The organism is Cobetia sp. BL01 (genome assembly GCF_056493605.1).
Map to the genome: position 1 here is coordinate 57672 of NZ_JBVBEE010000007.1, position 112687 is coordinate 170358.

General features: G+C 61.5%; 106 protein-coding genes and 2 pseudogenes (1 of these 108 running past the window's edge). 64 read left to right on the forward strand and 44 right to left on the reverse strand.

Annotated features, from left to right (window positions below; all coding sequences use genetic code 11):
* The 5 genes from cuyA to ACZYGA_RS12915 all read left to right on the forward strand — a co-directional run.
* Positions 1 to 153 carry the end of a D-cysteate sulfo-lyase gene (gene cuyA / locus ACZYGA_RS12895; RefSeq protein ID WP_479399291.1) on the forward strand. The gene continues 891 nt to the left of window position 1, outside the view, so only the last 153 of its 1044 coding nucleotides appear in the window; its start codon lies beyond the left edge, outside the window; its stop codon occupies positions 151 to 153.
* A 139-nt stretch (positions 154 to 292) separates the two neighbouring features.
* Entirely contained in the window at positions 293 to 1294 is a 1002-nt protein-coding gene (dctP, locus tag ACZYGA_RS12900; protein ID WP_479399293.1) for a TRAP transporter substrate-binding protein DctP, read from the forward strand.
* A 152-nt stretch (positions 1295 to 1446) separates the two neighbouring features.
* A complete protein-coding gene (locus ACZYGA_RS12905; RefSeq protein ID WP_479399295.1) occupies positions 1447 to 1971 on the forward strand; it encodes a TRAP transporter small permease in 525 nt (174 codons plus the stop codon).
* Positions 1972 to 1973: 2 nt separating this feature from the next.
* On the forward strand, positions 1974 to 3275 hold the full coding sequence (locus ACZYGA_RS12910; protein WP_479399360.1) for a TRAP transporter large permease: 1302 nt from the start codon (positions 1974 to 1976) through the stop codon (positions 3273 to 3275).
* A complete protein-coding gene (locus ACZYGA_RS12915; protein WP_479399297.1) occupies positions 3272 to 4036 on the forward strand; it encodes an alpha/beta fold hydrolase in 765 nt (254 codons plus the stop codon). The genes ACZYGA_RS12910 and ACZYGA_RS12915 overlap by 4 nt, the downstream gene beginning before the upstream one ends.
* A 220-nt stretch (positions 4037 to 4256) precedes the next feature.
* On the opposite strand, the gene ACZYGA_RS12920 is transcribed toward ACZYGA_RS12915, so the two are convergent.
* Together ACZYGA_RS12920 and ACZYGA_RS12925 are read right to left on the reverse strand one after the other, a co-directional pair.
* Positions 4257 to 5738: a mannitol dehydrogenase family protein gene (locus tag ACZYGA_RS12920; RefSeq protein ID WP_479399299.1), complete on the reverse strand. Its 1482-nt coding sequence runs from the start codon at positions 5736 to 5738 to the stop codon at positions 4257 to 4259.
* Positions 5739 to 5877: 139 nt separating this feature from the next.
* Positions 5878 to 7638, reverse strand: coding sequence for a purine-cytosine permease family protein (locus tag ACZYGA_RS12925; RefSeq protein ID WP_404626935.1), 1761 nt, complete (start codon positions 7636 to 7638; stop codon positions 5878 to 5880).
* 754 nt (positions 7639 to 8392) lie between these two features.
* Between ACZYGA_RS12925 and ACZYGA_RS12930 the strand changes: the two genes are divergently transcribed.
* Positions 8393 to 8767 carry an RcnB family protein gene (locus ACZYGA_RS12930; RefSeq protein WP_084208865.1) on the forward strand — a complete coding sequence of 125 codons (375 nt, stop codon included), beginning with the start codon at positions 8393 to 8395 and terminating at the stop codon, positions 8765 to 8767.
* Between the two features lie 95 nt (positions 8768 to 8862).
* Here the strand turns inward: ACZYGA_RS12930 and ACZYGA_RS12935 are convergent, their stop codons facing one another.
* A complete protein-coding gene (locus tag ACZYGA_RS12935) occupies positions 8863 to 9471 on the reverse strand; it encodes a helix-turn-helix domain-containing protein (protein ID WP_176502569.1) in 609 nt (202 codons plus the stop codon).
* Positions 9472 to 9873: 402 nt separating this feature from the next.
* Between ACZYGA_RS12935 and ACZYGA_RS12940 the strand changes: the two genes are divergently transcribed.
* From ACZYGA_RS12940 to ACZYGA_RS12985, 10 genes are all read left to right on the forward strand, one after another.
* Entirely contained in the window at positions 9874 to 10932 is a 1059-nt protein-coding gene (locus ACZYGA_RS12940; protein ID WP_191236868.1) for a type 2 periplasmic-binding domain-containing protein, read from the forward strand.
* A 79-nt stretch (positions 10933 to 11011) separates the two neighbouring features.
* On the forward strand, positions 11012 to 11527 hold the full coding sequence (locus tag ACZYGA_RS12945) for a TRAP transporter small permease subunit (protein WP_084208863.1): 516 nt from the start codon (positions 11012 to 11014) through the stop codon (positions 11525 to 11527).
* Positions 11524 to 12852 (forward strand): TRAP transporter large permease, encoded by a 1329-nt coding sequence (locus ACZYGA_RS12950; protein ID WP_084208862.1) that lies wholly within the window; start codon positions 11524 to 11526, stop codon positions 12850 to 12852. Before ACZYGA_RS12945 ends, ACZYGA_RS12950 begins: the two co-directional genes overlap by 4 nt.
* 31 nt (positions 12853 to 12883) lie before the next feature.
* A complete protein-coding gene (locus ACZYGA_RS12955; protein WP_255303005.1) occupies positions 12884 to 13924 on the forward strand; it encodes an Ldh family oxidoreductase in 1041 nt (346 codons plus the stop codon).
* A gap of 305 nt (positions 13925 to 14229) precedes the next feature.
* Positions 14230 to 15324 carry an ADP-ribosylglycohydrolase family protein gene (locus tag ACZYGA_RS12960; RefSeq protein WP_404626939.1) on the forward strand — a complete coding sequence of 365 codons (1095 nt, stop codon included), beginning with the start codon at positions 14230 to 14232 and terminating at the stop codon, positions 15322 to 15324.
* A gap of 838 nt (positions 15325 to 16162) precedes the next feature.
* The gene (locus tag ACZYGA_RS12965; protein ID WP_479399301.1) at positions 16163 to 16507 is read left to right on the forward strand and encodes a hypothetical protein; all 345 of its coding nucleotides are present in this window, start codon (positions 16163 to 16165) and stop codon (positions 16505 to 16507) included.
* A 67-nt stretch (positions 16508 to 16574) separates the two neighbouring features.
* Positions 16575 to 16913: a hypothetical protein gene (locus ACZYGA_RS12970; protein ID WP_077377132.1), complete on the forward strand. Its 339-nt coding sequence runs from the start codon at positions 16575 to 16577 to the stop codon at positions 16911 to 16913.
* Between the two features lie 66 nt (positions 16914 to 16979).
* Positions 16980 to 17318: a hypothetical protein gene (locus ACZYGA_RS12975; protein ID WP_077377132.1), complete on the forward strand. Its 339-nt coding sequence runs from the start codon at positions 16980 to 16982 to the stop codon at positions 17316 to 17318.
* 67 nt (positions 17319 to 17385) lie between these two features.
* Positions 17386 to 17724, forward strand: coding sequence for a hypothetical protein (locus ACZYGA_RS12980; RefSeq protein ID WP_341542903.1), 339 nt, complete (start codon positions 17386 to 17388; stop codon positions 17722 to 17724).
* 77 nt (positions 17725 to 17801) lie between these two features.
* Positions 17802 to 18149: a hypothetical protein gene (locus ACZYGA_RS12985; protein ID WP_479399303.1), complete on the forward strand. Its 348-nt coding sequence runs from the start codon at positions 17802 to 17804 to the stop codon at positions 18147 to 18149.
* A 484-nt stretch (positions 18150 to 18633) separates the two neighbouring features.
* On the opposite strand, the gene ACZYGA_RS12990 is transcribed toward ACZYGA_RS12985, so the two are convergent.
* The 7 genes and pseudogenes from ACZYGA_RS12990 to aptA form a co-directional block, all read right to left on the reverse strand.
* A complete protein-coding gene (locus tag ACZYGA_RS12990; RefSeq protein WP_404626945.1) occupies positions 18634 to 19047 on the reverse strand; it encodes a DUF6691 family protein in 414 nt (137 codons plus the stop codon).
* Positions 19044 to 19544, reverse strand: coding sequence for a YeeE/YedE family protein (locus ACZYGA_RS12995; RefSeq protein WP_404627003.1), 501 nt, complete (start codon positions 19542 to 19544; stop codon positions 19044 to 19046). The genes ACZYGA_RS12990 and ACZYGA_RS12995 overlap by 4 nt, the downstream gene beginning before the upstream one ends.
* Before the next feature lie 179 nt (positions 19545 to 19723).
* Entirely contained in the window at positions 19724 to 19852 is a 129-nt protein-coding gene (locus tag ACZYGA_RS13000) for a putative transporter small subunit (protein ID WP_218024758.1), read from the reverse strand.
* An 83-nt stretch (positions 19853 to 19935) separates the two neighbouring features.
* Positions 19936 to 21589 (reverse strand): annotated as a pseudogene (locus ACZYGA_RS13005) (sodium:solute symporter family protein).
* Between the two features lie 962 nt (positions 21590 to 22551).
* Positions 22552 to 22863, reverse strand: coding sequence for a putative quinol monooxygenase (locus tag ACZYGA_RS13010; protein WP_404626949.1), 312 nt, complete (start codon positions 22861 to 22863; stop codon positions 22552 to 22554).
* 217 nt (positions 22864 to 23080) lie between these two features.
* Positions 23081 to 24571 carry a CoA-acylating methylmalonate-semialdehyde dehydrogenase gene (locus ACZYGA_RS13015; protein ID WP_404626951.1) on the reverse strand — a complete coding sequence of 497 codons (1491 nt, stop codon included), beginning with the start codon at positions 24569 to 24571 and terminating at the stop codon, positions 23081 to 23083.
* A gap of 119 nt (positions 24572 to 24690) precedes the next feature.
* The gene (gene aptA / locus ACZYGA_RS13020; protein ID WP_077377099.1) at positions 24691 to 26040 is read right to left on the reverse strand and encodes an omega-aminotransferase AptA; all 1350 of its coding nucleotides are present in this window, start codon (positions 26038 to 26040) and stop codon (positions 24691 to 24693) included.
* A gap of 150 nt (positions 26041 to 26190) precedes the next feature.
* Between aptA and ACZYGA_RS13025 the strand changes: the two genes are divergently transcribed.
* On the forward strand, positions 26191 to 27177 hold the full coding sequence (locus ACZYGA_RS13025) for a LysR family transcriptional regulator (protein ID WP_404626953.1): 987 nt from the start codon (positions 26191 to 26193) through the stop codon (positions 27175 to 27177).
* 75 nt (positions 27178 to 27252) lie between these two features.
* Here the strand turns inward: ACZYGA_RS13025 and ACZYGA_RS13030 are convergent, their stop codons facing one another.
* The 3 genes from ACZYGA_RS13030 to ACZYGA_RS13040 form a co-directional block, all read right to left on the reverse strand.
* Entirely contained in the window at positions 27253 to 27963 is a 711-nt protein-coding gene (locus tag ACZYGA_RS13030) for a helix-turn-helix domain-containing protein (RefSeq protein ID WP_279875709.1), read from the reverse strand.
* 329 nt (positions 27964 to 28292) lie between these two features.
* Entirely contained in the window at positions 28293 to 29438 is a 1146-nt protein-coding gene (locus ACZYGA_RS13035; protein ID WP_404626957.1) for an aminomethyl transferase family protein, read from the reverse strand.
* Positions 29439 to 29668: 230 nt separating this feature from the next.
* Positions 29669 to 30022, reverse strand: a complete 354-nt coding sequence (locus tag ACZYGA_RS13040; RefSeq protein ID WP_404626958.1) for a hypothetical protein — start codon at positions 30020 to 30022, stop codon at positions 29669 to 29671.
* A gap of 103 nt (positions 30023 to 30125) precedes the next feature.
* Here ACZYGA_RS13040 and glnT point away from each other — a divergent pair, with 103 nt between their 5' ends.
* From glnT to amt, 8 genes are all read left to right on the forward strand, one after another.
* Positions 30126 to 31460 (forward strand): type III glutamate--ammonia ligase, encoded by a 1335-nt coding sequence (gene glnT, locus ACZYGA_RS13045; protein WP_404626959.1) that lies wholly within the window; start codon positions 30126 to 30128, stop codon positions 31458 to 31460.
* 117 nt (positions 31461 to 31577) lie between these two features.
* The gene (locus ACZYGA_RS13050; RefSeq protein WP_479399305.1) at positions 31578 to 32495 is read left to right on the forward strand and encodes a class II glutamine amidotransferase; all 918 of its coding nucleotides are present in this window, start codon (positions 31578 to 31580) and stop codon (positions 32493 to 32495) included.
* Positions 32495 to 33181 (forward strand): protein glxC, encoded by a 687-nt coding sequence (locus tag ACZYGA_RS13055; protein ID WP_479399307.1) that lies wholly within the window; start codon positions 32495 to 32497, stop codon positions 33179 to 33181. The genes ACZYGA_RS13050 and ACZYGA_RS13055 overlap by 1 nt, the downstream gene beginning before the upstream one ends.
* Positions 33182 to 33195: 14 nt before the next feature.
* Positions 33196 to 34536 (forward strand): FMN-binding glutamate synthase family protein, encoded by a 1341-nt coding sequence (locus ACZYGA_RS13060; protein WP_404626963.1) that lies wholly within the window; start codon positions 33196 to 33198, stop codon positions 34534 to 34536.
* A gap of 670 nt (positions 34537 to 35206) precedes the next feature.
* Positions 35207 to 35893, forward strand: coding sequence for a dimethylamine monooxygenase subunit DmmA family protein (locus tag ACZYGA_RS13065; protein ID WP_479399309.1), 687 nt, complete (start codon positions 35207 to 35209; stop codon positions 35891 to 35893).
* Positions 35878 to 36822, forward strand: a complete 945-nt coding sequence (locus tag ACZYGA_RS13070) for a PDR/VanB family oxidoreductase (protein WP_404626967.1) — start codon at positions 35878 to 35880, stop codon at positions 36820 to 36822. Before ACZYGA_RS13065 ends, ACZYGA_RS13070 begins: the two co-directional genes overlap by 16 nt.
* A 39-nt stretch (positions 36823 to 36861) precedes the next feature.
* Positions 36862 to 37923, forward strand: a complete 1062-nt coding sequence (locus ACZYGA_RS13075) for a heme-dependent oxidative N-demethylase family protein (protein ID WP_404626969.1) — start codon at positions 36862 to 36864, stop codon at positions 37921 to 37923.
* Between the two features lie 159 nt (positions 37924 to 38082).
* Positions 38083 to 39429 carry an ammonium transporter gene (gene amt, locus ACZYGA_RS13080; protein WP_479399311.1) on the forward strand — a complete coding sequence of 449 codons (1347 nt, stop codon included), beginning with the start codon at positions 38083 to 38085 and terminating at the stop codon, positions 39427 to 39429.
* A gap of 211 nt (positions 39430 to 39640) precedes the next feature.
* Here the strand turns inward: amt and ACZYGA_RS13085 are convergent, their stop codons facing one another.
* The 7 genes from ACZYGA_RS13085 to purU form a co-directional block, all read right to left on the reverse strand.
* Complete coding sequence (locus tag ACZYGA_RS13085) at positions 39641 to 40483, reverse strand: IclR family transcriptional regulator (protein ID WP_084208839.1); 843 nt, start codon at positions 40481 to 40483, stop codon at positions 39641 to 39643.
* Between the two features lie 141 nt (positions 40484 to 40624).
* Entirely contained in the window at positions 40625 to 41326 is a 702-nt protein-coding gene (locus tag ACZYGA_RS13090) for a hypothetical protein (RefSeq protein WP_479399313.1), read from the reverse strand.
* Position 41327: 1 nt separating this feature from the next.
* On the reverse strand, positions 41328 to 44336 hold the full coding sequence (locus ACZYGA_RS13095) for a 2Fe-2S iron-sulfur cluster-binding protein (protein ID WP_479399315.1): 3009 nt from the start codon (positions 44334 to 44336) through the stop codon (positions 41328 to 41330).
* Positions 44333 to 44644 (reverse strand): sarcosine oxidase subunit delta, encoded by a 312-nt coding sequence (locus ACZYGA_RS13100; protein ID WP_054555966.1) that lies wholly within the window; start codon positions 44642 to 44644, stop codon positions 44333 to 44335. The genes ACZYGA_RS13095 and ACZYGA_RS13100 overlap by 4 nt, the downstream gene beginning before the upstream one ends.
* 95 nt (positions 44645 to 44739) lie before the next feature.
* Positions 44740 to 45981: an FAD-dependent oxidoreductase gene (locus ACZYGA_RS13105; RefSeq protein WP_479399317.1), complete on the reverse strand. Its 1242-nt coding sequence runs from the start codon at positions 45979 to 45981 to the stop codon at positions 44740 to 44742.
* Between the two features lie 38 nt (positions 45982 to 46019).
* Complete coding sequence (gene folD, locus ACZYGA_RS13110; RefSeq protein ID WP_479399319.1) at positions 46020 to 46967, reverse strand: bifunctional methylenetetrahydrofolate dehydrogenase/methenyltetrahydrofolate cyclohydrolase FolD; 948 nt, start codon at positions 46965 to 46967, stop codon at positions 46020 to 46022.
* A 95-nt stretch (positions 46968 to 47062) separates the two neighbouring features.
* On the reverse strand, positions 47063 to 47941 hold the full coding sequence (gene purU, locus ACZYGA_RS13115) for a formyltetrahydrofolate deformylase (protein ID WP_077377058.1): 879 nt from the start codon (positions 47939 to 47941) through the stop codon (positions 47063 to 47065).
* Positions 47942 to 48392: 451 nt separating this feature from the next.
* Between purU and ACZYGA_RS13120 the strand changes: the two genes are divergently transcribed.
* From ACZYGA_RS13120 to tnpC, 5 genes are all read left to right on the forward strand, one after another.
* Positions 48393 to 48710: a hypothetical protein gene (locus tag ACZYGA_RS13120; protein WP_404626978.1), complete on the forward strand. Its 318-nt coding sequence runs from the start codon at positions 48393 to 48395 to the stop codon at positions 48708 to 48710.
* A gap of 382 nt (positions 48711 to 49092) precedes the next feature.
* Complete coding sequence (locus ACZYGA_RS13125) at positions 49093 to 49368, forward strand: hypothetical protein (RefSeq protein ID WP_479399321.1); 276 nt, start codon at positions 49093 to 49095, stop codon at positions 49366 to 49368.
* A 210-nt stretch (positions 49369 to 49578) separates the two neighbouring features.
* Positions 49579 to 49932: an IS66-like element accessory protein TnpA gene (gene tnpA, locus ACZYGA_RS13130; protein WP_479399323.1), complete on the forward strand. Its 354-nt coding sequence runs from the start codon at positions 49579 to 49581 to the stop codon at positions 49930 to 49932.
* Entirely contained in the window at positions 49929 to 50264 is a 336-nt protein-coding gene (gene tnpB / locus ACZYGA_RS13135) for an IS66 family insertion sequence element accessory protein TnpB (RefSeq protein WP_175090695.1), read from the forward strand. The genes tnpA and tnpB overlap by 4 nt, the downstream gene beginning before the upstream one ends.
* Before the next feature lie 92 nt (positions 50265 to 50356).
* Positions 50357 to 51886, forward strand: coding sequence for an IS66 family transposase (tnpC, locus tag ACZYGA_RS13140; protein WP_479399325.1), 1530 nt, complete (start codon positions 50357 to 50359; stop codon positions 51884 to 51886).
* A 106-nt stretch (positions 51887 to 51992) separates the two neighbouring features.
* On the opposite strand, the gene ACZYGA_RS13145 is transcribed toward tnpC, so the two are convergent.
* Positions 51993 to 52880, reverse strand: coding sequence for a LysR family transcriptional regulator (locus ACZYGA_RS13145; protein ID WP_404626981.1), 888 nt, complete (start codon positions 52878 to 52880; stop codon positions 51993 to 51995).
* A 122-nt stretch (positions 52881 to 53002) separates the two neighbouring features.
* On the opposite strand from ACZYGA_RS13145, the gene ACZYGA_RS13150 reads away from it, so the two are divergent.
* The 7 genes from ACZYGA_RS13150 (at position 53003) to ACZYGA_RS13180 (ending at position 58393) form a co-directional block, all read left to right on the forward strand.
* A complete protein-coding gene (locus ACZYGA_RS13150) occupies positions 53003 to 53272 on the forward strand; it encodes a putative quinol monooxygenase (protein ID WP_479399327.1) in 270 nt (89 codons plus the stop codon).
* Positions 53273 to 53369: 97 nt separating this feature from the next.
* A complete protein-coding gene (locus ACZYGA_RS13155; RefSeq protein WP_479399328.1) occupies positions 53370 to 53702 on the forward strand; it encodes a glycine betaine ABC transporter substrate-binding protein in 333 nt (110 codons plus the stop codon).
* The gene (locus tag ACZYGA_RS13160; RefSeq protein WP_404626986.1) at positions 53663 to 54097 is read left to right on the forward strand and encodes a glycine betaine ABC transporter substrate-binding protein; all 435 of its coding nucleotides are present in this window, start codon (positions 53663 to 53665) and stop codon (positions 54095 to 54097) included. Before ACZYGA_RS13155 ends, ACZYGA_RS13160 begins: the two co-directional genes overlap by 40 nt.
* A 124-nt stretch (positions 54098 to 54221) precedes the next feature.
* Positions 54222 to 55412, forward strand: coding sequence for an L-dopachrome tautomerase-related protein (locus ACZYGA_RS13165; RefSeq protein WP_479399329.1), 1191 nt, complete (start codon positions 54222 to 54224; stop codon positions 55410 to 55412).
* Between the two features lie 317 nt (positions 55413 to 55729).
* On the forward strand, positions 55730 to 56743 hold the full coding sequence (locus tag ACZYGA_RS13170; protein WP_404626989.1) for a zinc-binding alcohol dehydrogenase family protein: 1014 nt from the start codon (positions 55730 to 55732) through the stop codon (positions 56741 to 56743).
* 465 nt (positions 56744 to 57208) lie between these two features.
* Complete coding sequence (locus ACZYGA_RS13175; protein ID WP_479399331.1) at positions 57209 to 57712, forward strand: RcnB family protein; 504 nt, start codon at positions 57209 to 57211, stop codon at positions 57710 to 57712.
* Positions 57713 to 57943: 231 nt separating this feature from the next.
* Positions 57944 to 58393: an RcnB family protein gene (locus ACZYGA_RS13180; RefSeq protein ID WP_176503725.1), complete on the forward strand. Its 450-nt coding sequence runs from the start codon at positions 57944 to 57946 to the stop codon at positions 58391 to 58393.
* Positions 58394 to 58518: 125 nt separating this feature from the next.
* Here ACZYGA_RS13180 and ACZYGA_RS13185 read toward each other — a convergent pair whose 3' ends face one another.
* From ACZYGA_RS13185 to ACZYGA_RS13215, 7 genes and pseudogenes are all read right to left on the reverse strand, one after another.
* Positions 58519 to 59922 carry an amidase gene (locus ACZYGA_RS13185; RefSeq protein WP_479399332.1) on the reverse strand — a complete coding sequence of 468 codons (1404 nt, stop codon included), beginning with the start codon at positions 59920 to 59922 and terminating at the stop codon, positions 58519 to 58521.
* Positions 59919 to 60602 (reverse strand): DUF2848 domain-containing protein, encoded by a 684-nt coding sequence (locus ACZYGA_RS13190; RefSeq protein ID WP_176503723.1) that lies wholly within the window; start codon positions 60600 to 60602, stop codon positions 59919 to 59921. Before ACZYGA_RS13190 ends, ACZYGA_RS13185 begins: the two co-directional genes overlap by 4 nt.
* A 113-nt stretch (positions 60603 to 60715) precedes the next feature.
* Positions 60716 to 61996, reverse strand: coding sequence for a TRAP transporter large permease (locus tag ACZYGA_RS13195; RefSeq protein ID WP_175090280.1), 1281 nt, complete (start codon positions 61994 to 61996; stop codon positions 60716 to 60718).
* The gene (locus tag ACZYGA_RS13200) at positions 61996 to 62601 is read right to left on the reverse strand and encodes a TRAP transporter small permease subunit (protein WP_175090279.1); all 606 of its coding nucleotides are present in this window, start codon (positions 62599 to 62601) and stop codon (positions 61996 to 61998) included. The genes ACZYGA_RS13195 and ACZYGA_RS13200 overlap by 1 nt, the downstream gene beginning before the upstream one ends.
* Positions 62602 to 62765: 164 nt before the next feature.
* Positions 62766 to 63812: a TRAP transporter substrate-binding protein gene (locus ACZYGA_RS13205; RefSeq protein ID WP_404626993.1), complete on the reverse strand. Its 1047-nt coding sequence runs from the start codon at positions 63810 to 63812 to the stop codon at positions 62766 to 62768.
* A 92-nt stretch (positions 63813 to 63904) separates the two neighbouring features.
* A pseudogene (locus ACZYGA_RS13210) lies at positions 63905 to 64618 on the reverse strand (putative hydro-lyase); the annotation flags it as partial.
* Positions 64619 to 64926: 308 nt separating this feature from the next.
* Complete coding sequence (locus ACZYGA_RS13215; protein WP_175090276.1) at positions 64927 to 65829, reverse strand: LysR family transcriptional regulator; 903 nt, start codon at positions 65827 to 65829, stop codon at positions 64927 to 64929.
* 138 nt (positions 65830 to 65967) lie between these two features.
* Between ACZYGA_RS13215 and ACZYGA_RS13220 the strand changes: the two genes are divergently transcribed.
* From ACZYGA_RS13220 to ACZYGA_RS13250, 7 genes are all read left to right on the forward strand, one after another.
* Positions 65968 to 66153, forward strand: coding sequence for a hypothetical protein (locus ACZYGA_RS13220; RefSeq protein WP_404626996.1), 186 nt, complete (start codon positions 65968 to 65970; stop codon positions 66151 to 66153).
* 114 nt (positions 66154 to 66267) lie between these two features.
* On the forward strand, positions 66268 to 67236 hold the full coding sequence (locus ACZYGA_RS13225; protein ID WP_289864190.1) for a LysR family transcriptional regulator: 969 nt from the start codon (positions 66268 to 66270) through the stop codon (positions 67234 to 67236).
* 125 nt (positions 67237 to 67361) lie between these two features.
* Positions 67362 to 68237 carry an MBL fold metallo-hydrolase gene (locus ACZYGA_RS13230; RefSeq protein WP_479399333.1) on the forward strand — a complete coding sequence of 292 codons (876 nt, stop codon included), beginning with the start codon at positions 67362 to 67364 and terminating at the stop codon, positions 68235 to 68237.
* Between the two features lie 325 nt (positions 68238 to 68562).
* Positions 68563 to 69591 (forward strand): TRAP transporter substrate-binding protein DctP, encoded by a 1029-nt coding sequence (dctP, locus tag ACZYGA_RS13235; RefSeq protein WP_479399335.1) that lies wholly within the window; start codon positions 68563 to 68565, stop codon positions 69589 to 69591.
* A gap of 181 nt (positions 69592 to 69772) precedes the next feature.
* Positions 69773 to 70348 carry a TRAP transporter small permease gene (locus ACZYGA_RS13240; protein ID WP_479399336.1) on the forward strand — a complete coding sequence of 192 codons (576 nt, stop codon included), beginning with the start codon at positions 69773 to 69775 and terminating at the stop codon, positions 70346 to 70348.
* Positions 70345 to 71622: a TRAP transporter large permease gene (locus ACZYGA_RS13245; protein WP_077377007.1), complete on the forward strand. Its 1278-nt coding sequence runs from the start codon at positions 70345 to 70347 to the stop codon at positions 71620 to 71622. Before ACZYGA_RS13240 ends, ACZYGA_RS13245 begins: the two co-directional genes overlap by 4 nt.
* Positions 71623 to 71628: 6 nt before the next feature.
* The gene (locus ACZYGA_RS13250) at positions 71629 to 72390 is read left to right on the forward strand and encodes a M15 family metallopeptidase (protein ID WP_479399338.1); all 762 of its coding nucleotides are present in this window, start codon (positions 71629 to 71631) and stop codon (positions 72388 to 72390) included.
* A gap of 113 nt (positions 72391 to 72503) precedes the next feature.
* Here ACZYGA_RS13250 and ACZYGA_RS13255 read toward each other — a convergent pair whose 3' ends face one another.
* Positions 72504 to 73781, reverse strand: a complete 1278-nt coding sequence (locus ACZYGA_RS13255) for a Zn-dependent hydrolase (protein WP_254627160.1) — start codon at positions 73779 to 73781, stop codon at positions 72504 to 72506.
* 49 nt (positions 73782 to 73830) lie between these two features.
* Positions 73831 to 74652: a FadR/GntR family transcriptional regulator gene (locus ACZYGA_RS13260; RefSeq protein WP_175090271.1), complete on the reverse strand. Its 822-nt coding sequence runs from the start codon at positions 74650 to 74652 to the stop codon at positions 73831 to 73833.
* Positions 74653 to 74882: 230 nt separating this feature from the next.
* Here ACZYGA_RS13260 and ACZYGA_RS13265 point away from each other — a divergent pair, with 230 nt between their 5' ends.
* A complete protein-coding gene (locus ACZYGA_RS13265) occupies positions 74883 to 76292 on the forward strand; it encodes an NAD(P)/FAD-dependent oxidoreductase (protein ID WP_479399339.1) in 1410 nt (469 codons plus the stop codon).
* Between the two features lie 117 nt (positions 76293 to 76409).
* Here the strand turns inward: ACZYGA_RS13265 and ACZYGA_RS13270 are convergent, their stop codons facing one another.
* Complete coding sequence (locus ACZYGA_RS13270; protein ID WP_077376993.1) at positions 76410 to 77582, reverse strand: alpha-hydroxy acid oxidase; 1173 nt, start codon at positions 77580 to 77582, stop codon at positions 76410 to 76412.
* Positions 77583 to 77944: 362 nt separating this feature from the next.
* Between ACZYGA_RS13270 and bla the strand changes: the two genes are divergently transcribed.
* The 6 genes from bla (at position 77945) to ACZYGA_RS13300 (ending at position 84337) form a co-directional block, all read left to right on the forward strand.
* The gene (gene bla, locus ACZYGA_RS13275; protein WP_479399341.1) at positions 77945 to 78907 is read left to right on the forward strand and encodes a class A beta-lactamase; all 963 of its coding nucleotides are present in this window, start codon (positions 77945 to 77947) and stop codon (positions 78905 to 78907) included.
* Positions 78908 to 79133: 226 nt separating this feature from the next.
* Positions 79134 to 80240, forward strand: coding sequence for an NADH:flavin oxidoreductase/NADH oxidase (locus ACZYGA_RS13280; protein ID WP_175090268.1), 1107 nt, complete (start codon positions 79134 to 79136; stop codon positions 80238 to 80240).
* 303 nt (positions 80241 to 80543) lie between these two features.
* Positions 80544 to 81500 (forward strand): NAD(P)-dependent oxidoreductase, encoded by a 957-nt coding sequence (locus ACZYGA_RS13285; RefSeq protein ID WP_479399343.1) that lies wholly within the window; start codon positions 80544 to 80546, stop codon positions 81498 to 81500.
* A gap of 141 nt (positions 81501 to 81641) precedes the next feature.
* Positions 81642 to 82391, forward strand: coding sequence for a class II aldolase/adducin family protein (locus ACZYGA_RS13290; protein ID WP_404983883.1), 750 nt, complete (start codon positions 81642 to 81644; stop codon positions 82389 to 82391).
* 84 nt (positions 82392 to 82475) lie between these two features.
* The gene (locus ACZYGA_RS13295) at positions 82476 to 83150 is read left to right on the forward strand and encodes a TetR/AcrR family transcriptional regulator (protein ID WP_175090266.1); all 675 of its coding nucleotides are present in this window, start codon (positions 82476 to 82478) and stop codon (positions 83148 to 83150) included.
* Between the two features lie 2 nt (positions 83151 to 83152).
* The gene (locus tag ACZYGA_RS13300) at positions 83153 to 84337 is read left to right on the forward strand and encodes a pyridoxal phosphate-dependent aminotransferase (protein WP_479399345.1); all 1185 of its coding nucleotides are present in this window, start codon (positions 83153 to 83155) and stop codon (positions 84335 to 84337) included.
* Positions 84338 to 84445: 108 nt separating this feature from the next.
* Here ACZYGA_RS13300 and ACZYGA_RS13305 read toward each other — a convergent pair whose 3' ends face one another.
* Together ACZYGA_RS13305 and ACZYGA_RS13310 are read right to left on the reverse strand one after the other, a co-directional pair.
* Entirely contained in the window at positions 84446 to 84664 is a 219-nt protein-coding gene (locus ACZYGA_RS13305; protein WP_077376973.1) for a TIGR02450 family Trp-rich protein, read from the reverse strand.
* A gap of 88 nt (positions 84665 to 84752) precedes the next feature.
* Complete coding sequence (locus ACZYGA_RS13310; protein ID WP_479399347.1) at positions 84753 to 85670, reverse strand: helix-turn-helix domain-containing protein; 918 nt, start codon at positions 85668 to 85670, stop codon at positions 84753 to 84755.
* Positions 85671 to 85826: 156 nt separating this feature from the next.
* Between ACZYGA_RS13310 and ACZYGA_RS13315 the strand changes: the two genes are divergently transcribed.
* Together ACZYGA_RS13315 and ACZYGA_RS13320 are read left to right on the forward strand one after the other, a co-directional pair.
* A complete protein-coding gene (locus ACZYGA_RS13315; RefSeq protein WP_479399348.1) occupies positions 85827 to 87056 on the forward strand; it encodes an MFS transporter in 1230 nt (409 codons plus the stop codon).
* A gap of 140 nt (positions 87057 to 87196) precedes the next feature.
* Positions 87197 to 89161, forward strand: a complete 1965-nt coding sequence (locus tag ACZYGA_RS13320) for a bifunctional 2',3'-cyclic-nucleotide 2'-phosphodiesterase/3'-nucleotidase (protein ID WP_175090255.1) — start codon at positions 87197 to 87199, stop codon at positions 89159 to 89161.
* A gap of 165 nt (positions 89162 to 89326) precedes the next feature.
* Here the strand turns inward: ACZYGA_RS13320 and ACZYGA_RS13325 are convergent, their stop codons facing one another.
* Complete coding sequence (locus ACZYGA_RS13325) at positions 89327 to 89632, reverse strand: hypothetical protein (protein WP_077376944.1); 306 nt, start codon at positions 89630 to 89632, stop codon at positions 89327 to 89329.
* 177 nt (positions 89633 to 89809) lie between these two features.
* Here ACZYGA_RS13325 and ACZYGA_RS13330 point away from each other — a divergent pair, with 177 nt between their 5' ends.
* Positions 89810 to 90652, forward strand: a complete 843-nt coding sequence (locus tag ACZYGA_RS13330; RefSeq protein ID WP_254627159.1) for an alpha/beta fold hydrolase — start codon at positions 89810 to 89812, stop codon at positions 90650 to 90652.
* Between the two features lie 93 nt (positions 90653 to 90745).
* Here the strand turns inward: ACZYGA_RS13330 and ACZYGA_RS13335 are convergent, their stop codons facing one another.
* Positions 90746 to 91309, reverse strand: a complete 564-nt coding sequence (locus tag ACZYGA_RS13335; RefSeq protein ID WP_175090254.1) for a GNAT family N-acetyltransferase — start codon at positions 91307 to 91309, stop codon at positions 90746 to 90748.
* 431 nt (positions 91310 to 91740) lie between these two features.
* On the opposite strand from ACZYGA_RS13335, the gene ACZYGA_RS13340 reads away from it, so the two are divergent.
* Genes ACZYGA_RS13340 through ACZYGA_RS13355 form a run of 4 tightly spaced genes read left to right on the forward strand, consistent with a single transcriptional unit; the run spans position 91741 to position 96633 of the window.
* Positions 91741 to 93282, forward strand: a complete 1542-nt coding sequence (locus tag ACZYGA_RS13340) for an ABC transporter substrate-binding protein (protein WP_479399349.1) — start codon at positions 91741 to 91743, stop codon at positions 93280 to 93282.
* The gene (locus ACZYGA_RS13345; RefSeq protein WP_479399351.1) at positions 93279 to 94205 is read left to right on the forward strand and encodes an ABC transporter permease; all 927 of its coding nucleotides are present in this window, start codon (positions 93279 to 93281) and stop codon (positions 94203 to 94205) included. Before ACZYGA_RS13340 ends, ACZYGA_RS13345 begins: the two co-directional genes overlap by 4 nt.
* Positions 94202 to 95119: an ABC transporter permease gene (locus tag ACZYGA_RS13350; RefSeq protein ID WP_479399353.1), complete on the forward strand. Its 918-nt coding sequence runs from the start codon at positions 94202 to 94204 to the stop codon at positions 95117 to 95119. The genes ACZYGA_RS13345 and ACZYGA_RS13350 overlap by 4 nt, the downstream gene beginning before the upstream one ends.
* On the forward strand, positions 95116 to 96633 hold the full coding sequence (locus ACZYGA_RS13355; protein WP_479399354.1) for an ABC transporter ATP-binding protein: 1518 nt from the start codon (positions 95116 to 95118) through the stop codon (positions 96631 to 96633). Before ACZYGA_RS13350 ends, ACZYGA_RS13355 begins: the two co-directional genes overlap by 4 nt.
* Before the next feature lie 163 nt (positions 96634 to 96796).
* On the opposite strand, the gene ACZYGA_RS13360 is transcribed toward ACZYGA_RS13355, so the two are convergent.
* Both ACZYGA_RS13360 and rhtA read right to left on the reverse strand, forming a co-directional pair.
* Positions 96797 to 97336, reverse strand: a complete 540-nt coding sequence (locus tag ACZYGA_RS13360; protein WP_254696469.1) for a TspO/MBR family protein — start codon at positions 97334 to 97336, stop codon at positions 96797 to 96799.
* Between the two features lie 89 nt (positions 97337 to 97425).
* Complete coding sequence (rhtA, locus tag ACZYGA_RS13365; protein ID WP_303567320.1) at positions 97426 to 98319, reverse strand: threonine/homoserine exporter RhtA; 894 nt, start codon at positions 98317 to 98319, stop codon at positions 97426 to 97428.
* A 145-nt stretch (positions 98320 to 98464) separates the two neighbouring features.
* Here rhtA and ACZYGA_RS13370 point away from each other — a divergent pair, with 145 nt between their 5' ends.
* Positions 98465 to 99037, forward strand: a complete 573-nt coding sequence (locus ACZYGA_RS13370) for a helix-turn-helix domain-containing protein (RefSeq protein ID WP_077376906.1) — start codon at positions 98465 to 98467, stop codon at positions 99035 to 99037.
* Between the two features lie 102 nt (positions 99038 to 99139).
* The gene (locus tag ACZYGA_RS13375) at positions 99140 to 100177 is read left to right on the forward strand and encodes a hypothetical protein (RefSeq protein WP_404625343.1); all 1038 of its coding nucleotides are present in this window, start codon (positions 99140 to 99142) and stop codon (positions 100175 to 100177) included.
* 284 nt (positions 100178 to 100461) lie between these two features.
* Here ACZYGA_RS13375 and ACZYGA_RS13380 read toward each other — a convergent pair whose 3' ends face one another.
* The 3 genes from ACZYGA_RS13380 to ACZYGA_RS13390 form a co-directional block, all read right to left on the reverse strand.
* Positions 100462 to 100911 carry a DUF3455 domain-containing protein gene (locus ACZYGA_RS13380; protein ID WP_404625345.1) on the reverse strand — a complete coding sequence of 150 codons (450 nt, stop codon included), beginning with the start codon at positions 100909 to 100911 and terminating at the stop codon, positions 100462 to 100464.
* A gap of 425 nt (positions 100912 to 101336) precedes the next feature.
* A complete protein-coding gene (locus ACZYGA_RS13385; protein WP_404625347.1) occupies positions 101337 to 101762 on the reverse strand; it encodes a redoxin domain-containing protein in 426 nt (141 codons plus the stop codon).
* Between the two features lie 297 nt (positions 101763 to 102059).
* Positions 102060 to 102629: a manganese efflux pump MntP gene (locus ACZYGA_RS13390; protein ID WP_077376891.1), complete on the reverse strand. Its 570-nt coding sequence runs from the start codon at positions 102627 to 102629 to the stop codon at positions 102060 to 102062.
* Positions 102630 to 103000: 371 nt separating this feature from the next.
* Between ACZYGA_RS13390 and yghU the strand changes: the two genes are divergently transcribed.
* Positions 103001 to 103864 (forward strand): glutathione-dependent disulfide-bond oxidoreductase, encoded by an 864-nt coding sequence (gene yghU / locus ACZYGA_RS13395; protein WP_404625349.1) that lies wholly within the window; start codon positions 103001 to 103003, stop codon positions 103862 to 103864.
* Positions 103865 to 103979: 115 nt separating this feature from the next.
* On the opposite strand, the gene ACZYGA_RS13400 is transcribed toward yghU, so the two are convergent.
* Both ACZYGA_RS13400 and ACZYGA_RS13405 read right to left on the reverse strand, forming a co-directional pair.
* The gene (locus ACZYGA_RS13400; RefSeq protein ID WP_404625351.1) at positions 103980 to 104513 is read right to left on the reverse strand and encodes an MDR/zinc-dependent alcohol dehydrogenase-like family protein; all 534 of its coding nucleotides are present in this window, start codon (positions 104511 to 104513) and stop codon (positions 103980 to 103982) included.
* The gene (locus ACZYGA_RS13405; RefSeq protein ID WP_289864216.1) at positions 104510 to 105031 is read right to left on the reverse strand and encodes a TetR/AcrR family transcriptional regulator; all 522 of its coding nucleotides are present in this window, start codon (positions 105029 to 105031) and stop codon (positions 104510 to 104512) included. The genes ACZYGA_RS13400 and ACZYGA_RS13405 overlap by 4 nt, the downstream gene beginning before the upstream one ends.
* A 384-nt stretch (positions 105032 to 105415) precedes the next feature.
* Between ACZYGA_RS13405 and ACZYGA_RS13410 the strand changes: the two genes are divergently transcribed.
* The 3 genes from ACZYGA_RS13410 to ACZYGA_RS13420 all read left to right on the forward strand — a co-directional run bounded on the left by ACZYGA_RS13410 (position 105416) and on the right by ACZYGA_RS13420 (position 109802).
* The gene (locus ACZYGA_RS13410; RefSeq protein ID WP_404625353.1) at positions 105416 to 107596 is read left to right on the forward strand and encodes a TonB-dependent siderophore receptor; all 2181 of its coding nucleotides are present in this window, start codon (positions 105416 to 105418) and stop codon (positions 107594 to 107596) included.
* Between the two features lie 244 nt (positions 107597 to 107840).
* A complete protein-coding gene (locus ACZYGA_RS13415) occupies positions 107841 to 108734 on the forward strand; it encodes a LysR family transcriptional regulator (RefSeq protein ID WP_404625355.1) in 894 nt (297 codons plus the stop codon).
* Between the two features lie 366 nt (positions 108735 to 109100).
* Complete coding sequence (locus tag ACZYGA_RS13420) at positions 109101 to 109802, forward strand: HD-GYP domain-containing protein (protein ID WP_404625356.1); 702 nt, start codon at positions 109101 to 109103, stop codon at positions 109800 to 109802.
* A 108-nt stretch (positions 109803 to 109910) separates the two neighbouring features.
* On the opposite strand, the gene ACZYGA_RS13425 is transcribed toward ACZYGA_RS13420, so the two are convergent.
* Both ACZYGA_RS13425 and putP read right to left on the reverse strand, forming a co-directional pair.
* Complete coding sequence (locus ACZYGA_RS13425) at positions 109911 to 110780, reverse strand: urea carboxylase-associated family protein (RefSeq protein ID WP_479399356.1); 870 nt, start codon at positions 110778 to 110780, stop codon at positions 109911 to 109913.
* A gap of 161 nt (positions 110781 to 110941) precedes the next feature.
* Positions 110942 to 112426: a sodium/proline symporter PutP gene (gene putP, locus ACZYGA_RS13430; protein WP_077376871.1), complete on the reverse strand. Its 1485-nt coding sequence runs from the start codon at positions 112424 to 112426 to the stop codon at positions 110942 to 110944.
* Positions 112427 to 112687 lie beyond the last annotated feature (261 nt).

The following is a 112687-nucleotide window of genomic DNA, read 5'->3' on the forward strand; positions in this document are numbered from 1 at the left end:
GTGTATTCCGGCAAGGGAATGGCAGGGTTGATTGACCTGATCCGCCAAGGCCATTTCTCGCAAGCCCAGAACATCGTCTTCCTGCATACCGGTGGGAGCGTCGCGCTGTTCGGCTACCCGGATACGTTCGGATTCCCTGATTATCAGCAGTGACACAACACTATGGTCAATTTTCCATGAACTTGAATGAGTCTGGATGCCAAATCGCGTGAGCATATTGTTCTGCAAGGTATCTAGACAGCTCGATCGATATATTCCCCAGATATAACAACGACAATAAAAGAGATAACCAATGAAAAAAATTCCTGTCTTGACCCTGGCCCTTCCCGCTTTGGTACTTCCGACCTTGGCATTGACTGCTCAAGTAGCACATGCGGAGACCACGTTGCGTCTATCGACCTATGTCAACAAGGTGGACGTTCGCTATGAAGGGTTTGAAAAATTCGCCGCGCTTGTTGAAGAGAAGACCCAGGGGGAGGTCAAGATTCAGATCTTCCCATCGTCGACACTTCATGGCTGGAGTGAAGGCGTTGATGCTGTTGCCGGAGGGATTGCGGATATTTCCTGGGTGCCAGCTGACAACCGACTGCCCTGTTATCGCGTCACGTCACTTTATCCTGCACAGATAGATATGGAGCGTCAGCACGAACTGGATGCCGCTTATACCGAACTGGTGCGTGATGAAGCGGCTGAGGTCGGCCTGGTGCCGGTGTTCAACTCCAATTATTCCTATGACCAGGAATGGTGGTTCAAGAGCCCCGTGAACGATATTACGCAGCTGGATGGTCAACTCGTTCGCTCCATCGGACCCTTGGTCAGCTTGATGATCACTTCCTGGGGAGGAGAGCCTGTATTTGTTTCACCCAAGGAAGTCTTCCAGTCGGCAGAGCGAGGCGTCGTTGATGGTATCAACATGGGAGTGGCGACTTACAGCTCCTGGCAGCTTTGGGATGTCATGCCTTATATGGTCAATGCTTCCCTGTTCTACGGGAACATGCAGTACATGATGAACAAGGACAAGTTCGAGAACTTGAGCGAGGCTGAGCAACAGGCATTACAGGAAGCTGCCAGCGAAGCAGAGTCTTGGTTGAAGCCCCGCTATGAGAGTTGGGTCAATGAACGGGTCGGACAAGCGGTCATGCAGGGTGGTGGGGCCGCCGTCTCATTGGATGAAGACAAGAGTCAGGCGATCGTCGAGTCCATTGCAGAGCAGTGGGCAGCGACAGTGGAAGAGTCATGTGGTGCTGACATGGCCAAGCAGATGACATCCCTGTTTGAAGAATACTCTCGCTGATCTAGGGATCGTTTCTCTTTCGCGTCTGGATATCCCGGTAGTCAATGAACACGCTGTGTTGCCGGGATGTCAGTGTTGCTGTCAAAAGCATGACAAGTAACGCCAGGACTTTCTGCAAGAGCTCACCATCTTGGCCGATGGGAGGAATAGGTATGTCAAACAACACTGTCTCTCGTGCTGAATTACTGCTGGATCGGGCTGCACTGGTCTGCGCTCTGGGCGGTGGCAGCATCATATTGCTGCAAGCCATATGGATGAGCTGGGGGGTGTTTACACGTTATGTGCTGGGCGCGCCCGATAGAATGGTCACCGAGGCCACAGCTTTGCTTCTCTTTCCTGTTGCCTTTGCGGGCCTGGCGTATGCCTTCCGGCGTGATGCTTATCCCAAGGTCACCATGCTATTGGATGTGCTGCCTCACCGTGTACGTCATTGGGTGCAAGCCTTCAACCTGCTGATCATTGCATTGATTGGTCTCTGGCTGATGTTCGTCTCCTGGTCTGCCACCTTGCGTACTCTTGAATCCGGCGCGGCTTCTGAAATCCTGCTGTGGCCGAAAGTGTTCTTCTGGATGCCTGTACTGCTTGCGATGGTGGCCTTCTGCTGTTGCGTCGCTCATCGAATCATTCAGCATTTCAATCAGGACGCTCGGGCTGAAAACTACCGGAGTGGGAGGTGAATATGGAATGGTATACGGTAGGTATCGGTCTGTTTGTACTCTTGATGGGGTTGGTCAGCATCGGTGTCCCCATTCCCTTCGCGCTCGCGGGCGCTGCGCTACCATTTCTCTGGAGCATTCAAAGCTTTCATAGCTCTATCATCAGCAGTGAGCTTCAGCTTTGGGGTGTCTGGGTCAATTATATTCTGTTGGCGATTCCGCTATTCGTTTTTCTGGGAGAGCTGATAGGCCGATCGAGAATCGGTGCTGATCTCTACCATTTTTTGCATAGTGGAGTGAATGTACGAGGGTCGGCTGCTTACGGAAGTATCGGCGCCTGTGCCGGGTTTGGCGCAGTATCAGGCTCCAGCATGGTAGGGTCTCTGACCATTGGCGGAGTAGCGCTTTCTGAAATGCTGAGGCTGCAGTACGACCGGCGTCTGGCGAGCGGTATTCTGGCGGCTGGCGGTACCCTGAGTGTATTGCTTCCCCCTAGCTTGATCATGATCTATTACGGCATCGTCACGGATCAGTCGATTGGCAACCTTTTTATCGCGGGCATTGTCCCGGGCATCATTCTCACCTCCCTGTTTGTCGTCATCGTCTTTGTCTGGTCTCGAGTGAAGCGAGAGCATGTCCCCAGCGCAGATGGCGCGGAAAAGTTACCCAAGAAGCGTATTGTCATTACATTGACGACCATTGGCTTGATCGGGTTCATCGTGATCGCGTCTATCTATACTGGCATGGCGACACCCACGGAAGCCGCTGCGGTAGCTGCCGTCGTGACCTGTGTGCTTACGGCCTGCTTTGGAGGGCTGACTTTTGTCGGATTTGTAGAGGCACTGAAGCGCACCATGTTGACCATGGGGTATCTGGGGCTGTTATTGTCGGCAGGAACGTTATTTGGTTTCGTGGTGACATACTATCGAATTCCAGATGAATTGACGGCCATGATTACCGCGATGGAGCTCTCCCCCTATGTCATTCTAGCGGTAGTGATCGTTGTGTATATTATCTTGGGGATGTTCCTCGAGCCGGTGTCCATGACATTTATTACCCTGCCCACCATCTTCCCGTTGATCCACGCAGCAGGGTTCGATCTGATCTGGTTCGGTGTCGTCTATACGGTCATCATGGAGATCGCTGTATTGACTCCTCCAGTAGGGCTGAACCTGTACGTGATACAGGGCTTGGCAAAAGATGATGTAACTGTCTGGGATGTCGTGATGGGGTCACTACCATTCATTGCTGCGCTGGTATTGCTCGTAATAGGACTACTGGTCATTCCTGATATCGCGCTTTGGTTGCCTGAGGTGATGAAATGACGCATGACGTTCGGGTTACCAACGATGAAGTTCCCTTGGTACTGGTTCATGGGTTTCTCAGCAGCAGTGAATATTGGTGCTCAGTCGATGAGCAACTGGCCTCGAGGCGGCGTCTAATCGCCATTGATCTGCCTGGGTTTGGCAAACGTAGCCATGAGCCATCCATCCATAGTATTACGGAGTTCGCACACTGGGTCATTTCCGAGTTAGATAGTATGGGAGTAGAGCGGTTTCGCCTACTGGGGCATTCGATGGGAGGAATGATCGTTCAGGAGATGGCACATCTTATCCCCGAGCGTATTGCGGCATTGGTTCTTTACGGAACGGGGCCAGAGGGAGAGCTACCTGGGCGTTTTGAGCCCATTCATGAGTCTCGTCGCAAGATCTCGGACAATGGTACCGATGGGACAGTCTCTTTCATCGTGTCGAACTGGTATGTACAAGGCAGTAAGGATGTCTGGTACGAGACGTCGCTTGCCATTGCGAGAAAAGCGCGAACCGTGACTGTGCTTGGCGGTCTTGCAGCAATGGAGGAGTGGAGAGGTGTTGGCTATCTCGAAACGCATGAAATGCCAACGTTGGTAATCTGGGGTGACAAGGATCGCGCATATCCCATCTCTCAGGAGCTAGCGCTTTTTCAAGGAATTCCCGAAGCACAGCTGGCGGTGATCCCCGGGGCTGGTCACAACGCGCATCATGAAAAGCCCGGCCTTTTCTGCGCCTTGCTTGAGGACTTCATGGTGAACTGTTCTCGGTGCTAGACCAATGGCTGCAATGTTCACCAGTGGTTCGCGATGCCAGGTGGGTCTTGAGTTCGGTATCGATATGGTGGTCATGCTAAAGCTGTGGCAATGACCTGAGGCCCAAGCCCACAAAAAAGCAAGACAGGCGGCTGCCTGTCTCGCTTTTGTCTTTCTGCTGGCGCTTGTGGGGGATGGCAGTCTCGTCATCCCCCACAGGCCAATTCACTTCGCGTGAAGCTTACTTGGCGTCTGCCACCAGCATTTCCAGCGTGGCGCGCGCGCCGTTGTCGTGCAGGCTCTTCAGCGCTACCAGGTAGGCGTCGCGGAAGCGCGGCTGATCGACCAGATCACCGAACAGTTCACGGTTGTCCAGGAAGGCAGTCGGCTCTTCGCGCTGACGGCTGGCACGCTCCATCAGCTCGTCCTTCAGCGGATCGACCACGTCGATGGTCTCGCCTTGCTCATCCACGCCTTCTGCATAACGTGCCCAGCTGGCCACGACGGCTGCGGTACGACGCAGTTCGCCGTCGGTCTTGAGCTGTGCGTGTGCCACCGGGATCAGGAACTTCGGAATGCGGTCGGAGGTCTCGGCGCACAGACGCGCGAGGGTGTCCTTGACTTCCGGGTTGGCGAAACGCTCGATCAGCGTGCGGCAATGGGCGTCGAGATCGATACCCGGCAGCTGGGCCAGCGTCGAACGAGCTTCCTCATTCATGTAGCCGAGCAGGAAGTCGACGATCAGCGGGTCGTTGCAGGCTTCATGGGCGTAGCGATAGCCGGCCAGGTAGCCGAAGTAGCACAGCGCTTGGTGACCGGCGTTGAGCAGACGCAGCTTCATCAGCTCATAGGGCTCGACATCTTCCACCGGCTGCACGCCGGCATCTTCAAAGGCCGGGCGGCCATTGGCGAAGTGGTCTTCCAGCACCCACTGGGTGAAGGGCTCGCAGACCACCGGCCAGGCGTCTTCTACGCCGAAACGTGAGGACAGCTCTTCGATGTCAGCCGGCGTGGTCACCGGCGTGATGCGGTCGACCATGGAGTTGGGGAAGGGTACTTCGGCTTCGATCCATGCCGCCAGTTCTGCATCACGCGCACGCGCGTAGGCAGTGAACATCTTGTGAGCGACGTTGCCGTTGCCTTCGATGTTGTCACAGGACATCACGGTGAACGGGGCGACGCCACGCTCGCGACGACGTGCCAGGGCTTCGGTGATCAGGCCGAAGCTGGTCTTGGCCTCCCCCGGGTTGGCCAGGTCGTGCTGGACGTCGGCGTTCTCGAGATTGAATTCGCCGGTGACCGGGTGGAAGTTGTAGCCACCTTCGGTGACGGTCAGCGAGACGATGCGGATTGCCGGGTCGGCCATCAGCTCGATGACGGCATCCGGGGAGTCCGGGGCAAAGCGGTAATCGATGATGGACCCCACCACGCGCGGCTCATAGTTGCCGTCGGGGTGCTTGAGTACCACGGTGTAGAGGTGGTCCTGCGAGGCCAGGGCTTCCTGCATGCGGCGGTCGCCCGGCATCACGCCGACGCCGACGATGCCCCAGTCCAGCGCCTTGCCCTGATTCATCAGCTCGTCGAGGTACATGGCCTGGTGCGCACGATGGAAACCGCCCACGCCGAAGTGGACGATACCGGCGCTGACCGCAGTGCGGTCATAGTTCGGAGTGGCTACCTTGGCGTCCAGCTGAGTCAGACTGGCATTGGAGAGACGGGTCATGGGGAGGTCTCCTGCCGCGTGTCGCGGTCGAGTCGAGATGGGTAAAGAAAGGGTAGGTCGTAACGGCCAGCGGCGAAGGTAACCGTGTGATTCAGGCTTCCTTCGCCGCTGGCATGGCAGGGGGCGAGCCCCTGCCGACTCAGCTAGCGGTGGCCGCTTGCTTCGGGGACTGCTTGTTGAACAGCGCCTTGCTGCGCTGCAGCTCCCAGTACGCGAAGATGAAGTAGATGATCGTCGACCAGATGGTCACGTCATAGAACATCTCACGATTCGCTTCGTAGCTGGCCAGGTCCGGGCTACCGAATAGCACGCGCAGTGCGAGGACCATCGGCACCGCCAGGCCCAGCACCATCCAGACGGCCCTGATGGCCTTGGTCAAACCCGAAGTGTCCTTGACCGGTGCATGGTTGGTGGTCTCGGCCTGCTTGGCGTGCAGGGCTTCGACACGCTCCTGGAATTCCCGCTCGGCCGCTTCGGCTTTCGGGTAGGAGGCGGCAGCACCGGCAGATCTGGCCATCAGGGTGTAGAGGATGATGGAGACGAACCAGGTCGGCAGGAACAGGTAGTAGAACGGGATCACGTCGACCATCTCGAGGCCAAAGCCGAAGATCAGTGACAGCGCCCAGGTCGCCAGTGCCGGCGTGTTGTGCTTCACGCCCTTGTAGCGCGCCCAGTAACGGCTGAAGCCGAGTTTCGGGAACAGGTGATGCTCAGCGAAGATGATCCCGCCGACCGGCACCAGCACCAGACCCGCATAGGTCAGCAGCGGCAGCATGCTGCGATAGACGAACGGGAAGCAGCTGAGCACGGCAACGCAGATACCCACGGCCAGCGTCGCCTTGTTGCGCGACAGGTTCGGCATCGCCGACTGGGCGGCAAGGCCTGCGCGGTACAGGTTGGCGTTGGCGGTGGTCCAGCCTGCGACGACCACGATCACGAAGCCAGCGGCGCCAAGGGCGTGCAACGCCACTTCGCCCGGTTCCAGTACATCGATGCTGATACCGGCGACGGCTGCGGTGGCCGCGCCCATCAGGCCGGCGGAGATCCAGGCGATATAGTGGCCGAACATCATGCCGGTGCTGGTCGCAAGGCCGGAGCGCATGCGCTTGGCATAGCGCAGCAGCGCCATGTCGATCAGACCGAAGTGAGAGAAGGTGTTGGCCGCCCAGGCGAAGCCGATGACTTCCCAGATGCCGATTCCGGCTTCACCTTGCGAGTTGACTCCGGTGAATACCGTACTGCCACCGACTTCGATCAAGGTGGCGAAGCTGTCAAGAGTGGTCTCGCCGGTGACGGATTCGGTCAGTTCCGGCAGCAGCACCATGCCGCCGACGGTGAACATCAACATCAGCCAGGGAGCACAGATGCTGGCGAATTCGGTCAGGGCATTGAAGCCATAGACGGCAACCAGTACCACGATGGCGGCAACGGCCAGTGCCAGCAGGATGAACTCGAAGCTGGTGGGGTAGGACTGGGTCTGGGCCGGAATGTCGAACAGCAGCCTGACCGCCGTGGCGGAAACGGTGATCATGGCCGCCGAGATGGCGGTGAATATGATCACGTTGGCCCAGTTGTAGAGCCGTGACATCGAATCACCGGCAATACGGTGAAGATAGGTGAAGAGGCTCAGACGGGTCTCGATCGCGATTGGCGTCGTGATCAACCAGAAGCTGAGCACTGCGAGGCCATTACCGATCAGCAGGCCCAGCAGGATATCCCAGATACCGGCACCGAGTGCCACGAAGGTGGCACCGATGACGAACTCGGTCGCGGCAACGTGCTCGGCGGCATAGAGACCGGCAAAGTGCGGCCACCGGTGCAGTTTGTGACGTGGTACCGGCAGTAGCTCGTCGTCCATATGGGCGATCTGCCGATCCAAATCTGGCGCAGTACTGGCCATGATTGGCTCCTGTTTTTTTACGGCTTGTCTTGCTGCTCCTACCCGAGGTGTCACGCAGCCGCCTTGGCGTTCCTATCGGCGATGACAGGGGTAGATCGTCTTTTATCGATCAAATGACTCAGGTGTGGTGCAAATGATCGATGAATGGTCATCAAAACGCAAAGCCCGCGTGCTTGAACTTTGGGCTATGTCCTCGGGTGATCTCGGAGATTCTGGTCTCGTTGGGGCTGAAGGCCGCATGAAACGTGGGGTTACGGGGAAATGTCGGTGTCAATGACACGATTCAGCAAAGTGGATTTTTCCGTTCTCACGCTCTGTCCGGCGATGGAAACCTGGTGTCCTGGCGAAACCTGCCTATAGAGAAGGTGATGAGAGATCGAGTCGAGCATGGTTTGGGTGAACCAATGTGGTGCATGACTCGCTATCGATTTTCTGGCAGGTACTCGGGCACTGAGGAGGCAATGGGGGAGGCAATGGAGGAGCGAGCGAAGTGCGCAAGACAGGCATGGCGGTACCGTGACCGCTCACCGAGAGAGATGGTGCAAGGCAGCAGGGTGTTGGGTAGAAGCGACATCAACTTCGTCACCAGGCGACGTAATATGCACAAAATAACGACAAAGATCGGGAAAATTGAGACATCTTGCGGCCTCCTCGGGATGTCGATAAGGTTATGCAACACTGTTTCCTAATCAGGAAATGCCCTTATTGACACCCGGCGCCGACAGGGCGGCGGGGCACTGCGAGGAGGCCAGCCATGCGAACACGCACACTGACCATTCTGATGATGATCGTTTCCCTGATGGGCGCTCCCCTGGCGCAGGCCGGGCCGCATGATCGTGGTCATGGCCATGGACATGGTCATCACGACAAGCACCATCACAAGAAGCACTACAAGAAACATCACAAGCATCAAGAACGCCGCCACGAGGCGCGCCGTGATCATCATTGGCGTCGTGGCGACCACCTGCCGCGTCACTATTATTCCGATCAGCGTTATTGGGTAAAGGACTGGCATCACCGTCACCTGTCCAAGCCGCCGCGCGGACATCGGTGGTTGAACATCGATGGGCGTTATGTGCTGGCAGCTGTGGCGGGTGGCGCGATCACTGCCATCATTCTCAATCGCTGATCACTCGGATCGTTGTTCTCGGCTGCTCAAGCCAGCTTCAAGAAAAGGGCCTCTCATGAGGCCCTTTTTGCATGCGCCGTTTGCCGGCAGTGGCTTCAGGCGTAGGCGCTGCATACCCAGGTCATGGTCGCCGGGGTGTCGCCGTTGTAAGTGATGGCGTGTCCGAGGGTGCTGTCGAAGGCCAGGCTATCGCCGACCTTGAGATGGATGGGGTCGTAAAGCTCGGTCCAGACGGTCACCTCGCCGCTGGTCACGATGATCTGTTCCTGGCCGGAGTGTTTCTGCAGGCCGCCGAATTCCTCGAGACTGCGATTGAGCACCGTGGTCTCCAATACCATGTACTCCTTGGACGCCACATTGTTGCAAAGCGGCCGATACCGGTAGTTGGGCGTCTCGATGACGTCTCCCTCCTGCGCTCGCGTCAGGGCGAGCCACCCCCGAAATGACGTGTCTTCCGTGTGATAGAACAGCTCGCTGACATCCACCTTCAGGCCCTTGGCGAGATTCACGATCGCCTCGAAGGTCGGTGAGATACGTCCATTCTCGATTCTCGACACGCTGGCCGCCGAGATTCCTGACGCGCTGGCCACGGCCGCGATGGTCAGTCCCTTCTCCTTGCGTAGCGCCTTGAGGTTGTCACCAATGGCGCCTGCCTTGCGTTCTCTATGCTTCAGAGCGATCGGCGTTTCCTGGTGAGATGTCATGTCAGCGTGCTCCATCGTGATCGTCTGCAATTGTCGGGTCCTTGAGCGTTGTCAGTGCGCAGCGCCTGTCGGCTGAAAAGCGCTTGCCACCGCGTGCCGAGTCATGGGGAAGCGGCGTGCTCGTAGGTCTTGATAGGGTTCATTTAGAGCTTCCTCGTGCAAAATGTCGAGCCAATATTCACATTTGACGCAATGTTGCGTATATGCAACTCTGGTTCCTGAAGTGAAATTGCTGGTGGTGGATCTGCTCGCCTTCGTAGACGTCATGTCGCGCCCGGTGGAGGTCTTCCAGCGAGAGAATGTGTGATCGCGGGCATCGTGAGATGGGGGATGCCCGTACTGCGGTGCAAGACGCTCAGAGACGGAATCACCTTCGACTGGAACAATACGAGGAAAACAAGAATGCATAGCCTCACGAAAAATGTGCTCGGCATGGGCATCGCAGCCGGTCTGCTGGTCACCTCGACCACCCAGGCCGCCGATATCGAGTGGAAGATGGCAACCCCCTGGGGGGGCGGCCCCTGGCTTGAGCGAGATGCCAAGACGTTTGCCGATTATGCCAATGAGCTGACCAATGGTGACGTGAGCATTCAGGTGTTCCCGGGCGGTACGCTGGGTGGCGCGCTGCGCGTGACCAATACCGTGAAGTCCGGTGTCGCGCAGGTCAGCCACAACTACATCAACTATGACTACGGGACTGACCCGACGGCGGCGCTGTTGGCTGGGCACTCCAGTGGCCTGACGCCGGAAGAGTTCATGTTGTGGATGTACGAGGGTGGCGGTGTCGAGCTCTATGAAGCGTTCCGTCGTGAAGTCTTCGGAGTCGTGGCCTTCCCGTGCTCCACCCTGGGCACCGAGATATTCCTGCACTCAAGCAAGAAGGTACAGACGCTGGAAGACTTCCAGGGACTGAGACTGAGAACATCCGGTGCCTGGGCGGAAATCGCCTCGCGCCTGGGGGCCTCTACCGTGGTGATGGCGGGCAGTGACATCTACACGGCGCTGGATCGTGGCGTCATCGATGCCGCGGAGTGGGGCAGCCCGGAGCTCAACAAGCCGACCGGCTTCCAGGACGTGGCGCAGTACGTCATCCTGCCCGGCGTCCACCAGTCCGGTGGCATCCTCGAGTGCGAAGTGAATGTCGATGCCTGGGATGGCCTGAGCGAAGCCCAGCAGAGTCAGTTGCGTCTTGCCGGCAAGTTGAGCGTGTTCGAATCCTGGCTCGACAGCTCCTATGCCGACCTCAAGGCCTTCAAGGAGCTGGAAGAGGGGCCCAACGAAATCGTGCAGCTGGATCAATCCTTCATCGATGCCATCTACGAAGAGACACGTGCCTGGGAAGATGAGAAGGCGGGTGAGAACGAGTGGTTCGCGCGCGTGCTCGAGTCACAACGTGCCTTCAAGGACAGCATGACCACCTGGCAGGATTACCGTCTGCCGATCGGGGAAATGGGGCGCTGAACCCCGCAGGAACTGACGTTTCCGGCACAGGCAAGGCCCTTGCCTGTGCTTCCCCCTGGCTGTCATTCGGTAGGTTGTCATGAAAATAGTCGATGCCATTGAGCGTCAAACCCGTTGGGCGGGGTATCTGGGGGCTGTCCTGATACTGCCGCTGGTGCTTGCGCTGGTCTATGAGGTCTTCAGTCGCTATGTGCTGGGAAGGCCCACCCTGTGGGCGTTCGAGGTCAGCTACATGGTGATGGGCGCCATCTTCATGTTTGGCATGGCGAATGCACTTCGCGTGGGCCAGCACGTCAGTGTGGATGTGTTGAGTCAGAATTTTTCGCCACGTCTGAAAGCCGGGGTGCATCTGGCCTGTTATGGCGTATTGCTCCCCGTACTGGGCTGGCTGGTCTGGGAGCTTTCGTTCTATGCGATCGAGGCCTTCTCCAGCAATGAGCGCTCTGGTCGCTCGGCCTGGAATCCGGTGATCTGGCCAGTCTTCGGGGTGTGGTGGCTGGGCTTTGTCTATCTGACGCTGCAGGTGATCGCGGAGATGTTCAAACTCTGGAGCACGTTGCTGGGCCATGATCATGGCGCGGAGGTGTCCTCATGAGCGATTTCCTTGCCCTGATCATGTTCCCGGCCCTCATCGCGCTGATCGTGCTCGGCTTCCCGATCGCCTTCTCGATGATCGTCGTCGCGACGGTCTTCGGCGTCGCCCAGTTCGGTGATGCCGCTGCCTATCAGTTGTTGACCAAGATCGAAGACACGGCGTCCAACTCCATTCTGGCGGCCGTACCATTGTTCATCTTCATGGGCGCGATGCTCGAGAATTCCGGCATCGCCGAGCGGCTGTTCGGTGCCATCCATCTGTGGACGCGCCGGTTGCCGGGTGGGCTGGGGGTCGGTGCGGTCATCATGGGGACCATCTTCGCGGCTGCCAGCGGCGTCGTCGGGGCGACCGAGGCAGTGATCGGCATGCTGGCAGTGCCGGTCATGCTCAAGCATCAGTATGACAAGTCACTCATCTCCGGCACCATCTGCGCCAGTGGCTCATTGGGCACGGCGATTCCGCCTTCCATTACCGTGGTCATTCTCGGGCCTGTCGCGGGTGTCTCCGTCGGGTCACTGTTCAGTGGTCTGCTGATTCCGGGGCTTCTGATGGCGCTGTTGTTCCTCGTCTATATCGTCGTGGTCTGCGCCCTGAAGCCTGCGCTTGCGCCGCGACTGAAAGAAGATGAGCAACATCCGGGCTGGGGCAAGCTGCTCACCATCACCCTGAGTGCATTGCTGCCGACCATGAGTCTGATCATGGTGGTGTTGGGCACGATTCTGATGGGCATCGCCACGCCGACGGAAGCGGCAGCCTGTGGTGCACTAGGCTCTGTCTTGCTGGCGCTGGGCTATCGCAACCTCACGCTGTCCATCCTGTGGAATGCCGCGATACGCACGCTCAACATCACCGCCATGATTCTGCTGATCGTGCTGGGTGGCAACATGTTCGCCGGTGTCTTCTTCGCCTCCGGTGGCATGGCGACCGTTCAGTCGCTGCTGCTGGATACCGGCATGAGCCCATGGTTCATTCTCGGTGCCATCCTGCTGATCGCCTTCCTGGCCGGTTTCGTGCTCGACATGATCTCGGTGGTGCTGATCGTCATCCCCGTGGCCATGCCGGTCATCGGTCTGCTCGGGTTTGATGAGATCTGGTTCTGCGTGGCCTTCCTCATCGTGATGCAGACGAGCTATCTGACCCCGCCGCTTGCCCCCTCCATCTTCTATCTACGCGCCATCACGCCTGCCGAAGTGACGCTCAAGCACATGTACAAGGGGGTCGTGCCTTTCATCGTCCTGCAGCTGGTGGTACTGGCGTTGATTCTCACATTCCCGGGGCTTGCGCTGTGGTTGCCTGATGCCATCAGCGGGCCGTCCTGGAAATGATGGTCGCCTTATCGAAAAGGAACGCGTTCGCATGAGTGATGCAAAGCACGAAGATACTGAAATGGACATCAATCTCGATCGAGAGGCGCTCACCTCGCTATGCCACAAGGTGCTGACACGCCATGGCTTCAGCGAATCGAATGTCGAGGCCATGAGTGATGCGCTGGTCGCGGCCGAGATGGATGGCTGTCGCTCCCATGGGCTCTATCGCCTGATGGGGTTCGTGGCCACGCTGAACAATGGAGGAGTGGTGCCGGACGCCGTGCCGGTGGTCGAGGATACGGCGCCCTCCGTCGTCAAGGTGGATGCCAAGGGTGGTTTCTCATCGCTGGCCTTCCAGCAGGGCGTGCCTGAGTTGCTCAGCAAGGCGAGAGCCAATGGGATTGCCATTCTGGCCATCAACCATTGCGTGCATGGCACGGCATTGTGGGTCGAGATCGAGCGGCTGACGCGGGAAGGGCTGGTAGCCATCGCCTGCAACCCGACCCAGTCGTACATGGCGCCGCATGGAGGCAGCCAGCCCCTGCTGGGCACCAACCCCATTGCCTTCGGCTGGCCGCGCGGGGATGGCAATCCCTACGTGTTCGACTTCGCGACCAGTGCCATCGCACGTGGCGATATCGAGCTGCATCGTCGTCAGGGGGACGAGATTCCGCTGGGCTGGGGGGTTGATCGAGACGGTACGCCGTCCCGTGACCCGGCCGAGGTGCTGGATCATGGCGCGATGCTGCCGTTCGGTGAGCACAAGGGCTCTGCGCTGGCGATCATGATCGAGCTGATCGCAGGGCCGCTGATCGGTGACATGCTCAGTATCGAATCCAGCGAGCATGATCAAGGCAAGGGCAGCCTGCCGTATCATGGGGAGATGATCATCGCGATGGACCCGGCGCGTCTCACGGGGGGCAGCCCCCAGCAGCACATGCTGCGCTCTGAACGGCTGTTCGACCTGGTCAAGCAGCAGGGCGCGCGTCTTTCCTCCGAGCGTCGCTATCAGGCTCGCCAGAAGCATCTGGAGGAGGGCGTCACACTCTCCCGGGCGCTGTATGACGACATCCTCGAGCTTGCCTCCTGAGAATTTGCCTGCGCCGAGCAGCCGAGTCATCGCTGACAGGCACGCGGCAGGACGTCATGAGGGCATGAGGTCATGACTGCCGCAAGAAGAACGGCCGCCCCTGGGCGGCCGTTCTTCTATATAAGGTGTCCATCGTCGTCGCTGTCATCCTCAGTGCTCACCGATACTGGGGGCCTATCCAGTTCTGCCTGATTATGTGCACCACCGGATGTGGGCGTTTTTCCGCAAAGGTGCCGTTGCTGCTAGCGTAAGCCGTGTTGAGGGTCGTTGATGCCATCTTGATGGCCATTGAAGGGGAAAGGGACATGACGCTTGAGACGATATCGCGGTTTCGGGGTTGCCTGTTGGGTGGTGCGGTGGGAGATGCGCTGGGGGCGGCAGTGGAGTTCCTGTCGCACGAGGAGATCCAGGCGCGCTTCGGAAGTGAAGGAATACGCGATTACGCACCGGCCTATGGCGGGCTGGGGCGGATTACCGATGATACGCAGATGACACTGTTTACCGCCGAGGGTCTGTTGCGTAGCCACGTGCGCGGCTGTCTGAGAGGCATCACGACGCAAGGTAGCCTGGTCAACAGTGCCTATGAACGTTGGCTGTACACCCAAGGGGAACGCAAGCAAAAGGCAACGGAACAGGAATGGCTGGACAGTGGCTGGTTGATCAAGCAGCCGGCACTGCATTCGCGCCGCGCCCCGGGCATGACGTGTCTGTCCGCGCTCAAGCAGGTGCGCACCTACAGTGACACCGCGCAGAACGACAGCAAGGGCTGTGGGGGTGTGATGCGCGTGGCACCCGTCGGCTTGTTCGCGCATGTGATGGGGGCCTCCCATGAGATGTGCTTCGCGCTCGGGGAAGAGGTCTGCGCGCTGACCCATGGCCACGTGACCGGTCAGCTGACGGGCGGCGTGCTGGCGGTGATGACCCAATGCCTGGTGGCGGGTGACTCGATGGCACAGGCACTTGCGCACGCCATGCGCATTCTCGAGCGCAAATCAGGCTGCGAAGAGACCATGCAGGCCCTGAAGCAAGCCTGCGAGCTTGCCGAGTCCGACACTGCGCCGCAGGTGGCTGTCAGGATGCTGGGGTTGGGATGGATCGCGGAAGAGGCCCTGGCGATGTCCGTGTATTGCGCACTCACCGCGCGGGATTTCCGCTCCGCGATCCAGATCGCGGTCAATCATGATGGGGATTCGGATTCCACGGGGGCCATCACGGGCAACCTGCTCGGGGCGCAATGGGGAGAAGAGGCGATACCTGCTGATTGGCTGGAGCCGCTTGAACTGCGAGAGGTCATCGGCGAGGTCGCCCAGGACCTGCACGATTGCGCTCGCTGGGAGCTCTATACCGACGGGGGTGGCAAGGACGAGCGGTGGGTCTGGGAGAAATACCCGGGCTATTGAGATACGCGCAACGCTAGCTGACTGAACGCGGGGCAATCCTTGGATTGCCCCGCGTTTTCGTGTCTGACGATGCCTTTTTGCCGGCTGTCACGAAACGTCGGTAGCGCAAAGGTGAGGGCATGCCTCAAGTGGGCGATCCGAGGACAACATCAGAGGGTTTCGTAAGCGATTGATAACGCTGCGGTTATTACCAAAGTCGTAGACTGCTGCCTGACCAGACGTTCAATACAGGCTTTTATTGGTTCGTCAGTGGAATCAATGCTGTTCCAGTGGGGGGATATGTGCCGATGCGGGATTCGTCCACAATGCGCTCACTCCACATGGCATGAAACGGCAGTCTGGATCTGGTCGACGGCAGGCACCTGTCAAGACGCCTGCGACTTTTTTGAAGATGGCATGCATCCAACCCGTTTGCTCAAGCGTAATACTCATCAAGCACAACGGTGAGGGTTTCAGCAGGGTAAGAGGACAAGTTGCTGATGAATGTCTTTCTGATGATTGCGACCAAAGTTTAAACGTCATACGGCAGTGTCCTGGACAGTGCCAAGCATTTGATCCGCTCTCGATCATGGGATGTCCGCACCTTCAAGGTTGTACAGAAGTGATGCAGAAGAGGGTTGAAGGTTGTACCTCTTGAGGTTCACCAACACTCCTCAGGAGCAGGGCAATGCCCAGGCAACGCAATCTGGTTCTTTGATGGAAACAGTGAGCTGCCAGCAGCACGGCTAGTGTGATAGCGCAATAATCATTAGTCTGTTAACAAGCTAGACGGATGCAGCCAAGACTGCATACGACATCACAAGGGCAATATTGCCCAGGACATAGAAAGGAAAACCCAATGAAAACTCTGAATCTCAAGACTCTGATCGCCGCCGCCGCTCTCGCCACCGTCAGCACCGCCACCTTCGCGGCTGATGACAGCCCGGCCGCCCAGCGTGTCCAGCAGTCCGTCAGCCAGGACGTCGTCGTCGGCACCGCCCAGCAGGCCCCGACGGCACAGGCCACCTTCGCGGAAACCGGCAAGAGCGTCGCGGCAGGTCGTGTCGAGACCGCCCTGACCCAGTCCTCCATTGAAGGGCAAGGCAGCGCTAACGCCAGTCGTGAACAGGTCTTCGACAATGACGCTGGCAAGAGCGTCGCCGCGACCCGCGTTCAGCACGCCCTGAGCGACAGCAACGTCTGATTGACCATCATCCCTGACCTGCATTTCCAAGACTGATCATCACTTCATCTTCATCGAGGAAATCATCATGAACACTATCAAGACCCTGATCGCCGCCGCCGCTCTCGCCACCGTCAGCACCGCCACCTTCGCGGCGGATGACAGTCCGGCCGCCCAGCGTGTCCAGCAGTCTGTCAGCCAGGACGTCGTCGTCGGCACCGCCCAGCAGGCACCGACGGCTCAGGCCACCTTCGCGGAAACCGGCAAGAGCGTCGCGGCAGGTCGTGTCGAGACCGCCCTGACCCAGTCCTCCATTGAAGGGCACGGCAGCGCTACCGCCAGCCGTGAACAGGCCTTCGACAATGACGCTGGCAAGAGTGTCGCCGCTACCCGCGTTCAGCACGCCCTTAGCGACAGCAACGTCTGATTGACCGTCATCCCCGACCTGCATTCCAGGTCTGATCATCACTTCATCTTCATCGAGGAAATCATCATGAACACTATCAAGACCCTGATCGCCGCCGCCGCTCTCGCCACCGTGAGCACCGCCACCTTCGCGGCGGATGACAGCCCGGCTGCCCAGCGTGTCCAGCAGTCCGTCAGCCAGGACGTCGTCGTCGGCACCGCCCAGCAGGCCCCGACGGCTCAGGCCACCTTCGCGGAAACCGGCAAGAGCGTCGCGGCAGGTCGTGTCGAGACTGCCCTGACCCAGTCGTCCATTGAAGGGCACGGCAGCGCTACCGCCAGCCGTGAACAGGCCTTCGACAATGACGCTGGCAAGAGTGTCGCCGCTACCCGCGTTCAGCACGCCCTGAGCGACAGCAACGTCTGATTGACCGTTATCCCTGGCCTGCATTTCCAGGCCTGATCATCACATCATCTTCATCGAGGAAATCATCATGAACACTATCAAGACCCTGATCGCCGCCGCCGCTCTCGCCACCGTGAGCACCGCCACCTTTGCGGCTGATGACAGCCCGGCCGCCCAGCGTGTCCAGCACAACGTCAGTGAAAGTGTCATCCATGGTGCCGCTCAGCAGGCACCGACAGGCCAGGCGACCTTCGCGGAAACCGGCATGAGCACTTCTGCAGGCCGTTTCCAGATTGCCTCCGGTGACGACGAGATCCGTGGACATGACCGCTCCATCCACCTGCAGGAATTCGATGTCGCCAATGATTCAGGCGATAGCGTTGCCGGCACCCGTGTTCGTCACGCCGTGAGCGACGTCAACGTCTGAGACGCCCGATGTCTGCGTCAGGCGCTTGCAGGCCAGTTGTCTGCACTGACATGACCTTTTTCAATAGGAGAACCCCCATGCAATCTCTCAAGTCTCTATTCGCCATTGCCGCATTGTCCGTTGCCGCCACTGGCCTGGCCTCTGCCAATGACAGCGAAGCCGATGCCCGCGTACGTGCCACCCTCAGTGATCGCGTGATCATGGGTCAGGCACAGCCGGTCACTCACCAAGCCACACTGCACCATGATGATGTCGTGAAAACCGGCATGAGTGTCGCTGCCAGCCGCGTCCAGACATCCATCAGCAACGCCGGCATCCAGGGCACCACCCGTGCACTGGCAAGCGATTCGGCGGATTACGCCAACGATGCCGGCAAGAGTGTCTCTGCCACACGCGTCGAACATGCCTTGAACGAGAGCGCGTAACCGCTCGCGGCAACGCAATAGTCCCCGACTCTGCAAGACAGCCAAGGACGCCGATATGCCATCGACCTACCTCTATCAGTTGCTGAATGGACCCACTGACCATCACGTTGTCTCCTGATGGTCAGTGCTCCAGAGAACAACTCGTGAGAGAGAAGAACGCTTGAGCAAGTGTTTTGACCCGAACGCAAGACCGCACTCGTCGTCAATGGCAGAACCCTTGCTCAAACGCTTTCCTGTCCTGAATGTCCTGTCCCGACATTCCCTGCCCGCCATTGGCGGGCTTTTTTTGGCTTTTCGACGCTTCATGTGGATGTGACTTCATCCAGCACACGACCCACGGGGCTGTTGATCAGCGAGATCATCGCAATGAGGTCCCTTGAGAGAAAGGGCGTCGTGTGGTCGTGGTGACTCGCCTTACATGAGAAACGCCCGCCATTCGGCGGGCGTTTCTCATGCAAGGATTTTCTCTTGCGTGGCGCTCGGATCAGTGAGTGCGAGTCAGGCGCGTGGCCAGCCACCAGCCCAGTAGCATCGTCAGTAGAAAACCCGCCAATGGCAGACTCATGGCGCTGCTGGAGACGATGGCAGGCCCGGGGCAGTATCCGCTCAGGCCCCATCCGGTACCGAACAGGGCCGCGCCGAGCAGCAGGCGGCCATCGATATCGCGGCGCGTAGGCAGTTGGAAGCGCTCACCCAACAGGGGAGTGCTGCGTCGCCAGGCGAGGCGATAACCGAGGAAGGTGGTGATGACTGCCCCGCCAAGCACGAAGATCAGCGTGGGGTCCCAGTCTCCGGCCACGTCGAGAAAGCCGACGACACGCGCGGGGTCGGTCATGCCGCTGAGTGTCAGGCCGAGGCTGAAGACCAGCCCGGTGATGAAGCCGGTGACAGCTTTCATGGTGACTCTCCCAGCAGATGTCGGGTCACGAAGACCGTCAGCATGGCGATGGCCACGAACACCCCCGTGGCCACCAGCGAGCGCGGGGAGAGACGCGCGATGCCGCAGACGCCGTGGCCACTGGTACAGCCGCCGCCGATGCCTGTTCCCATGCCCACCAGCAGGCCGGCGAACATCATGCTCAGCACCCCGCTGGTGGGATCGCCGATCAGCGCATCCGTGCCCTCGGCCACATTGCCCCAGTCAAGATTGAACAGCACAAGGAGCAGCGGGCCGCTGATCAACCCGAGCACGAAGGCGATACGCCAGCGGCGGTCCGGGCCTGATTCCAGCAGCGCGCTCCGCGTGATGCCACTGATACCGGCGATACGTCCCAGAAAGGCCATCAGCATCACTGCCGAGAGACCGATCAGGACGCCGCCGGCGAGTCCTTTCATGCTGCTCATCATGTCCATGTGGTTCGTCCTCGTGTCGCGGTCATCCTGCGTTGCGACGATGATATGCTCGTGCCTGGCGAGCGCCAACCGTCATCGCCCACCGACTGCTGAGTCTGCTGGTCATGACATTTGCCCATCGGGTGGCCTGAGTGGATCCGGTTGACCCGACAGCTACGGAAAGGCCCGCCTCGAGCATCTCGGGGCGGGCCTTTCCGTAGCTGTTCTATGTGTAGGCAAGGTCAGACCAGCTCGCGGTGCTCCTGGCGAGCGCGACGACTGTCACGCACCACGGCGCCGCAGATCACGGCGAGTACGCCAAGGGTCAGCAATGGCCAGATGAGGACATAGGCGGCAAACAGGAATGTCATGGGTGTGTGTCTCCTGAAATGTGCAGTAGGAAAGTCCCCGGCGACGCCAAGGGCCGCCGGGGCGCTTGTGGCAAGCATCCCGATCAGGTCAGGGACTCGTCGTAATGGCCGACCTTGTCGGTGATGGTGGTGAAGTCAAAGCGCGGCTGGCGGCTGGCGAGACTCATGATCACGCAGACCAGGGTGCTGGTGCCGTAGGCCGTGAGCGAGGCCAGCAGCACGGTGTAGTCACGCAGTTCGCCGGTCGCGAAGGCGACCATGGCCAGCATGGCCAGCACGCCGGCGACCAGTCCGGCGATGCGACCGAGAAAGCCGAAGACCATCAGGCCGATGATGACGCCGCCGCCGATGCTGGCGAGCAGCTCGAAGATCAGCCCACTGATACCCTCCAGCGGCACCCACTTCGAAGCGTGCCATGCAGAACACCACCATGGCGACCAGGACGGAACTGGTGAAGGCCAGGTTGGTGATGCGATCACAGAAGCAGCTGGCGATCACCGGGAAGACGATGGCGCCCCAGAGTGCGCCGACGAAGACCAGCATCACCAGAATATCCAAAGAGAAGCTGGCGAAGACGATCCCCAGCACGGTGGCGATGATCATCGTCAGACGACCGACCAGCAACATGCGGCGAGGGTCGGCCTTGCCACGGGCGATGTTCTTGCCGTAGACGTCTGCCATCATGATCGCCGAGAGTGGCGAGAGTGCCGAGAGATCGGAGTCAGCGGTGGAGGACAGCGAGCCGATCACCAGGATGAAGAACAGGGCGATGAAGAAGGGCGGCAGGTACTCCGACACCATCTGCGGAATCAGGTTGTTCATGTCGCCATTGAGCGGCTCGACCCCGAGGGTCAGCGCCATCAGACCGATCATCCCCAGACCGATCACGATGGCACCGTAGCCGACGGTAGCCGTGATGAAGGTCGGCTTGATGTGATCTTCATTGACCGCGAACAGGCGCTGGGAAATCGTCTGATTGCCGATGGCATACGCCAGCACGGCCACGAAGAAGGGCGCCCCCTGATTGAGGATGGCATCAGTCGAGAAGAAGTCGGCCTGTTGCGGCGTGACATGCTTGAGCCCTTCCACCAGCTCCGAAGGGCCCCCCATGGCAAAGAACACGGCCGGAATGATGACGATGGCGATGGCCATCAGTGCCACCAGCTGGGCGAAATCCGTCAATACCGAGGCGCGGAAGCCCGACCAGAGCGTATAGTAGAGCACCCCGACCCCCGCCAGGATGACGCCTGTCTGGAAGGACAGCGGCGACAGCACCGAGACAAGCGCACCGGCGGCCGTGAAGTTGACCATCAGGCTGATGACGCTGCCCAGCACGTTGGAGAAGGCCAGAATCAGCTGGCTGCTCGAACCGTGGCGTGCATGGATCAGCTCGCCCAGCGTATGGGCGTTGGGGGCCAGCTTGCGGAAGCGGCGGCCGAAGGGATAGATGAACAGGATCATCAGCGCGCCCCAGAATCCATAGTGGATCGGGCCTGACACGCCATAGGTATAGCCGGAGGTGGCAGCGGTATAGAAGGAGGCGGCCCAGATCCAGGTGGCGGTCATGCTGGCAGCGCCCATGCCGAAGCCGACACGGTGGTTGGACACCATGAACTCGTCAGCATCTTCCTTTTTCTTGCGAATGGTGAGAGTGATCAGGTAGGTACCGCCATAGAAGGCGATCAGCAGGAGAAGAACGGTAATGGTCGAGAATTGATAGAGAGAGTCGTTGTTCAAGTACGGAGCCTCCAATGGATGACAGAACACCTGTTGACCTGAGCAGCGAGCTGTTCAGGAGTGCGGTGATGAGAGTCATGAAAGGAAGGTTCTGAGCCGTCTTGCCTTGAGATGGTTGTCGTGTCCAAAGCGTCTTCGTCTGGTGAACAGGCAGACCCTGTCACACTTGCGAGCTACGAGGTGTCAGCACTTTCCAGGGAAGAAAGTGCGGGGTGGCGGGCGTCGTGGCATGCACTTGCCCTCATCAGCGTAATGCTGCGTCATGGATTCCCTCTCTTATCGATAATGTCGAGGTTTCGACAGTCTTTCGAAAATACTGGTGATCCAGTGGGTCGCGAGTCCTGGTGCTTTCGGTGAGCGTTAAGATTGAGTTAATGAAGGCTGCATACCTTAGTGTCTGGTTTGCGACATGTCCACCCTTGACAGATTCCAGCAGATCGCTATCAAGTATTATCTAAACTCCAGGTCCATAAAGATGGCGTCATGCCCAGAGATATCTAGCGATTTATTGAATCTTCGTTCAATATAAATCAAGTGTAATTCTTGGTGTTTCAGGACGTCAAAGTCTGTCATTTAATATCATTGAGATGTGCGAATCCCCCTTATTTTCCTGGTGATACCTCTCGGATCATTTAAGGATTCGCTCTGCCTAATCGTGGGGTTTCATGTTGCTGGATCTTTAATGATTTCACGCAAGTGGCTGTTTTAAAGGTTGTTTGTCTATTATTGCTCAGCGTTCGGCCAGTTCTCATGAATACTGTGATGACGAGGAGGGCGCGAGAGGAGTACGAAGAGAGGGCGAGAAGAGTGCAAGGAGAGGGCGAGAGGAAAACAAGGAAAAAGGGAAGGCTGTCTCGACGGTTGTACGGCACCTTTCTGGCCGATGAGTCAAAAAAACCGCCCCCTGAAAGGGAGCGGCAAGATGATGTTTTCAGTGCAGAGCACGTCACTGAGGGGCGTCTTCATCCCGCCGGGCTCAGAATGCGGATATCGCCATCGGCAATCCAGTCACTGGCATTGTCGCGGAAGCGCTGCATATGTTCCGTCTCGCGATGGGCCTGCAGGGCATCATGGGATTCCCAGGCTTCTACCACGGTGATGGTGTCGGGGCGTGGGTCGTTGTCCTTGTCGGCGGCGCGCTCGGAGTCCAGGCACGGGTGGTAGGCGTGGCAGCCATCTTCCTCGCGCACGGTGGGCGCGACGGCGCAGAGTTCATTGAAGACATCCTGAACGTGACCTTCCTTGGCGGTAACGGTGGCGATTACCCAGATCATCCTGGCTCCTTGTGACGGTGTTGACCGCAGTTGTGGCAGGGATTCTCGTGATGAGATGTCCTGACTATGTGGAGTCGTTTCTGGCCACTGCAAGGGGCGGCGGCTGACTGCCGGCATGATCTCGCGTGATGCGCACACCAAAGCGCCGGACAGCAGGGCTGTCCGGCGCAGTTGTCACCAGGCAATGATCCGTGGATCAGGCCGGGAAGGCGATCGATCAGGACGGGAAGGCGAACTGGGCGCCTTCACGCAGACCGGCGGAAGGCCAGCGCTGGGTGATGGTCTTGCGGCGAGTATAGAAGCGCACCGCGTCCGGGCCGTAGGCGGACAGATCGCCGAACAGCGAGCGCTTCCAGCCACCGAAGCTGTGATAGGCGACCGGCACCGGCAGCGGCACGTTGATGCCGACCATGCCGACCTGGATGTGATCACTGAAGTAGCGGGCGGCTTCGCCATCTCGGGTATAGATGCAGGTGCCGTTGCCGTATTCGTGATCATTGATCAGCTGCATGGCGGCTTCCATCGAATCGGCGCGCACGACCAGCAGCACCGGGCCGAAGATCTCTTCCTGATAGCAGGTCATCTCCGGGGTGACACCATCAATTAGGGTGCCGCCGACGAAGAAGCCGTTCTCGCCGCCTTCGACCTGCGGATTGCGGCCATCGACCACCACCTTTGCGCCTTGCTGCTCGGCGCTATCGATGTAGCCCACCACCTTGTCGCGATGCGCCGCGGTGATCAGCGGGCCGAAATCATTGCCCTTGTCGCTGTAGATACCGACCTTAAGGCCTTCCATCTGCTGCTTCATCTGCGCGATCAGCTTGTCGGCGGCGTCATCGCCCACGGCCACCGCGACGGACAGCGCCATGCAGCGCTCACCGGAGGAACCGAAGGCGGCGCCATTCAGTGAGTTGGCCACGTATTCCATGTCGGCGTCCGGCATCACGATGGCGTGGTTCTTGGCACCACCGAGGGCCTGACAGCGCTTGCCGTTGGCGGCGGCGCGGCTGTAGATGTACTCGGCGATCGGCGTGGAGCCCACGAAGCTGACCGCCTGTACGCGAGGGTCATCCAGCAGCGTATCGACGGCTTCCTTGTCGCCATTGACGACATTCATGACGCCGGCCGGCAGGCCAGCCTCCATCAGCAGCTCGGCGATGAACAGCGTGGAGGTCGGGTCGCGCTCGGAGGGCTTGAGGACGAAGGTGTTGCCGCAGGCGATCGCCATCGGGTACATCCACAGCGGCACCATGGCCGGGAAGTTGAACGGCGTGATGCCGGCAACGACGCCCAGTGGCTGGAATTCGCTCCAGGAGTCGATGCCCGGACCGGTATTGCGGCTGTGCTCACCCTTGAGCAATTCCGGAGCGCTGCAGGCATATTCGACATTCTCGATGCCGCGCTGGAGTTCCCCCAGCGCATCGTGACAGATCTTGCCGTGTTCCTGGCCGATCAGGCGGGCGATCTCGTCGGCGTGCTCTTCCAGCAGCTGCTTGAAGCGGAACATCACTCGGGCGCGCTTGATCGGCGGCGTGTTGCGCCATTCCGGGAAGGCGGCGGCGGCGGCCGCGATGGCTTCCTCGACGGTCGCCTTGCTGGCCAGGCGCACCTGACCGCCGACCTCACCGGTGGAGGGATTGAAGATGTCCTGGGTACGGCCTTCGCTGTGATCGAGGTTGCCGTTGATGAGGTGACCGAGCGTTTTCATTGTTGTGGGCTCCATGAGATGACTTGCAAGAAAAAGGGCAGTGATGGGGCTGGCGTCGCTCGCCAGTCCGAACGTGATCGTCAGTCCTGAACGTGATTGTCAGTCTTAAGCGTCGATCATCAGTCCTGTGCGGCGAAGGCATCGCCCAGGGCATTGATCAGACGGTCCAGTTCATCGTGCTCGGTGATGAACGGCAGGCCCAGCTGGATGGTGTCGCCGCCGTAACGCACATAGAAGCCGGCCTTCCAGCAATGCATGGCGATCTCGTAGGGACGCCGCGCCGGCTCGCCGGGATAGGCCTCGACCTGCAGAGCACCGGCCAGGCCGTAGTTGCGAATGTCACTGATGTAGCGAGTGCCCTTGAGCTCGTGCAGCTTCTTCTCGAACACCGGGCTCAGTTCACGGACACGGGGGATGAGCTGGTCATTCTCGAGCACGTCGAGAGCCGCCAGTGCCGCGGCACACGCCACCGGGTGACCGGAGTAGGTGTAGCCGTGGGGAATCTCCATCATGTAATCGGCGCCGCCGTTGTCCATGAAGGTCTGGTAGATATCGCCCTTGACGACCACGGCACCCATCGGCACCGCGCCATTGGTAAGCTGCTTGGCGACATTGAGGATGTCCGGTGTGACACCGAATTCCTCGGCGCCGCTCATGGCGCCCATGCGCCCGAAGCCGGTGATGACCTCATCGAAGATCAACAGGATATCGTGCTGGTCACACAGCTCGCGCAGTCGCTTGAGGTAGCCCACTGGCGGCGGCAGCACGCCGGCGGAACCTGCCATCGGCTCGACGATGACGGCCGCGATGTTGGAGGCATCATGCAGCGCGATCAGCTCCAGCAGCTCATCGGCGCGCTCGGCACCGGTCTGGGGCATGCCGGGGGTGAAGACATTTTCCTTGAGCAGGGTATGCGGCAGATGGTCGGCATCGACCCCCTGGCCATAGAGCGTGCGGTTGGCGCCGATGCCGCCGACGCTGAAGCCCCCGAAGTTGACACCGTGATAGCCCTTGCTGCGACCGATCAGCTTGGTCTTGGTCGGCTTGCCTTTCTTGCGCCAGTAGGCGCGCGCGATCTTCAGTGAGGTATCGGCGCTTTCGGAACCTGATCCGGTAAAGAAGACGTGATCCAGCCCCTCGGGCATCAGTCCTGTGATGCGATGTGCCAGCTCGAAGGCCTTGGGGTGGCCGTACTGGAAGGATGGCGCGTAATCCAGCTCGCGCAGCTGTGCGCTGACCGCTTCGGCGATCTCCGGGCGGCAATGGCCGGCACCGCAGGTCCAGAGACCCGACAGGCCATCGAAGATCTGGCGTCCCCGGGAATCCGTGAAGTAGGCACCCTGCGCCTTGGTGATGATGCGTGGGTCCTGCTTGAACTGCCGATTGGCCGTGTAGGGCATCCAGTAGGCGTCAAGTTGTTCCTTGCTCAATCCTGCCTGGGCGGAAGGGGATGTGTCGAAGGCGGTCATGATGTCTCCCGAAGAGTGCTGTTGTTGTTGGATCTCGGCTCCTGTCTGGCTAGATTAGAAAGCCCTTTTGATAAGATAAATGCCGTTGTCTTTATCTTCAGGAAAGCATTTACTTAACTTTCCATATCGTGGAACTCAGGAGGGCAGACCATGCGCAAGGACGGCATGAGAGGACAGCTTGGCGATGCCGATCTGCGCTTGCTGCGCATCTTTCGCAAGGTGGTGGAGTGCGGCGGCTTCTCGGCGGCCGAGATCGAGCTCAATATCAGTCGCTCCGCCATCAGCATGGCGATGAGTGACCTGGAGACGCGGCTTGGCCTCAAGCTCTGCCAGCGGGGTCGCAGTGGTTTTGCGCTCACCAATGAGGGAAGAGACGTCCATGAAGCCGCGATGCAGATGCTGGCAGCGGCGGAAGGCTTTCGCACGCGCATCAACGGACTGCACGCCTGGCTCAAGGGCGAGCTGAACATCGGCATCACCGACAACCTGGTCACTATGCCGGAGATGCACATCACTCACGCCCTGAGCGCACTCAAGAAGCACGGTCCGGAAGTGAAGATCAACATCCGCATGATCCCGCCCAATGAGATCGAGCGCGCCGTACTGGATGGGCGATTGCATACCGGCGTGATCCCGACGCTCAAGACGCTGCCGGGACTCGAGTATCGTTCGCTCTACGAGGAAACCTCCTGCCTTTACTGCGCGCGGGGCCATGTGCTGTTTCGCGAGCCCCGGGAAGGCGACACTCGCGCGCGCGGACGCCCGGTGGGGCAGGAGGAAATACGCCAGCATGATGCCGTGCTGCCTGCCTACGCGCAGACACCCACGATCAAGGCGCTGCATGAGCCACTCAGGGCATCCGCCTCGGCGACCGACCGCGAGGGCATCGCCTTTCTGGTGCTCTCCGGGCGTTATCTCGGCTATCTGCCCACCCACTATGCCGAGCGCTGGGTGCGCGATGGCCAGATGCAGGCGCTCAGCCCGGTGGCCAACTCCTATGTCACCTATTACAGCGCCATCACGCGCAAGAGCCGCGCACCCAATCTGGTGCTGGAGCGTTATCTGACCGAGCTGGACGCCCTGCGCCAGGCGACACCGACACGGAAAGCGCCATCTACTAAGGAGGGCCGGTCATGAACCAGCACCAGGGAAAGTGGGCCATCCAGGGGCGGGGAGACTGTCGGGGTCATCAGGCGCGGTGAAGCGGATGACCTATTCGTTGTCGTCGTAGTGAATGATCGACAGCAGCTGAATCGGCACCTCGTTCAACTTCTCGGGGCCATGCGGAACGCCGGCATCGAAGGCCAGGCTATCGCCGGGGCCCATCTCATAGAACTTGTCACCGTGGCGATAGGTGAGATGTCCTGACAGCAGATAGATGAATTCATGCCCGGCATGACAGAAGTTGGGGAAGACTTCGCTGGCATCATCCATGGTGATCAGGAAGGGTTCGTAGCGCTTCTTGGGGCCTTGTTTGTAGCTCAACAGTTGATAGGCATGGCCGACTTCCGTGCCGGTGCGTACCACCTGCATGCCTTGCCCGGCCTTGATGTGCTGGGCACCACGCCCATTGACATCGTAATCGCTGAACAGCTTCGAGATCGGCAGGCTCAAGGCATTGCACAGCTTGTTTAGGGTATCGAGACTGGTGGACACTTGGGCGTTCTCCACCTTGCTGATCATGCCCTGACTGACACCGGCGATACGCGAGACGTCAGAAATCTTGTAGCCCTGCGAGACGCGCTGCTGCTTGAGCGCGCGTGCGATGTGCTGCTCAAGTCCGAGACGCGTCTCGTCAGCTGCCGCCGTGATGGTGTCTTTCCTCTCTGACTGCGCAGCGGGGTCGGTCGCTGGTTCACGGGGCAGAGTGTCGGAGCTGTCCTGTTCCGACTTCTCGGAGGGAGCGGGGGATTTTCGCGGCATGATGACTCCTGTAGCGGAGAGGGTGGCAATGGGAAGGGGATGGCCGGCGAGGACGCGGCATGCCCTTGTGAGGCATGCCGCGCATCGGCTCGCGAGCGGGGTATGGCGTGACATTACCAACTTTGCCGTCAACCCTCATCCTTGATGTCTGCCAAGGGGGCGGGAGTACCTTTCGAGAGTCCTGCTCAATCACCTGGACTGGGTGTGAGGCAAGAGGCCTCCTCGACGTCACGTCGAGGAGGCCTCTTGCGTCTTGCGTTCGCAATGCGTCCTGCCACATCACCCGGTTGTCACTGCAGGTCTTGCAGTGCCCAACATGGTGCGTGTGCTCAGCCGCGAGCCAGTCGCTTGGCCTTTTCCGGGTCATCGAAGGGCAGGGAATGGCTGATGGCCGAGAGGCTGGTCTCTCCGTCAGTGCCGGTCTTGAGGGTCAGCGGGGTGCCATGCTCGGCATAGCCGGGTTCGAGACGTGCCAGCGCCATGGAGCGATCGCTCAGGCGCGAGTACATGCCCTGAGTGATGACACCGACGCACTTGCCGTCGGCGTAGATCTTGTTACCAATCTGGGCGACGTCTTTCGAGTCCAGCAGCACGCCATAGACCTTGACGCGCTCCTTGCCCTGCAGCGCGAAGTGTTCGCTGGCGCCACGGAATTCGGTCTTGCCCGGCGAGACGGTGAAGTCCAGGCCCAGCTCCCACAGGGTATCGCCCACCGGCTGGTCGGGATACGGGTAGGTTTCGGAATTGTCCGCCGGGTAGAACAGCAGGTGGCTCTCGACCCGCAGCCAGTCAAGGGTGCCAAAGCTGCACGGCTTGATGCCCATGTCGGCGCCATCTTCGAGAATCTGTTCCCACAGAGAGGGAGCGTCCTTGGCCTTGCAGAAGATCTCGTAGCCACGCTCGCCGGTGTAGCCGGTGCGCGAGATCATCACGTGGTAGCCGAACAGCTGGGTCTGCAGATGGTGGAAGTAACGCAGCTCACGGATGCCCGGCACGTGACGCTCCAGAAAATCCACCGCGACCGGCCCCTGCAGTGACATGTCATGCATGTCGTCATCGAAGGTCAGGCTGACGGCGCGCCCCAGGGCACTCTTGGCCAGCATTTCATTCGCGGTGCCCGTACCGTGCACCACGAGGTAGGAGTTCGGCGCCAGGCAATAGACGATGCAGTCGTCGACGAACTTGCCGGCCTCATTCAAGACGCTGGCATACACCGATTTGCCCGGATACAGCTTGGACATGTCCCGCGTGGTGACGTAATCCAGCACGGCCTGGGCGTGCGGGCCATTGCAGTGGATCTTCTTGAGTCCCGAGACATCCATCAGACCGGCGCGGGTGCGGATGGTCTCGTGGTCATCGGCCGTGTCCGAGACGGCGTAATTCCAGGCGGTGCCCATGCCATTCCAGTCTTCAAGCTCCGCGCCCAGCTTGCGGTGTTGTTCGGCCAGTGCCGAGATGCGCCATGAATTCGCCATGCGTCCCTTTCTCCTGTGAGTCGTGCTGCCTAGCGTAAGTGGGTGGTGCCGTAGTCCTGCTGGTGCTGGCGAAGATGGCGCGCAAGACGCGCATTCGCCGCAGGAGGTGTTGTTGTTCTTTCGCCTCTTCAGGCGCCTCTTCAGGCGCTTCACAAGGGCTTGTGCCTGCTGCTTGCCTTGCCTGATCGCATGAGCGTCCATTCTTGAAAGGAAAGAAACATTCTTCATGGTTAAGCAAGGGGCTTGCCAATTCCGTCAAAGGCCATGGCCACGGCAACCCTTGAGCGAGTCAGACGGCGATTGGCAGCACGAATTCGGGCGTGAATATCAGCGCTTTGCGTCATGCTGGTGCGAAGAGGGGAGCTTTGGGCACCGAAATGATGCCTATTTCGAGAAACGGGCAGGAATTTAATCAGGATCACTTGGCGTTTTCTGTGGGGTAAAACAAGTTCGGAAAATAAATTTCCATGCAAAACAGGAGGTTGATGAAAGGTTCTGGGTGGCAGCTGGCGAAATGGCATGCTGCATGCTTTTCTTTGGGGGAAATAAAGTTGACCAGCAGGAATCACAAAAACTCGTTTCATCCGCTATCTTGACGTGGCGAGTCACCACAAGGGGTCAGGTTTCCCGGGGTGGCAGACAGTGTCGAGGGAGATGGAACCCGGTCCGCTCTCAGAGGAAACCCAGATGTCACCCGAAAAGGCGCAACAGTTCATCAAGGATCACGATATTCGCTACTTGCTGGCGCAGTTCGTGGATATTCATGGCGCTGCCAAGACCAAGTCCGTGCCGGCCAATTGCCTGATGGATGTGGTCGAGAAGGGCGCGGGCTTTGCCGGCTTCGCCGTCAGTGGTCTCGGCATGTCGCCGGAGGGGCCGGACTTCATGGCGCGTGGCGATCTGGACTCGCTGTGCCTGGTACCGTGGCAGCCGGGCTATGCGCGCATGGCCTGTGATGGCTATGTCAATGGGGAACCGTTCGCCAACGACAGCCGTGTGGTACTGCTCAAGCAGCTGGAGCGCCTGAAGGAGAAGGGCTGGACGCTCAATACTGGGCTGGAGCCGGAATTCTCACTGTTCCGCCGGGGGGAAGCGGGTGAGCTGTTGCCGGTGGATGAGAGCGATACCCTCGCCAAGCCCTGCTACGACTACAAGGGCCTGTCGCGTTCGCGTGAATTCCTCGAGCGTCTGGTCGAATCGTTGCAGGCGGTGGACTTCGACGTCTATCAGATCGATCACGAGGACGCCAATGGCCAGTTCGAGATCAACTACACCTACAGCGATGCGCTGACCTCGGCAGACCGCTTCACCTTCGTGCGCATGGCCGCCGGCGAGATCGCCAATGACCTGGGCATGGTGTGCTCCTTCATGCCCAAGCCGCTGGCGGACCGCCCGGGCAATGGCATGCACTTCCACCTGTCCGTGTGTGATGACACCGGCCGCAACCTTTTCGGCGATGACTCCGACACCCAGGGCATGGGCCTGTCACCGCTGGCGTACCACTTCCTCGGCGGATTGCTGGCACATGCCCCGGCGCTGTGTGCCTTTGCCGCGCCGACCGTCAATTCCTACAAGCGTCTGGTCGGGGGTGGCAGCACCAGCGGCGCGACCTGGGCGCCGGTCTTCGTCGCCTACGGGGACAACAACCGCTCGGCCATGGTGCGTGTGCCCTATGGTCGCCTCGAGTTCCGCCTGCCGGACGCCGGCTGCAACCCCTATCTCGTGCACGCCGCCATCATCGCCGCGGGGCTGGATGGCGTGGCACGCAAGCTGGATCCGGGCACGCCCCACAACATCAATCTCTACTCGCTGACCCCGAGCGAATGCGCCGAGAAAGGCATCGAGACGCTGCCGCAGAATCTGGCCCTGGCCATCGATGCGCTCGAGGCGGACAGCATTTTGCGCGAGAGCCTGGGCGAGGGGATCTGCGCCGAGTTCATGCGCCTCAAGCGCGAGGAATGGCGGGATTACAACGCGCAGGTCAGTGCCTGGGAAGTCCAGCGCTACGCCGAATTCTTCTGATCTCATCCGGCGGCGCTCGCGGATCTCGCGGGTCGTGTCAGACGAGGGTCGCCACTGTCACCACCACGCTCAAGACACCAGGCAGGAGACGCCTCCTGCCCGTGAGAGGACATCACCATGTGTGGAATCGTAGGGCTTTATCTCAAGAACCCGGCGCTGGAATCGCGCCTGGGGGAGCTGTTCGAGCCGATGTTGATCGCGATGACGGATCGCGGCCCGGACAGCGCCGGCTTCGCCATCTATGGCGACGAATTTGACGCTGGCATCAAGCTGACGCTGCAGAGCGATGGTGTCGATGAGGATTGGGAGGCGATCGCCAAGGGCCTGGACGAGCAGGTCGGCACGGTGGCGGACTGGTTCAGCAATGCCAGTGTCGCGGTATTCAAGATCGCCGGGGAAGAGAGCGCCGTGCGTAGCTGGCTTGCCGACAGTGCCCCGCAGATTCGCGTATTGAGCGTGGGGCAGAGCATCGAGATCCTCAAGGCAGTGGGCCTGCCGGCCCATATCGCCAGCCTCTATGGCCTCAAGGGCATGCAGGGCAGCCACATCATCGGCCATACCCGCATGGCGACCGAAAGCGCCGTGACCCTGCAGGGCAGCCACCCGTTCTCCACCGGGCGTGATCTGTGCCTGGTCCACAATGGCTCGCTGTCCAACCATAACTGGCTGCGCACCAAGCTCAAGCGTGAGGGCATCAGCTTCGAGACCGACAACGATTCCGAAGTCGCCGCTGGCTACCTGACCTGGCGTCTGGAGCAGGGCGACAGTCTGGAAGCCGCGATCACCGGCGCCCTGAAGGACCTTGATGGCTTCTTCACCTTCACCATCGGCACCCGTGATGGCTTCGCCGTGGTGCGTGACCCGATCGCCTGCAAGCCTGCCGTGATCGCCGAGACCGATGATTACGTGGCCATGGCCTCGGAATACCGCGCCCTGGCCAGTTTGCCGGGCATCAAGGATGCCCGCGTGTGGGAGCCGGAACCCGGCCGCTTGTACCTGTGGGAAAATGACACCGCCCGTACGGAGGCTGCGTAATGATGAAGACTCACGATCTGGCCGTTGATGGGCTGCGCGCTCTGAACCAGGCCCTGCACGATGCCGACATCCTCAAGGAGGCGCGCGAATGGCGAGTGGTCAACTCCGACGGCGCTCACAACATCGCCTGCGGTATTAATGATGACATCAGTGTCGATATCGATGGCCACGCGGGCTACTACTGCGCGGGCATGAATCAGAAGGCCAGCATCACCATCCACGGCAACACCGGGGTGGGTGTGGCGGAAAACATGATGTCCGGCTGTGTGCGGGTCAAGGGCGATGCCTCCCAGGCTGCGGGCGCCACGGCACATGGCGGGCTGCTGGTCATCGAAGGCAACGCCTCGGCGCGTTGCGGTATCTCGATGAAGGGTGTCGATATCGTCGTCAAGGGCAACATCGGCGCGATGAGTGCCTTCATGGGACAGGCAGGACGCATGGTGGTATGCGGTGATGCTGGCGAAGGTCTCGGTGATTCGCTCTATGAAGCGCGACTCTACGTGAAGGGCACGGTCGCATCGCTGGGCGCGGACTGCATCGCCAAGGACATGCGTGCCGAGCACCTGGAAGAGCTGGGTGAGCTGCTGGCGAGTGCCGGCATTGACGAAGACCCGGCCAGCTTCACGCGTTACGGGTCTGCGCGTCAGCTCTATCACTTCAAGGTCGACAACGCCTCAGCCTACTGATCAGGATGCCCAACATGACTGACGAAACTCAGACACAGCCTTACAACCCGGCACTGCGCGAATCCGCCACCTTCGGCCGCGATGTCATTCACGAGATCCAGCGCGCGGCAGAGACGGGTATCTACGATATCCGTGGCTGGGGCGCCAAGCGCAAGGTGCCGCATTTCGATGACCTGCTGTTCCTCGGCGCCAGCATGTCGCGCTATCCGCTGGAAGGCTATCGCGAGAAGTGCGAGACCGAAGTCGTGCTCGGCACGCGCCATGCCAGGAAGCCGGTGGTGATCAGCACGCCGGTGACCATCGCCGGCATGAGCTTCGGTGCCCTGTCCGCCCAGGCCAAGGAAGCGCTGGGGCGTGGTGCCTCGGAAATCGGCACCTCCACCACCACCGGCGATGGCGGCATGACCCCGGAAGAGCGCGGCCAGTCCTCGCGCCTCGTCTACCAGTATCTGCCGTCGCGTTACGGCATGAACCCGGACGACCTGCGCAAGGCCGATGCCATCGAAGTCGTGCTCGGCCAGGGCGCCAAGCCCGGCGGGGGCGGCATGCTGCTGGGCCAGAAGATTTCCGAGCGAGTCGCGGGCATGCGCACGCTGCCGCAGGGCATCGACCAGCGCAGCGCCTGTCGCCACCCGGACTGGACCGGCCCGGATGACCTGGCGATCAAGATTGCCGAGCTACGCGAGATTACCGACTGGCAGGTGCCGATCTACGTCAAGATCGGTGCGACCCGTACCTACTATGACGTCAAGCTGGCGGTGAAGGCAGGTGCGGATGTCATCGTGCTGGATGGCATGCAGGGCGGCACCGCCGCCACCCAGGATGTCTTCATCGAGCATGTCGGTATCCCGACCATGGCCGCCATCCCCCAGGCCACGCAGGCACTGCAGGAGATGGGCCTGCACCGTGAGGTACAGCTGATCGTCTCCGGCGGGATTCGCAACGGCGCCGATGTGGCCAAGGCGATCGCGCTGGGTGCCGACGCCGTGGCGATCGGTACCGCCGCCTTGATCGCGCTGGGCGACAACCATCCGCGTTACGCCGGGGAGTATCAGAAGCTGGGGTCCGCCGCCGGTTTCTATGATGACTTCCAGGATGGCAAGTGCCCGGCCGGTATCTCCACCCAGGACCCGGAGCTGAGCCAGCGACTAGACCCGGTCGCGGCCGGCAAGCGCCTGGCCAACTACCTGCGCGTGCTGACGTTGGAAGCTCAGACATTGGCACGCGCCTGTGGCAAGTCACACCTGCATCATCTGGAGCCGGAAGATCTGGTCGCCCTGAATGTGGAAGCGGCCGCCATGGCACGTGTTCCGTTGGCGGGCACCAACTGGGTGCCGGGACAGGGCGGTTACTGATGACACGATCTCCATTGTGCATGAGCGTGTTTGGGCATGGCTGACATTACGCATGATTGTGATGGTAAAGGTGCGGAGTCTTTTGTCAGCAAGCTCGCTGGAGTGTTGTCCGGGAAAGTTGTCACGATACGGGAAGTCTTCTCCGGTTTATGTAGAAATATGACCTGGCGATATTGAGTCATCAAAGCGCCTCACTCTTCGGTGAGGCGCTTTCTTTGGTGGTGAGTACAATCAAGGAAAAAGGCCAATATCATGCAAGCGAAAGTGCATCAGAATGCTGACGGTGGAGAAGCATGTAGTGTCGTGTGGATTGTGGGATCGTGATTCTACCAAGATAAAGTTTTTCCATTATTTCAGCATCTTGAAGATATTAAATGAGAAATATGTCAGGCGTAGAGATTGGCTTATGAGGTGAGGTTTGGTCAGGGCAATAATGGTGAATGTAAGCCGTTTTTAATGAGTTTTGTGTTCTGTTTTGGTGCGTGAATATCTCTATTGATTGTTCATATGTGAAGTGGGGGTTTCAGGTAATTATGTCGGCTATGTGGAGCAATGATTTTGCCATCAATGGCACGAAATATGCTCATGAAATGGAGTGGTAGTCGGATGCACGTCATCGTCAAGACGGCGGCATTACAACAAGGACAATTTCTCAGAGCAGGGTCGTGTCATGAAAAGCCCGCAATCATCCTCTGTCACTGCCGGGATTCGAAGTCGGCAACACTATCCACGCATCGAGGCGCTGCCCGATGCCCAACGGTATCTGGTGGCGTGCCAGTCTCCCGAGAGCCTGCCAGGCACTGGAGAGGCGGCGGGCAACGCCCGTCAGCAACTGCAAATGCATTGTCAGCTGATCAGTACGCTGCTGGGGCAGCTCGGTAGCCGCGAGGTGGGAGGCACCTCGCAATCCACTCCGGCAACAGAGGCGTTGCCCACGGGGCCCGCCGACAGCGCCCGCCTGCATCGCTGGTACGACGTCGATGATCGCCCCCTAGCCTGCGATGCGCTGGCGGGTGCCATCGGCGAGGTAGGCGCGGCGGGGTGTCTGGTCATCATCGGCAGTGAGCATTTCGTGTGGCAGGTCGCCAATCTGGCTCAGCAGCAGGGGCTGTTGCTGGATGACATGGTGATGCTGCCGGTGGCTGCCTTGGGGCGGCATGTGTTCTGCGTGCACTGCCAGCAGGTCAGTGAGCACGTCATTCACTCGCCGTCAGCCTGTGATGGCTGCGGCCTGATGCTGGAAGTGCGTGATCATTTTTCCAAGCGTCTCGGCGCCTACATGGGCGTGCGAATCGATGCGGAAGCGCCGGGAGAGATTCCCCCACAGGAGGAGGTGGCACCATGTCTCGCTTCATGAAGGCGCGGGTCGCCGCGGTCGATCAGCTCAGCAGCAGCGTGCGCCGTCTCACTCTGGTGCCTGCCGATGAGGCCTCACCCTTCACGCCGTTCTCGCCGGGCAGTCATGTGGTGCTGGGCATTCCGGGAGAAGGGCGGGTGTGTCGCAACGCCTATTCATTGATCAGCCCGCCGGATGATCCCTCGCAGTACTGCATCGCGGTGCGTCGTCAGCCGGTCTCGCGTGGGGGCTCCGAAGCCATCCATTCCCGCGTCAAGGTCGGGGACGAGCTGGAGCTCAGCCCGCCGGCCAACCTCTTTCTGCCGCACTGGCAGGCGCGTCACCACCTGATGCTGGCAGGCGGCATCGGCATCACGCCGTTTCTCTCTTACCTGCCGGAGCTGGAGAGTCGTGGCGGCAGCTGGGAGCTGCACCTGCGCAGCCAGGACCTCGACGTCGCCCGCTTCCCGGAGGCCGCGCCCTATCTGGCGAGTGGCAACATCACCCAGCACCGTCTCGAGCGTCCGAATCTCAAGGCCCTGCTGGCGCGTCAGCCCGCCGGCACTCACGTCTATCTCTGCGGCCCGCAGGCCATGATCGATGCCGTGAAGGACGCGGCGCGCGAGCTGCACTGGAGTCTCGCGCGCATCCATCACGAGGTCTTTGCCGCCCCGGAGCCGGGGACTCCCTTCATGGCCGTGGCGCGTGGCAGCGGCGTGGAAGTGGCGGTCGGTGCCCAGGAATCCCTGCTGGAAGCGCTGGAGCGCAGCGGTGTCGAGGTGACGAGCCTGTGTCGCGGCGGGGTCTGCGGACAGTGTCGGGTCGAGATGCTGGAGGGGGAGGCGGAACACCGTGACGCCTTCCTCGATGAACAGGAGCGGGCCAGTCAGCGCTGCGTGATGCCCTGCGTTTCCCGGGCACGCAGCCAGCGGCTGGTGCTGGATCTCTGAAACCGTCTTTCGCGAGATGGACCCCCAAGGAGCAGGAACATGCAATTTTCCCCGCGAGATGACCAGGCGTTCCATGGTCAGTTCACCTTCAAGAATTCCGACTACGCCATCCAGCGTTTTCCCTTCCCGTTCCCGGAAGATGAGTACCGTTACTCGGTCAATATCGAGCCACATGTCTTGCCGGGCAAGCCGGGTTCCATCACCGAGCACATGCTGGATATCGATGAGCATTATCTGAGCGAGATCGCTGAGCGTGAGCGGGTGCTGGCCAAGGACCCCAAGCGTTGCCTGGTGATGCCGCACATGCAGCCGGCAGCCTGGGACTTCCTGGAATTCGTGATGACGCACTACGCCCGGGACTATCCGCAGGCCTTCAGTTTCGAGCGCGACGGCGATGACTGCGTGTGGCGCAACCATCTGCTGGAGATGGAACAGAGCTTCCGCATGGGCGATGACGCCAGCCTGCCACTGCCGCCACTGGACTATATCGGCCGTCAGATGCAGGGCGATATCGCGCTGCTCGACCAGCGCGACGGTGACCTCTTCATGGACGCCGGCATGATCACCTGTCCGGCGGACTGGTCACTGGCCTTCGATGCTGGCATGAGCTTCAAGCAGTGGCATGGTCCGGTGCCGTTGGCGCATGAGATGGGCGTGTTCGATCGCGCGCTCAAATACCTGTGCGCCATCCAGGTCGGCGGGCCGGTGCGACGCCTCAACTGGACCATGACCATCCATCCGCGCATGGACAGCTCCCCGGAGACCTATGCCGAGTGGGGCAGTGATCGCACCACCATCACCGCCGAAAACGCCGGTCGTGATGTGCATCTGCGCGTCGAGCTGCAGACGCTGGTGCGCATGCCGCGCAGTTATGCGCTGTTCTTCGGTATCCGCACCTATCTGATCAGCCTCGAGGACCTGTGTACCAACCCGGTCTGGCAGTCGCGCTTGTTGAAGGTGCTCAAGACCCTGCCGGCGGAGCTGATCGACTACAAGGGGCTGACGCGCTATCTGCCCAGCGTGCTCGAGTGGCTGGAAGCCCGCGAGGCAAGCGTTGCGGCCAAGGCCAATGCCGAGGCGACGGCGCAGGCAGCGGTCTAGGCCACGTTGCGGGCAAGCCGCTCTGGCTAAGAGCTCCTGATAATGAGCTCTTGATAAAGAGCTCTCGGCATACAGCCCTCGGCACCGAGGGCGTGATAGGGCATGGATCGCAAGCCGCTGACGAAAGCGCTTGCGAATAACAACAAAGGGGAAACGCTGGTGAATATCGATGTGCTCCAACTCAGCTATGCGCTGGATACGTTCTACTTCCTGATGTGTACCGCGCTGGTCATGTTCATGGCCTGCGGCTTCGCGATGCTGGAATCCGGGCTGGTGCGCTCCAAGAATACCGTCGAGATCCTGACCAAGAATGCGCTGCTCTATGGCATCGCCTGTCTAGTGTTCCTGGTGGTGGGCTACAACGTGATGTATCCCGGTGACAATGCCATCAGCAGCGTAATTCCGGGGCTGTCGTTCATGCTCGGCGCTGACAATACCCTCAGCGACATCAGTGCTGGCGAAGGGGCGGCCTATTACTCCAGCATGGCGGACTTCATCTTCCAGGCGGTGTTTGCCGCCGCGACCATGTCCATCGTCTCGGGGGCCGTGGCGGAACGCATGCGTCTGTGGCCGTTTCTGATCTTCGCGGTGGTGATGGTCGCGGTCATCTATCCGGTGGAAGGCTACTGGAAGTGGGGCGGCGGTTTCCTGGATGCGATGGGGTATCAGGACTTCGCAGGCTCGGTGGTCGTGCACATGGCGGGCGCGGCGGCGGCATTGGCGGCGGTGCTGCTGGTCGGTCCGCGCAAGGGGCGCTACGGCGTGGACGGCAAGGTACGTGCCATTCCGGGTGCCAATCTGCCGATCGCCATGCTGGGCATGTTCATCCTGTGGATGGGCTGGTTCGGTTTCAATGGCGGCTCGATGCTCAAGATCGCCAGTCTCGATGATGCCAACAGCGTGGCGCGTATCTTCGTCAGCACCAATGCCGCGGCCTCGGCAGGGATGGTGGCCGCGGCACTGCTGTCACGCGCCATGTTCGGCAAGACTGACATGACCATGGTGATGAACGGTGCCCTGGCCGGTCTGGTCTCGATTACTGCCGAGCCGTTGCTGCCGTCTGCCGGCCTTGCGGTGCTGGTCGGCGCAGTGGGAGGCATCATCGTGGTGCTGTCGGTAGTGGGGCTTGATCGCCTCAAGATCGATGACCCGGTCGGTGCGATTTCCGTGCATGGTTCCGCAGGCCTGTGGGGCATCATGGCGGTGCTGTTCTCCAATCCGGATGCGGCCTTCGGCACCCAGATCCTGGGCACGCTGATCATCTTCGCCTGGATGTTCGGCGCAAGCTTGGTGGCGCTGCTGGTGATCAAGAAGGTCTGCGGTGGCCTGCGTGTCAGCGAGGAAGAGGAACTGGAAGGCATGGACATGCACGAATGTGGCATGGGAGCCTACCCGGAGTTCGTGAACATGTCCTCCCCGTCACAGGGAGAAGGCACTGCGTCCGGGCATGCCGGCAAGGCGAGCGCTGCAGTTCCGGCTGCGGTGCTCAAGGGGGCGGCGCGTTGAGTCTGCCCCCCCCCCCCAAGTGCTGGATTCCCCGAGTGAGGTGAGTCCTGTCAGCGTGTGATCCGAGAAGGCCCGCCAATTGGCGGGCCTTCTCGTGTTCCAGGATGAGCGTAAGGGGAAAGGGTGGGCAAGGGACAGGGAAAGGAGGGGAAACAAGAGGGATGATGGACGTCCCGGGATGAACAAGCAGCGACCAGACGGAAACTGCCTGTCAGCGGCGGTGCAGTCCCCCCAGCTCATGATTGATATGGCGGGCGCAGTCCATCAGCGCGCCGCGCAACAGCAGGCGCCGGCGCTCGTCGGCCATCATCGCATCGGGGCCCGAGATATTGATGGCGCCCACCAGATGACCGGTATGGTCATAAAGCCCCGTGGCGATGGCAGTGGCGTAGTCGGAGCGACTTTCCACCCATCCCTGGCGGCGGGCTTCCTCGATGGCATCCTTCAAGGCCGGCAGGTTCTGGGGCGCCGGCGGTGGGTAGTCATCCAGACGGATCTGACGATAGAGCTGCTGCAGTTCATCCTCGCCCAGCACCGTGAGCAGGATGCGCCCCATGGCACTGACATGACACGGCAGACGGGAGCCGATGGGGATGTTGACCGACATGCGCTGTGCGGCGAAGGCGCGGTAGAGATAGATGGCATCCGTGCCCTCACGAACGCTCAGGTGACATGACATGGTGGTCTGATCGCGCAGGGTGTCCAGGTGGGGCGCCACTACCTCGACCAGATCCCGACTGGCCAGATAGCTGAAGCCCAGCGAGATGACCTGTGGCCCCAGTTCATAGGTGTTGCGAGCGATCTTCTTGAGATAGCCCATGTCGGTGAGGGTGATGACGATACGGTAGATGGCCGAATTGGTGGTGCCCAGTTCCTCGGCGAAGTCATTGGTGGTCAGCACCTTGCGCCTGCTGCTGAACATCTCGAGGATTCTCAGCCCGCGAAACAGCGCAGGCACGGTGTAATCATTCTCGCGAGCAGGCGCGGTCGAGAGCGATGGGTCATCGGTCACGACATCCTGCCCGGAAGGGAGCGAGGCGTGGGAATCGGGCATACCTGGTTCCTTTTGCTGCGTATGGCGAGCCGTAGGTGAAACGCAGTCTCCCCGTCGCTGCCTGGAACTCAGACGACGACGGGGAGCGGGTGACAGCGTGAGAGGCATGCGCGAGCGGATGCCAAGGTTGCGTCGCAATCGCTAGCCGTGATGATGGGCCAGCAGGGCAGCGGCTGTCACGGTCTGCCCCGAGTATTCGCGCATGGCATCGAGCATGACGCCCCACTGATAGTGGCTGGAGGCGATGTCGAACAGCAGGTGGAAGCAGGGGCACTGATGGCTTCCCACGTTGACGATGATCGCGTTGGTGCGTGCCACTGACGTCTGCGCGACGCTCCCGGGCGGGAAGGCCTCACTGCGCAGGTCCATCCCGCACAGCTTGGCCATCAGCGACGGTACGCTGCTGCCACTCAGGCTGAACCAGGCGTGGGAATCCCGCCGTGGGAGGGAATGCACGCGCCTGCCCCGGGCCAGTGCGTCATCCGCCTGCGCGATGAGTGGCAGCTCGGCCACGCCCGCATCGGGAGTGATGGCCGGCGTCAGTTGCAGAAACTCGCCCACTGACAGCCTGACCAGCCAGCTGCCATTCGTCTGGAGCCTTGCCGTATTGGGCGTATCCGGTACCGTGAAGTCCAGCGAGGCCAGCCAGTCGGCGGCCTCGCGGCCGCGAACGCCTGCGCGTCCCAGAGCGCTCATGTCGGCGAGTGCGCAGTGGCTGAGAACGGTTGCCGTCACCGAATCACTTGATGCGTCGGTTGTCGACGCGCCAGTGAGGCTTGCCGGCAGTGCACAGCGCGCCAATGCCGTGGCGCCATCCAGGTGGTCCGTCATTGATGTCGTCATTTCACAGCTCCTGGCGGGCAGACTTGGGATCAAAGAAGGGCAGTGCCACGACCTCGGCCTGGACCAGTACGTCGCCCTGGGTGCGGATGGTGATCTTGCTGCCGGGCGTACTGCTGTCGATTCCAGCGTAGGCCAGGCCGATGATGGCACCCAGCGTCGCGCTGTATTCACACGAGGTCACGTTGCCGGTGATGTCGCCACCGGGCTTGGCGGCGTCGGCGCTCTGTTCCCCGCCGCTGAGCACCAGCTGACCTTCCAGCGGTTGCGGGCTGTCCTTGGGCAGCATGAAGCCGACCAGCTTGCGGGTCTGGGGCTGGGCGGCAAGAATCTCGATCGCACGACGGCCGACACAGAAGGGCTTCTTGTGGCTGACTGCCCACTCAAGGCCGATCTCGCCGGGATGGCTCATGCCATCGGTATCCTGCCCGATGATGATGTGGCCTTTTTCCAGACGTAGCAGACGCTGGGCCTCGACGCCGAAGGGGCGGATGTCGGCCTGCTCGCCTGCCAGCATCAGCAGGTCCCACAGCGCTTCGCCGAAACGGCTCGGCACGTGGATCTCGTAGCCCAGTTCACCGACGAAGCCGACCCGCAGCAGGCGGGCGGGAATCCTGCCCTGCGTGCCCAGCAGCTCGGTCTCGAGATGGCCGGTGCGCAGCTCCAGATAGGGGAAGGCCTGGGGGCTCAGGTCGATGTCGCGACACACCTTGCTCAGCACCTCGCGGGCCTTGGGCCCGGCGAGATTGACGGCGCAGTAAGCGGCGGTGACGTTGGTGATATCGACATCGAGTCGCCACTGGGCATTCCACTTCAGCATCTGCTGGTAGACACGGTCCACGCCGCTGGTGGTGGCGGTGACATAGAAGTGTTCCTCACCGAGGCGGCACGAGACGCCATCGTCGATGATCACGCCTTGCTCGTTGGCCATGGTGGCGTAACGTGTGCGACCCACCGGCTGCTTGAGGAAGGCGAAGGTGTAGAGGCGGTTGAGCAGCTCGGCGGCATCCGGCCCGCGCAGCTCGATGCCACCGAGGGTCGAGACATCGATCAGGCCCACGCCGTTGCGCACGGCCAACGCTTCGGTCTGCATGGCGTCATTGCGCTCCTCCGGGCGGCCATAGAAGGCCGGGCGCGCCCAGTGGCCGGCCGGCATCATGCTGGCACCGAGAGCCAGATGGCGCTGATGCATCGGTGTCTGGCGGTAGGGGTCGAAGCTGCGACCGGCCAGCAGCGGCAGCGGTTCGGCCACGAAGGGCGGGCGCGCGGTGGTCACGCCGGTCTCGCTGACGCTGCGCTGGGTGGCTTCGGCGACCAGACGCGCGGCCGGCAGTGCCGAGTGACGGCCCTGGGACGGACCCATGCCCAGTGTCGAGAAGCGCTTGACCAGCTGGATGTCGCGATAGCCATGGCGGGTGGCATTGAGGATGTCGCGAATCTGCAGGTCTTCATCCAGATCGACGAACTCCTTGCCCTTGGGGTGCGCGAACAGCGGCCAGCCATGCTGACGGAAGGGGCGTGACGGCGTGACGGCCGCAGGCTCATTCGCCTCAAGCGTGGCATCCACGACCTTGCCTGCCGCGGCAAGCCCGTTCAGGGCGGCGCTCGCGGCACGCTGACCATCGGCGATCACGTCCTTGAGGTGATAGAGGCCATTGGCGGAGCCTGCCATGTGCAAATGTTTCGGCAGGCCGCTGAGGCTGAAACGCGCATCGTCATCCAGATAGGAGAGCTTGGCGCCCGCCTGACAGGCCAGCTGGTAGACCGGCATGTAGCCCGCCGTCATGCAGACCAGATCACAGGGGATCACCTCTCCCTCGGTGGCCAGTTCGCCGCGCGCGATGATCTTGCGTACCTCGACGCCCGTGACGTGATGCAGCGACTTCTCCGCCTGCGCCTCGAAGATGGCGTGCTCGAGCTTCAGGGCGATGCCGCAGTGGCGCACCGCATCGGCAAGGCTTGCCTCATCGGGCTGGGCGCGCATGTCGAGCAGGGCGACGATGTTGACGCCGTGCTCCATCAGGTCCAGTGCCGCCAGATAGCCATCATCGCTGCCGGTGATCACCACGCCTTGCTTGCCCGGCAACACGCCATAGTGCTGCATCAGGCGCTGGGCGGCACTGGCGAGCATGATGCCCGGCAGGTCGTTGTTGCGAAATACCACCGGTTGATCGAAGGCGCCGCTGGCGAGAATGCATTCCTTGGCGCGCACCTTGTAGAGGCGCTTGCCGCGGATCACCGGCAGGTAGTTGTCGGTGAACCAGGCATTGCAGGTCGCCTCGGTCATCACGTCGATGCGCAGATGCGCCGTGACGGCCGCGCTCAGCGTCTGCAGTGTCTGGTTGGCCTCATGGCCTTCGGCGTCGAAGCGCGCATAGGTCAAGGCGCCGCCGAGCAGACGGACCTGTTCGACCAGCAGCACGCTGGCGCCACCCTCGGCAGCCCCAAGCGCCGCCGTCATGCCCGCCGGGCCGGCGCCCACCACCACCACGTCGTGGAACAGATAGGCCTTGTCGTGATACTCGCCGCGCACGTCCAGATTCAGCGTCCCGAGCCCGGCCTTGCGGCGAATCAGCGGCTCCCAGTACTTCCAGACGCCCTTGGGCTTGTAGAAGGCACGGTAATAGAAGCCTACCGGCATGAATTTCGAGAACTTGCCCAGTCGCATGTCGCGGTCATTGTCCAGACTGCCAGTGACGTTCTGGGCAGTGACCTCGAGCCCCGGACTGATCTGGCGCTCATCACCCAGCACGTTGGGCTCATCCGGCAACTGCACCAAGGTGTTGGCATCCTGGCCGGCAAAGGTCAGAGCGCCGCGCGGGCGGTGATACTTGAAGGAGCGCGACAGCAGCCAGCGGCCATTGGCGGCCAGGGCACTGGCGATGGTGTCGCCGGCAAAGCCCTGGTAGCTCACGCCATCGAAGCTGAAGGTCACCGGCGTGTCACGGTCGATCAGACGCCCCAGCGGGGCCGGCAGACGTGCGCCTCGGGTCATGGGGACTCTGGCGTTCATGCGCGTTCTCCCGAGCTATCCGTGGTGTGCAGTGGAAACTCCACGCGCTGGGTGAAGCGCTCGGAGGGATCGAAGGTGCGCAGGATCTCGTCGGTCACGGTGTGACGCTCGGCGAGAAACCAGTAGCTGGAGGCGGCGTGCATCCACCATTCGGTGACGACACCGGCGGTGTTGTCGCTGAAGAAGACGTAGTCGGCCCACTCGCGATCACTGCAGGTATCGGGGTCTGGCATGTCGGCAAGCTCGCCGCCATACACGAATTCGCTGATATTTCGGGGCCCATTGAGTGGGCAGGGCATGATCTTCATCGCGGAAATCCTTGACCGTTGTTCTTGTACATCCAGCGTGGGGTGCGCATTCCCGGGCAGTCATCGAGCCTTGTAGGTCGAGCCATCGCGAGGCGTCAGTGGCTGGCGGCAGTCGCGCCCATCTCGTTGACCTGACGGAAGCGCGCGAAGCGTTCCAGCGCGAAGGGGGCGATCAGGTCCGGGGTCTTGCCGCCGGAGGCGACCAGCTCGGCCATGGTCTTGCCGCAGATCGGCGTCGCCTTGAAGCCCCAGGTGCCCCAGCCGGCATCCAGGTAGTAATTCTCGACGGGGCTTTCGCCCATGATCGGGCTGTAGTCCGGGGTCATGTCGGTTGTGCCTGCCCATTGGCGCATCAGGCGGGCCTGGGACAGGAAGGGGAACATCTCCAGCGCCGCGGCGATCAGGCTCTCCTTGAGGTCCAGCGTCGAGCGGGTGTTGTAGAGCGGGTAGGGGTCGGAGCCACCGCCGAACACCACCTCGCCACGGCTGGTCTGCTGCACGTAGCAGTGCAGGGCCGAGGAGCTGACGAGCGGATCGAGAAACGGCTTGAACGGCTGGGTGACCATCGCCTGCAGCGGATAGCTGATGATGGGCATGGTGAAGCCGGCCTTGCTGGCGAGCACTGAGCTGTGCCCGGCCACCGCCTGCACCACGCAGCCGCACTGCACGGTGCCGCGATTGGTCTTCACCGCGCGGATCTTGCCGCCTTCGATCACGAGGTCCTGCACCTCGGTGAGCTGGTGGATCTCGACGCCGCGCTTGGCGGCCTCCTTCGCATAGCCCCAGGCGACGGCATCGTGCCGCGCAGTGGCACCATCGATATGCCACAGGCCCGCCATGACCGGCAGGTGGCCGGGGTCCAGGTTCAGGCTCGGTACCAGCTCGCGGATCTGCTGGCGATCCAGCATCTCGGTGCGCCCACCGAAGTGGGTGTTGACCTCGGCGCGCTGGCGGAAGGCCCGCACAGTGGAGTCGGTATGCGCTAGGGTCAGTTGGCCGCGTTCCGAGTACATGATGTTGTAGTCGAACTCGTTGGACAGTCCCTGGAACATGCGCACCGATTCGCTGTAGAAGCGCACGCCTTTCGGGGTCAGATAGTTGGAGCGAATCACCGCGGTGTTGCGCGCGGTGTTGCCGCTGCCCAGGTAGGCCTTTTCCAGCACGGCGATATTGGTGATGCCGTGATACTTGGCCAAATAGTAGGCGGTGGCCAGGCCGTGCCCGCCGCCGCCGATGATGACCACGTCGTAGCGGGACTTCAGCTCCGTGGGCGGTGGGAGGTCGACTTCGGCCGGATACTCGGAGGACAGGCCGTACTTGAGCAGAGAAAAGGGCATCATTCACTCCCGGTACGCGCAGGCGTACCTCTAGTGGTTCAGGCCGACTGGCGACGCGCGGCAGTCAGGGTGTTGGCAAGCAGGCAGGCGATGGTCATCGGGCCGACGCCCCCCGGGACAGGCGTGATGGCACCCGCGATCTTGCTGACCGCAGCGAAGTCCACATCCCCGACCAGTCGCGTGCGCGCCTTGCCGGTAGGGCTTTGCTCGGCGGACTGCGCGATGCGATTGATGCCCACATCGATGACCACGGCGCCGGGCTTGATCCAGTCGGCGCCGATCATGTTCGGGCGCCCGACCGCGGCCACCACGATGTCAGCCTGACGACAGAGCGCGGCAGGATTCTGACTGCGCGAGTGCAGCTGGGTGACGCTGCAGTTGGCGGCCAGCAGCAGGCTGGCCATCGGCTTGCCGACGATGTTGGAGCGCCCGATGATCACCGCATGCAGGCCAGAAAGATCCCCACCGCGCTCGGCAAAGGTGTCACGCAGCAGGCGCATGCAGCCGGTGGGCGTGCAGGGCGCCAGGGCATCGGCCCCTTGGACCAGCGCCCCGACGTTCATGCGATGGAAGCCGTCGACGTCCTTGGCGGGGTCGATGGCCTCCAGCACCGCGTCTTCCTGAATATGGGCCGGCAGCGGCAGCTGGACGAGGATGCCATGCACATCAGTGTCGGCATTGAGCTTCGCTACCAGCGCCAGCAGCTCGGCCTCGCGGGTCTCGCTGGGCAGGATGTGCTCGAAGGACTGCATGCCACACTCGACGGTACGCTTGAGCTTGTTGCGCACATACACCTGACTTGCCGGGTCCTCGCCGACCAGCACGACGGCAAGCCCCGGTATCACGCCCTGTCGTGCGAGGCTTGCGACCTCTGCCGTGACTTCCTCCAGCAGTCGCGTCGAGGCGGCCTTGCCATCGATCACGGCGGCGCTGGGCTGTGCGAGTGTCTCGTCCGCGATCGCGGTGGGTGTCGCTTGGGTATTCATGACTGCGCTTCCTCCCTTGGGTGACGGCCGATGATTCACACGTGGTCTGTCTTGAAGGCTTGTGTGACGCCTTGCTTGAAGACTTATTTGACGCCTTACTTGAAAATCACGGTGCGATCATTGGCGAGGAAGACGCGGTGTTCGATGTGATAGCGCACGGCATTGGTCAGCGCCTGGGTCTCGGTATTGCGGCCGGCGGCAACCAGGTCATCCGGGGCGAAGTTGTGCTCGACTCGCTGTACGGCCTGATCGATGATCGGCCCTTCGTCGAGGTCTGCCGTGACGTAGTGGGCGGTGGCGCCGATCAGCTTGACCCCGCGGGCGTGTGCCTGGTGGTAGGGCTTGGCGCCCTTGAAGCCGGGCAGGAAGGAGTGGTGGATGTTGATGGCGCGCCCGGCCAGCTTCTGGCACAGCTCATCGGAGAGAATCTGCATGTAGCGCGCCAGTACCACCAGCTGAGTGCCGGTTTCCTCGACGATGTCCATCAAGGCCGCTTCCTGGCGCGCCTTGGTGTCCTTGGTGATCGGCAGGTAGACGAAGCGGATGCCTTCGCGCTCGACCATCGGGCGCAGGTCCAGGTGGTTGGAGACGACCGCGGTGATCTGCATGTCCAGCTCACCCTTGCGATAGTGGTAGAGCAGATCATCCAGGCAATGGTCGAACTTGGAGACCATGATCAGCACCGGCATCTTGTCCTTGCCACCGTGGATCTGCCACTGCATCTCGAAGGGCGCCGCCACGTCCTCGAAGGCCTGACGCATACGCTCGATATCGCCTTCGATGCCCGTGTTGAAACGGAAGCGTGCGCGCAGGAAGAACTGCCCCTTGTCCTCATCATCGTACTGCGCCAGCTCACTGATGTAGCACTCGTGAGTGGTCAGGAAGGTGGTGATGGCCGCCACGATGCCGGACGTCGCCGGGCAACTGATGGTGAGGATGAAATGATCGTCTGAGGTGCAGGTCGCGTGAGGCATTCTGGGCTCCGATGTCGGCAGAAAGGCATTGTTGTTGTGATATGAAGAACCTCATTCACTGACGTGTTTTTAATTCGGTTATTTCCTGTCAGTGACTTAATTTTCTTCTCAAGTAAATAACAATGTTTTTCTGGCGCTGGGTCAAGCCTGATCGACACGTCGATCGGTGTTAGCGTCCATGAAATGAAGACAATGATTCACTGATGAATCTTTACCGCTTTGGGGATCGCGGAGCAGCGTAAAGCCATGAGGCGGGCAAGGGTGGGACAGGTGCCTGATGAGACACGCTCGTCTCGAGTTGGCTACAGCCTGCGAGTAACGTGAAAGGAATCGTCATATCCCGGTTGGGCAATTGCTGGCTGCAATATCAACACGTTAGTGTGCACTCATTGTATGCCTTGAGGTGTGACCTCTTGAGCCGGTATTCCTGCAAGACAATGAGGTAGACACGATGCGCACATTGACGATCGCGGCACTCATGGTGGCCAGCATGGCCGGTTCCAGCGTAGCGATGGCCGGCAACCCGGCTGATGATGGCCACGCTGCCAAGTCCCAGTACACCCAGTACAAGGACAGCGTCAGGACCTCTGCCCAATCCCACAAGGCGGCTGCTTCCGGGCAGGTGGCTGACAAGTCCTCTCACGTTGCCAGCAAGGCTCACGATGCCAAGTCCAAGGTGAGCGACAAGGCGAGCAACAAGGCGAGCGATACCAATTCCCGCTATCAGAAGAAGAACTATGCTGACGTGCTCAAGAACGAGCGCCACTGATGGCATGACGCTTTTGCTCGGCACGGCTTGAGTCGGGCAGTTGCCCGCTGTTGACAAGACCCCCTGAGCCTCCGGTTGCAGGGGGTCTTTGCATGCCGGGCACGCTCCTTGAGATCCACGCCCGTCTGGCGCGGCAGGCGATGTGCCTCTGGTGTGCGTGATCAGACGTTGACGTCGCGTGTTTCATACGCTCGCCTCGACAAGATGCAAGCATTCGTCAAGCGAGCCTGACTGGCTTGCGAACATAAATATCAAGGAGTTAGTGTGCCACCACCCTGTCTCCCAGGACCTTGGCCTTCGGATCAGGAAGGGGACATTTCGCGAGTAGAGAGGAGTAGGTACGATGCGCAGGATGACGATTGCAGCACTCATGGTAATGGGCATGGCTGGCTCCTCAGTGGCAATGGCAAATTCCTACACTGATGCGGCGAAGGACAGTGCCAAGCCCCAGTACACCACAGCCAAGGACAACGCCAGTTCCAAGGTGACTTCCCGGACTGACAGTGCCTCTTCCAAGGTCAGCTCTGCCAAGCACAAGGCAAGTGACAAGGCCAGCTCTGCCAAGGCCATGACAAGTGACAAGGTCAGCTCTGCCAAGACCAAGGCAAGTGACAAGGTCAGCTCTGCCAAGTCCAGCTACGAAGACAAGTTCAAGTGATCTGATCCCCTGGGTTCGGGGGAGTCATGTGACACCCAGTCCCCGTCAGCCTCAGGCTGGCGGGGGCTTTTTCGCGGGGGGATCCCCAAGGCCGCGAAGGAGTCGTCTCTCGTAAGCGACCGGTGATCCCATCTACCGCAGAGTCCTGAATTTCGTCACGTTAGATGTCCACCTATCAATAAGTGGACACTTATCATGATGGAATCAAGCGTGTTGGAAGTTCCTCGCAAGCGTCGCCGCTTCACTGCCGCGTTCAAGGCCAGGATCGTCGAAGCGTGTCAGCAACCCGGTGCCTCCGTTGCCGGAGTGGCGTTGGAGCACAGCCTGAATGCTAACCTGGTCCACAATTGGATCCGTACCACCCGTCAGCAAACGGCTGTGCCAGAAATACCGGCATTTGTACCGGTGCCCATGACTCGCGAGTTGTCACCGGCCACTCCCCAGCATCAGGTGGCGGACCCTATTCGCCTCACCATCCCGCACCCCAACGGCCCGATGGTCATCGAGTGGCCTGCCTCGGAGGCCGACACCTGTCGATCTCTGGTTCGGGAGCTGCTCGTATGATCCGCATCGACGAAATCTGGCTGGCTACCGCCCCCCTGGATATGCGGGCCGGTCCGGACACTGCGTTGGCCCGAGTGGTGAAGGTCTTCGGCGCGGCTCGCCCGCACTGTGCTTATCTGTTCGCCAACCGGCGTGGCAACCGCATGAAGGTGCTGGTCCACGATGGTCTGGGCATCTGGCTGTGCGCCAGGCGCCTGAACCAGGGCAAGTTCCACTGGGCTGGCAACCGGCATGGCGATTGCGTCGAGCTCTGCCCCGAGCAGGCCATGGCACTGGTGCAGGGCCTACCCTGGCAGCGTCTCGGCACCGACGGCGTCATCTCTGTCGTCTGACACGCCAGGCCAGGTACGGCACAGAACCTCCCGGCCCGCTATTCGCTGATGCGCCAATCCCACTGCCTTCGGCGGGCTGGCATACTGGCGGAATGACGACGCCCCCCGACCTGACTCAACTCTCTCCCGATCAGCTCCGCCACTTGGCGGCAACGCTGATGACGCAGGTGGAGGAAAAGGAGAAAGCGCTACGCCACAGCGAGCAGGTCAATCAAAAGCTGACCTATGAAATGGCATTGCTCAAGCGCCACGCCTTCGGCAAGCGCAGCGAGCAGCTCAATGTCCTGCAGATCAGCCTGCTGGAGGAAGGGGTGGACGCCGACATTGCTGCCATCGAGACCGAGCTGGAAGAGCTCCACCTCACTGCTGACACGCCAGTGGCAAGGAAGACGCCCAAGCGCACGCCCTTACCTCCCGAGCTACCGCGCACCGAGATTCATCATGATCCGGAGAATGATCACTGCCGGTGTGGTTGTCAGCTGAGGCGGATCGGCGAGGAAATCAGTGAGAAGTTGGATTACACGCCGGGCGTGTTCCACGTCGAGCGGCATATCCGTGGCAAGTGGGTCTGCGACCAATGCGAGACACTGACCCAGGCACCGATGCCGACGCAGATCATTGACAAGGGCATCCCCACCGCCGGCTTGCTGGCCCAGGTGCTGATCGCCAAATATGCTGATCACCTGCCACTCTATCGCCAGGAGCAGATCTTCGCCCGCGCCGGCGTAGCGATTCCCCGCTCCACCCTGGCCGAGTGGGTCGGCACCTGCGGGGTGCGACTTCAGCCGCTGATCGATGCACTGCGTGAAGTGTTGCTCAACGAGCCGGTGCTGCATGCCGACGAAACGCCGGTACCGATGCTGGCCCCTGGCAAGAAGAAGACGCACCGCGCCTATCTCTGGGCCTACGCCACCACCCCGTATGCCGGGTTGAAGGCCGTAATCTACGACTTCAGCGAGGGACGTGGCGGACAACATGCCCGCGACTTCCTCGGGAAGTGGCGGGGCAAGCTGGTCTGTGACGACTACAGCGGCTACAAGCAGAGCTTCGCCAACGGTGTTACCGAGATCGGTTGCATGGCCCATGCCCGCCGTAAATTTGTCGATCTGCACGTCGCTGGCAAGAGCCAGATCGCCGGGCAGGCTATCGAACTGATCGGTCAGCTATACCAGGTGGAGCGTGAGGTACAGTCACTCAGTGCGGAAGAGCGTCAACGGCTGCGGGAGACGAAAGCAAAGCCCATCGCCGATACGCTACATCGCTGGATGCTGGCGCATCGCGAGAAGGTCCCGAATGGTTCGGCGACGGCGAAAGCGTTGGATTACAGCCTGAAGCGCTGGGCGGCGTTGACGCGCTACCTGGATGACGGCGCGTTGCCGATCGATAACAACCGGGTGGAGAATCTGATTCGCCCCTGGGCGCTGGGGCGTTCAAACTGGCTGTTCGCCGGATCTCTGCGCAGTGGCCAGCGTGCTGCCACCATCATGAGCCTCATTCAGTGTGCCAAGCTGAACGGCCATGAGCCCTATACCTACCTGAAGAATGTGTTGGAAAGGCTGCCGACCCAAAAGGCTAGCCAAGTGCACGAACTTCTGCCCCATCATTGGCAGCATACTGCGTGATCACTCGCAAGCGGTGATGCCCGAACGCTTACCGTCTCTCGCCGGGAAGTGCGTTCTGCCCGGCACGTCATGAGGAGAATGGGCGAGCCGGACGGGCATTGGCAGATCAGTGGTCCGAAAAGGTCTCGACCAGATGCTGGGCGAAGGCCTGCATGCGGCGTGGCTGAGCGCGGGCGGGCGGGAACAGCAGCTGAAGCGGTGAGGGCGGGGCAGCGTGCTCCGGCAGCAGCTCCACGAGGCGACCCTCGCGCAAGTCGTCCGCCACGTCGACTTCCGATTTCAGGGCGATACCAAACCCTTCCAGACACCATTGGCGCACCAGTTCCCCATCATTGGCGATGCGATTGCCGCTGACGGTGACGATCTGCGGCACCTTGTGGTTGCCGAAGTGCCATTCATTGTCGAGGCTCTTGCCAAAGCGCATCACCAGACAGTTGTGGTGCTTGAGATCGGCCGGCGTCAGTGGCGCGGGGTGCTGCGCCAGATAGGCGGGAGAGGCACACAGCAGGCGGCGTTTCTGGCCCAGATGACGCACGCGCAGCGTGCTGTCCATGATGGTGCCGAAACGCAGGGCAAGATCGATCCCCTGACTGACGATATCGATGTAACTGTCCGACAGCAGCAGCTCTATCTCGATGGTGGGGTGCTGACGCTGAAATTCGGTGATGGCGCGTGACAGGGCGTTGCGACCCAGATCGCTCGGTGCGCTGATGCGAATTCGACCGGTGAGTGTCTGGGCACCCAGGCGGATACGGGTCTCAAGCTCCGAGGCACTGTCGAGCAGACCACGGGCTTCTTCCATCAGCGTGCGGCCCTCTTCGGTCAGGCTGATGGCACGTGTGGTGCGGTTGAGCAGCACCACCCCGTAGTGCGCCTCCAGTGAAGCCAGACGCTCCGATACCGTCGTCGGCGACAGTCCCGTCTCGCGCCCCGCGGCGGTCAGGCTGCCTTTCTCGACGATGGTCAGAAACAGCGCGATGTTGTCCAGTAGCATTGTGCGGTTTTTCCGAATTATCTTTGCGAAAAGGGGATGTTTATACGGACAAGGCTTGTGACTAGGATGATCACATCGCTTGAGCAACTCAAGCCTTCCTGACACTTCACGGAGTTCCTGCCATGTCCCAGTTGACCATCATCGCCAATATCCACGCCAAGCCGGACCAGATCGAGAAGGTCAAGGCGGCGCTTCTCAAGCTGGTGCCGATCACCCGCGCTGAAGAAGGCTGCCTCACTTACACCCTGCATCAGAACAACGAGAATCCGGCACCTTTCACGAGAACTGGGTCTCGCGTGAACTGTGGCAGCAGCACATGCAGGCACCGCATCTGGAAGAGTACGTGGCAGCGACAGAAGGCGCGGTCACTGAGTTCACCTTGCAAGAGATGACGGCTTTCGCCTGAGGTGTGGGTCCTGGCTTTTCATGGCGGCAACGCCTGACTTGCTCGCTTTCTCCCCCTGCAACGCCCACCCACTCGAGGCTGCCATGACAGACCCTATCCGCATCGGCCATATCGCGCTGTCCTGTCACGAAGCCAGTGCCTGGGAAGTGGCCCGTATTCTCGAAAGTCACGGTCATGACGTCACCTTCACCAGTGCGCCGCACGAAGCGGCCTTCGCGATGCTGGGGCGAGGGGAGATCGACATTCTGGCCTCTGCTTGGCTGCCGTCGAGCCATGAGGCCTATCTGGCACCGATGCTGCACGATGTCGACAAGATCACCGTCCTATATGAACCCTATTGCATCTGGGGGGGCCGGATCATGTGCCGGAAAGTGCCGTGGCAAGCGTCACGGACCTGCTGCGGGAACCGGCGCTGAGCAAGATGGAACCCTTGATCCAGGGCATCAATCCCGGTGCCGGCATCAGCCGCTTCTCGGCCGAGATCATCAAGCAGTACGGCCTGGGCGCAGCCGGGTATGTCTTCCGCACCGGTAGCGAAGCGGAGTGCTTTGATCGCTACGAAGCCGCCGTCGCCGAGGGGCGTTGGGTCGTGGTGCCGCTGTGGCATCCGCAGTTCCTGCATCATCGCTACCGGATTCGCGCCCTCAAGGAGCCCAAGGGGCTTCTGGGTACCCGAGATGACGCCACCCTGGTGGTGCGCAAGGACGCACGTCCGCGTATTGGCGCCGCGGCGCTCAAGGATCTCTCTCAGCTCTACATCGGCAATCCGCGTCTCAGTGAACTGGAAGATGAACTGCGCCGTCGCGCCTGATTCGTCACGTCTGAATCTCTATAACCCCCGGGCGATGACCACGTCATCGTCCAGTCTCTCTATCTCATCTTCATCGACCCTGCCGGCCCGGCGCACAGCGCCAACCGGCGGGCTAGGAGCCCCCATGCCGTTTTCTCGCCTCAAGACTGCCATCTTCATCGCCTCGCTGGGCGTCAGCGCTGCCTCTGCCGTGCAGGCTGATGCCACAACGGCTGAAGCCTCCGCCGACAACCACCAGAGCGCCGCAGCCAGTGCCTGGAGCCACGCGACCCTCAGTACCTTTGCCGAGTACTCGGACACCCGCCCCGGCAATATCACCTTCACGCCGGATGGCCGCCTGATCATGTCCCAGCAGCCACTCGATGCACCGGCACTGCGCGTGGTCGAGATCACCCAGGACGGCAAGCGTGTGCCATTCCCGACTCTGGATTGGGCCGATGGCCCGGCAGAAGGTGAGGTCGGCATCGCGTCAATCATCGGCGTACATTCCGATCGTCAGGGCGTGGTGTGGATGCTCGACATGGGCAGTCAGGACAGTGCGCCCAAGCTGGTGGGCTGGGATACCCGCAGTGATTCGCTCAAGAAGGTGATCCCGCTTGGGGGAGACAGCGTGCTGCCGATCTCCTTCCTACAGGATTTCGTCATCGATGAAAGGCGCGGCAAGATCTATATCGCGGACATGACCTTCACTGCCCCCGCCTCCCACATGAAACCGGCCTTCGTGGTGGTGGATATCGCCAGTGGCAAGACGCGCCGTGTGCTGCAGAGCGATGAAAGGCTGATGCCGGTGGCGCATGACATGGTCATTAATGGGCGTCTGATGGCGGCCAAGGGCGATGGTGATGGCGAGGGAGAGCAGAGTGGCGAGCCGAAGCCCTGGTACCTGGGATTGAACGCCATCGCCTTCGACCCGGCAGAAGACGTCGTGTATTTCGGTGGCGTGAATGGCAGTGATATCTATCGTCTGCCGGCGGCTGAGCTGGCCGATGACACTGCCACGGAGGCGGAGCTGTCGCGCGCCATCACGCATTACGCCACCAAGCGTCCCAATGATGGCTTCATCTTCGACGCCAGTCGCGGCGGCATCATCGCCGGTGACGTAGAGCACAATGCGCTGACCTTCTCTTCTCCCGAAGGCATGTCGGTCATTGCCCAGGATGATGAGCGTCTGCGCTGGCCGGATGGCTTCGCCTTCGCGCCCGATGGCAGCCTCTACCTCACCACCAATCAGCTGAATGCTCACCCGGCGCTCAATCAGGGTGTCGATGGCAGCGACAAGCATTACTACCTGCTCAAGCTGACACCCGCCAACTGACAGGCTCTGCTTGCGGCAGGCGAAGGGCTTGTCTGGCCAGTCCTTCGCCCTGTCTTGCCTGTCAGCGTATTTCCCCAACGCAGGACGTGTCTGATGACCGTCCTGCGTTGTCGCCTCTTGCCTCTGTAGCCGACGACCCGCTGGCGTCTCCCTGGAGGCAACCCGCAAACTCGCTGCTCATTATCCGCTTTATCCGGATTAACTTTGCGGATATGGGTCGTTTTTACGCTCAGCCCATGGAGTTAGCATGGTGTCATCGCTTCACGGCAAAGCCATTCAGCGCTGCCGTAACTGACATGATCTCAGGAGAGACTTTGATGAAAGCCATTGGTTACTACACTGCCGGTTCCATCGATCGTGATGATGCCCTGGTCGATATCGAATTGGACACACCGGTCGCCACCGGTCACGACCTGCTGGTCAAGGTTGCCGCTGTCTCGGTCAACCCGGTGGACTACAAGATCCGCGAAAGCCGCGAGCCGGCCGCAGGCGAAGCTGCCGTCATCGGGTGGGACGCCGTAGGGGAAGTCGTCGCCGTCGGTGACAAGGTCACTTCCTTCGCCGCAGGTGACAAGGTCTGGTATGCCGGCGATATCACCCGCGCCGGTACCAACAGCGAATTCCATCTGGTGGATGAGCGCATCGTCGGTCATGCGCCCAGGTCCGTTGAGGTCCATGAGGCGGCTGCGCTGCCGCTGACCACGCTGACCGGCTTCGAGATGCTCTTCGATCGCCTGCGTGTCACCGAGCCGGTACCCGGCGCTGCACGTGCCATCCTGATCATCGGCGGGGCTGGTGGCGTGGGCTCCATCACCATCCAGCTGCTGCGCGCACTGACGGATCTGACCATCATTGCCACCGCGTCACGTCCAGAAACCCAAGCGTGGGTCACGTCGCTGGGCGCGCATCACGTCATCGACCACAGCCAGCCGTTGCCGGCGCAGATCGAGGCATTGGGCATCGGTGCACCGGCCTTCGTGTTCTCGACCAATTTCTCCGAGCACTACGCACCGCAAGTGGCTGAGTTGATCGCGCCGCAGGGGCGTTTCGGCATGATCGATGATCCGCAGACCCTCGATGTGGTGCCGTTCAAGGGCAAGGCCGTGTCCATCCACTGGGAGCTGATGTTCACTCGCTCACTGTTCACCACCGCTGATATCGCGCGTCAGGGCGAGATCCTCACCAAGGTGGCGGGCCTGCTGGACACTGGCAAGATCACCTCCACGGCAACGGAGACCTTCGGCACCATCAATGCCGAAAATCTCAAGCGCGCACATGCCTTGCTGGAAAGCGGCAAGGCCAGGGGCAAGATCGTGCTTGAAGGCTTCTGATCGAACCCACTGCTGAGGCGGTGAAGTGAAAGGCGTGCGGCCGGGCAACAGGTCGCACGCCTGTGTCTGGGAGAGGGGCTGCCAATATCCTGGTCAGCGACGAGCGCCGGGCATCGCTGGCGCATGAAGGTGCGCAGGCCATCGTACACGGCAACCCTTGGCTCCCTGACCGCCTCACGGGGTGAGTCGAGACGGTGGCGGCAGTACGTTGCCGAGATCCCGGGGATCACCTCTCATCTGGGTCAGATGGGCGATATCTGGCGTCAAGTGCTTGTCAGGCATATAAAAGATCGTTCCGATGAGAGTTATCCGACCGCACATTGCGCTGCTGACGCGTTATGCTGAGAGGGGAGAACAGGGGGCCTGACACATCGCTTCCCGGGACCACTCATGGTTGTCTGAGCCGGGCTCAGGGCGCCAGAGGCATACAGCCTGACGAGGAGACAAGACATGAACAGGTGGTCATTGACGGGGCTGACTCTGGCGTTGGCGTTGTTGGGTGCCTCGGTGGTGCAGGCCGAGGCCGCGGATGACGGCAAGAGTCATGAAGAGCAGCTCAAGAAGAAGCACGAAGCGCTAGAAGGGCAGGCCAAGGCTGAACGCGTTCAGGCCGAGCAGATGCATGAGCTGAAGCAGATTCAGAAACAACGCCAGGCTGTAGAAGCGCAGGCGGACAAGGCGGTTGCGGACAAGGCTGTCCCGACCAAGGCCGTTGCGGACAAGGCCGCCCCGGAGACTCCTCCGGCAGGAAAGTCCGATGCGAAGGCAGCGTCACCTGGGCCTCTGCTCAGACGTGGCGGTCAGTTGCCCGATGCCTTGGCATCTGACAAGGCGCTCTGGGTGGAGGACTGGCAGCGACATCAGCTACCCGAACCTAGCGCAGGTCAGCGCTGGCTCCAGCTTCGCAGCGGATTCGTCCTGACGGATATTCAGAGCGGCACCATTGAAGAGATACTGCTTGGGCCGTGAACCGCACTTCTGACATGGCACCCGTAACAGGATCTCGTCGTGTTGCGTGGTACCTCTGTCGGTAAGTCGCGACATCTGTGGGTATCTTGGCGACAAATTCGGTCACATTGTCGGGAAACGTGAAGAAATCTGCGCAGACTTGCAGAGTGCAGCGTAAGTCATCAAAATTAAGGAACAGTGTTTTCTAATTCCCGGTGTTGAACGTGCCCGGGCATGACGAGGAGATCGAAGATGCGCAACCGCACCCTGACAGTCTGCAGCATGGTGATTGCCCTGATGAGCGCCTCCGTCGCGCAGGCGGCTCCTGATGATCGTGATGATCGTGGGCAAGGCCAGCATCAGCAGCAACGCAAGCACTCTCAAGGTAATCAGCAAGGTAATCAGCAAGGCAACCATCAAGGCAATCAGCAAGGTCAGAAGCACCAGGCCAAGCAGCAACATGCAGCGCAAGGACACGGCAAGGCCCGTGCGGGGCATCATTCCGCTGGGCCCCAGCACTGGAAGCGGGGCGACCACGTCTCGCGCGATTATTACGGCAACAAGCGTTACTGGGTAAGTGACTGGAAGGCACACCACCTGTCCCGGCCGCCGGAAGGGCATCGCTGGTTGAATGTGGATGGCCGCTACGTTCTGACGGCCGTCGCGACCGGTGTGATCACGGCGATCATTCTCAATCAGTGATGCCGCCTGGACTGACAGTCCACTGACCACGCCATGGCATCGCACAATGAAAACCGTGTCATGGAAAAGGGGCCTCCAGATGGAGGCCCCTTTTTTTCGTCTTGCGGTCAGCCGGGACAGCATCATCAGGCCAGCAGTGTCTCCAGCGCCTGGGCGACGCGCAGCAGCGCCACATCCTGGCCCTGGGGGCGTGACAGCATCAGGCCCAGCGGTTCCTCGTTCTGTGGTGCCGGCGCGGGAATCGAGATCGAGCTGGCATCCAGATAGTTGAAGACGCTGGTGTTGCGCAGCGCACGCTTGTTGAGCTGGGCAAACAGCGCGCCATCCTGCTCCAGCAGGTCACGACGCGGGGCACGCATGGCCACGGTCGGCATCAGCACCGCATCGACATCCTGCACCTGCTGGGCGAAGCGTTGCTGGATGGCGGTGCGCGGCCACAGGCGCGCCAGATACTCGCTGGCCGTGATGTCACGCCCGCCATTCAAGCGTTCGGCGATCAGCGGATCATACTGATCTTCATGGGCAGCCAGCAGTTCGTGATGCACGGCGGCCGCTTCCGGAATGACCAGGCCGCCGCGCTGATTGATGGCGTAAGCGGCCTCGATGGCCTCGACCGGCGCACGCTGGAGGCGAACACCCAGCCCCTCGAGTCGTTCCAGCAGGGCGGCGAAGTCGGCGGCTACATCGGCGTCCACTTCACTGACCAGCTCGCTCTCCGGCACCAGCAGCGTCAGCGGGCGAGTGAGGGGCGTCGGGTCAGCGACCTCACCGCTCAGGACTTCCCACAGCGTGCGACAGCAGGCGACGCTGGGCGCGATGGGGCCGATACAGTCCAGGCTCGGTGACAGCGGAAAGGCGCCATCTCCCGGCACGCTGGCCTGTGACGGCTTGAAGCCCGTCAGCCCACAGAAGGCCGCCGGAATCCGCAGCGAGCCGCCGGTATCGCTGCCCAGGGTCGCCGCGGCCAGCCCGAAGGCGACGGAGGCCGCACCGCCGGAGGTCGAACCGCCGGTGATGCGCTTGCCATCGAAGGGGTTGGGCGGCGTGCCGACGTGCGGGTTGAGGCCAAGACCAGAAAACGCGAACTCGCTCATGCTGGTGCGACCGGCGTGCAGAATGCCGGCGGCTTTCAGGCGGCTCAGCGCCGGAGCGTCCTGGTCGGCTGGGTGACTATCTGCCAGTGCGCGCGAGCCTGCCAGCGTCGTCATGCCGGCCTCATCGAAGAGATCCTTGATCGAGACAGGGACCCCTCCCAGCGGCAACGACGTCGCAGCCGCCTTGGGTTGCTGCTGGGCCGCTGCCTGCGCGCTCATGACCGCGTCATCGCGGCTGATGATGCTGTGGCTGGCGGTCTCGCCCAGGGCCTGATGGCGCTCGGCAAGCACCGTGGCAGTCTGCTCGGGACCGAAACTGCCTGCCTGATAGGCGGCCAGCAGCTGAGTCAACGTACGCTGGCGGGGCGAGCGCGCCCAGAATTCACGGGCGTTGTCCATCTTCACGCGCTCAGCGCTCATGCCTTCATCACTCATGCCACCACCTCAAGTTCTTCCACCTCGTAACGGTGCTCGATGCGACGACCCGTCTGCGGGTCGATCAGGCGCATGGTAAAGCTCGGGCTGGGGCGGATGCCACCGATCGCCGGCACGGTACCGCACAGCAGCACGCTGTTGGGGGCCAGGCTGCCATCCTTGGCGATGGCGGCGGGCAGGCGCTCCATCAGAGTGGCGACCGGCAGCAGCTCGGCGAGGGTGCCCTGCTGGTAGCGCACGGTCTTGCCGGCGTCCTCGATCTCGCTCTCGATCTCGAGGCTGTCCCAGTGATCGATGACCTCACTGAGCTTCCAGGCGTGGCGGGCAATCGGCTTGGCGCACAGCTGCTTGGATTCGGCGACGCCGACGGCTTCGAGCTTGCGGTCGGTGTGATCCGAGGCAATCGTCACCCACAGAGTGCCCTCGGCGTCGCTGACCAGACAGGTCTCGACCTCACCGGAGCCTTCGCCGCCGAGCATCGCGACCTGAGAGGCCTGGGTCAGCGTCTCGCGGCTCACGCGGTAGAACAGCGGAGTCTGGGAGGGCGGTGCCACACCCAGCAGCTTGAGCTCGTCGATATGGTGCTGCACGCCTTCCTGGTCGCGTCCGGCCCAGCCGGCAATCGCGACGCGCTGGATATCAAGGGTGAATTCGCCGTTGTCATGGGTAAAGGTCAGCATGGTTTATCGCTCCGTTATCGGGGTTGTCGTTGTTCTTTGAAAAATTCTTGAATGAACGGTGTGGCGCCAATGACACCTGCCGGCTTGCCAGCAGGTGCCAGGCTAGAGCAGGTTTACAGTGCCGAAGGCAGCCACAGCGCGATCTGCGGGAAGGCCACCAGCAGCGCTGCCATCACCAGCATCGCGCCCAGATACGGCAGGGTGCCGATGATGACGTCGGCGAAGGCTTCGCCACGCCGTGAGGCCTGCACGATGTAGAGATTCAAGCCGACTGGCGGGGTGATCAGCGCCAGCTCGACGAACAGGATCATCACGATGCCGAACCACACCTTGTCGTAACCGGCCGCGACGATCAGCGGGGTGACGATGGGAATGGTGATGACCATCAGCGACAGGGTCTCGATGAAGAAGCCGAGCACGATGAACAGCGCGATCACCGCCATCAGCAGCGCGAAGGGACCCAGGTCATAGGCTTCGAGCAGGCCGGTGACCTGCTGGACCATGCCGGAGGACGCCAGCGCAAAGTTGAGGAAGGAGGCCGCCATGATGATGAACAGGATCATCGAGGTGGTCTTGACGGTGCCGTCCAGCGCGCGGCTGATCATCGAGAGGTTCAGCGAGCGGTTGATGGCGGCGAGACCCAGTGAGGCCAGCACGCCGATGGCGGCGGCTTCGGTGGGCGTCGCCCAGCCAAGATAGATGGAGCCGACGATGACGATGAACAGCACCAGCAGCGGCAGCAGGAACGACAGGCTCTTGAGGCGGGTGCTCCAGCTCGCGCTCTTGCGCGGGCCGCCCAGCGATGGCTTCCAGACACACAGCAGCAGCGAGGCCAGCATGAACAGCGCTGCCAGGCCGAGGCCCGGTACCAGACCGGCCATGAACAGCTTCGGGATGGAGGTCTCGGTCAGGAAGCCATAGACGATCAGGTTGATCGACGGCGGGATCAGGATGCCGAGGGTGCCGCCCGCGGCGATGCTGCCGCAGAACAGCTTGGGGTCGTAGCCGAGCTTCTTGCCCTGGGGGAGTGCCACGGTCGAGACCGTCGCCGCTGTGGCTACCGAGGAGCCGGAGGTCGCCGAGAACAGCGCCGAGGTGGTGATGTTGGCGTGCAGCAGACCGCCCGGCAGCCACGACAGCCAGTGGTCCATGGCGCGGTAAGCCTTCTCGGCGATGCCGGCGCGCACGATGATCTCGCCCATCAGCACGAACAGCGGAATCGCGATCAGCAGGAAGGAGTCCGTGGCAGACCACAGGTTCTGGCCCAGCGCCTTGGTCAGCGGGAAGAAGGAATAGAACTGGTCGATCCCGAAGGCGAGCAGGAAGAGGGTGACCGCAACGGGAATGCCGGCCAGCAGCAGGGTGAGGATACCTACCGAAAGAAAGCCCAACATCAGCGTGTCTCCTTGGTCGTGGAGGCCGCCTGGGCCAGAGCCCCTTCGCTTTCTCCGTGATCGGGGCCGGCCAGTGTCTCCAGCGTGGTGGTATCACGCAGACAGGCGGCAACGAGAACGCGCAGTCCCAGCACGCTGGTGGTGATCGCGAACCAGGCGTAACCGGACAGCCACAGCAGCTGCGGAATCCACAGCGGCGTCGCCAGCGGGGTATTGGCGGTGGAGCCGTTGCTCAACGACTTGCCGAGCACCGGCCAGGCATTGATCAGGATCACCCAGGCCACCAGGTTCAGCGCCAGCATCGCGAGGATATCCAGGGTGTGGCGCGAGAAGGCCGGCAGCTTGCCATGCACGACATCGATACGGATGTGGGCACGCTCCATCAGGGTGTGGGACAGACCCCACGCCGAGAGCATCGCCAGCACATAGCCGGCATATTCGTGCACGCCGGGCAGCGGATGATTGAACAGTTGGCGCATGAGGATTTCCGCGCCGATGAAGACCACGACGGCCAGCAGCAACAGGCCCATCAGGCGTGCGGCGTGGCGCGATATCGCACGTGTCAGGGACACGAGGATATCGAGTGCGTGAAGGAAGGAGTTCATGAGTCTGGTCCTGCTGGGGCGGTGAACGACGCTGATCCGTGCCAATCAGGCGAGGTGCGGGCGTTCAGCGCCGTGTCTCTGGGGAGCATGTCTGCCGTGTCCGGGCAGGGCGGGGCTATCGGCCCCTGCTCGCGAACAGCCCTTCGCGAGCAGGGGCCGTTGGATCACTCCGCGGTGGCGGTCAGGCCGACGACCTTGCCGACACTCTCGTTCCAGGCCGTGCGCGTCTCTGCATCGACACGTGCCGCCCAGGCAGGCAGGACGGTGTCTTCAAGCGCCGCACGTGCGCGTTTGGCATCGTCATCGCTGAAGTCGACCAGCGTCATGTCGGCGCTCTTGCCCAGCGGGCAATCGCCTTCGCCAGTCAGACAGGCCACGCCACGCGCGGTCTCGCCACGCGCGTTTTCCCACACCGGCGCGGTGAATTCGCTGTCCACCTGTTGCTGGATCAGCGTCTGGCTATCAGCTCTCAGGCTCTGCCACTTGTCCTGATTGATGGCGGTGATCACGTAATCCCAGCCGCCCAGCGGCAGCGGCATCAGGTGGCTGGAGACTTCGTGCCAGCCGGCGCTGTAGCCGGAGAGCGAACCGGTGACGGCGCAGTCGATCACGCCACGTTCCAGGGAGCCCGGCACCTCGTTGAAGGCGATGTTGAGGCTCTGCGCGCCCAGCGCCTCGATGAACTCACCGGTGGAGCGGCCACTGGCACGTACCTTCTTGTCCTTCAAACCATCTAGCCCTTCGATCGGGGTATTGCAGAACAGTACCTGGGCCGGATACGGCACGATCGCCAGTACATGGCTGTTGAAGCGCTTGTTCATGGCGGATTCGGCCAGTGGGCGGAAGGCTTCGGCAACCTTATGGGCCTCCTCGGCCGTCGGAGCCATCATCGGCAGATCCAGGCCTTCGAGTTCCGGCGCGTCCGACACGGTGTAATCCGCCACGGTCATGCCGACATCGAAGACGCCATCGCCCAGGTAGCGATAGACGTCGGAGCCGGGAATGCCCATCTGGTCTAAGGTGGTCACCTGGGTGCTGAGCTCACCGCTGCTGGCAGCTGGCAACGTCTCGCTCCAGAAGGGCTTCTCGAACTGACGGTTGAGCTCAAGGCTGCTCCAGCTACCTACCACGTTGAGGGTGTCGGCAGCATTGGCGCTACCGGTAGCGGCGAGCGCGAGACCAAGGGTGGAGAGGGCAAAACGTGTCTTCATGGGAGTCACCATTGTTGTTGTGCATCTGGTGTTATCGAAAGAATCTGACGGTCTTGTCTGTTGCGGAGCAGGTCCGTGGCTCCCACAAGCAGTCATCCGTATTTGAGGCGATGATTGGGGATATCGGTGATCAGCATGTGGCCCGGGCTGTGTGCGATGGCCAACGGCAGGCGCGCATTCTCCAGCGCCAGTTGTGGCGTGACGCCACAGGCCCAGAACACCGGCAGGTCGTCTGTCTCAAGCGTAGGTGCATCGCCGAAGTCGGGGGTGTTGATATCGGAAATGCCGATCAAGGCGGGGTCACCCAGATGGACGGGCGCGCCGTGTACGCGGGGCATGTCAGTGGTGATCTGGATGGCGCGAATGGCATGCGCCGCCGACATCGGGCGCAGGGACACCACCAGATTGCCGTGGAAACGTCCGGCATTGATCAGCGGAATGTTGGTGCGATACATCGGCACGTTGCGCTTCAGGCGCGCATGGCGAACCTCGACGCCTTCGTTGAGCAGCGCTTCTTCAAACGAGAACGAGCAACCGATGGAAAACGCCACGAAATCGTCCTGCCACAGGGCGGCGATATCCGTGCGCGTTTCTTCACGCTTGCCGTGACGGTAGATGTGATAGGCGGGCAAGTCATGACGCAGGTCGATGTTCTCACCGAGCCCTGTCGGGACGGGAGAACCGACGGCCGTGACATCCAGCAACGGGCAGGCCTTGGGATTGGCCTGGCAGAATTGCAGAAATTCGCCGGCAGCCTCGGCTGGCAGAATGATCAGGTTGGTCTGGGCAAAGCCTGCAGCGATACCGCTGGTGTGGCTGGCTCAATGACCGCTGCGGATCTGCTCGCGCGCCTCGCAGGGGGACGACGCGGCACTGAGAAGTGTCTGGGGCATCGTGGGGGCTTCTTGTGAAGTTGTTGTTGTCTGTCTTCACCATAAGAAGCGCACCCGGATAAATCCAATCGATTTTTATCGAGTCAATACATCGGAAATTCCTTTCATGTGGTGTGTGAAATGGCCCGTCGCAGGCCCGTGAGATGTGAGCGAGACAGGAACAGCGGGAGCAGGAACAGGAACATGAGGAATACGAGAGCGTCGTGGGCAGACAGCGATGCTCAGGACAGGCGTGAATGAGCCTCCTGATCCTGGCGGGCTATCTCGATGGCAAGCTCGCAGACCCCTTCGGCGAGGGCGCTTTCCATGTGGGTCGGCCAGGAGGCGGTGAAGGTCAGTTCGGGGAGGTCGCAGGGCAGGCTGAGCAGGGTGCCCTGGCGGATTTCCTCGGCGACGATGCGCGGCGGGATGGCGCCGACGCCGAGGCCATCCAGCGTCATGCGCACGATGGTCCATAGCGAGCTTGAACAATGCAGCTTCACGTCATCGAGTCCCATCTGATGCAGCATGGAGCCAAGTTCATGGTGCGGCCGGCTGTTGCGGGCAAATGAGATCAGCGGCAGAGCATTCAAGCGTCGCAAGGAGAAGTTGTCTTCGGTGAAGCCCAGCGCGGGGCTGATCACGAAGCCCATCGTGTAGCTGCAGAGAAACCGATTGAGCACACTCTCTGCCGTTACCGGCCCCATCAGAAAGGCGAGGTCGATATCGCCGGCGGTGAGCATGGCGGCGAGTCCCGGGGAGCTATCGACCTCGAGTTCCAGGGTGAGGTCCGGGTAGCGGCGCGCCAGTTCGGCCAGAAAGCCGGGCAGCCAGCTATGGGCGACGGTCTCGACGACACCCAGTCGCAGCACGCCCTGGAAGGGCGTATTTAACTCCATCATGGATAGCGCTTTCTGGCGCGCTTCCAGCAGCGCCTCGGCGTGGCGATAGAATTCGCGCCCCTTGAGCGTCGGCTGTACCGGTCGGCGAGTGCGCTCCAGCAGACGGGTTTCCAGAGTGGTTTCCAGCTTGTTGATACGTTCGGAAATCGAGGGCTGGGTCAGATGCAGGTGCTGGGCGGCCAGCCGGAACGATCCCAAGCGGGTGATCCACACGAAGGCTTCCACTTCCTTGAAATCGAACATGGCCAGATCCTGTCTCAATGGATGATGCACCCCTGGGCCCACACTATCATTCGCTGAGAAATTGCGTTCTCTGTTGCTTGTGTTCCGGTACGATGTGAGGCATCAAGAGATGGTTGATTTTCATGAAAAGGAATGATGATGAAGACTAGTATGCGACTTGTCAGCCTGGTGATGTTGAGCGCCCTTGTAATGGCAGGGTGCAGTTATACACCGGCGCGGATCGATGCCGAACCCATTATCGAGATCGGTGATGGACACCATGACCACAAGCGTGGAGGCGGCGACTTCTGTCCGCCCGGGCAGGCCAAGAAAGGCAACTGCTGATCACGTCGAACTACAAGGAGCCGCCCAAGCGGCTCCTTTTTCGTTGTCGATCACTTCACGATATGGGCCTCTGGAGTCGCTTGAACTGCAGGGATATCCTGAGTGATCCGAGTCTTGCCTCTTCCTCCACTGCTGCTGGCGGGTACTGTCTCCATGCTCAATCCCAAGGCGTTGACGGCGCTGAATGAAATCATCCGACGAGGTTCATTGCGCCGCGCGGCCAGACACTTGAATCTCGACCCTTCCGCCGTCAGCCGCCAGATCAAGCAGCTGGAAGAAGAGGTGGGTGTCGCGCTGTGCGAGCGCAGCGAGACGGGCATGCGTGCGACCCAGGCCGGGGTGTTGCTGCTGGATCATTTCCATCGTCAGCAGGCGGCGGAGGCCGCAGCGCTCTCGCAGCTGAGTGCCCTGCAGGGGCTGCGTAGCGGTGAAGTGCGAATCGCGGTGGGCGAGGGCTTCATCGCCGATCTGATCTCGCTGCCCTTGCAGAGCTTCATGGCCCGCCATCCTGGCATCGAGGTCGTGGTGCGCATGGCGGGGGTGAATGAGGCGACCGAGCTGTTGCGCGACTTCGAGGTGGATATCGCGCTTCTCTACGCCCCGCCGGTAGACCCGATTCTCTGCTGTCATGTGGAGACCTGCCAGCCGTTGGACCTGATCGTGCCGGCGGCACATCCGCTGCTCGAGATCGGCAAGCCATTGACGCTCGCACAGGTGGCGGATTGGCCACTGGCATTGATCGACGAGTGCACCGGCATGCGCCAGATGGTGAATCAGGCGGCGCAGCAGGAGCGGGTCTCACTGCGTGCGCAATTGCGCACCAATTCCGTCTCGGTGCTCAAGAACTTCGTGCGCTCGGGAATCGGTGTCACCTTCATGCCCGAGCTCAGCGTGGTGGAGGAGTTGCGGCGTGGCGATATCTGCCTGCTGCCGATGCAGCATCCGGCCCTGGCACAGACCCGCGCGCAGATGTGTACGCGGCGCGGGCGTGAGATGACGGTGGCCGTCGAGGCCTGCCTTACCCACCTGCAGCAGGGATTGCGGTTCTTCACCGCAGACGCGCCGCGCCTGCTCGGCAAGTGACACCCGCTGGACAGCGCCGCGAGTGGGTCAATCCTCGGCGCATCCAGTCTTGACGGCTTCTCGTATCAGAGTCTGGGCATAGTGATATCTCACGACAACAACACCTGATGCGAGGATTTCCTCCGATGCTGAGCCCCCTCAAGACACTACTGGCGCTGGCAGCGCTTCCTTTCAGTCTGCAGGCCCAGGCCTATGAGATAGAACCTCTCGGAGAGGGGCTCTATCGCTTCATCGATGATCGCCACCGCTCCGTGTTCATGATCACCGATCAGGGCGCGCTGGTGACGGACCCGATGAATCACGCTGCGGCGAGCTGGTTGAACAACGAGATCAAGCAGCGCTTCGACACTCCGGTTCGCTATGTGGTGTATAGCCACAACCACAGTGATCACATCTATGGCGGCGAGGTCTTCGACACGCCGGATACCACCTTCATCGCGCACCGGCTGGCAGCTCAGGATATCGCCAATACCCGGGCGAAGGCCGTACCGCCGGATCTCGTCTTCGAGGATGAAATGACCTTGCGACTGGGCGGCAAGGAAGTCCAGCTGCGGTATCACGGCCCGAATGACGGGCGCGGGTCGATCAGCATGTACTTCAAGGACCACACCACGATGTTCGTGGTCGACTGGATCGTCATCGGACGCATGCCGTGGCAGAAGCTCTGGAGCTATGACATCCAGGGCATGATCAACTCGACGCGTGAAGTGCTGGAATATGACTTCGATACCTTCGTTGGCGGGCATGCCGAGATCGGTGATCACGCCGATGTCGAACGCTACCTGACCTATCTGGAGTCACTGTATTCTCAGGTGACGGAGGGCATTCTCGCCGGCAAGTCACTGGAGCAGATCCAGCAGGAGGTCGATCTCTCCGAGTACAGGGATCTGGCTCAGTATGAGGAGTGGGTCGGTCTCAATATCGAGGGCGTACATGAACGCCTGATGGAAGAGTCCGGTATGGGTTGGCGCAGTGATCTCAAGGGGGAGCATGCCCACTGACGATGTAGCGCCTCGTCAAGCCCTGCTTCGATCAGCACAGCCTCGCCGTGTCATTGAAATGGCCCCGAAAACTCCGGTTTGCGGGGCCATCCTGGTCTTTGGGTGCGTCAGGTCTGTGGGAACGCCAAGCCAGATTTGGGCTTGTCTGGTCCAGTAGGTGTGGACGAAAAAACAACACCTGCATGATTGATTAGTCTACAGCGACAACGCTACTTTCGACGTGTGGGAGCAACGCTCGATATTTGGCTGGCCACAGTGCCATACCCCAGAACGGCGCTTCTCCGCCGCATACAACAGATATCTACAACAACAAAAGGGAATCCACATGACCTTGTCCAAGACATCTCTGCTGCGCAAGACGCTTACCGGTTCCACTCTGGCGCTCAGCCTGCTGGCGGCCAGCGTGCAGGCCCAGAGCATCAACCTCAGCTACAACGGTGCACCGGATGCCGACAAGAATGCCGTGCACGTCTTTGCCAGCAACCTGAAGACACTGGTGGAAGAGAAGACCGATGGCGAGCTGGAACTCAAGCTCTATCCCAACAGCATGCTGGGTGAAGAGCAGGAACGCATGGAGCAGGTGATCAGCTCGCCGAGTCTGAACATCGCCTCCTTCGCGGGCATGGCCCCCATCGTGCCGGAAGTCTATGTCAGCGCCACGCCGTTCATGTTCGACGGCTTTGAGGATGCCCGCCGTTTCTTCGATGAAGGTCAGTACTGGCAGCAGGTGCAGAAGCTGTTCAGCGAGCGCGCCAATGGCGCCGAGATTCTGGCCGTCGTGGAGGAGGGGGGCTTTCTGGCCTTTACCAACGACAAGCGTCCGATCACCAGCCCCGATGACTTCGAGGGGCTTCGCTTCCGCGCCATGGACCCGAGCCAGGTAGCGCTCTATGAGGCCTTCGGCGCCTCGGGTACGCCGATTCCGTGGACGGAAGTCTACATGGCGCTGCGCACCGGGGTGGCGGATGGTCAGATGAACCCGCCTATGTACATCCTGCTGGGCAGTCTGCAGGAAGTGCAGAAGTACCTGACGCTGGCCAACATCCAATACTCGGATCAGTTCCTGGTCGCCAATGGTCAGCTGCTCGAGAGCCTGTCTGACGAAGAGCGCACCGCACTGCTCGAGTCAGTCAAGGAAGCCAATGCCCAGGCCCGTCAGGACAACCAGAGCCAGGTCGAGTCACGCATCGCCTTGCTTGAAGAGCAGGGCATGGAAGTGATCCGCCCGAGCGAGGCAGACCTCGAGGCGTTCCGCAGCAAGGGCCAGCCAGCCTACCTCGAGTGGCTCAAGAGTCAGGACATCGCACCAGAGCTGATCGATACCGCGATGAAGGATGCCGGTCTCTCTTCATGAGGGGCATGTGAGGCGCGCGGTTTCCACAGCGAAGTGCCCGGGCGCCTCTCGACGTCAGCGCCTCTCGACGTGAGAGAGCCCTGGGCCTGATGAGCTGATGGTGCAGTTCCCCCGTTGCCCGGGCAATGTCGTCCGGGCATCGGGGCTTTGATTCTCCCTCCTTTCTGGTGGATTGCGGTAAATGACTTCCATGACTCCTTCACGACTGTCTTCCTTCAGGGAAGGCCTGCTGCATGCCTGTGGCCGCGTGACGCTGGCGCTCGCGGCGATGCTGCTGGCTTCCACGGTGCTGATCATGCTCTACGGCGTGGTGATGCGCTATGTACTGGGCGGCGCGCCCATCTGGGTCGATGAGCTGACCCGCTATCTCATCATCGCCAGTGTCATGCTGGCGATCGGCGTCGTCTGGGCAGAAGGGGCACACATGCGCGTGGCGCTGCTGGAACGGCGTCTGCCTCCGCGCATGGCCAGGGGGCTGATCCATTACCAATGGTGGCTGACGCTCGTATTGATGGCCGGCGCGACCTGGATGACCTGGCACTACGCCATGTCGGCGAGCATGTTCCGCACCATGGGGCTGGGCATCAGCCGCAGCGTGCCGATGCTGTCGATGCCGATCGGTTTCGCGTTGATCACGGCCCAGGTGCTGTTGCATGGCCCACGGCCGCTGAGATCCCAGACACTGGAGATCGCACCGGACGAGGAGGCCGCCGACCTTCCGGCGCATGATGACAAGACAGGAGGGCCGCGCACATGATCTGGGCAATGCTGGCCATCTTCGTGGTGCACGTCCTGCTGGGCCTGCCGCTGTTTCTCTCCCTGCTCGCCACCGCCGTGACCGGATTTCTGTTCATCGATATCTCGATGCTGGAACGTCTCGGACCACAGCAGTTCTTCGGTGGCATCAATGCCTTCTCGCTGATGGCGATTCCGCTGTTCATCCTTGCCGGCAACCTGATGAACATCAGTGGCCTGACCGAGCGCCTCATGCGCCTGGCGCGGCTGATGGTCGGGCATCTGCGCGGTGGCATGGGCCACGTGAACGTCGTCTCCAGCGTCTTCTTCGCCGGCGTCAATGGCTCGGCGGTCGCCGATACCTCCGCGCTCGGCTCGCTGCTGGTGCCCGCCATGCGCAAGGAAGGCTATTCGACGTCCTTCGCCGCAGGCCTGACCGCAGGCAGCTCGTTGATCGGCCCGATCATTCCGCCCAGCATCTTCATGATCCTCTACGCCTCGCTGACCAATACCTCCGTGGGCAGCCTGTTCCTGGCCGGGGTCGTGCCCGGACTGGTATTGGCGGTGGCGTTCATGGCGATGAACGCCTGGTATGCCCGTCGCCATGGCCTGCAGGCGCGCGGTCAGGCACCGGCACGCAGTGAAGTGATCTCGGCAATCATCGGCGCGCTGCCGGCACTGGTCGCGCCGGTGATCATCGTCTCCGGTATCGTGCTGGGCATCGTGACCCCGACGGAATCCGGCGCCTTGATCGTCGCTTACGTGCTGCTCTGCGGGTTGTGCCAGGGGCCGCTCAAGCTTGTCGAGGTATGGGGTGCCATCAAGGATACGGCGCGTCTGACCAGTGCCATCTTCGTGATCATGGCGGTGTCGTCCATCGTCAGCTGGCTGCTGTCCTATGCCCAGGTGCCCAATCAGTTCGTGGCCTTGCTGACGCCCTACATCGACAGCCCGATCCTGATCCTGTTGCTGCTCAGTGCCATCACCTTCGTCACCGGCATGTTCATGGAAGAGGTCTCGGCGCTGATGCTGCTGACACCGATCTTCGTGCCCGTGGCCATGGCCGCCGGCATCGACCCCGTGCATCTGGGTGTCATCATCACGCTCAATATCACCATCGCGCTGATCACGCCGCCGATGGGGGCCTGCGTCTTCGTGGCCGCCGCGGTCAGCAAGCTCGAGATCACCTCACTGTTTCGCACCATCTGGCCCTTCGTGCTGGTGGCGGTCGCGGTACTGCTGATGCTGATCGTCTTCCCGCCCTTAACTCTGTGGTTGCCGACCCTGTCTGGATAACACCTCATGACGTCATCACTGACTTTTACGCCTCCTGCCATCCCGAGTCATGACGAGCCGGATTGGTCGCAGGTGACCTGCATCCCCGTGAAGGGCTGTGACAGTCCTCTGGTGCCCACCAGCCTCGGGCCGTCATGCCTGAAGGTCTATCCCGCCTACGCACGCCTCGGCATTCCCGGGGCGGTCAATGAATGTCTGGTGCGGCGTGCGGTGTATCAGCGCCTGCTGCAGGCCGCACGCGCCTTGCCGGAAGGGCTGTCGCTGGTGGTGATGGATGGCTGGCGACCCTGGCGGGTACAGCAGTATCTGTTCGAGACGCTGTATCAGTCGCTCAAGACGCATGACCCCTCGCTTTGCGAGGCCCAGCTGCTGGCGCGTACGCGGGAGTTCGTCTCCTTGCCCAGTCGTGATCCTGACGCGCCGAGCCCGCACCTCACCGGCGGTGCCGTGGATGTCACGATCTGCGATGCCGATGGCTTGCTGCTCGAGATGGGGACGCTGTTCGATGAGGCGACACCTGAGTCCCACGCGGACTATTTCGAACGTCATCCGCCTGGCGCAGACACGCCCCAGGCTGCGGCACGCGACAACCGGCGGCTGCTCTATCACGTCATGGCCCAGGCCGGTTTCACCAACCTGCCCAGCGAATGGTGGCACTTCGACTTCGGGGATCAGCTCTGGGCCTGGTACCGCGGCGAGCCCGAGGCACTCTTCGGTCCGGCGGAGATGGACAGCATCGAGAGTCTCTGGAAGCGGTCTCTTCAATAGCGACTCATGGCGGGTCGCACGGATTGGCCATGCACAGCGCCAGACACAAGACGCCCCGCTCGATGACCTCTCGAGCGGGGCGTCTTGTCATCCTGTGCAAGGGAAATCACGCCTCAGCTGACGATCTCGGCCTGATCGAGCATGGCGTGGAAGAGCACGTTGCAGCCGGCGTGCAGGTCCTTGGGGGCGGCATTCTCGATCTCGTTGTGGCTGATACCGCCTTCGCAGGGGACGAAGATCATGCCGGCGGGAGCGATACGGCCCATGAAGATGGCGTCGTGACCGGCACCGCTGACTATGTCGAGATGCGAGTAGCCGAGCTGGCTGGCGGCATTGCGCACCGCGTTCACGCAGTTGTCGGCGAAGTGCTCGGGGACGAAGTCGGCGGTAGGGGTGAGCTCGAAGGCCAGACGGTGACGTTGGCTGACGGCTTCGACGACTTCCTTGAGTTCGGCGACCATCGCGGTGAGGGAGTCGGGCTCCAGCGAGCGCAGGTCGATGGTCATGTTGACCTGACCCGGGATGACGTTGCGAGAGCCCGGATGGACCTGCATCACCCCCACGGTGCCGCGACCGTGCGGTGCATGCTCGATGGCGATGCGATTGACGGCGACGGTGATCTCGGCCGCGCCGAGCATGGCGTCCTGGCGCAGCGACATGGGCGTGGGGCCCGCATGGGCTTCCTGGCCGGTCAGCGACAGATCGAACCAGCGTTGGCCCAGCGCACCCATCACCACGCCGATGGTGGTCTCTTCATCTTCCAGGATCGGGCCCTGCTCGATATGGCTCTCGAAGAAGGCGCGCACGTTCTCGCGGGGGATCTCATCGCTGCCCCGATAGCCGATGGCATCCAGCGCTTCGCCGGCGGTCACGCCATCCGTGTCCTTCTGAGCCAGCATCTCGTGCAATGACAACTGGCCGGTATGCACACCGGACCCCATCATGCAGGGCGCAAAGCGACAGCCTTCCTCGTTGGTCCAGACCACCACCTCCACCGGGCAGCGGGTCTTGATGTCGTGCTGGTTGAGGCTGCGCAGCACTTCCAGTCCCGCCATCACCCCGAAGCAGCCATCGAACTTGCCGCCCGTGGGCTGGGTATCGATGTGGCTGCCGGTCATCACCGCCGGGGCGTCCGGATCGGTGCCGGCGCGGCGCGCAAAGATGTTGCCGATGGCATCGATACGGATCGTGCAGCCTTCGGCCTTGCACCATTGAATGAAGAGGTCGCGCGCCTGGCGGTCCAGTTCGGTCAACGCCTGGCGGTTGACGCCGCCCTTGGGCGTGGCGCCCAGCTCGGCCAGGGTCATCAGGGATTGCCACAGGCGATCACTGTCGGTGCGCAGCTCGCTCAGGGTGCTGACGGGGGAGGTATCCATCTGGGCAGTGGTCATCGATTTCCTTCCTCTCGTGAATATTGTTCTTGTGATGTGTCGTGCGGTTTCAGGCTCTGCTGTCGGCCATCAGCTGCGCCGGAGTGACGAGCAGCTGGTCGGCCATTTCCACCTCGAGGGCCGTCATATGGTGCTCGGCATCCTGCATGTGCTCCGTCATGAGCTGACGGACCTGTTCGTGATCCTGCTGGCGGAACGCCGTGATCAGGCCGGTGTGGTAATGCTGATTGGCGGCATCGAACTGCTTGCGCTCCGGGAGATAGGCCTTCTTGATGACGACAAGCTCGTGCAGCATGTCGTTGAGGAACTGGCACATGAAGCTGAGCAGCGGGTTGGGACAGGCGCGCGCCAGTACCTGATGGAACTCGATTTCCAGAAAACGCTGGCGACGCTGGTCCTCGCCCTGTGGCTGATGGCAACTGCAGTCACTGACATTGTGCTCGAGCGCGACCAGATCCTCTTCGCTGAGCAGGCCCACCACCGATACCGCCATCTCGACTTCCAGCAGCCGGCGCAGCTGATAGACCTGGGCGCCATTGAGCGTCTTGAAGTGCAGGAAGCTTCTCAGCATGCGACTGGCGGGCTCCATGCTCGGCGCATTCAGCACGGCGCCGCCATTGGGGCCCGTCTTCAGCGTGATCAAGCCTTCGACTTCCAGAATCTTGAGGGCTTCACGCAGCGTGCCCTTGGCGCAGCCGTACTGGGCCATCAGCGCCTTCTCGTTGGGTAGCCGGTCACCTTCGCTCAACCCGTCACGCACGATGCTGCGCCTCAGGTCATCGCTGATCAGCTCGGCCAGTTTCTGGCGTTTGGGAGCGCCAGAGCCATTGCTGGTGCGTGACGTGATCAGTGGTGGAGGCGATGTCGGCATGCGATGTCCTGAGCGGAGGCGAGTCATTCATATTTATTCGTATAAATAAGCTTTAGTCGCGGACTCGAGCGCTGTCAAACCCGCAATGCGCACGTGAGCGTCGCGAATTCGATCAAGGGCATGACGCGTCGCATCAAAGGCTGCGCATTGGCGAAGTTCCGGGTGGCAGTCTTGAAAAGCGCCTGGTCTGACATAAGGTTTCTCTATTCGACCCCGCGAAAGGAGGCCCTATGGAAACGCATGATTCTCAGCGAACGCGTGACGCCGATATCGTTATCGTCGGTGGCGGTGCCGGCGGACTGGAACTGGCGGTTCGCCTGGCCAAGGCAGGCCACAAGGACGTGTTGCTGATCGATCGCGACACCAGTCACGTGTGGAAGCCGCGCCTGCATGAGATCGCGGCGGGCCTCGGACGGCGCCAGGTCGATGAGTTGGGGTATGCCGGTCTGGCGGAGCAGTGGGGATTTCGCTTCGAGTGCGGCGCCCTCGAAGGCGTGGACCCTGAACAACGCCAGATCACCCTTGCGGCGATACCGGGCAGGGAAGATGACGCGACCGCCGAGGTGCCGGTCCGCGTCAGAGGTTATCGCCAGCTGGTACTGGCCTTGGGAGGGGTGACACCTGACATGGGCGTCGAGGGCGTGCTGAAGCATGCCTGTCTGCTTGACTCGCCCGAAGACGCCGAACGTATTGCCGAGCGCTTCTCGCGTGGCTTGCTGGCCAACCATGTGGCAAGGGAAACAGCATCGACAGGGGATTCAAGCGCGTCAGCCCCCCAGGATGGTGCCAAGGATGGTGCTCAAGAGTCTCCGGGGCGGCCGTATCAGGTGGTGATCGTCGGCTCGGGTGCCACCGGTGTCGAGCTCGCCGCCTATCTGCATGAGGCGCGTGGCAGACATGATGCGCCTGCGCCGAAGGACTCGCGGGTCGAGATCACGATCCTCGAGGCCACCGAGACCTTCATGCCGGGGGTCTCCGAGGAACTGCGCGAGGCGATCCATCAGCGACTCGAGGCACAGGGCATCAATATCGAACTGTCTCGTCAGGTCGCCAAGGTATCACCCGGCAGCGTCGAGATCAGCGAAGGTGACGAGTCCGTGACTCGCGAGGCAGACCTGGTGGTCTGGGCGGCGGGGCGTGTGGGGCCTGCCATCGTCGAGGAGGTCGAAGGTCTGGCCAGCAACAAGAAGCGTCAATGGAAGGTGACGCCCGGACTGCAATGCCTTGAGCAGGAAGCCATCTACGCGCTGGGCGACTGTGCCTGCATCGATGAGGCACCCTTGCCACCCACGGCACAGGTGGCCAGCGAACAGGCCAAGTTCCTGGCGGAAGAACTGCCGCGTCGCCAGCAGGGCGAGGCGGCTCAGGTCTTCGAGTTCAAGGATCGCGGCACGCTGTTGTCGCTGGCCAGGGCGGGCAGCGTCGGTGAGCTCGGTGGCAAGCTCAGCGCCAAGCTGAGTAACGCACAAGGCAACGATGGGCATGAGGATCTGCAGGTGAGAGGGCGCTTTGCACGCGCGGCCTACCAAGGACTGCAGCGTCAGCATCAGTTCCTGCTGCTGGGGCCGCTCAAGGGCTCAGCCGAGGTGGTCAGTGATGTGTTGCGCCACGCCATGGGGCCGCGACTCAAGGTGCATTGAGGCAAGCCGGTGCGCTGGCCCGAGAGGGCAGCGTGCACAGGATGACAGGCCGACATGTGCCGTGGTTGATTCCACCGGCGCATGTCGGCCGTCGTCGTCATCAAAGGCTCGTGTTTCTCACGAGCTTCTGGTCTGTGAACTGGCCACCGGATAGGTGCCGGGCCTGAGAATTCGCGTGTCCACGTCGTGGATATCCCGCAGTCCGCACAGGGCCAGCGTCGTGTCGAGCTCCTTGTGGATGATCTCTAGGGTCTTCGTCACGCCTTGCTCGCCCATGGCGCCGAGTCCATACAGGAAGGCGCGTCCCAGATAGACGCCCTTGGCGCCCATCGCCACCGCCTTGAGCACATCCTGGCCAGAGCGAATCCCGCCATCCATGTGGACCTCTGTCCTGTCGCCGACCGCCGCGAGAATGTCCGGCAGAGCGGAGATGGAGGAGGCCGCACCATCGAGCTGACGTCCACCGTGGTTGGAGACGATCACGGCATCGGCGCCTGCCTGAACGGCCATCTCGGCATCCTCCGGCTCCATGATGCCCTTGATGATCAACTTGCCGCCCCAGCGATCCTTGATCCATTTGATGTCATCCCAGCTCAGGCTGGGGTCGAACTGACTGGCGGTCCATTTCGACAGGGAGCTGAGGTTGTCGGCGTCCTTCACGTGACCGGCGATGTTGCCGAAGCTGTGGCGCTTCGTCTTCAGCATGCCGGCGCACCAGCGCCACTTGGTCGCCAGGTTTAGCGCGGTGGCCACGGTGGGGCGAGGAGGGACGCTCAGGCCATTGATCAGGTCCTTGTGGCGCTGGCCGATGATCTGCAGGTCAGCGGTGAGCACCAGCGCGGAACATTCCGCCGCCTTGGCGCGATCGATCAGCCGCCCGATGTAATCCTTGTCGCGCATCACGTAGAGCTGGAACCAGAAGGGGCGTGTGCTGACGGATGCGACATCCTCGATGGAGCAGATGCTCATGGTCGAGAGCGTGAAGGGCACGCCGAAGTCACTCGCCGCGCGCGCGGCCAGCATCTCGCCATCGGCATGCTGCATGCCGGTGAGGCCAGTGGGCGCGATCGCCACCGGCATGGCCACATCCTCTCCCAGCATCTGCGTGCGCAGGGTGCGATTGTCCATGTCGACCATCACCCGTTGACGCAGTCCGATGGCGGCAAAATCAGCCTCGTTGGCGCGATAGGTGGTTTCCGTCCATGAGCCGGAGTCGGCATAGTCGTAGAACATCTTCGGCACACGGCGTTTCGCCAAGCGTTGCAGATCATTGATGCAGGTGATGGTCATGCAGAACTCCATCCAAGGAGAGAAGGCGGATCGTTCGAGGTTCAGGGACATCGCCAAGGGGATGCTGGGCTTATTGTCTCCGATGGATGGGGGGTTCACCATTGGCGATACGTCTATCTGTCGAGGACGCCTGTGCCATAGCATCATGGCAATGATGCAACCAACCTGCTGCACGACGTCTGCAGACGGACACGTTGACTGCGCGGCCTGAGGTGTCAGGTAGCGCCCCCATGAAAGGTGATGGACCCATGAGATTTGCCTGTAGCGCCTCAGCCGATGGTCGGCGCCCGACAACGCCGCGCGATCCGGCCAGGCCCCAAGGCGCGGCAAGGGCAAGAGTCCTGCGTCGTGGGCGTGACGCGATGCTGGCGTCCTGTCTGTCATGGCTGATGATCAGTCCGGCTCACGCAGCGTCCGTGGTCGCTTCCGAGGCGGAGCGTGAGGGGCTTGTGGTCGCCAATCTGCAGAAAATAGAGCAGCGGGTCGGCGCGCGCCTTGGTGTGACGGTACTGGATACTGCCGATGGCAGACGTGTCAGCTGGCGGGGTGATGAGCGTTTCCCCATGAGCAGCACCTTCAAGGTGCTGGCATGCGGCAATCTGCTCTCGCGGGTGGATGCCCGCCAGGAGTCGCTGTCACGCAAGGTGGAGATTCGCCCGGCGGATCTCGTGACCTACTCCCCCGTCACTGAACGTCAGGTGGAGGGCGATGGCATGACACTGGCGGCGTTGTGCCGCGCCACCATCACCACCAGCGACAATACCGCCGGCAACCTGATTCTCGATGCCATCGGTGGGCCTGTCGGGCTGACGAATTATCTGCGGACTCTGAAGGATGACAGCACACGTCTGGATCGTCGTGAAACGGCGCTCAATGAGGCCACTCCGGGTGACCCCCGTGATACCACCACCCCCGACGCGATGGCGTCCACCCTTCAGCGGCTGCTGCTGGGGGAGGCGCTGAGCGAGGCGTCGCGTCTCACGTTGCAGGGCTGGATGCTGGCCAATACCACGGGAAGTGACAAGCTGCGTGCCGCCTTGCCGGATGACTGGCAGATCGCTGACAAGACCGGGGGCGGGGGGCATGGCACCAACAATGATATCGCCATCATCTGGCCGCCGAATCACGCCCCGTTGATCGTGGCGGTCTATCTGACCGAGAGCGAGGCCGAGCGTGCGGTGCGTGACGCCGCGATTGCCGATGTCGGGCGTCTGCTGGTCTCCGAGGTACTGGCCATCGAGAGACTGGCCATCGAAGGACCGGCCACCGAAGGTGTGGACACGCACGCTGACATTGATCGCGTGACGCGTGAGAGAACGTGCTGAAAGAGCATGCCTGAAGTAGCGCGCCTGAGAGAGCCTGCGTGAAGCCTGGGCAACTCAGCGTTGCCGGCCCTGATGCCATCCTTTACTTGTGACTCCTGCCTCTCGCCCGCATTGTGCCTGAACTGTATCCGCAATGGTTTGCCGGGGGAGATGGTACCCGCTCCCCCTGTCATGTCCGCTCATGAGCCTTGCCCAACCTGTTCCTGCACGTGTCTGGAGGATATCCATGTCCACACTGTTTTCCCCGCTGAAGCTCGGCCCGCTCACGCTGGACAATCGCATCATCATTGCACCGATGTGCCAGTACTCCGCCCAGGATGGCCGGATGCAAGCCTGGCATGACCAGCATCTCGGCAATCTGGCCCAGTCAGGTGCCGGCCTGCTGATCTTCGAGGCCAGTGCCGTCTCCCCCGAAGGGCGTATCACCCATGGCGATGTGGGGCTCTTTGACGAGGCAACGCGTGACGCGATGCAAGGTGTCGTCGAGCGTATCCGTCGTTATTCGCCGATGCCGTTGGCCGTGCAGATCGGTCACGCGGGCCGCAAGGCCTCATGCGAGAAGCCCTGGGAGGGCGGAACTGCCATTGCTCCGGGACAACCCAACGGCTGGCAGACTCTGGCACCCAGCGCGATTCCCTTCAGTGAAGGGGGGCCGCTTCCCGAGGCGATGAGCGCCGAGCAGATCGCCCAGACCATCGACGCCTTCGTGGAAGCGGCCCGGCGTGCCGTCGAGATCGGTCTCGACGGGATCGAGCTGCACGCGGCGCATGGTTATCTGCTGCATCAATTCCTGTCACCGTTGAGCAATCAGCGCGAGGACGACTATGGCGGTTCACTGGAGAATCGCATGCGGCTGACGCTTGAGGTGTTCGACGCCGTTCGCGCCGCGATTCCTGACGAGGTCATGCTGGGCATCCGGATCAGCGCGACGGACTGGGTCGAGGGCGGCTGGGATCTCGCACAGAGCATCGAACTCGCCAAGGCGCTTGACCGCCGTGGCTGCCACTATCTGCATGTCTCAAGCGGCGGGCTCAGCGAGCAGCAGCAGATTCCGGTGGAGCCCAACTATCAAGTCCCGCACGCCGAGGCCTTGAAGGCTCAGGTGGTCATGCCCGTCATCGCGGTGGGCTTGATCACCGAGCCACAGCAGGCGGAAGACCTGCTGGTGACAGAGCGTGCCGATGCCATCGCCCTGGCGCGCGGCATTCTCTATGACCCGCGCTGGCCCTGGCATGCGGCCGCCGCGCTGGGAGATACCGTCAAGGTTTCGCCCCAGTATCTGCGTTGCCAGCCGCATGGTCTGAAGTCATTGCTGGAGAATCAGCAGGACTGAAGTCCGTGAAAGGACATCGATGACTGACGCCCGCGTTCATGAGCCCTTGCTCGATGATCGCGGGCGTTCTTGTTTGCTCAATCCCCTTTGCTCAATCCTCCTGGCGGCGCGAAGCCTCGATTTGAGGGAGGAGAGTGGAGAGGCGTTTGCGCCTCTCCTTGTGGCTCAAGGCGGCGCTGCGCCAGCAGGGCGATGAAGGCTCGGGGGAGTACAGGACGGCTGGCAGTAATTATACGAGTGTGCAATAGTGGCGGAAGATCCACCGCAACCCATTCGCTGCCAGTCGTGACACAAGGAGAGCCAATGCCAAGCCAAGCCCCGATTCTGGGTGTCTACCTGAGTGAATCCCTGGACCTGGACAGCCTCTACGGTGAGGCGCTGCGCCAGCTGGGCGAGGATGTCGTGCTGCAGAACCCGCATGAGATCGAAGACCCCACGGAGGTCGCGTTCGCCATCTGCTGGCAGCCGGGAGAAGACGCCTTCGCGCCGTACCCCAATCTCATGCTTGCCATGTCGATCGCGGCGGGGGTGGATGCTCTGCTCAGTCATCCGGGGCTGTCAGATGAGGTTCAGGTGGCACGGGTACGAGATCCGCATCAGGCATTTCTGATGGCCGGGTTTGCCGCGCATGAAGTGCTGCATCAAGAGCGCGAGTTTGCCGTCATGGCAGACAATGCCACGCGCCGTGAGTGGCAGCCCTTGCCGATGCGTGCGCCCGAGAAGGCGCAGGTGGCGGTGCTGGGCCACGGCAGCATGGGGCGCGCGGTGGTCACTTCGCTGTCGGCACTGGGATTCTCGGTGACGGTCGCCTGTCGCAGTGAACCTGTCGCAGCAGTGCAAGGCGTGTGCTATCTGACGGGCAACAATGCGGTGATGGCCGCGGCTCAGGGGGCGGATTACCTGATCAACATCCTGCCGCTGACTCCGGTCACCGAGAATGTGCTGAATGCGACCCTGTTCGCCCAGCTGCGGCCGGGGGCCTGGCTTGTGCAGATCGGCCGCGGCGAGCACCTGGTGGAAGCCGATCTCGATGCGGCACTGGCGTCCGGTCAGCTGGCGGGCGCGACGCTGGACGTCTTCCGCGAGGAGCCATTGGCGCCCAATCATCGCTGGTGGCAAGACGCGCGCCTGCGCATCACGCCGCATGTCGCCAGTGACTCGCTCCCCGAGGTGGTCGCCGAGCAGGTGGTGGCCACGGCGCGCGAGTTGCGCGATGGCCTGCCGCTCACGTTGGGCGTGGATCGCCAGCGCGGCTATTGAGGCCCTGGTCTATTGAGGACCTTGGCTATTGTGGCCCTCGGCTATTGAGGACCGGAAGGTGGAGGCGTCAAGGCTTTTCAGGGCTCTGCGGAGCCTTTCTCGACCCCAGACAGCGACATCTTGATCACAGGAGACAGCGACATGCAGGCATCGACCATGAGTGACGCGGAATGGCAGGCACGCCTTGATCTGGCAGCCTGCTATCGGTTGGCGGCGCACTACCGCATGACCGACCTGATCTATACCCACATCACGGCGCGAGTGCCGGGTGAGGAAGGGCACTTCCTGATCAATCCCTATGGTTGGCGCTGGGAGGAGATCACCGCATCCTCGCTGGTCAAGATCGACGTCAACGGCGAGAAGGTCGATGACAGCGCCGCGCGGGTCAATCCAGCCGGTTTCACCATTCACTCGGCGATTCATGCGGCAAGCCACTCTGCCAGCTGGATCATGCATACCCATACGCGCGCCGGCGTGGCGGTATCGAGCCTGGAAGAAGGACTGCTGCCGCTGAATCAGATCGCCCTGCAGTTCCATGGTCGCGTCTCCTACCACGACTACGAAGGCATCGCGCTGGATCTGGATGAGCGCGAACGCATCGTGGCAAGCCTTGGCGACAATCCGGCGCTGATCCTGCGCAATCATGGCCTGCTGACCACCGGTGCCTCTGCTGCCGAGATGTTCAACAACATGTTCTACCTCGAGCGCAGCTGCGAGATTCAGGTCGCGACCCTGTCCATGGGCCAGCCGGTGCGCCGTCTCTCGCCCGAGATCTGTGCGCATGTGGTCGACCAGTACGACATGGCCATCCATGAGGATGGCGATCTGGCACTGGAATGGGATTCCCACCTGCGTCTGCTGGAGAGCCTTGGCAGTGACTATCGTCGATAAGCCTTCCCTCGATGCGTGGCCGCTGTCACGTGAGAGTGAGGCAAGTGCGGCAATCCCGGCGTTGAGTGAAGGAGAGGGGCCCAGATGAGTCGCAAGGTGTTTCAGCGCCTTTCCCAGGATCAGCGTCGTCGCGACCTGCTGGAAGCCACGCTGAGCTGTGTCGCGCAGCATGGTCTGGCCGGCGCCAGCGTGCGCCGCGTGGCGGAGGCGGCCGGTGTCTCACCCGGGCTGATTCGCCACCACTTCGGCACCAAGGATGACATGGTGCGGGCCGCCTATGCCTACATGATGGGCCAGCTGACCTCCGATATCGCCGATGCCAGCCCGGTCAGTGATGAATCCTCGGCGTGTCGTCTGGCACGCTTCATCGCGGCGAGTCTCACGCAGCCCAATCTGGCCGCCCACAAGGTCTCCCTGTGGGCGACCTTCATCGGTCGGGTACGTCACGATGCCACCTACTCGGCGGTCCATCAGGAAACCTATCGCGAGTTTCTCGATCTGCTGCGGTTACTGATCCAACCCGTTCTGAGCGCCAATGATCAGCCCGCTGATGACGCTATCTGTGAGGAGCAGGCGATCGCCCTCAATGGCCTGATCGATGGTCTGTGGCTGGAAGGTGGGCTGGAACATGGCCTCTATGCCGTCGAGCGATTGCCCGGGATCGCCATGCGAGCGGCAGAGGGCATCCTGCGCCTGCCTCACGGCACCTTGCTTGAGCATGTCGAGATGACAACAACACCCCCACCTCACAGGAGTTGAGCATGCGCTACGCCACCATCACCGAACGATTGAGCGATCTGGGCGGTGACAAATGGGCCGTCCACAGTGCCGCTCGTCAGCGAATTCTGGCGGGAGAACCGATCATCGAGCTGACCATCGGAGAACCGGATATCGCCACACACCCGGCGCTGGTCGAGCGCTGTGTCGAGGCGCTGCGCGCCGGGCGTACCCGCTACTCCGATGGCCGTGGCGAACCGGGGCTGGTCGCGGCATTGGCCGAGCGCTACTCAGCGCGCATGCCCGAGATCAGCGCAGACAACGTGCTGTGTTTCCCCGGCACTCAGACGGCGCTGTTCGCGGTGATGCTGGCGCTGGTGGAAGAAGGATGCGGCGTACTGACCGGCGACCCCTATTACGCCACCTATGAGGGCGTGATCCGGGGTGCCGGCGGTGACCTGCAGCCGGTACCGCTGCGCATGGAGCATGGCTTCGTGTTGCAGCCGGAAGATCTGGCCGCGGCCATCACGCCGCAGAGTCGCGTATTGCTGCTCAATACGCCGCACAATCCGACGGGTGCGGTGATGGACCGTGCGACGCTCGAGCGCATCGGTGAGCTGTGTCGCGAGCATGACCTGTGGATCGTCTGTGATGAGGTCTATGAAGCGCTGATCTTCGCGGGCGAATTCGTCTCGCCGCTTGAGATCGAGGCACTGCGTGAGCGCACCGTGGTGGTGTCCTCCATCTCCAAGAGCCATGCTGCCACCGGCTTTCGCAGTGGCTGGGCCATCGGCTCAGCGGAATTCTGCCGCCGGCTGTTGCCTGTCTCGGAGACCATGCTGTTCGGCAACCAGCCCTTCATCGCCGACATGACCGAGGCCGCGCTGCGCGGGGATTTCGATACCACCGAGCGTCTTCGCGAATCACTCGGGCGCCGCGCGCGTCTGGTCCATGAGGCGCTGGCGGCCATCCCGCAGCTGTCCTCCAGCCTGCCCCAGGGTGGCATGTTCCTGATGGTCGATGTCTCACGCACCGGCCTGGACGGTGAGCAGTTCGCCTGGCGGCTGCTGGAACGGCAGCAGGTCGCGGTAATGCCCGGCAGTGTCTTCGGCGACTGCGGAAGGCCACTGGTACGTGTTGCCCTCACCGTGCCGGATGACACCCTGCTGGAAGCCGTGCAGCGCATGGCGACACTGTGTGATCAGCTGGAAGGGGAGGTCATCGTCTGAGGCGCGACTTCGGCCATGCACAGTCTTTCGCTCAATTTCGTGCAGGTTCACGCACAAACGCCGCTCATGAGCGGCGTTTGTGCGTTCAGCGATGCTCATTTCAGGAAATCATTTCCAGCCCATCTGCCAGACATCGTCCTGCTTCAGCTCACGCCAGCCCAGCACGTGATCGCGATGTGTCAGCACCGCCTGCAACACGACCTCGACCACATGCTCATCCTGATCATCACGAATCACGCGCGTGACGATGAAATGTCGCTCACGATTCCTGGGGGTCACGGCGGTCCATTTGCTCTGCAACAGTTTCTCGGGGTTGATGCGGTTCATGCAATGTCTCGTCGGTAAAAAGGAAAAGGGAAAATGAGGAACAGGGGAAGGTATCTGAACTGGGGTAACGGGAGGATGAATCTGACCCTCAAGTCACTTCTTGAGGCCGCTCACTGCCCGAGCGGCGTTGCTCGCGCTCCTGCAGGTAGCGCGCGGGCGTGGTCCCGAGCAGTTTCTTGAACATGCTGATGAAGGCGTTGACTGACTGATAGCCGACGTCTTCCGAGACGCGCTGCACGCTCATGCCTTCGGCCAGCAGGCGAATCGCCACCACCAGGTGCAGTTGCTGGCGCCAGCGGCTGAAGCTCAAGCCGGTGTCACGCTGGATAAGCCGGGCGAGGGTGCGTTCGCTCATCGCCAGTTCGCTCGCCCACTCGGCCAGGGTGCGCCGATCATCCGGTGTCTTGATCAGGGCATCGCTGATGCGGGTCAGCCGCGGGTCTTCAGGCAAGGGCAGATGCAGACGTTCGCTGGGCATGCAGGCCAGTTCTTCCAGCAGGACATCGACCAGCCGCGCTGTCGGCCCCTGTTCAGGATATGGCTGGGGCAGCTCCGCCAGACGCAGCACCAGCTCACGCAACAGGGGCGAGATCGACAGCGTACAGCTGTGGCTCGGCATCTCAAGCGCTCCGGGCTCGATGAACAGGTGGCACACGCGGCCGCCACGGGTCAGGTGGTTGCTGTGGGGCAGGTTGCCGGGAATCCAGACGCCGCTGTGCGGCGGCACCATCCACAGCCCTTCCGGCACGCGGCTGGTCACGACGCCATGCAGGGCGATGACCAGCTGTCCCTTGCGATGCTGGTGGATCGGGACTTCCATCACCTGTTGTCCGGTATCCACATGCAGGGCGCTGGCCGGAATCTCGTAGATGTCCGGGTCATGTTCGCAGACGCTGCTGGAGAAGGGCACGGAGGAGTGACCGCTGGCGACTCCCGACGATGAGGTTGCGTCTCGCGTGGCAAGGGAAATCGGCGTCGCGGAGGTCCTAGAGGAGGTGGCTGGCATGTCGGCTCGCAGATTGTCCGATTTCAGGTATCTGATGTCATGATGGCTCAATTCTGCAGCGATATTGGCGATTACGCTATCGTTAATCTGCGCGGGAATTCACCTCTGATGTGTCGTCCCGCTATCTGTCCGTTCCAAGTTCGCTGCGAGCGTCTCATGACTGAACTCTGCCACTCTTCTCCTGTTCGGCGATTGAGCCATCCTGCCGTGTTGATCGCCGGCATCCTGATGATTGCCATGAATCTGCGTGCGCCCTTTACCAGTATCGCACCGTTGCTTGAGCGGCTGCAGGCGGCGCTGGGCTTCAATGCCACGGCGGCAGGGTTGCTGATGATTCTGCCGCTGTTGGCGTTCGTCGTGGTGTCCCCCTGGGTACCCCGTCTCGCACGTCATGTGGGGCTTGAGCGCAGTGTCTTCCTTGCCTTGCTGGCGATCGCCGCCGGCATCGTGCTGCGGGTGCAGGGCAACACGCTGGCGCTCTATGTGGGGATCGCCTTGATCGGGGCGGGCATCGCGGTGGGCAATGTGCTGTTGCCCAGTCTGGTCAAACGCAGCTTTCCCCGACACATCGCGCTGCTGACCTCCTGCTATGTGCTGACCATGGGCATCATGGCCGCCATCGCCTCGGCGGTGATGGTGCCGCTGGCGCAGGACAGTCCGGATGGCTGGCAATTCGCGATGCTCATCGTGGTCATCCTGCCATTGATGACGATGGTGATGTGGTGGCCACAGTTGTCACATCGCTCCCTGCCGGCGGCGAAGGAAGTCGAGAAGGGTGCCGCGGGTCCGGTGCGTCAGGCAGCCGTGTGGCGCTCGCCACTGGCCTGGCAGGTGACGCTGTTCATGGGGATCAATTCGCTGCTGTTCTATACCGTCAACAGCTGGCTGCCGAGCATGCTGGCGGACAACGGCTTTTCCCCGGAAAAGGCGGGATCGTTGCATGGCCTGCTGCAGTTGGCCTCAGCCTTGCCGGGGCTGATTCTGGTGCCTCTGATGCCGCGCCTGAAGGATCAACGCCTGATCGCCTTCGCGACGCCCTGCATGTCGCTGGCAGGGTTCATCGGGCTGTGGCTGATGCCGGGGTGGGCGCTGGTGTGGGTGCTGTTGCTGGGCGCGGGCTCCGGTGCCAGCTTCATTCTCGCCCTGTCGTTCATGGGGCTCAGAGCGCGCGATGCCATGCAATCGGCGTCGCTGTCGAGCATGGCGCAGACCCTGGGCTATCTGCTCGCGGCCATGGGGCCGCCGTTGATCGGGGCGCTCTACGATCGGCAGGGTGACTGGCAGCTGGCATTGATGGTGTGTGCCTCCCTCAGTGTGCTGATGGCGGGGATCGGCTGGCTGGCGGGCAGGGACCGCCAGTTGCCTGAGGCGTCGGCATCTGAATAATGGAGCGTTGCCCTGAAGGGCTACAGGAACATCCCCCCATGACAAGGAAGTGAGAGATGGCGAATGCATCATCCGGAAGGAAAGGTCAGCCGGCCTCTGGTACCAAAGAGGCTGCGGGGAACACTCGGCGTCCGTGTGCAATGCGTCGCCTGCGGGCAGCCATCCTCGGTCTGGCCAGCATTGGGGGTATCGTGATGATCGCTCAGCCAGCCAATGCCGCGACGCTGTCACTGCGCGTGATCGAGACCACCGACATCCACGCCAACGTGATGGATTACGACTATTACAAGGATCGTCCCAGCGTGCGCATCGGCCTGGTGCGGGCGGCGAGCCTGATCCAGCAGGCGCGTTCCGAGGTGGTCAACAGCGTGCTGCTGGACAACGGAGATCTCATTCAGGGCAGCCCGATGGGCGATTACATGGCGGCGGAAGGTCTCGAGGAGGGTGATGTCTTCCCGGCCTACAAGGTCATGAATCAGCTGGATTACGATGTCGGCAACATCGGCAATCATGAGTTCAATTACGGGCTCGAGTATCTCGAACGGGCGCTTTCCGGCGCGCAGTTCCCCTATGTGAACGCCAATCTGCTGGACGCCACGACCGGCGAGCCGTACTTCACGCCTTATCAGATCACCCCCCATGCCTTCACCGACAGTGAGGGCAACGCTCAGACAGTGAAGGTCGGCTATATCGGCTTTGCGCCGCCGCAGGTGATGACCTGGGATCGCAAGCACCTCAAGGGCCGCCTGACGGCCGAGGACATCACCGAGAGCGCCAGGCGCTGGGTACCCGAGATGCGCCGGGCGGGCGCGGATGTGGTGATCGCCATCCCACACTCCGGCATCTCGACTGACCCTTACCGGGTGATGGCCGAGAATTCGGTGTATTACCTTTCGCAGGTGGAAGGCATCGATGGCATCGCCTTCGGGCATGCCCATGCGGTCTTCCCCAGCGAGGAATTTGCTGAGGTGCCGGGGGCCGATATCGCCAAGGGCACCCTCAATGGGGTGCCGGCGATGATGCCGGGGCATTGGGGCAGCCATGTGGGCGTGATGGATCTCGAACTGAGCAATGACTCGGGCCAGTGGCGGGTGGTAAGTGGCCAGACAGAGGCACGCCCGATTCAGGTGGGTGGCGAGGCGCAGGTGGGGGAAGATGCCGAACTGGCGGCGTTGGTCGAGCATGAGCACGGCGCCACGCGGGAGTACGTCAACCGCAGCATCGGTCGCGCCAGTGCGGCGATGAAGAGCTATCTGGCGCTGGTGCAGGACGACCCGACGATCCAGATCGTCAATCGTGCCCAGGCTGATTACGTCAAACGCTTCGTCGAAGGCGACCCGGACCTGGAAGGTTTGCCGATTCTCTCGGCAGCCGCGCCGTTCAAGGTCGGTGGCCGTCACAATGACCCGACCCAGTTCACCGAGATGGAGGCCGGCGAGCTGAGCTTCCGCAATGCCGCCGACCTCTATCTCTATCCGAATACGCTGGTGGCGCTCAAGGTTACCGGCAAGGAAGTGCGGGAATGGCTAGAGTGCAGTGCCGGGCAGTTCCATCGCATTGACCCGAATCTCGCCACGCCCCAGCCCCTGATCAACTGGGAAGGTTTCCGCAGCTACAACTTCGATGTGATCGACGGCGTCGAGTATCAGGTGGATGTCACGCAGCCGGCGCGTTATGACGGCAATTGCGCGCTGATCGACTCCGATACCCACCGTATCCAGGGGCTTGCCTACGAGGGCGAGCCGGTCAAGGACGACGATGTCTTCCTGCTCGCGACCAACAACTATCGCGCCTACGGCGAGGACTTCCCCGGCACCGGAGAGTCGCATGTCGCCTTCGCGTCACCGGACGAGAATCGCAGCATTCTGGCCCAGTACATCTCGCGACAGACGCAGCAGCAGGGCGCGGTGGACCCTGCGGCGGATCACAACTGGCGTCTGGCCGCGATCGACACGGACACCCCGCTGGACATTCGCTTCACCACCGCCCCCGGCGAGGATGCGCAGCAGTTCATCGATGCCCAGGCGGTCTATCCGATGACGCTGGTAGATCAGGACGAGATGGGCTTTGCCCGCTATCGCGTCGGGCTGGACCGGATGCGATAGCCGAGGCAGCTCATTGTTGAGCACGTAGTTATTGGCCTGGATTCAGGTGGGAAAAAACGCCAGTCAGCGATTGCTGACTGGCGTTTTTTGTCGCCAGGCGCTACCCGCCATCTGTTTTACTATCCGCTTTCACTTCAATACTCTCGAGCGCAGTCTCACTGCGGATCACCGCCAAGGCGCGTGCAAGGCGATGCTCAGCAGCACACGTTTGCCGCGCTCGATGCGGCTGACGCTGTGTTCGTGAAGGTCGGGGCGGAAGAACACCACGCGGTCCGTGAGGCAAAAAATGCTGCCATCGGTCTCGAAGACACCGCCCTGGCGGGGTTTCTTGAGCACGATATTGAGCTTGTAGTAGCTGCCGCTACCCATCGGGTCGTTATGGCGCATCACGCTGTGGCCCTCGGGGTAGGTCACCAGATTGATGGTCAGGCGGCGAAGATCGAGCAGACTACGGTTGATGACACGGGCCATTGGGCTTTCCCTTTGAAGATTGCGGCTATTGAAACGTATTTTGAGTGATTGATCAAAAAAGAGGTTGAGTGATTGCTCAAGAATACGTACGGTGGCTCCACATTCACGGCGCACAAGGCTCGGCAATCGAGATCGCCGAGGCCGTGATTGAGAATCGAGCAAGCAAGGAGGTCAGCAATGAGCCACGACAATGTGACAATGGAAGCCCTGGAAACCCGTTATGCGATGATCGAAGGTCACCGCATTGCCTACAAGGAAATGGGGGAAGGTCAGCCGCTGTTGTTGATTCACGGCATTCCGACCAACAAGCTGATGTGGCGCGATGTGATGCCGGAATTGGCCAGACATTACCGGGTCATCGCACCGGACATGCTCAACTATGGCGAGTCGGACATGCCGGTGGGTGCTGATGTTTCCATCAATGCCCAGACACGCATCTTCATCAAGCTGATGGATGCGCTGGGTGTGGCGAGTGCGGATGTCGTCTCGCATGATATCGGTGGGGGTATCGGTCAGCTGATGGCGGTCAACCACCCCGAGCGCGTTCGTCGCCAGGTGCTGATCGACAGCGTGTGCTTCGATTCCTGGCCGATTCCGGAGTTCAAGCAGCTGCTGGAGCCGGGCGTCGAGGAAGCGACCAGCGTCGAGGAATTCATCAGCACCATGCGCGGCTTCATGCCCAGTGGTGTGCATGATCCGGCGGTGGCGACCGAAGAGATGGTCGAGCGCTACGTGTCCCAGTGGAACAGCGAGCAAGGCAAGGCAGCCTTCTTCCGCAACATGCGTCGTCTCAACAAGGAGTACACCCAGGCCATCGCCGGTGAGCTCAAGAATATCGAGATCAAGACTCTGGTGCTGTGGGGCGACAAGGACAACTTCCAGAAGCCGGATTACGCCCCGATGCTCACAGATGCCATCCCGGGTGCCGAGCTGATCTGGGTGAAGGACGCCGGTCACTGGGTCACTGACGAGAAGCCCGAAGAAACCGTGCGCTATATCCTGGATTTCCTGGCGCGCTGAGAGATGGCCAGCCCCGATGCCCAAGCGGGGTGACGGGCGCCATCCCAGAGAGCAAACAAAACCGCCCGGTCATGAGACCGGGCGGTTTTTTTGTCATTGCAGAGACGCTGCCGAGCTTTCTGCCATGGCGTCATGGCGAAGAGGGGGCGAAGACATCTCACTGGTTGTCATGGCCCTGGCCCCCGTCTTGACCTTGCGCTGCATGGCGATGATGCCTCCCGCGCGCGTCGGGGTGAAGGGCTCCTCGAGTCTCACGAACCCATGGCGTTCATACAGGGCGATGGCCGGGCTGTCGGAGAAGGCCCGAAGCCGCAGGAGGGTGTCGTGGGGCTGACGCTTGCTGAGGCAATCGATCAACCAGCTCAGACAGGTGGAGCCGATACCGCGTCCCTGCCACTGGGCCACCAGCTGCAGGTCACGCAGATACACCATGTCGTTCAGCGACTTGAGGCTGATGAAGCCGATCCATTCGCCATTGAGGCGCACGGCGAAGTTCTTGTTTTCCTGCCATTTTTCCTCGAATTGCTCTGCATCCCAATGGAAACCATGACGCTTGTAGGTCGCGAGCATGTTGCCACAACTCAGCCGGTGCGCCGCTGCATTCAGGTAGCGGTTGGCAGGTGTGTCGTAGATGGGGGAAATGCTGAGATCATCCATGATCCTTCCGATTCTTTTGAGAGTTATGTCAGGGAGTAGCATCCGTCACGTTGCAATTTCTGCAGGCCGACCATCCAGTCAGTTAGTGAGTGCTAATTCAAGCGCACTATCTTCAGGTTTTCAGGACAGCCTGACAAGTGAATGCCTGTCCAGTACCAGATGCCGCTCGGGATTGCCAAAGCTGGTTCGTTATACTATAACATTGCGCTTTTCCCGCGCTGTCTGACGGCAGCGAACATGTCTTTTTGACAGGATGCGCAATGACGATGGTCCACCCTCTGAGCAGGCTCAGGCCTCCTGACGCTGAACGGCGATGGTACAAGTCGCTTTTCCGCTCTCTGACAGCTCCCGTGTCGGCTGATCCTTCCAGGTCTGCAAGGCATTCCCGGCCCGTGGCTGAGCAGATCACGTGCTGGCTGGGAATGACGCTCATGGTGCTCGGTCTTGGCATGCCTCAGGCCGTCAAGGCATCCGCTCAGTCTTCGGGCGATGAGCAGGCGACGTCGCGTCGTCTGGAGATCGTCGCGCCCTTTGACATCAAGGGAGCGGACCCGCTGCTCAGCGGTATCCTTTTCCAGCGCATGCAGGTCGTCGAGGCATTGGTCGAGGTGGATGCCACGGGAGAGCTTCAGCCGGGGTTGGCGATCGATTGGAAGGTCTCGGATGACGGCCTGGAGTGGCGCTTCACGCTGCGCTCCGGCGTGCAGTTCCATGATGGCAGCCGTCTGGATGCCGAAGTCGCGCGTCAGAGTCTCGAGATCGCCCGTGCCAAGCCGGGCATCTTGAAGTCAGTGCCAATCGAGCGGATCGTCGCCGCAGATGACCATACGCTGGTGATTGCCCTCAGCGAGCCCTTCGCCGCGTTGCCCGCCTATCTGGCCGATTATCGCCAGCAGATTCTGGCACCGGCGTCCTTCGATGAGTCAGGCACTGCCCAGCAGGTCATTGGTACCGGCCCTTATCGCATGCTGCGCATGACGCCGCCCTTGAGCCTCGAAGTCACCGCCTTCGAGGACTACTGGGGCGAGCAGCCCGAGGTGCGCCAGGCGCGCTATCAGGCGGTCAGTCGCGCCGAGGGCAGGGCATTGATCGCCGAGAGCGGAGATGCCGACTTCACCTACGGGCTGGACCCCGCCAGTCGTCAGCGTCTCTCCCAGTCGCCGCGCGTGACCCTGGCGGCGGCCGCGACGCCGCGCACGATGCTGTTGAAGGTCAACGCCAATCATCCGGCCTTCCAGGACCCTGATGTGCGGCGTGCCTTGAGCCTGGCGATCGATCGCACCGCCATCGCGCAGGTCGTGCTGCGATATCCGCGCGGGGCCAGCCAGCTGTTCCCGCCGATGGTGGAAGGCTGGCATGACCCCGCGCTGCCCGAGCTCCATCAGGATGTCTTTGAAGCGCGTGCATTGCTGGACGCCGCTGGCTGGACCGTCGGCGAGGATGGCGTTCGTCAAAAGGACGGTCAGCGCCTCGCGATCAGCCTGATCACCTTCTCGGACCGTCCGGAGCTACCGCTGGTCGCCACGGTGCTGGAGCGTCAGTTCCACGCCATCGGCATCCAGACGCGCCTCGATATCACCAATTTCTCGGCGATTCCGGCCGGTCATCATGACGGCAGCCTCGACATGGCGCTGTTCGCGCGCAATCTGGCCATGGTGCCGGACCCCATCGGCAACGTGCTGAGCGATTACGCGGGAACGCCTGAAGCCCCCGGTGGCGACTGGGGCGCGATGGGCTGGTTCGATGCGGACTTCACCGCAGAGCTTGAGCGCATGGCACGCGAGGGCTACGGCCCCACGCCCGAAGGTGAGGACCCGCGAGCGCAGGCCAGTGGCGTGATCCAGCAGGCATTACCCGTGATCCCCATCGCCTGGTACTACCAGAACCTGGCGATCTCCCATCGACTGCAACGCGCTCAGGTAGACCCCTGGGAGCGTAGTTTCGGCCTTTCAGAATTGCGGTGGGCACCATGAATCTCCCTTCACGTCTGTTGCAGCTATTGATGGTGATGCTGATGGTCGGCGGCGCCAGCTATCTGATGATGCAGAGTCTGCCCGGCGATGCCGCCTGGCGTATCGCGGCCGGTCGCTATGGCTATGACGCGCTGGATGCGGCCGCTGCGGCCTCGGTGCGCGCCGAGCTGGGCCTCGAGGCACAAGGCGGCTTGCACTTCCTCTACTGGCTGGGCGATATCCTGCGCCTGGAGCTGGGCACTTCATTGATTTCCGGGGAATCGGTGTGGGTGGAGATTCGTCATCAGCTGGGCAACTCCCTGTCACTCGCCGGCGCGGCGCTGGGCATCTCGCTGTTGATCGGCCCGCCGCTGGGGCTGCTGGCCGGTCTGCGTGCCGGTGGCTGGCTGGACCGTAGCCTGCTGGCCGTCTGCAGTCTGCTGCGTGCCACACCGCAGTTTTTGCTGGCGCTGGTGCTGATCCTGCTGACCTCCGTGGAGATGGGGCTGCTGCCGGCCGCCGGTCATGGTGAGCCGCAGCACTTCATCCTGCCGGCGATGACGCTGGCGCTCGGGCTGGCAGCGGTATCGGCACGCCTGGCACGCGATGCCATGGCTGCTATCACCCAGACGGCCTTCCATGATTTCGCACGCTGGAAGGGCCTCAGCAACGCCCAGACCTTCTGGCGTCACGGCCTGCGCCATGTGGCCTTGCCGCTGGTGACCTATCTGGGGCTGCAGTTCGTGACCCTGGTGGAAGGGGTGGTGGTGATCGAGAGCATCTTCGGCTGGCCGGGCATCGGCCATGCGCTGGTCCACGCCATCTTCTCGCGCGATGTGCCGATGGTGCAGGGCACCGCCCTGGTGCTGGGCGTCGGCTTTGTCCTGGTCAATCTGCTGGTCGATCTGCTGGGTCGCCAACTGGACCCACGGGGTGTGAAATGAATCAGGTGGTGGAAGGGGCTGCGCCGCAGCGCGTGGATGCCGTGCGTCGTCCATGTCTTGACTGGCCATTGCGCCGGGTGATCGGGGCCGCGCTGGTCGCGAGCCTCGTGCTGTTGGCTCTGCTGGGCAATCTGGTGATACCGGGAGACCCGCTGGAGCAGCATCTCTATCGTGCGCTGCAGGGCGCGGATGCCGTCGGTGTCACTGACGCCGGTGAGGTGATCACCAGCGCCCCGCTGGGCTATGACCACCTTGGGCGCTCTCTGTATCACCGTCTGGTGGCGGCGCTCGGGCTGTCGCTTTCCATTGCCGCAGGGGCGGTGATTCTGGCCGCGTTTTCAGGCATCTCGCTGGGTCTGCTGGCCGCGGGACGCGGTGGCTGGGCCGAGCGCCTGTTGAGCCTGGTGGCAGACAGCCTGCTGGCATTGCCGGGGTTGCTGCTGGTGCTGATGGTCAGCGTCATCCTGCCGTCGACGCCACTGGCATTGTGGTTGGGCCTGTCGCTGGTGCTGTGGGTGGAATTCTTCCGCCTGGCCCGCGCCACCGGTCGCAGCGTGCTGGCGAGTCCCGGCGTTGAGGCCAGTCGTCTGCTGGGCTTCGGAGCCTGGTACCGTTTTCGCCATCACCTGTGGCCGGAAATGGCGCCAGTGATGATGACGGCGATAGCCTTCGGCATGGCCAACGCCCTGATGGCGATTGCCGCGCTGGGCTTCGTGCACGTCGGCATTCCGGAGCCCACGCCGGAGCTGGGCACCATGATGGTCGAGCTGTTGCCGTATTGGCGTGAAGCGCCGTTCGCGCTGCTGACGCCGGTGCTGGTCACCTTCCTGCTGTTGCTGGGGCTGTTGCTGATGTCCGGCAGCAAGGCCAGAACGTCAACCGCCGCAGACACCCTCGAAGGAGCGCGCCCATGAATGTCGCGACAATGACCACGCCTGCCTCTCACACGCGGCATGGGGCAACGGCGGATGATGTGGTGCTGAGTGCAGAGGAAGTGAGCGTGCGGGTCCGCGGCGTGCAGGCGGCGCTGCTGGCGCCTGTCTCGCTTGCGCTCAAGCCGGGAGAGCCACTAGTGGTGATCGGTGAGACGGGGTCCGGCAAGAGTCTGCTGGCTCAGGCCCTGCTGGGCACGCTGCCTCCGGAGCTTGTGGCCTCCGGCAGCCTGTGGCTCGACGGCGAGCAATATCCTCTGCACACGCCAGAGAATCGTCGCCCGCTCTGGGGTCGCCGCCTGGCGGTATTGCCCCAAGAGCCCTGGCTGGCGCTGGACCCGCTGATGAAGGTGATTCATCAGGTCGGTGAGGCATATCGTCTGGTCGCAGGGCGTTCGGCGCAGGCCTCTCATGCGGCCGCGCGCAGTGATCTGGAGCAGTTGGGTGTCGCTGCCGCCGGGGAGCAGCTGCCGGGCAAGCTGTCCGGTGGCATGGCGCAACGTGTGGCCTTCGTGGCCGCCCGCGCCGGCGGCGCGCCGCTGTTGATCGCCGACGAGCCGACCAAGGGGCTGGACGCCGCCCGCGTCAGCGAGATCGGCGAGCTGCTGCTCAAGTCACTGGCCGAGACACCGCGTGCCGGCTTGATGGTCATCACCCATGACATGGCGCTGGCGCACCAGATCGGCGGCCGCCTGATGGTGGTACGCAAGGGCGAAGTGATCGAGCAGGGCGCGACGCGTGACGTGCTGGCCGCGCCGACACATGCCTATACCCAGCGCCTGGTGAATGCCGCGCCGCAGGCCTGGCCGGAGGCCGCCTTCAAGCCGGCAGCGGACAGTGCAAGCCGTGATGGCAAGGCGGCAGGCGAGACCATCCTCCGTGCCGAGAATCTGACCATCGCGCGCGGGGGCACCTCGCTGCTGCGTGACGTGGAGCTCAGCGTGAAGGGCGGTGAGATCATCGGCATCCAGGGCGCGTCAGGTTGCGGCAAGTCATCGCTGGGGGATGCGCTGCTCGGCCTGCTGGCTCCGTATTCAGGGAAAGTGGTGCGCAGCGCCGAGATGCTTGAGTATCAGAAGCTCTATCAGGACCCCGTGGCGACCTTCCCGCCACGCCGGACACTGGGCCGCCTGCTGAAGGATCTCAGCGCACGCCATCGTCTCGATGACAGCCAGCTTGCGCAGCTGATGGCGCAACTGAGTCTGGCGCCGGAATTGCTCTCGCGTCTGCCGGGGCAGGTCTCGGGTGGCGAGCTGCAACGTTTTGCGCTGTTGCGCCTGATGCTGATCAAGCCGCGCTTCGTGTTCGCCGATGAGCCGACCTCACGTCTCGATCCGCTGGTCCAGCAGGAGGTGATCGCCTGCATGGTGAAGATGGTGCGGGAGCAGGGTACGGCGCTGGTGCTGGTCAGTCATGATGCGGCGCTGCTGCGCAAGGTCGCGGATCGCGTGCTGGTGGTGGAGGAAGGTCGCTTGAAGGCGCGTCAGCAGCTCTGATCACTCATCAAAGCCCATGGCGGCAGGGTCGCGACAGCAAGAGGACGATTCAAAAGACAGTGCTTCATACGCCAACGCCCGGCCGAGACTCCTGCAGAGTGTCGGCCGGGCGTTGGCGTATCTGGTGTGTTCGTCAGGGCGAGAGGCTCACGGTGCGCAGCGCTCAGCTCCCCAGCAAGGCGGGATTGGCTTGCCAGACGGACCAGGTCAGCGCACTGGCCAGCGTCACCCATGCCAGATAGGGCAGCATCAACAGCCCGGCGAAGCGATTGATGCGCCAGAAGGTGAACAGGGTGACGGCGATCAGCGTCCACAGCACCAGCACATCGATGAAGGCCGCCTGACCGAGATGCCAGGCAAAGAACAGCCAGCTCCACAGGGCATTGACGATCAGTTGCACCACGAAGAGTCCGAGCGCCAGACGATGGCGCGAGCGGAAACCGTTGCTGGCATGCAGGCCGTCGCGCGCGACCCGCCAGGCGGCGAGTGCCATCATTACAAAGAGCGCCGTCCAGACCGGTCCGAAGGCGCCTGCCGGAGGTGCCCAGGCGGGCTGAGTGAGGCTTGCGTAGAAGGCCTTGGCATCTACCGAAGCCAGTGCACCGATGGCGGCAGTGAGAAAGCTCAGCCCGAACCAGATTCCCATCTGCACGGTGGCGCGCAGGGCGGTGGGGGGTGAGGACGGTGAACGCTGCAAGGTCATCGGCTGCCTCCTGCTTTCATGGGACGTGATGAAGGAAAGAACGATATACCACGCTGGGCCATGAGAAACGACCATGACTCACACGTTGTTCAGTCCGGTATCGGGGCGTCGAAGACGTCCGTGCGCCGACCGGTCAGCGTCGTGCCAACCGAGGCGGTGATCACCAGTCCAATGGCAAGCCATTGAAGTAGGCCCAGTGTCTGGCCGAGGAACAGTAGCCCGGACAGCGCCGCCACGGCCGGCTCCAGACTCATCAGGGTGCCGAAGGTATGAGTGGGCAGGCGCGGTAGAGCGATCATCTCGAGCGTATAGGGCAGGGCGGTCGAGAGCACGGCGACGGCCAAGGCCAGCGGCAATATCTCGAGTGAGAACATGGCGCTGCCCGCCTCCATCACGCCGATGGGTGCGACCACCACCGCCGCGATCGTGATGCCCAACGCAGCACTCTGAGTACCGTTGCCTGCCCCGGCCTTCTGGCCGAACAGGATGTAGAGCGCCCAGCACACGCCGGCGCCGAGGGCGAAGGCGGCACCGACGGGGTCGATCGGCGCAGCGGTGTCCTCGCCCAGCAACAACAGCAGTACCAGTCCGATGATGGCCAGCGCGACCCAGCCCAGGTCGAGCCAACGACGCGAGCTCAACAATGCCACGGCCAGCGGGCCGGTGAATTCCAGTGCCACGGCGATACCCAGCGGCACCGTCTTGAGGGCCTGGTAGAACAGCAGGTTCATCACGCCCAGCGCCACGCCATAGAGGGTGATGGACTTCCAGGCCTTGCGTGTCACTGCCTTGCGCCATGGGCGCAGAATGGCCAGCAGCAGAACGGAGGCGATGATCAGACGAATCGCCGTCGCGCCAGCGGCACCGATCATCGGGAACAGGGAAGTGGCCAGCGAAGCACCGCTCTGGATCGAGCACATGGCGACCAGCAACATGGCGACGGGCCACAGACGAGAAGAGGAGGCTGCGACAGCAATGGACATGGGGGTCTCCTTGAGTGATCCAGTGGGTGATGGGCATGGTCAGTCAGCAACACATGCGGCATGATTCGTGGGCAGTGAGGTAGCAAGGGAGGAGGCGGGCCGGGCGTTATGCCCCCACTTCCTCGTCGTCGGCAAGATTGTACGGATGCGCATTATATTGCACAACGAAAATCAGAGACCTGATGTACTGGTTCACGTCGCGGCCAACGTCCGTCGCCTGCGGCTGGCGGCCGAGCTGAGCCAGCAGGCACTCGCGGATCAGGCCGAGATCAGTCGGCGGATGCTGGTGAACATCGAGAAGGGTGACGTCAATGTGAGCCTCGGCACGCTCGACAAGCTCGCCGAGGCGCTCGGGGTGCTCTTCTACGCGCTGGTGCAGCCCCCGGAAAGCGAGGATTCGGCACGTATCAATGAGGTGGCCTGGGTCGGGAAGGCACCTGAGAGCCGAGCCGTACTGCTGGCCAGCAAGCCGGCCACACAGGAAGTCGAGTTATGGAGCTGGACTCTGGCCCCCGGCGAGCGTTACGACTCCGCCCCGGATGATGCCGGCTGGCACGAGATGCTGGTGGTCACCCAGGGAGAGCTGACATTGACGCTGGAACGCGAGGACATCGTCATTCGCGCCGGCGATTTTCATGTCTATCCCAGTGACCAGGCTTATGCCTACCGCAACACCGGCACTGACATGCTGCGCTTCATTCGCAATGTGATGCATTGATTGCTGCCGGGCCATGTCCTCTCAAGCTTGCAGTATTCGCCCCGAACTCAATCCAGCCTGGCCTGTCCCATTGTCATGATGTTTCGTTTCGAGGAGCAACGGATGGCGAAGGTACGTATCACGCAACAGGGCACGATCCATTGTTTTCCGGCAGGCTTGAAGGATGAGGATGGCAAGCTGGTGAATGCCGAGATATCCGCCGTGGCCTATGACGGTGAGCGATTGTTGATGGCGAGTGACAAGCCGATTCCGGGTGAGGGGCGTTCAGCCGTCTTCTCATTGCCGCTGGACTCCAGTGGGCCAGATGACCGTCAGCTTGAGTATCTGACCACCCCGCTGATTCGTCAGGCGGTCAAGTATGAAGACTTCGCGCTGACCACCGATGGCCGTCACATGTTGGCAACCACCGGGTTTGATCGCATCGACAGCGAGAGCCATGCCCTGAATGCCTACAATCACCTGTTGATCTGGCCGCTGGGTGAGCCGGACAAGGTGCAGGTGGTCGACCCGGACCCACGTGATGGGGTCGAGGGCTCACTGGAATTTCGTCAGAAGCTGGAAGCGGCCATTGGCAAGCCGTACTACAAGATAGAAGGGCTGGCGGTCGTCCCGAGTGACAAGGGCGATGGGCTGATCCTGTTCGGGGTGCGCGAACAAGGCAACTCGCATGATGACTTCGCGTACGTGCGTCGCGTCATCGGGGCGCGCTATGCGATGACCGACAGTGACAATATCGAGTTCATCGAGGACCTTCACGACGTCTATGCCTTTGATCCCGCCGAATATGAGGGCGTGAATCACGAGTGTGGTCTTTCGAGCCTGGAATATGACCCCTATCACGCACGCCTCTATCTGGTGACCAGCTTCGAGACCGAGCAGGGCAGTGAAGAGGTGATTGGGGGCTATCTGTGGGTGCTGTCGCTGGCTGACTTCCATGCAGGCAAATCCCCGACGCTGGTGACGCATGAGGATGGTCGCGTGCTGGAGTTCGAGCACAAGGCGGAGGGGCTTGCGGTACTGGATCGCGAACGGCTGTTCGTGGTCTATGACAATGATCGCAACCACGAGCTGGGCAGTGTGGATGAACGCGACGAGCGCCATTCCTGTGAAGCGCCCTATACGATGCTGGCGCTGGTCTGACGGCAGCTCGCCGGCTCAGAAGCTTTCTCACTGCCCGGGAGAATCAGACTCACGGCTTTTGCACTTGAATGGGAGACTGTCTGTCTTCGCCATGGCGCCGTTGTCGCCAGACGGGATTGATCAAAAAATCCAGGCGCAATCATCCATCTTCTGTCGGGATTGATGACGACAAAGCCCCGACATGCTTCTGCATGTCGGGGCTTTTCATAATCGCACCTTCCCTGTGTCAATGCGTTTTGTCACACGACATCGAGTGGTGAGTCCATCTTATTCAAGGTTGGAGATTACATGGCCTTGTAGAACAGATAATCGGCCTGGTACATCACGATTTCGACCTTGTCCTTGTGAGCTTCATCACAGGCCATGTCAGGTGCGGCACCGCCCTGGGTATTGAGGCGCTGCACATAGGTGACGCCCTGCATATGTCCTTCACCTTCGGCCGGATTGGCCTCGACCAGCTGCAGCGGAATATTGCCCTTGCCGTTGGGCTCTACCGCCAGCTGTGTGCCGGTGATCTTGGAGCCATCCATGGATTCCCAGGTGGCGGGCGGACCATAGTATTTGCCGACCTGCTTGCCATCAGCATCATTCAGCGCGGCATCCGGACCCTTGAAGACCCAGCCCATGGTGCCATCATCCTTTGCTTCACAGGCCCATTTGATCTTGCCGACGCCAACGGTTTCCATGGCGACGTCATTGCCTTTCGGCACCGTGACGCTTTCGGGAATTTCCATGGCTTGAGCCATCGGGCTCATTGCGAGGGCAGCGAAAATACCAGAGATACAGGCGATTGTTTTCATCTTGACGACTCCGTAGACAGATAAGGTTCAGCTAGCGGTTGCAGGTGTGTCGTTGTCTCCCTTGCACTGCTCATAACGCTGGCCTTTCCCGTCTGGATGTCACGGGATCAAGATTTTTTCGTGCTTTCTATTCGAGGTGCGTTTCTGGCTTGTCAGGCGGAGTGAGGCAAGGACAGATTGAGGTAAGAGCGGGATGATCAAAGAAGGGAGGGGGAAGGAGAGAGTGGCGAAAGGAAGCCGAAAGAAAGAGGAAAGAGTGATCAACGATACAGGGCAGGTTTGAAGGCCCTGATACAAAGCCGCCCCGCAGCACCAAGGCTGCGGGGCGTCTTTCCTGCGCGACCTGAACCCTGAAAGGTTCAGCCGTAATCGCGGGTGCCGCGAATCGGGTAGTGGTTGTCCGGCTTGCAGATGAACTCGATACCCCCGATGAGCGTGTCCAGGTCAGGACGTACGAAGGGCGCATTGGCGACTTCTTCGATCTGGACCTTGCCTTCGCCATTGACGATGAAGAAGGCCGGCTCCGGGAAATCGTGATCGGTTTCCTTCTCGCTGCGTGGCGTGGAGATGAACAGCCCCAGCGTTTCCATCTGCTCTACCGTCAGGCCACCGGCAATCGGGAAATTGAGATCCAGAGATTCGAGGTGCTCGTTCAGCTGCTGCTGGCTGTCGGCAGAGACGGAGACGAGATCCACGCCTTGTGCGCTGAAGCGCTCACGATATTCCGTCAGCTTGTTGAGGAACTTGGTGCAGATCGGGCAATGCTTGCCGCGATAGACGACCACCAGTTGCCAATCATGCTCGCCCTAGGGCTTGCCGAGCGTCAGGGTTTCGCCATTGTGGCGCTGGACCTGGATGGCCGGAAATTCACTACCTGGATGAAGCTTGCGTGTATACATGCAATCTGGCTCCCCTGTTGGATATCAAGATGTGCGATACGCCACATGTCCCTCTTGAATGACGCCATTGTCAGGGTTTTCAAGGGACCCTTGGCGGAACGCGGAGATGCATCCATCGCCAGGGGCAGGGACTGGTCGGGCCAGAGCCCCCTTGCTGGAGGCTCTGGCCTGCTGGGGAAAGCCTTAGCCAAGATAGCCGGTGTGTTCCAGCAGGATGGTCGTGCCGATGCCGATCAACACCAGGCCACCGATGATTTCCGCGCGCTTGCCGACCATCTTGCCCAATACGCCCCCGAGCATCACACCGGTGGTGGCCATCACGAAGGTGGCGGTGCCGATCGCCAGCGCAGTGGTGATGATATTCACGCCAGCAAAGGCAAGCCCGGCACCGACGGCCATGGCATCGATGCTGGTGGAAAGGCCAGTCAGCATCAGGCGGGGCAACGATTGCGGCGTGCTGCAATCCTCATCTTCCTCGTCCTTGGAGAGCCCCTCATGAATCATGTGGAGACCGAGCAGCAACAGCAGAGCGAAGGCGATCCAGTGGTCCCACTGTTCGACGTAGACGGCCAATGAGCGACCGATCAGCCACCCGATCATGGGGGTGATGGCTTCGATGACGCCAAAGATGAGGCCGATGCGCAGGGCATCTTTCAGGGACGGCCGTCGAATGGCCGCACCCTTGCACAAGGCAGCAGCGAAGGCGTCGCAGGACATGGAAAAGGCGAGCAGGAATGTCGATAGCAAAGGCATGTGTCAGGAAGTTCCAGGCCGGTTACGAGTCAATAACAGCGAGACACCACCGGCCGGAAGCGTCTGACTGTCATTGGTCTCGCCGAACCTTGTCCTGACCGATCGTGGGCATGATCTGGATAGGTGGGTCCTCGGTGCCACGGCAATGCCTGCCGACCATGTTGACAACCGAGACTCTCGTTGGGTAACGAGAGCGGGCTACTCCCCAAAAACTGGTGGCATGTTACCAACAAACTTTCGTCGTTTCATCCCCTTGTGTCACAAGCGTCTGACCGTCATAACTGGGCTACCGAGTCAGAGCGCCACAACAGCGACGTTTCTGACGCCATCGCAGTCTTGAAGCTTCAACAGGATGCCAAGGAGTCAAGGGTATGAGCGACAGCTATCAGCCACCCAAGGTCTGGACATGGGAAAGTGAAAGTGGCGGCAAGTTTGCCAGCACCAATCGGCCTATTGCCGGACCGACGCATGACCAGGAGCTGCCGGTCGGGGAGCATCCCTTCCAGCTCTACTCCATGGCGACACCGAACGGTGTGAAGGCCACCATCATGTTCGAGGAGCTGCTGGCGCTCGGACATTCCGGTGCGGAATATGATGCCTGGCCGATCCGCATCGGTGACGGCGATCAGTTCGGCAGTGACTTCGTCGCGATCAATCCCAATTCGAAGATTCCCGCGCTGATGGATAGAAGTGGCGACACGCCTGTGCGTGTCTTCGAGTCCGGTTCCATCCTGCTGCATCTTGCGGACAAGTTCGGCGCGCTCATCCCCAAGGAGCCGGCCAAGCGGGTCGAGGTCATGAACTGGCTGTTCTGGCAGATGGGCTCCGCGCCGTATCTGGGTGGAGGCTTTGGCCACTTCTATGCCTACGCCCCGGAGAAGATGGAGTATCCGATCAACCGTTTCGCGATGGAGACCAAGCGTCAATTGGACGTGCTGGATCGTCAGTTGGCTGACAATGCCTACATCGCGGGTGATGAATACAGCATCGCGGACATCGCCATCTATGCCTGGTATGGCGCGCTTGCCGAGGGCAAGCTCTACTACGCTGCCGAGTTCCTTTCCGTGCAGGACTATCCCCATGTGCAGCGCTGGGCCAAGTCGATTGCCGAGCGTCCTGCGGTCAAGCGTGGTCGCATGGTCAATCGTTTCTGGGGGGAGCCGCATGAGCAGCTGATCGAACGCCACTCGGCGAGTGACTTCGACACCAATACCGAAGACAAGCGCGCCGACTGACCCTCAAGACACAATGTCTAATGTCTTGTGAAGTTGCCGCTGTCTGGCAATCAAAAAGGGCTACCCATCGGGTAGCCCTTTTGCATTCTGGCCATCAGTCCCTGAGGAAACTGACTCAGTCCTGGCAAACCTTGAGCACGACCTTGCCCACATGACCTTTCTGCTGGAAGACGGCCTGGGCAGCGACTCTGCCTTGGCAGCGCTGGTGATGGCGATCACATGAGCACCACGTGCCTTGGCGAGCTGAACGGCTGCAGAGCCGCCCCCCCCCTGAGGCGCCGGTGATCAACACGCGATCCCCCTTGGCAAGCTGCGTGCGTGTCAGCAGGTTCTCGGCGGTGGAGTAGGAACATGGGAATGAGGCCAGTTCCACATCGCTCAGTGCGCTCTTGATGGGGTGTGCATGGCGTGCTGCCACCTTGGTGTATTCGGCGAAGCCGCCATCGCCCTTGGAGTACCACGCCAGGCGTGTGTTGATGTCGGTGTTGTTGACGCCAGCAGCCCCGACGCGCACCAGTACGTCGCGCGGGCCGGGAACCGGACGGGGGATGTCGTCGCGCACTTCCAGCACTTCCAGCACCTCCGGGCCGCCGTGGCCGGTCAGATAGATACCGTGCATGGTGTCATGGCGTGTGGATACAGTGCTCATTTGCGAGGTTCTCCCAGGAGGGTGAGGGTGGTGGATAGTGCCGCTTCGATCGCTGTGTCGCCCAGTACTAGCCAGGCCGAGGATGCCCCTTCATGAATCAGGAACAATTCGTTGGCGAGATCTTCGCGGCGACTGCGCGTGCCAAGCCAATGGAGGGTTTCCCGCTTGTGACGGGTGACGGCATCACTGACGTCACGATTGTCAGGAAAGGCCGCCAACGCATTGATCGACATGCAGCCATTGGGGGCTTCGTGCTTCATCCAGTGGCCCAGTCGTCGGTAAAGATGACTGAGCGCAGCGGCGCCATCGCTGGGCACCTCGTCCTCAAGAAAGGCGAGGTAGCGCTCATGGCGATGCTGGAGGGCACCGATGACCATGCTTTCCTTGGAAGGAAAATGTCGGTAGAGGGTGCGTAGGCTCACGCCAGAGGCAGCCTTGAGCTCTGACACACTGGGTTCTGCGAAGCCACGCTGGCTGAAGAGGGCTTCCAGGCGAGCGGCGATGTCGTGCTGAATCATGGAAGGACCATCGTCGAAGATTTCAGGGAGAGCGTTTGTTCTACCTCTACAGGGTAGAGCGATCATTCTCCCTGTGTCAATGTCCTGCAGCATTGTCCCGCTCGTCACCCCCTTTGATGGCTCGGCGACCCACGAGTGCTCCTCAATGAGGAGCGTCATCTTACCCTTGAGCGCAAGAGACTGCTTTCATCATGACCAATGGCGATGATTTCGGCCACCTGCTGGGTGGATTCTCGAGATAACGTTGCGACACTTTATGCTAAAGATTATCATTCGCGCTCAATTTGCTGGCGCAGGGGGCGTCAGTCATGGCCATGCTCTGTCGAATACAGGGCGAGATGTTGATTCAGCAGGACGCTGGCACATCACATAGAAGGGTTCCAGGTGCCAAGTCATTCTCGCAACCACGTCGTCAACAAGAATACCGTCAGCAAGAGCACCGTCAGCAAGAGCAAGGGGCCATTTTCCTGTCTGGTCTTCAGCCTCATGGCATTGCCGAGTACCACACTGGCGGCAGGTGAGTCGGCACAGGACGCCTCGGCAGTCGCAAGCTCGGTGATGGTGGTCACCGGCCAGCGGGAATCGGAAGTGGCGCCGGGCAGTTACCGTGCAGAGGCCTCAAGCCTTGCCAACAAGCAGTCGGTGGAGTTTCTCGAGCAGGCCCGCACCATCAATGTGGTGACCCGGCAGGTCATGCACGACTTCAATCTCGATGACCTGGAAGAGTCGCTGCAGCCGGTGGCTGGCATTCAGCTGGGCAATACGCTGGGGGGCACCGAAGACGGCTTCGTCAAGCGAGGCTTCGGCAGCAACAGCGATGGCTCGATGCTGATCGATGGCATCCGTCAGCCGCGCCGTACCTACACCACGGCGACGGTGGACCGCGTCGAAGTCCTCAAGGGGCCGTCATCGCTCTTCCAGGGCCAGCAGAACCCCGGCGGCGTGATCAACATGGTCACCAAGCGTCCGCAGTACGAGACGCACACCGAGATCAGCGGTGAAGTCAGCTCCTTCGGCGGTGGCAATACCACCCTGGACACCACCGGTCCCATCGAGGATACCGGCCTGGCCTATCGCTTCATCCTCTCGCATGAGGATGAAGACTCCTGGCGCGAGTACGGCAATGACCGCCGCACCACCATCGCCCCGTCCTTGCGTTGGGAGGGCGAGCACAGCAGCGCCCAGATCAGCTACGAGTATCAGGACTACGAGCTGGATATCGATCGTGGCACCGTCTTCTACAACGGCAGCGCCGCCAACGTCACGCGTGGCACGCGTTTCGATGAATCCTGGAACCGCGTCTATGGCCATGACGAGTCCGTCAATGCCTGGTGGAAGCAGGAAGTCACCGACAACTGGGACATGAAGCTGACCTATGGCTGGACGCGTCGTCAGTACAGCGATGCGCGCGCCAACGTCACGAATGTCAGCGATAGCGGTGATGTGACCGTGCACGCCGAAGAGAACCAGGGCTATGAACGCAGCGAGCACTACACGGCGCTGGACGCCATGGGTGATGTCGAGATAGCGGGGCAGCGTCACCAGCTGGTCATCGGTGCCGATTATGAGACCACCCGCGACTATCTGGATGAGCGCTATTTCGGCGACTCCGTCACGGTCTCCACCGTCACCGACGTGAATCATGGCCAGCTGGCCCAGGTGACCTCCGACGACATCAACACCTCGCGCAGCAATCGTCTCGACGAGAGTCAGGCCATCGGGGTCTATGTCAGCGACCGCTGGTATCTGAGTGACAAGTGGATTCTGGGCCTTGGCGGGCGCTACACCTGGTTTGATCAGCAGAGCGGGCAGGGCGAGGATTTCGTGTCTGACCCCGATTACAGCGATGACCTGTTCCTGCCCTCCGCGAACCTGCTGTATCGCATCGACGATGCCAGCTCCGCGTACCTCAGCTACAGCGAATCCTTTGTGCCCAACGGCAGCGACAGCGACAGTGGCGAGAGCCTCGACCCTGAGCTCGGCAAGGGCTATGAGATCGGTTACAAGCGTCAGTGGAATCCGCGTCTGGCGACGTCCGTGGCGCTCTACCAGATCCGCAAGGAAAACGTGGCGGTGACGGACAACGGCACCACGCGCACCATCGGTGAAGCCGGCTCGCAAGGCCTGGAGTTCAGCCTCGAAGGCGCCCTGACGGATCGTACTTCCTTGCTGTTCAGCTATGCCTACACCGATACCGAAGTGCTGGAGGATACCGAAGGCACCGAGGGCAATCGTCTGCCGAATGCGGCGCTCAACGCGGCCAGCCTCTATCTGGCACATGATCTGGCGATTGATCCGTCCTACGGCGAGTGGCGTGTCGGCGGTGGCGTGCGCTACGTCGGTGAGCGTGAAGGTGACGACGACAACAGCTTCTCGATGGATGCCTACACCGTCGCGGATGCCTTCGTCGGCTGGCGTCATGACTTCTTCGGTCCGGACACCGAATTCAAGCTCAATGCGAAGAATCTGTTCGATACCGCCTATTACTACGGCAGCGGTGGTGACACGCGCGTACTGGTAGGCGATCCGATGGAAATCACCCTGTCGGCCAGCGTGGGCTGGTAACACCGCTGATTGCTCTTTATGAGCTGATTGCTCTTTATGAGCTGATTGCTCTTTATGAAGAGGGGACGACAGGCAACTGTCGTGGACCAGGGGCGCTCCAATGCGCCCCTGATGCGTTGCGACGACTCGACATCGGGGCCTGACGTATCGGGTCCTGCCGCTGATTCAATCGGATTGGCTGATAGACTGACGTCTCGAGGGTCTCTTCCTTCATTCGATGTCACTACTGTCCGGAGAGCTTCACATGCTCGACTCGCTTCCCCTTGCCGATATCCGTGCCTTTGTCATGACAGCGGATCACGGCAGTTTCACCCGGGCCGCCGAGACGTTGGGCGTATCGCGTTCACAGGTGTCCAAGCAGGTCACCGCGCTGGAGAAGCTGCTGGGCGTGACTTTGATGCAGCGTTCCACTCGCTCGTTGCGGCTCACCGAGAGTGGTCATCTTCTCCACGCGCAATGTCGTAGTGCGCTGGGCGACATGGCGCAGATCGTGACGCTGGTGCGTGAAGAGCGTAACGCCATGCGCGGGAGGCTGCGCATCAACAGCGTCGGCGGGCCGATCGGTGAGCGGCTACTGGCGCCCGCCGTGCATGCCTTCATGCAGACGTGGCCGCAAGTGCAGGTGGAGCTGGATTTCAGCAGTCATCGCGTGAATCTGATTCGTGATGATTTCGATATCGCGCTGCGCATGGGCGCCCTCGAGGATGCCGATTTCATCGCGCGTCCGTTGATGACATTGCCCTACGTGGTGGTGGCCAGCCCAGACTATCTCGCCCGTCATGGCGCCCCGAATGCGCCTGGTGAGCTGGTGGATCACCGCTGCCTGGTCGGCTCGGTCTCGCGCTGGTCCTTCACCGCGCGCGGGGCAGAGCCTCGAGAGTTGCAGGTGGATGTCGGTGGTCAGCTTGAGTGCCGCAACGGGCATGTGCTGGTCAGTGGTGCCATTGCCGGCAACGGCATCATTCGCGTGCCAAGGCTCTACTGTGAATCCGCCCTTGCGCGAGGGGAGCTGCAGGAATTGCTGAGTGAATGGCAGCCGGCGGATGTACCGTTGTCATTGATCTATCATCGTGAGCGCCATCGTCCGCTGCGTACGGTGCGCTTGATCGAGCATCTGCTGGAATGGTTCGCGAGATGATATGCGCGCGTCTCTGAGCGCTGTATGCGTCATGCTGCAATACGAATAAGGTAAAGATTTGATGAAGGAAACATTGAGGCACGTCATTATTATCGCCTAATATTCACTAGGCACTTTTTATCAAGTACTTTCTATCAAGTCCTTTTTAGCAAGCCCTTTTTAGCAAGTGTAGGGTCTTGGAAGAGCTGGTCTTCGAAGCGGATACGAAGGCCCGAGCTTGCGAGACGGAAGTGAAACACAAATCCAAAAAACGAACGACAAATAGGCGTTCGTCATTCTGGGCTGATGCGACCCTATCTGGCGCATCGATCATGAGCCCCCTGATGACTCACGACCCTTGATAGGCAGATTGAACAGGGAGCCCCCATGAAAAATGCCCTGTGCGCGACGCGATTCGCGCCCGCCAGTGATGCCTGCTTGCCGGATTACCTCTCAAAGCCGCCCCCTGGGGCGAAGTCGCTCGAACCCGGAGTTCTGGCCCTGGCGCGTCTCCTTCAGCGTCATCATGGCGATACCCTGGCGCATTCCTGGCGGGTGGCGGGGCTGACGATATTTCTCTACGCAAGGCTGTTGCCGTCCGCTCAGCGCAAGGTGCCACTGCATGACCTGCATAGCGCGGCCTTGTTGCATGATATCGGCAAGGTCGGTATCTCGACGGAGCTTCTGAATGCCCCGCGTGCGCTCAGTGATGAGGAGCGCGTCACGATGCGCGATCATGCCGGTCATGGCGGGCGCCTGCTGTTTTCTCTACGCGGCCCCCTGAGAGCGTTGGCCAGCCAAGTGGCGATCACCCATCACGAGGGCTGGAATGGCAAGGGCTATCCTGCCGGGTCCGCCGGGGAGGCCTTGCCACTGCATTGTCAGGTGGCCGCGATGATGGATGTCTTCGATGCTCTGGCCTCGCCGCGCGCCTACAAGCCGGGCTGGTCGTTGAAGCGTCTGGTCGGATTGTTCAGCGAGGAATCCGGCAAGCAGTTCGATCCTCGTCTGATTGCCCGCATGGCGCCGCTATGGACATCGCTGCACGCCGAACATCGGCGTTTGTATGAGCAGACAAGCCGAGGCTGAGGCGGCGATGCCCGTTCACGAAACGTCAAAGCCCCCTGTCGAGACTCTCGGCAGGGGGCTTTGTTACATCAGTATTCGCTAAACGCGATCAGCGTGCCAAAAGCCGCCTCAGCAGCAGCGCTCACGCTTGATGGCGGCCCAGTCGGTGGTGGGGTGCTGGCGGCCGTGATTACCGGCGTAAGCCGCGACCTTGGGCGACTCCCAGCCTGCGAGAACATCGCCTTCCAGCCGGTAGATCTCCACACCGAGCGGGTTGCAGGTCTCGAGCGGGTCACGCGCATCAGGGCCCCACAGGTCCACAGACAGATCGCCACCCGGGCAGCAGGACATCGCGCACAGCAGGTCCGTCTCGGCAAAGAACTCCAGGTAATCGCCCTTGCGAGCCGGGCAGGCCTTCATGAAGTACTTGTCTTCGTTGTTGAGGCCGGTGCACTGGAAGATGTTGAGCACATCGTGGATATCGAATTCGGTCAGGCCCCAGGGCTCCACCGCGCGGACCAGATTGGAGTGGCAGTGGTGATCGAAGTCCTCGCCGGTCAGCAGGCGATTGACGTAGGGGTCGCAGCGCGTGCCCAGCAGGTCATGCACGCGACCGCCTTCTGCATCGACACCATAGTCGGCGAGGGTGTCATCGATGATGGTCGCCATCGGGCGCAGGTAGGGCAGTGTGGACCACAGGCGATCATAGGTGCTGACATGCGCACGCTGCAGCTGGCGGGTGCGAGACGCCCACATGCGTTCACGCGGATTGTGCAGATTCCACATGTTGAAATCACCGACCTGTGAGCCTTCGGTGATCTTGATGCGCAGCACGCGGCCCGCCGGCACTTCCCATGCCAGTCCATCGCGCAGCGGCACGGTATGGGTCGCGACCAGTGTGCGCTCGGCCTTGCCTTCGGTGAGGCTGTCGTAGAAGTCGCGATCGACGTCCAGAATCGATCCCTTGCTGGCTTGATAGGCGGCAGGTACATCACTCATGACAGGACTCCTCGTAAATCGAAATTGGGTCTGATGACCAGGCCGGACTGCCTGGAATTCGCTGCCCGGTCGGGGCTTTCGTGCACTGCCGGCAAGTGTGATGGCCGGCAGTGGCGGTATCTGCAGGGCACAGGGAAGTTTCTCGGTCCCCCTGCGCGGGGTCAGGCCTGTTCGCGGCGCCAGTGCTTCATCAGACGGTCGAAGCAGGCGCTGGCGGCAGGTTCTGCGTTCATGCGGCTGACGATGCCGACGGCGATCAGGGCGAACAGGAAGCCGGGTACGACCTCGAACATGTCGAATATCTCCAGCGGGCCGCCGCTCAGCGGCTTCCAGATCGCGACGGTAAGGGCACCGACCAGCAGGCCGGCGATGGCGCCATTGCGGGTCATGCCACGCCAGAACAGTGACAGCAGGATGACGGGACCGAAGGCGGCGCCGAACCCACCCCAGGCGTAGGACACCAGGCCCAGGATGCTGCTGTCACGCTCGCTGCCCATCACGGTGGCGAGCAGTGCGATGCCGATCACGCTGGCACGGCTCAGCCAGACCAGCTCCTTCTGCGTCGCCTTGGGGCGAATCAAGCCACGGTAGATGTCTTCGGCGATGGCGCTGGAGCAGACCAGCAGCTGGGAATCGACGGTACTCATGATCGCGGCCAGGACGCCGGCCAGAATGAAGCCTGCCACCCAGGGGTTGAGCATGATCTGGCTCAGGGAGATGAAGACACGCTCGCTGTCCGTGAGACCGCCACCCAGCTCACCGCCGAACCAGTAGTAACCCAGCACGCCCACTGCTACCGCAGCTGCCATGGTGATGGCGGACCACAGCAGGGCGATATGACGTGACACCTTGATATCTTCACGCTTGCGCACGGCCATGAAACGCACCACGACGTGTGGCTGGCCACAGTAGCCGATCGCCCAGCCGGCCAGCGACAGCATGCCCAGGAAGGTCACGCCTTCCATTAGACCACCGATGGGGGCGACATCCTGCGCCGCTGCCGGGGCGGCTGCGCCATCGCCGAACAGCGCCACCGCCGTCATGGCAGCCACGGCACACAGCGAGGCGGCCATCATCAGGCCCTGGATGAGGTCGGTCCACGAAGCGGCGAGGAAGCCACCGAGGAAGGTATAGCCGACGATGACCAGCGCGCCCAACCACAGTGCGACGCGGTAATCGATGTCGAAGAGACCTTCGAACAGCACGGCACCACCGACCAGGCCCGCCGAGACATAGAAGGTGAAGAACACCAGCATGACCACGGATGACAGAGTGCGCAGTACGCGCGAGCGGTCTTCGAAACGCGCTTCCAGATAATCCGGCACCGTCAGCGCATTGCCGGCCGCTTCGGTGAACACGCGCAGTCGCTCGGCGACCAGGGTCCAGTTCAGGTAGACGCCGACCAGGGTCCATACCGCGATCCAGGCTTGCGAGAGGCCACCACTGAAGATGGCGCCGGGCAGGCCCATCAGGGCCCAGCCGCTGAGATCGGAAGCGCCGGCACTCAAGGCCGCGACGCTTGGCGGCAAGCCGCGTCCCCCGAGGATGTAATCCGACAGATTGTGGGTGATGCGATAGAAGTAGATGCCGATGCCAAGCATCAGCAGCAGATAGAGCCCGAACGACAGCAGGACAGGTAAGTTCATCCTAGGAGACCTCATGGTGACGCCGAGGCGTCTTGTTATTGTTCACCAGTGATGTCGTGTTGCAGCAGGCTTGCACGGAACAAGCCGCGGGGAGCTGGCAATAGCACTGACACCGTCACCTTAACCATGAGGTGGATTGCAGAAAACTGATCATTTTTCGTTTAACATATGACTCAATGTCATGGGTAGCCGTCATGTGCTGGTTGACGCCTTTCTTCTATCAGGGCGCTGCTATCAGGGCGCTGCTATCAGGGCGCTGCT

What these genes read in the sequence shown, in the direction of transcription:
- dctP (WP_479399293.1), top strand. Translation starts at nt 293, where the DNA reads ATGAAAAAAATTCCTGTCTTGACCCTGGCCCTTCCCGCTTTGGTACTT.
- ACZYGA_RS12905 (WP_479399295.1), top strand. Translation starts at nt 1,447, where the DNA reads ATGTCAAACAACACTGTCTCTCGTGCTGAATTACTGCTGGATCGGGCT.
- ACZYGA_RS12910 (WP_479399360.1), top strand. Translation starts at nt 1,974, where the DNA reads ATGGAATGGTATACGGTAGGTATCGGTCTGTTTGTACTCTTGATGGGG.
- ACZYGA_RS12915 (WP_479399297.1), top strand. Translation starts at nt 3,272, where the DNA reads ATGACGCATGACGTTCGGGTTACCAACGATGAAGTTCCCTTGGTACTG.
- ACZYGA_RS12920 (WP_479399299.1), bottom strand. Translation starts at nt 5,738, where the DNA reads ATGACCCGTCTCTCCAATGCCAGTCTGACTCAGCTGGACGCCAAGGTA.
- ACZYGA_RS12925 (WP_404626935.1), bottom strand. Translation starts at nt 7,638, where the DNA reads ATGGCCAGTACTGCGCCAGATTTGGATCGGCAGATCGCCCATATGGAC.
- ACZYGA_RS12930 (WP_084208865.1), top strand. Translation starts at nt 8,393, where the DNA reads ATGCGAACACGCACACTGACCATTCTGATGATGATCGTTTCCCTGATG.
- ACZYGA_RS12935 (WP_176502569.1), bottom strand. Translation starts at nt 9,471, where the DNA reads ATGACATCTCACCAGGAAACGCCGATCGCTCTGAAGCATAGAGAACGC.
- ACZYGA_RS12940 (WP_191236868.1), top strand. Translation starts at nt 9,874, where the DNA reads ATGCATAGCCTCACGAAAAATGTGCTCGGCATGGGCATCGCAGCCGGT.
- ACZYGA_RS12945 (WP_084208863.1), top strand. Translation starts at nt 11,012, where the DNA reads ATGAAAATAGTCGATGCCATTGAGCGTCAAACCCGTTGGGCGGGGTAT.
- ACZYGA_RS12950 (WP_084208862.1), top strand. Translation starts at nt 11,524, where the DNA reads ATGAGCGATTTCCTTGCCCTGATCATGTTCCCGGCCCTCATCGCGCTG.
- ACZYGA_RS12955 (WP_255303005.1), top strand. Translation starts at nt 12,884, where the DNA reads ATGAGTGATGCAAAGCACGAAGATACTGAAATGGACATCAATCTCGAT.
- ACZYGA_RS12960 (WP_404626939.1), top strand. Translation starts at nt 14,230, where the DNA reads ATGACGCTTGAGACGATATCGCGGTTTCGGGGTTGCCTGTTGGGTGGT.
- ACZYGA_RS12965 (WP_479399301.1), top strand. Translation starts at nt 16,163, where the DNA reads ATGAAAACTCTGAATCTCAAGACTCTGATCGCCGCCGCCGCTCTCGCC.
- ACZYGA_RS12970 (WP_077377132.1), top strand. Translation starts at nt 16,575, where the DNA reads ATGAACACTATCAAGACCCTGATCGCCGCCGCCGCTCTCGCCACCGTC.
- ACZYGA_RS12975 (WP_077377132.1), top strand. Translation starts at nt 16,980, where the DNA reads ATGAACACTATCAAGACCCTGATCGCCGCCGCCGCTCTCGCCACCGTG.
- ACZYGA_RS12980 (WP_341542903.1), top strand. Translation starts at nt 17,386, where the DNA reads ATGAACACTATCAAGACCCTGATCGCCGCCGCCGCTCTCGCCACCGTG.
- ACZYGA_RS12985 (WP_479399303.1), top strand. Translation starts at nt 17,802, where the DNA reads ATGCAATCTCTCAAGTCTCTATTCGCCATTGCCGCATTGTCCGTTGCC.
- ACZYGA_RS12990 (WP_404626945.1), bottom strand. Translation starts at nt 19,047, where the DNA reads ATGAAAGCTGTCACCGGCTTCATCACCGGGCTGGTCTTCAGCCTCGGC.
- ACZYGA_RS13000 (WP_218024758.1), bottom strand. Translation starts at nt 19,852, where the DNA reads ATGACATTCCTGTTTGCCGCCTATGTCCTCATCTGGCCATTGCTGACC.
- ACZYGA_RS13010 (WP_404626949.1), bottom strand. Translation starts at nt 22,863, where the DNA reads ATGATCTGGGTAATCGCCACCGTTACCGCCAAGGAAGGTCACGTTCAG.
- ACZYGA_RS13015 (WP_404626951.1), bottom strand. Translation starts at nt 24,571, where the DNA reads ATGAAAACGCTCGGTCACCTCATCAACGGCAACCTCGATCACAGCGAA.
- aptA (WP_077377099.1), bottom strand. Translation starts at nt 26,040, where the DNA reads ATGACCGCCTTCGACACATCCCCTTCCGCCCAGGCAGGATTGAGCAAG.
- ACZYGA_RS13025 (WP_404626953.1), top strand. Translation starts at nt 26,191, where the DNA reads ATGCGCAAGGACGGCATGAGAGGACAGCTTGGCGATGCCGATCTGCGC.
- ACZYGA_RS13030 (WP_279875709.1), bottom strand. Translation starts at nt 27,963, where the DNA reads ATGCCGCGAAAATCCCCCGCTCCCTCCGAGAAGTCGGAACAGGACAGC.
- ACZYGA_RS13035 (WP_404626957.1), bottom strand. Translation starts at nt 29,438, where the DNA reads ATGGCGAATTCATGGCGCATCTCGGCACTGGCCGAACAACACCGCAAG.
- ACZYGA_RS13040 (WP_404626958.1), bottom strand. Translation starts at nt 30,022, where the DNA reads ATGAAACGAGTTTTTGTGATTCCTGCTGGTCAACTTTATTTCCCCCAA.
- glnT (WP_404626959.1), top strand. Translation starts at nt 30,126, where the DNA reads ATGTCACCCGAAAAGGCGCAACAGTTCATCAAGGATCACGATATTCGC.
- ACZYGA_RS13050 (WP_479399305.1), top strand. Translation starts at nt 31,578, where the DNA reads ATGTGTGGAATCGTAGGGCTTTATCTCAAGAACCCGGCGCTGGAATCG.
- ACZYGA_RS13055 (WP_479399307.1), top strand. Translation starts at nt 32,495, where the DNA reads ATGATGAAGACTCACGATCTGGCCGTTGATGGGCTGCGCGCTCTGAAC.
- ACZYGA_RS13060 (WP_404626963.1), top strand. Translation starts at nt 33,196, where the DNA reads ATGACTGACGAAACTCAGACACAGCCTTACAACCCGGCACTGCGCGAA.
- ACZYGA_RS13065 (WP_479399309.1), top strand. Translation starts at nt 35,207, where the DNA reads ATGAAAAGCCCGCAATCATCCTCTGTCACTGCCGGGATTCGAAGTCGG.
- ACZYGA_RS13070 (WP_404626967.1), top strand. Translation starts at nt 35,878, where the DNA reads ATGTCTCGCTTCATGAAGGCGCGGGTCGCCGCGGTCGATCAGCTCAGC.
- ACZYGA_RS13075 (WP_404626969.1), top strand. Translation starts at nt 36,862, where the DNA reads ATGCAATTTTCCCCGCGAGATGACCAGGCGTTCCATGGTCAGTTCACC.
- ACZYGA_RS13085 (WP_084208839.1), bottom strand. Translation starts at nt 40,483, where the DNA reads ATGCCCGATTCCCACGCCTCGCTCCCTTCCGGGCAGGATGTCGTGACC.
- ACZYGA_RS13090 (WP_479399313.1), bottom strand. Translation starts at nt 41,326, where the DNA reads ATGACGACATCAATGACGGACCACCTGGATGGCGCCACGGCATTGGCG.
- ACZYGA_RS13095 (WP_479399315.1), bottom strand. Translation starts at nt 44,336, where the DNA reads ATGAACGCCAGAGTCCCCATGACCCGAGGCGCACGTCTGCCGGCCCCG.
- ACZYGA_RS13100 (WP_054555966.1), bottom strand. Translation starts at nt 44,644, where the DNA reads ATGAAGATCATGCCCTGCCCACTCAATGGGCCCCGAAATATCAGCGAA.
- ACZYGA_RS13105 (WP_479399317.1), bottom strand. Translation starts at nt 45,981, where the DNA reads ATGCCCTTTTCTCTGCTCAAGTACGGCCTGTCCTCCGAGTATCCGGCC.
- folD (WP_479399319.1), bottom strand. Translation starts at nt 46,967, where the DNA reads ATGAATACCCAAGCGACACCCACCGCGATCGCGGACGAGACACTCGCA.
- purU (WP_077377058.1), bottom strand. Translation starts at nt 47,941, where the DNA reads ATGCCTCACGCGACCTGCACCTCAGACGATCATTTCATCCTCACCATC.
- ACZYGA_RS13120 (WP_404626978.1), top strand. Translation starts at nt 48,393, where the DNA reads ATGCGCACATTGACGATCGCGGCACTCATGGTGGCCAGCATGGCCGGT.
- ACZYGA_RS13125 (WP_479399321.1), top strand. Translation starts at nt 49,093, where the DNA reads ATGGCTGGCTCCTCAGTGGCAATGGCAAATTCCTACACTGATGCGGCG.
- tnpB (WP_175090695.1), top strand. Translation starts at nt 49,929, where the DNA reads ATGATCCGCATCGACGAAATCTGGCTGGCTACCGCCCCCCTGGATATG.
- tnpC (WP_479399325.1), top strand. Translation starts at nt 50,357, where the DNA reads ATGACGACGCCCCCCGACCTGACTCAACTCTCTCCCGATCAGCTCCGC.
- ACZYGA_RS13145 (WP_404626981.1), bottom strand. Translation starts at nt 52,880, where the DNA reads ATGCTACTGGACAACATCGCGCTGTTTCTGACCATCGTCGAGAAAGGC.
- ACZYGA_RS13150 (WP_479399327.1), top strand. Translation starts at nt 53,003, where the DNA reads ATGTCCCAGTTGACCATCATCGCCAATATCCACGCCAAGCCGGACCAG.
- ACZYGA_RS13155 (WP_479399328.1), top strand. Translation starts at nt 53,370, where the DNA reads ATGACAGACCCTATCCGCATCGGCCATATCGCGCTGTCCTGTCACGAA.
- ACZYGA_RS13165 (WP_479399329.1), top strand. Translation starts at nt 54,222, where the DNA reads ATGCCGTTTTCTCGCCTCAAGACTGCCATCTTCATCGCCTCGCTGGGC.
- ACZYGA_RS13170 (WP_404626989.1), top strand. Translation starts at nt 55,730, where the DNA reads ATGAAAGCCATTGGTTACTACACTGCCGGTTCCATCGATCGTGATGAT.
- ACZYGA_RS13180 (WP_176503725.1), top strand. Translation starts at nt 57,944, where the DNA reads ATGCGCAACCGCACCCTGACAGTCTGCAGCATGGTGATTGCCCTGATG.
- ACZYGA_RS13185 (WP_479399332.1), bottom strand. Translation starts at nt 59,922, where the DNA reads ATGAGTGATGAAGGCATGAGCGCTGAGCGCGTGAAGATGGACAACGCC.
- ACZYGA_RS13190 (WP_176503723.1), bottom strand. Translation starts at nt 60,602, where the DNA reads ATGCTGACCTTTACCCATGACAACGGCGAATTCACCCTTGATATCCAG.
- ACZYGA_RS13195 (WP_175090280.1), bottom strand. Translation starts at nt 61,996, where the DNA reads ATGTTGGGCTTTCTTTCGGTAGGTATCCTCACCCTGCTGCTGGCCGGC.
- ACZYGA_RS13200 (WP_175090279.1), bottom strand. Translation starts at nt 62,601, where the DNA reads ATGAACTCCTTCCTTCACGCACTCGATATCCTCGTGTCCCTGACACGT.
- ACZYGA_RS13205 (WP_404626993.1), bottom strand. Translation starts at nt 63,812, where the DNA reads ATGAAGACACGTTTTGCCCTCTCCACCCTTGGTCTCGCGCTCGCCGCT.
- ACZYGA_RS13215 (WP_175090276.1), bottom strand. Translation starts at nt 65,829, where the DNA reads ATGTTCGATTTCAAGGAAGTGGAAGCCTTCGTGTGGATCACCCGCTTG.
- ACZYGA_RS13220 (WP_404626996.1), top strand. Translation starts at nt 65,968, where the DNA reads ATGAAGACTAGTATGCGACTTGTCAGCCTGGTGATGTTGAGCGCCCTT.
- ACZYGA_RS13230 (WP_479399333.1), top strand. Translation starts at nt 67,362, where the DNA reads ATGCTGAGCCCCCTCAAGACACTACTGGCGCTGGCAGCGCTTCCTTTC.
- dctP (WP_479399335.1), top strand. Translation starts at nt 68,563, where the DNA reads ATGACCTTGTCCAAGACATCTCTGCTGCGCAAGACGCTTACCGGTTCC.
- ACZYGA_RS13240 (WP_479399336.1), top strand. Translation starts at nt 69,773, where the DNA reads ATGACTTCCATGACTCCTTCACGACTGTCTTCCTTCAGGGAAGGCCTG.
- ACZYGA_RS13245 (WP_077377007.1), top strand. Translation starts at nt 70,345, where the DNA reads ATGATCTGGGCAATGCTGGCCATCTTCGTGGTGCACGTCCTGCTGGGC.
- ACZYGA_RS13250 (WP_479399338.1), top strand. Translation starts at nt 71,629, where the DNA reads ATGACGTCATCACTGACTTTTACGCCTCCTGCCATCCCGAGTCATGAC.
- ACZYGA_RS13255 (WP_254627160.1), bottom strand. Translation starts at nt 73,781, where the DNA reads ATGACCACTGCCCAGATGGATACCTCCCCCGTCAGCACCCTGAGCGAG.
- ACZYGA_RS13260 (WP_175090271.1), bottom strand. Translation starts at nt 74,652, where the DNA reads ATGCCGACATCGCCTCCACCACTGATCACGTCACGCACCAGCAATGGC.
- ACZYGA_RS13265 (WP_479399339.1), top strand. Translation starts at nt 74,883, where the DNA reads ATGGAAACGCATGATTCTCAGCGAACGCGTGACGCCGATATCGTTATC.
- ACZYGA_RS13270 (WP_077376993.1), bottom strand. Translation starts at nt 77,582, where the DNA reads ATGACCATCACCTGCATCAATGATCTGCAACGCTTGGCGAAACGCCGT.
- bla (WP_479399341.1), top strand. Translation starts at nt 77,945, where the DNA reads ATGCTGGCGTCCTGTCTGTCATGGCTGATGATCAGTCCGGCTCACGCA.
- ACZYGA_RS13280 (WP_175090268.1), top strand. Translation starts at nt 79,134, where the DNA reads ATGTCCACACTGTTTTCCCCGCTGAAGCTCGGCCCGCTCACGCTGGAC.
- ACZYGA_RS13285 (WP_479399343.1), top strand. Translation starts at nt 80,544, where the DNA reads ATGCCAAGCCAAGCCCCGATTCTGGGTGTCTACCTGAGTGAATCCCTG.
- ACZYGA_RS13290 (WP_404983883.1), top strand. Translation starts at nt 81,642, where the DNA reads ATGCAGGCATCGACCATGAGTGACGCGGAATGGCAGGCACGCCTTGAT.
- ACZYGA_RS13295 (WP_175090266.1), top strand. Translation starts at nt 82,476, where the DNA reads ATGAGTCGCAAGGTGTTTCAGCGCCTTTCCCAGGATCAGCGTCGTCGC.
- ACZYGA_RS13300 (WP_479399345.1), top strand. Translation starts at nt 83,153, where the DNA reads ATGCGCTACGCCACCATCACCGAACGATTGAGCGATCTGGGCGGTGAC.
- ACZYGA_RS13305 (WP_077376973.1), bottom strand. Translation starts at nt 84,664, where the DNA reads ATGAACCGCATCAACCCCGAGAAACTGTTGCAGAGCAAATGGACCGCC.
- ACZYGA_RS13310 (WP_479399347.1), bottom strand. Translation starts at nt 85,670, where the DNA reads ATGCCAGCCACCTCCTCTAGGACCTCCGCGACGCCGATTTCCCTTGCC.
- ACZYGA_RS13315 (WP_479399348.1), top strand. Translation starts at nt 85,827, where the DNA reads ATGACTGAACTCTGCCACTCTTCTCCTGTTCGGCGATTGAGCCATCCT.
- ACZYGA_RS13320 (WP_175090255.1), top strand. Translation starts at nt 87,197, where the DNA reads ATGCGTCGCCTGCGGGCAGCCATCCTCGGTCTGGCCAGCATTGGGGGT.
- ACZYGA_RS13325 (WP_077376944.1), bottom strand. Translation starts at nt 89,632, where the DNA reads ATGGCCCGTGTCATCAACCGTAGTCTGCTCGATCTTCGCCGCCTGACC.
- ACZYGA_RS13330 (WP_254627159.1), top strand. Translation starts at nt 89,810, where the DNA reads ATGAGCCACGACAATGTGACAATGGAAGCCCTGGAAACCCGTTATGCG.
- ACZYGA_RS13335 (WP_175090254.1), bottom strand. Translation starts at nt 91,309, where the DNA reads ATGGATGATCTCAGCATTTCCCCCATCTACGACACACCTGCCAACCGC.
- ACZYGA_RS13340 (WP_479399349.1), top strand. Translation starts at nt 91,741, where the DNA reads ATGGTGCTCGGTCTTGGCATGCCTCAGGCCGTCAAGGCATCCGCTCAG.
- ACZYGA_RS13345 (WP_479399351.1), top strand. Translation starts at nt 93,279, where the DNA reads ATGAATCTCCCTTCACGTCTGTTGCAGCTATTGATGGTGATGCTGATG.
- ACZYGA_RS13350 (WP_479399353.1), top strand. Translation starts at nt 94,202, where the DNA reads ATGAATCAGGTGGTGGAAGGGGCTGCGCCGCAGCGCGTGGATGCCGTG.
- ACZYGA_RS13355 (WP_479399354.1), top strand. Translation starts at nt 95,116, where the DNA reads ATGAATGTCGCGACAATGACCACGCCTGCCTCTCACACGCGGCATGGG.
- ACZYGA_RS13360 (WP_254696469.1), bottom strand. Translation starts at nt 97,336, where the DNA reads ATGACCTTGCAGCGTTCACCGTCCTCACCCCCCACCGCCCTGCGCGCC.
- rhtA (WP_303567320.1), bottom strand. Translation starts at nt 98,319, where the DNA reads ATGTCCATTGCTGTCGCAGCCTCCTCTTCTCGTCTGTGGCCCGTCGCC.
- ACZYGA_RS13370 (WP_077376906.1), top strand. Translation starts at nt 98,465, where the DNA reads ATGCGCATTATATTGCACAACGAAAATCAGAGACCTGATGTACTGGTT.
- ACZYGA_RS13375 (WP_404625343.1), top strand. Translation starts at nt 99,140, where the DNA reads ATGGCGAAGGTACGTATCACGCAACAGGGCACGATCCATTGTTTTCCG.
- ACZYGA_RS13380 (WP_404625345.1), bottom strand. Translation starts at nt 100,911, where the DNA reads ATGGAAATTCCCGAAAGCGTCACGGTGCCGAAAGGCAATGACGTCGCC.
- ACZYGA_RS13390 (WP_077376891.1), bottom strand. Translation starts at nt 102,629, where the DNA reads ATGCCTTTGCTATCGACATTCCTGCTCGCCTTTTCCATGTCCTGCGAC.
- yghU (WP_404625349.1), top strand. Translation starts at nt 103,001, where the DNA reads ATGAGCGACAGCTATCAGCCACCCAAGGTCTGGACATGGGAAAGTGAA.
- ACZYGA_RS13400 (WP_404625351.1), bottom strand. Translation starts at nt 104,513, where the DNA reads ATGAGCACTGTATCCACACGCCATGACACCATGCACGGTATCTATCTG.
- ACZYGA_RS13405 (WP_289864216.1), bottom strand. Translation starts at nt 105,031, where the DNA reads ATGATTCAGCACGACATCGCCGCTCGCCTGGAAGCCCTCTTCAGCCAG.
- ACZYGA_RS13415 (WP_404625355.1), top strand. Translation starts at nt 107,841, where the DNA reads ATGCTCGACTCGCTTCCCCTTGCCGATATCCGTGCCTTTGTCATGACA.
- ACZYGA_RS13420 (WP_404625356.1), top strand. Translation starts at nt 109,101, where the DNA reads ATGAAAAATGCCCTGTGCGCGACGCGATTCGCGCCCGCCAGTGATGCC.
- ACZYGA_RS13425 (WP_479399356.1), bottom strand. Translation starts at nt 110,780, where the DNA reads ATGAGTGATGTACCTGCCGCCTATCAAGCCAGCAAGGGATCGATTCTG.
- putP (WP_077376871.1), bottom strand. Translation starts at nt 112,426, where the DNA reads ATGAACTTACCTGTCCTGCTGTCGTTCGGGCTCTATCTGCTGCTGATG.